This is a genomic window from Runella zeae DSM 19591 (assembly GCF_000423565.1).
GTDB lineage: Bacteria > Bacteroidota > Bacteroidia > Cytophagales > Spirosomataceae > Runella > Runella zeae.
In genome coordinates this window covers 118,153-216,479 of the sequence record NZ_KE384042.1, presented here as the reverse complement: position 1 = coordinate 216,479, position 98,327 = coordinate 118,153, and the positions used below count along the sequence as shown (strand labels likewise).

The window sequence follows — 98,327 nt, the reverse complement described above, 5'->3', positions numbered from 1 at the left end:
TAACCCGCACATTCCGAACTCCTGGCTCACCTGAATCCTGCTGACCATTATCATTCAAATCTTTCCATACAAAATCTCCAATGCTGCCCAATGGACTGTAAAGTGCTCCATCGATAGTAGGATTGTCTTTATTGATACCTCCCAACGTAGGATTGATAGCAATAACTTGACTCAATCCTGTAGTAGGATTAAAATCATTATCTAAACCATCATTACCACCTTGGTCAGTAAGAGTACTTAATACACAACCTACTGGCAAACTACTAGTAACGATTTGTACTTGGTATTCTCCTAATGACAATCCGTCAAATAGGTAATAGCCTGGCGCGCCTCCCACTGGATTATTAACAGTCAGAGTCGTATCAATAGGTACAAAAGTGCCTCCTTGGTTTTTTTGGTACAATATAATTTGTACATTATTAACCCCCGGCTCGTTTCCGTCTTGAATACCATCGTTATCTAAATCTTTCCATACAAAATCTCCAATACTACCAAGCGGACTAAATACAGCCGCATCAATAGTTGGGTTATCTTTCAACAAACCTCCTTGTTCAGGATCAATAGTTACGATTTGACTAAAGCCTGTGGTAGGATTAGCATCGCTATCCAAACTATCTGGTACCCCAGCTTGATTTTGTTTAGGAGAGAGAATACAGCCTATTGGTAAGTTTGTACCTACAAACTGAACTTGATATTCACCAGGATACAAACCGTCAAATTTATATGCACCTATACCTGATGTATTTGTTGAGTCAATTTTTACAAAATTTCCTAAATCGTTCTTCTGGAACAATCTCACCAAAACCCCGCTCACGCCAGGTTCGCCGCTATCTAACCGACCGTTATCATTGACATCTTTCCATACGAAATCGCCAATAGACCCAAGAGGCCCAAGAATAACCACAATATCACAACAGCCCGTAGCCGGACAAGAATTATTTACTTGTGCTGCAAACGAAAAACGCCCTGTACCTTTTATGGTAAGGGTATCGTTGGAAACAGATGCGCTATCACTTGGAATACCTGTAATAGGTACTAGTCCATTTGTCCCTAACTTAGACCAGACTACATTTGAGTAGGTAGTCCCTAATGCTGATAGTGATACTGTGTACTCATCTCCAGGATACCATAATAAAGGTACCGAAAAACAAGCCGTTGCAATATCATCCTCGCCCAAATCACCATTTCCTGGATTTGAGTCAGAGTCTTCACTGCTCGAACCCAGAGCTACTAATTCGGCTATATTAAAATAAACGCCACGTCCTGTTACTGTTCCAGTCAATTCTAGTTTAACAGAGTCTCCAGCAGCAATGCTAGGAATTACCCACTTACCATCAACTGCTGTATAAACAGTCCCAGCAGTCGCTGTACTAGTACCGAAAGTGGCACCAGCAGTAGGGAATACATCTCTAACAATAACGGAGTCTGCACTTTGTGGTCCTTCATTTTTAGCATATATAGTAAACTTGATTTGTTGTCCGATGGTTGGTTGAGCATTATCAACCAACTTAGACAACTTAATATCTACTACTTTTTGCCCCAATGCTGAAAAGGCTGTAAACAAAGTCAGCACTAGCACCCCCGCAAATGCCTTAAACGATTGGGTTAAGTAACGGGCAGAGGAAGGTAAATCAGTACGTTGCACTGATTCATGACAATTTACCCCCACATCCGGTAAAGGAGGAGAGGTCGATACCCATCGCTTCGATTTGTCATCGAAGCGTGCCCCCAGAGCTCGCATTCGCTGCTTATCCGGAGGAGGTGAGATGGATAATTGATTCATAATCTGCGACATAATTGGTTGAAAAAAGGTATATTTTGGAGTAAAACTTTGATGGGTGAAGCTTAAGCTATCGCAGGTGGGGGGTGATGCGCCAGGCAGATTGTAATGGTAATCTTCACTCAGTACGGTTACAGAAGAAGCTCTCTGTCCTCCTTCTATGAGGTCAGCAACAAAAGATGTTCGGATGAGTACAGCCTTAAATGGTTGTTTTCGATTGAGCAGAATCCACTGTAAGCACGACGCTGAATTCCTCAAAAAATCCCAAAACGTCTTTTCTGAGGATGCTGTTAGGCTGGATCTCTGATGCCCAAAAGTCTTATTAGAAGGGGTAATAAATTGTGATTTCATCTGCCACTTTTGTTGTTTTAGATTATATTTCATTGTCAAAAAGCATACGATGGTATTGTATGCGATTTTCCATTCAGAAATCGATGCTTCTGCTTTGGCATGAAATAAGGCTTTGACCCAATCAAGAAGTATCTAAAATTATGCCAAAGTCTATCGCTAGTCCGACAGACTTTCCAACAAAAGAGTTAATACACTATAAAACAGAACGTTACACACAAACAACTAGCTCATCTTTTATAGAAGTAAATAGGGGCATTATTGGTGATTTACCTATTTTATTAGCAAAGAAAGAGTGAGGGGGAGTTAGCCAAAACCGTGCCAAGCACTCCCTTAATTTACCCTAGAAAAGAGCCTTTTGGGGTACCTAAAGCGCTTTTTGGGGACACGGTATGTCGTTTAAAACTATTTTAAGAGTAGGAATAAAGATTTATAAAAGACATAAAAAAAGCCGAGCATAAGAGCTCGGCTTTTTTAGATCAAAATTATATACTATTTAAAAATCATATCCCAAAGTTAGATACGGAATCGGCTTATTAACTTCTCCATTATCTAGTCCCCATCCATAATCAAACTTCACATAAAAACCAAACAACATAGTACGTGCACCTACCCCATAGCCTACTAAGAAGGGATTTCTAAAATTGGTCACAATCGCACTAAAGAAATCTAAGTTAATCGGTTCGGTATTCAAACTGTTTTGACGGTTGAAAGGCCATTTGCCAGTCCATGCAGTACCTACATCAGTAAAACCTACCAACTGGAAATTTCGTAAAAAATTAGAGGTAATGGGGCCTCTATAAAAATACTTCACCAATGGCATCCTTAGCTCTCCATTAAACAATAGGTGGCTTGTTCCTGATACTTTATTGAAATTAAAACCTCGAAGATTGGTTGCGAGTTCTACGAAGAAAATATCTCGATTATCAATTGGAGTAAGTGTACTTTGACTAATTCCCACACGTAGAGGATTCACTACCCTACCTTCTTGATTGTTGCCAGTCCAGTTTTCCATTCCTCCCAAAACACTCTGCTTGGGTGCTTTACCGCCCGATTGGGCAAACGAAATACGTGTTGCAAAAATCAAGTCGCGGTGTATTTTTTGATAATGTCTAAAATCAATGGCTAAACGATTAAATCCTTTTGTATTGCTAATCCCCCCAAATACATCATATCTCACCTTGAAACGAGTACCCTCCATCATATTCATCCCGTTGATGCGAGAGTTATCATATACAAATTCTGCCCGTGCGCCTAGATAAGTCGAAGCTGCATCACCTGTTGAGATATTGACATTTCCTACGTACAACAGCCTTGATTCGGCAAAGAATGGACTCAAGGAAACCCGCGCGTTGTTGTTGAACGGATAAGAGGCCGTAAAGGCTACCCTATTGTATCTATATTTTTGACTAGCAGGGGGTTGTACATACAAACTTTGGCGATCTACTCTTACCCCAAAATCAATCCTATGGGCCAAATTGTTATATTCAGCCCAAAGGTTGTTGGTACGAAAATTAAGAAGCCCTAAAAAAAAGCCAGCCTTGATGATATGGTTTTCTAGCAAATCATTCATCGTCAGAGATTGGGCAAATCCAAATCCGCGGATAGGGTCAATTCGCCAATCAGAGGTAGCATCATTGCTAATAAATAAGCTTTTATAATTAATAGGGCCTTTGATCGTAATATTGTCCCGCTTCCGATTACGAATAGGTAAGTTTGCCATACTTGGTACCGAGGTACCCCTTCTTTGACGATATTCAAAAGTTTTCAGTACATCGGGGTCAAACTCATAATTGTCGGTATCAATCTCTCCAGAATCTAGCTGCATTTTACGCGGATTTGCCATTTGAGCGATGATATTTGCATCAGCTACGGGATTGTTTCGTTGTTCGGTTTTGTATACCGACATCCCTGACATGCTCTGTACACGTGGAGTAGGAATGTGTTCGGCTGTCACTGGCGATAGTTTCCGTTGATAAGTCAACATCTCTTTGTCTTTGTACCAATTGATACTCACAAAAGCCCCCGACGACACCAAATAGTCATAGTCCAAAATACCCTGGCTCATGGCAGTCATAGGAGTAAGCTTCTTCACATCTAGCTCATATTTGTATAGATTGCTGACACCTTTATAATCTGACAGAAAATAAAAAGTGTTTTCGTCAACTGTACGTGGATTAGAAATCACTCCCAACGAATCGGCTATTCTCCTGACGGTCTGTGCTCTGGGATTACCATCATGAATAAAAAGTGTATTTTTTTCTCTGACCGTTTTATAAGAGCCTTTGTCTGCCACACTCAAAGAATCTTTGAGACGGTTGGAACAAAATAAAACCTTAGTAGAAGAATATCCCACAAAATGCGGATGACGGTCATCATATAGGTCATTGGTAAGTTGTAATAAGGAAGACCGACCTATGTTAAACAAAAACAAATCGTTTTGTCCTTTGCTATCAGCACTTAAGGCAAGCATGGAGCCATCACTCGAAATATCAAAATCGACAATTTGATTTATCCCCCTAATCTCTCTTGTTAGGCGTAATTTGTATTTTCCTTTCTCTAAAATATCAAAAATCTCCACAAAAACCCGTCCATTTTCTTCGGATATGATAGCGAGGGCGTTGTTGCGTCCCCAAGCGACTAATGGCGCACGCGTCAAGAAAGTACGTTTTTCTAAAGAAAACTTACCTTTGAGAATCGTAATCGTCGAACGTTTTTCGGTATTGATAACCTCTACATTATACCTTCCATCTTTTTTATTAGTAACCGCCACATATTGATTATCAAGGCTTATGCGAGCATTGTTGGGAAGATTTCCTAATGAGTAGTTCAACTCCTGCTGCCAATCTCCGCTAGGAGCCTTATAGTTGGCATTGGTAGTAGTAGCCATATTGGTATAAAACTCTCTCCATTCTTTTAAAAATCGAGAAAATGATATACCCAAAGTACTAGCAACGCTCGTTTGCTCAGTACGAATGATACGAGTAAGATTCAGGATATTAGAAATATTATCTTTTCCGTAGCGTTCGGCAATATAATTCCAAATAGACTGACCTATCAGCGTAGCCTCAGGGCCATTCAGGAGAGAAGGTTTTTTCATCTGACGATTCACGATGGCATCTCGCATATAATCGTCTAATTCAGGACTCCAGCCTTCGGAAATATACGCCGCAATACCTGACATAAACCAATCTGGCAACGATAAAAGTAAGGTACTCTGTAAGGCATCTTTCAGGCTCCCACCATACAGCATATCGTAGACAAACAACCGCGCAATCTCACGAATAAGCTGCTTACGAAAACTTATTTGATCTCCCGAAAACGCGATTTCGAGGCGGGATTTAGCCAAATTGAGCTCTGTTTCATTGAGGTCTGTGCTATTAGCCATTCCTACATTACTTTGTAGAAGCTCCTGCGGCGAATTGTAAAGGAATATTTTGATACGGTTGTAAGGCGTATATCCTAGTGCCTCCGTAATACGGTCAAATTCAGACTCTGCATACTGAGCTGCCAAGGTGGCTAGAGGAGTACCATTGCCGTAGTGATATATTTCAAAATTATTAGTTTTTAAAATCTTCCATTCAAAACGTTGGTATTGAACCCTGTTTTTACCAAACTGCTCTTGTGAAGGATAATTTTGCGCCCCTACCGATTGGGACAACATAACTACCACCCCCATCAACCAAAATTTGTATATAAAACACCTTTTCATATGATATATGTTAGCAGCAAAAAGCGCGAGAGTTAGGTATTAAATGTTTCTGTGTTTATTTACCGCTTTTTATTTATTCAGAACGAAAATATAACGAAAAAACTCGCTCAATATTCACCTCAGGGTCTAATTCTTCTACAGATTCTAAAAATTTTGCAAATTGCTCTGCAAAGTAAGGGGCTAGCGTGACTCCTTTAGTACCTAATCCATTAAATATCGCAAGTTGAGGATATTCTGGATGGAGGCCAACCAAAGGACGTCTATCTTTGGTAGAAGGCCTAATTCCCACTTGCTGCTCTAGAATCTGATAAGTAGGTTTCAAATATGTTTTTACCTTTTCTTCTAAAAACTCTTTTGCGTCCTGAGTTGTTTGCCAATCGATGTCATGCCACGTGTAGGTAGCTCCAATTCTGCATTTTCCTTTACCATCCAACGGTAACACAAACGTGCCCTGATTGATGATTTCAGCGATAGGATAGCCTTCTATCAACGCAATGAGATTTTGACCTTTTACAGGGTTGAACGGAAGCCACTTAAAAAAAGGATTCTGACGTGCTTCATACCCTTCACAAAATATTATTTTTTCTACCTCTACATTTTCATACTTGGCTTTTTCAGTCTCCAAATCAATGCTTTCGTAGTTGACATGTCCTTCTATATATTGTCCTTTTTCAATAAAATACTCTTTGATTTTTTCGAGTACCTTTACACAATCTACCCAGCCAGACTGAGTGATTTGGAGTCCACCGTAAGGATTTTCGATAAAATCTCGGTATTTTTCATCTTCTGCCTCTTCTCGCACATATTTAGCAAGGGAAGGAGCAGCAGTTTGGGACAAATATGCGTTTTGCTCTTCAATAGATCTGAAAGGTCGATAGATGTCACAAAAATGTAAAAGCTCTCCTCCGAGTTTTTGCTGCAAGTCTCCGTAAAATTGCCGCGCAAAAGGAAAAAGCTCATCAGCCTTCCAAGTACGATTTAGTTTTTTGCCTGTCAAAGGATTGAAAATCCCCGCCGAAGCTTTGGAGGCAGACGGCAAAGAAGAATCATTTAAAATCAATACACGATGCCCGCGCTGGTCGAGCGTCCAAGCAATTACAGAGCCTGCCAAGCCTTGTCCCACAATCAAATACTCCGCCTTCATAGTGCTGTATTGTTCTTTCTGATTGACTCACTAATCTTTTCGTCAGCCAAACGCGTCACCAAGTCTATTTGCTCATCAAGCGTCATAAAGGAGGTATCTACAAGTACGGCATTTTCGGCTTGTTTCAAGGGGCTATCTGCTCTAGTAGTATCAATTAAGTCACGTTTACGGATATTTGCCAAGATATCATCTAAGTCAAGCATTTCTCCTTTTTGTAGCAACTCAATCTGACGGCGCTGCGCTCTAATCTCCGGTTCGGCAGTCATAAAGACCTTTAGCTCCGCATCTGGGAATACGACAGTCCCGATGTCTCTTCCATCCATTACCACTCCCCTATTGCGTGCCATGCGCTGCTGTTGTGCGACCATCGCTTTACGTACCTCCGATACGGCACTCACTTCACTCACCCAATTGGCAATGTATAATTTTCGAATTTCGTCTTCTACATTCAAGCCATTGAGATAAGTCTCGTTGCGGCCTGTTTCTTGGTTTCTTTTAAAATCTATTTTTATATTTTCTAAAGCCCTACTCACTTCTTTGGGATTAGTGAGAGCCACATGATGCGTATAAAAATACAGCGTCACAGCGCGGTACATCGCACCAGTATCAATATAGGCATATCCAAGGTAAGCTGCTACGCCTTTGGCAGTAGTGCTTTTGCCACAGCTAGAATAGCCGTCTACAGCAACAATTATCTTTGGCATGTATTCATCAAAAAGTTCAAATGCAAATATAGAAAGATAATTAGGATGCCTTGCCACCCTCTTTCGAACTTGTTGTAAAGATTGAGCGATGCTAATCACGCCGAGCCCTTCATATCCCAAAAGATTAAAATTTGATAAAGATTTGTTATTTCAAGTACACATTTCTAGCTTTACCAAGTAAGCCGAACTCTGCATACCGAATAATAAATTTTAGGGTGCGAGTATCCCAATACACATATTTTTATATTTTCTTTGAAGCGTTTTACTAAAATCACAAGTTTACCATGAAAAAAATACTTCTTAGTTCGTTGCTGGCTTTGACCGCAATGGTATGTCTTCAAATTACAGCTCAAGCACAGTCTTATCAAAAAGGCGATAAACTTTTAAACCTAGGGATTGGACTTGGTACTTATGGTGCTGGTGGTATCGGTCTTGGTGGGTCATTTGAGTATGGTATCCATGACGCTATTAGTGTGGGCGTATTAGGTGGATATTCTGGAAGAAGCAACTATTTAGGTGCTGGCAGATGGTCCGTACTTACCTTCGGAGCTAGAGGCTCTTATCACTTCAATGAGCTTCTTAAACTTGATGATGATAAAATTGATGTATATGCAGGGCTAGGACTAGGTTACAGAAATATTAGTTGGAGTTATAGTGGCCTTGGAGGTTACAATGATTCTTGGGGTAGTGGTATTCTTTTCCTTGGTCATATTGGGGCTAGATATTATTTCAAACCTAATTTAGGTGTATTTGCTGAACTAGGTTCAGGCTTTGGGACTTTACAAGCAGGGGTTTCATTTAAGTTTTAAAAAAAAGCTCTTTTCGTTGGCTTCTTAATTTGTAAAGTTTATTTTTGAAGCTCATTAAAATAAATCCTTCAAGTATAATTATGAAAAAACTATTTGCTCTTGTATTTTGCTTTGCACTTTTGCTCGTAGGAAAAAGCTATGCTACTACAGCTGAGTATTTTGTTGACGAACAAGCAATCGAACAAACTCTTAACTCAGGGGATCAATTGGACATCACCAATGAGGCTCATGCAGCTACTGCCCTTGAAAGCTTAATGGGTGGCGAAGGAAAAGAAACAACTAAAATAATGGCTGACAAAAATCCAGCGGTTGCTTTCATCCTAGCTTGGGTTGTTGGATTCTTAGGAATTCACCGCGCGTATCTTGGTACTGCGGGTGGCGTTATTGTAGGTTATATTCTAACTTGCGGTGGTCTCGGAATCGTAGCCCTTATCGACTGGATTGTGCTATTGCTTGAAGTAATTGATGAAAAGAAATTTGATAGTTATGTAGACAATAAGAAGTTCTTTATGTGGACTAACTAGTTTCTACTTTTTTTAACAAAAAGCGGAAGTAGCTGAGCTACTTCCGCTTTTTGTTTTCGGTGTCTACCAATAGACTCCTCATTTTTTGATTGTGACTAGCTTTTCTCTTCCGATTTGTTTCTTCAGCCATAATACCTGCCCTTCTAGCACCTCCAAAATAAAAAGACTGAAACAAGCCCGCTCCCGTAAAAAAGCCAATAAAATAATAACGATGCCATACATGGTACACGCCAAAACTAAGAGCAAAAGCCTGTAGCCCCATCGATACAATCCCCTTGGCGGGATAGCCAGCGTATACTTGTCCAAGACCTGGAAAAATAAAAGATAACAACTGTGCTTTATCGGCACTTTTAGGCTTTTTCTTTACTTCACGGTATAAGTTGTCAATATCTAAAAATAATTGATTCTGAGCCGCGTATTTTTGAAATGCTGCCTTTGACTCGTCCCAACGCCCTAGCTCATTCAACAGCATAATCTCAATAATTTTTAATCCTTCTGTCAAAGTAGTATCCTGAACATAATAGCGCGTTTGTTGAAGCTGCCCGTACGCTTCTTCGTAGTGCCCGCTCAGATACCCGCATAGGGTAGTTTCATAACGATACTTAAACATGAGTGTATCATTAGGTTCGTTTAAATCAAATCTCTGTGCAGCTTCCCATGCCTCTTCAAATACCCGTAGGGATTTTTGGCATTGAATTTTTTTATGCAACAAATTATTTTGAAGTAGCCGATACCTTTCTACAGATACTATAGGCTGAGTACTTTGTTCAAAAAGCGCTTTTTCATAATATACCGCTGCCAAAGCATAGTTATTTTGTCTTAATAGGCTATCTGCCATCAGCAAAGATTGCCCACACAACTTACTACTGACCAAACACAACCCGCAAAGGAGTTTGCATATTAAGCAAAATTTGTCCATTCATTTTATCATTAAACTCCTGCTGACGAATATGCACACTGAGGGTACTCCCCCAAATATTTCCTACATAAAAAAAGGTAAAAAGCCCTCCATAGATTATAAATCTTGGGCTCTTCCACCCATCACGGCGATACGCTTCATATGCTTGTAGCCCCAAAGCCAAATTTTGAATAAAAGTAATTATTCCTTGTCCCGTTTTTCCAGCATATATCTTGCCACTCCCCGGGACTACGACCGACATCGCCCCCGCAAGCAAAGGAGACTTTTTTTTATGTTTCCGAATCAAAACACCAATTTCTTTCAACTTTTCTTCTTCTTGGCTAAAAGCAAAAAAGTTGCCCCTAAAGTTTTTTTGATATGATGCAAAAGCAGAGGTGTCCCTTTGAAGTAATGCCAATCCCGCTAATTCAAAATTTTTAAGTGCGCTTTGGAGGGTATCTTCTACTTTACTTTGCGTAAAAGTTTGGTAAGACATCTCGTATTTTTTAAGGAATGCTTGTCCAAACCCCACCAAAAAACGTGATTTTATAAAGGACGGATGCCCCACCGGAAGCTTGTCAAAATTGTAAATAGCTGAGTCGATTTGCTGTTGATTATAAAAAGCGAGCCCTCTATAGTAAGAAAATGCCTGCCCTTTTTGCTCCGTCCATCTAATGATATCGGCATAATACTTCTTCTCGAATAAATATTCAACAAAAAGCGAGTCTGACTGTTGTCCAAATAATGTGTTTGAACAAAAAATAAAGAAGCATAGGTAATTAAAACATACCCACTTAAAGGGAGGGATATGTATCATTTTAGGTTATGGCTATTGACACGATACATCTGAGGTGTATCTATTACGCGTCCAGTTTGAGGCGAAATTCTTATCAATTCTATACTTGTGGCCGCTACCCTATTACATCTCGAAATCCGATCAGCACTTAGCGCAATTCCCTTAAAAATGCCAAATTCTTGAATAGCAACTCTACTAAATCGAGAGCACGACAATTCATATAAGCAGTCAGCCGAAAGCTGGGGGGAAATGATTTTTTGATAACCAGTCAAAGCGCCATTGAGTAGCCAATACAAAGGATTAAATCTTATAAAAGGTTTAGACTTAGGTTTTTGAACTTGTCCAAACTTCACCACAGGAGCAGAACCTGACTCCGCTAGAAGTTCTAAATCTGAAGTTTGAGCGTAAAGATTCGACCCAAATACTAACAATAGTAGTAGCAATATTTTTTTAAAGAATACCACTCTTATGTTCATTTAATCACTTTGGCGTTGGCAGGAATATTAAAATCTAACAAATTAGATTCTACTTCGTCATTTACTTTTAGGGCTCCATAAGCCGTTTTTGTAACGATAGAATCACTCGCGGTCAGATAGTCTATTTGAGTAATGGTAGTTGGAAAATCAACTACTCCCAGCTTGGTATAGTTGTAATAGTAGACTTTTTTAATGGTCCGTTCGTTAGGGTCTACATATTTCATAAAAATTGGATTTTGACCTTTATGAACAAGTTCTACTCTTTTTATATTTTTAGCTACAGGCGCTGGTGATTTCCAAGTAGTAATCATAACGCCATTTTCAAATTTTGTTTGTCCTAAACTAAATCCCATGCTCGAAAGCCCCAAGTCTGCTTTACGATTGTGTAAAAAATAGAAAAACTGGGTAGTTTCGGTACTATTTGTAGGGTTTTGTTGTTGCAAAACCGTGTTTTTTGAAGGGTCATAAACACGCATTTCACCGTTCAAATTGTTGATTACATACAACTCGGCTGGTTTGGGAAATTTGGTTACCATTCGGCCCGAAGTAGCGTAACAAAGCTCCGCCCGGGTATTAGTTGTTTTTCCCTTGTGAGCCGTTCTCATTGTCATTGTTGCGCTTACTTTTCTTACATTTTGAGCGTAACAAAAAAAAGGAAATAACACTAATAAGACAATTTTTCGTAACATTGTATCCTCCACATCTTCATAAAAACTAGCTTCCTGACTACGCAAAATTTGAATCGCTTATAAGCCTTCTTCCGACAACTTGGCTTTTAGGATTCTATCTTTACCATGCATATCTTGTATAATTTCAACCTTTTTAAAACCTTTCTGTAAAAAAAGATTTTTGGTGGTATCACCAAACTGCTCATTGATTTCGACGTAGCAAGCCCCTGTCAGTTTGAGATGTTTGAGGCAAAAATCGGCTATGGCTCTGTAAAACAACAATGGGTCTTGATCTTCTACAAACAATGCCAAATGCGGTTCAAATCGAAGTACATTGGGCTGCATACTAGTTTGTTCAGAATAAGTAACATAAGGTGGATTGCTCACAACACAGTCAAACTGCCCTTCAAAAGTATCTTGCTGTAAAATATCGTATTTTTCAAAAATTACTTCCGACAACAAGCGATGAGCATTTTCTTGGGCTATCACAAGGGCATCATCGGATACATCCCACCCCCGTACTTTTGCAAAAGACATAAACCTATCCAATGCAATCGCAATACAACCACTTCCAGTACCAATATCAACAATTTTGACAGGGTTTTCGTCCCAAAAACAATCTTTCACGATTAAACGAACCAATTCTTCGGTTTCTGGGCGTGGAATCAAAACAGAAGGAGATACTTTAAATTCTAAACCACAGAAAAAAGCCGAACCTATGATATGCTGGATAGGCTCGCTTTGGTTGAGGCGCGCTACAATTTGCTCCCAATCGGGCTGTGATTCAGTAGAAGCAATAGGCTTATCTACCAATACATCCACGTTTCTTAGGCGTAAATAATGCTCCAACAACATAAAAGCAATAGCTTTAGTCTCTTTTGAAGAATAGGCTGTTACATTCTTAACAATATAGTCGAAAAGAGGTTTGGCAGAATTAAACATCACTCTTGCGTGCTTACACACAGTTAGTTACGGGTCGCAGCGGCGATTGTCCGTTGATTAATTAATTATAAAAAACAAGCACCTAAAGTCTTAAACGGATGTAGATCGTGATTGACTTAAAGAATGCTAAATACGCCACTAGAGGCCTTGCTTTAACGTAAAGCCTCTTTGACCCTCGCCTGAATCGCAAGTTTTTTAGCTAGTTCTTTTTTGCTACTTCTGTACCACAAAAAAGCAATTACCCCTACTGTCAAGTACGGAAATACAAAAAGATACGCAATGCCAGCGTTGATTCCGTTTCCGATCACATTACGTCCAGTACTCATATTGGTTTCTACTGCGCCTTTGCACATAGCACATTGTGCTAAGGTAGTACTTACATTTAAAACCAATAGTATGAAGGCGATAAACAAAAATTTAAGTCTTTTCATGGTAAATTATTGATAATAAGGCCTAATCATTAAATAAACAACAACACCTGTAATGCTTACATAAAGCCATATCGGGAATGCCCATTTCACTACTTTACGATGTAAATCTATTTGATTGCTCAATGCAAAATATATGGCTCTTAATACAAACCAAACAACCCCTATAGAAAGTGTAATATGAGAGATAAGCAAAAAATAGTAAATGGGTCTAATAATGCCTTCACCTCCAAAGGGAGTAGAATCGTTGGATAGGTGATACAATACATAACTTACTAAAAAAATAGCTCCTAATCCAAAAGCTATCGTCATAGCACGACGGTGCATCGCGATGTTGTTTTGTTTAATAAAATAAAACCCCGCCAGTAATGCTAAAGTAGTAAGCGAGTTGATAACTCCATTAAGATGAGGAAGCATTTGGGTCCATTCTCCCAAATCAACTTTTGGAATCCGTGGATTGAGCAATATAGCCACCACCACCGGAATCGCCACCGCAATAATATTAATGATGCGGTTGTATTTTTTATCATTAGGAAGAGAAAGTGTAGCCATTCTACGTTTTTTCCTTTTTATAAATATCCAGCAATATCTTCAACTCTGCTATTAAACGATCCACTTCAACTGGGTCGCTACCGTCATAAAAACCCCTTATATGGCCTTTTTTGTCTATTAAGACAAACTGTTGAGTATACGGAATGGTTTCTGAAGATTGATACTTTTTTAGAGGTGTGAGTTTATAGACGTTTACAAATTCATCCTCTTCGCTTCTAACTCTCTGAAATACAATCTCCTCAGAAGCCAATTTTTGGACTCTTGAAAACTGTCCTGCCAAATGACTCGCTTCTTCATCTTTCCAGAACCCCACCACGTTGATTTTGGATTGTACTACCCCTGGAACCTTATAAAAAACGGTATCTCCACCCATCATTTGAATCGCCCCTGTCGTGTCTTTGAGAGGAACTAAATAGGGCAGCTTGAAATGATTTTCGGCAAAAAGGTGTAAAAATAAAAGAACCAAAGCCGGCAATACCAACACAATGGTTAGTAAGCCGGCTTTTAAATATTTCTGCATAATACTTATCTCAAGTCAAAAATCGAACCTCCTTCACGCATTAGCGCAATAAGTAACCAAACTACAAAAATACAAGGGATTAAAAGGGACCAAATCAATGATTTGACTTCATGCTTTAAGTGCATAAACTCCCCTACTATGTAGAAAGCCTTTACAATAGTCATCCCCACAAATATCGCTGTCTTAAGTATTCCCGCTTCTAATGTAAATGCAATCAAGAACTCTAAAGCAGTAATAGCCAGAAGAATCCAGAATGTCCGCCAAATTGCTTTACGTTGCTCTGCACCAGCGTTTTCATCATGTTCGTGCTCGTGTACGTGTGCCATTTATATTAATTTTTTTAAGTTAACAACAACAGTAAAAAGGAAAAATGATGTATTGAGTGATTTGAATTATACAAGATAGAAGAATGTAAATACAAATACCCATACCAAATCTACAAAGTGCCAGTATAGTCCAATTTTTTCTACCATTTCATAGTGGCCACGTTTCTCATAAAGTCCAGTAGCAGTACGATAAAACACTAAGAAATTCAAAATTACGCCAGATAATACGTGTGTACCATGAAACCCTGTAATAAAAAAGAAGAAATCAGCGAAAGCTGGCGGGCCATATTGGTTTTGGGTTAAGTTAGCACCAAAGACCGTATGCGTAACCCAGTCTCCATCTACCAATTCTTTGACTACAGTTCCCGAATCTGTACCTACGATAAAGTGAGTCCATTCCCAAGCTTGGCAGCCCAAAAACGTGGCACCCCCTAAGATAGTCCACAACATATATTTTTCGACAGCAGCACGATCCATGCGGTGACCAGCCTCAACAGCTAAAACCATCGTAACCGAACTAAAAATCAAAATAAATGTCATAATACCTACAAAAACTAGGGGAGCATGCAACCCATGAAAAAATGGAATAGCATCAAATACCTTTTCAGGAATAGGCCAGTAAGCTGGTGAAGCGACAAAATCTGCCACTTGTCCAACATAAGCGGGAGAACTAAAACGAACTAATCCATAAGCAACTAGCAAAGCCGAGAAGGTGAAAGTGTCGGAAATCAAAAAGAACCACATCATCAACTTACCGTAGCTAGCTTTCATGGGTTCAACCCCACCCAGCCATACATTTTTTACATTTGGTTGTGCAGTAGCAGCCATCGTTATTCTATTATAAAATTCAGGTTTTAATTAAAGTTTTATCTCAACGGAAATACAAAAGAAATACAAACAAATAAATCCACAAAATATCTAGAAAATGCCAATAGGTAGCACAAATTTCAATACGTCGTAGATTTTTGGCGTGAACTTTCAATCTCATCGAGGCAGTAAAAGTCACGAACAAAACTATCAATCCAGTAATCAAGTGCAGCCCATGAAGCAATGTAAATACGTAAAAAAACGAACCCGAGGGGTTTCCTACAAAGTACACGTTTTGGGCTACTAAGTCTTTCCAGCCCTCAAATTGCATCCACAAAAAAGCAAGCCCCAACACAAATGTAATAGAAATTGCTATTTTGAGTGTACTGAAATTGTCTTTTTTTGCTGCCACATATGCCCAATGCATCGCGATACTACTTGCAAGCAATACAGCTGTACTGTACCAAAAAATGAGGGGGACCTGAAACTCAACCCAATTTCCCTCCGCTCTCCTTACTAAATAGGCACTAGTTTGAGAAGCAAACAACATGATAATCGTTACAATGAACCCCCAGAGAATAAACTTCTTAGGGTCCATTGAAAGCGTATCTGGTGCTTCCTCGATACTTAATTTTTTAACCTCTGCCATCTTCAACTTTTATTTCTTTTCTAAGGTTAAACTTTATCAATCAGGTAGGCAATCTGCACAATGGGCAAATAGGCAAAAGATCCAAACATCAACTGAAGAGCAGTCTTGTCTGTGCACTTACGCATGAGATGAAAAGTCTGTGCCAAAAACATTGCACTAAACAACATCGCTACCAATGCCGAAACCATACCTGTCATACCTAATTCATACGGCAGCCAAGCGACTGGTACCAAAAACAAGGTATAAATCATCATCTGTCGGGCGGTATTCAAGTCTTTCCCCCCTTGAGCGGGCAATAGTCTAAAGCCTGCCTTTTTATAATCATTGTCCAATACCCAAGCAATAGCCCAGAAATGGGGGAATTGCCAAAAAAATTGAATTGCAAATAATATCCCTGGTTCTAACCCAAACTGATTAGTAGCAGCTACCCAGCCTATCATAGGTGGAAAAGCACCTGGAATGGCTCCTACAAAAACGGCAATCGGACCCACTTTTTTGAGTGGTGTATATACAAATCCGTAAAGGATTGTTGAGAGTATCGCCAAAGCACAAGCTCTCAAATTAAATTCAACCAAGAAGATAAAAGTAGCAAACGAAAACAAAACAATCGCTAAAACTACTGCCTCTTGTACCCCCACTCTCTCACTTGGCAGTGGTCGATTCTGTGTGCGATTCATCAATTTATCCAGATCTACTTCAATGATTTGATTGATGATATTTGCCGCACCAGTAATAGCAAAAGCTGCCAATAAAAACAAAATAAGTGGATTCCATTCAACTTTGTCAACCGCAAGACTGTAGCCAAAAGCCCCCGAAAAAGCGACAAGCCAAGCCAATCTAAGCTTCATGAGCTCTAAATAAGCTTTTGCTTTTTCAATCAAAATATCAAAAGTAAATACCATTTTCAAACATTAATGGGGCTGCTTTTCACAACCGATTTTTGGGTAAATACCACCTTTGCATTTATCAACAAGCCAATCACAAATTGTAAGCCTAAAGCAAGGGTAGCCAATGTAAGGTGGATGGGCTGTATAAGTGCGGGAACGCTCAAATAAGCCAATATCACCCCTGAGACAATTTCAACCGCAACCATTATCAACAAAGCCATCGTCAGTTGGGATAAAACTCCTTTCGCTATTGTGTTCTTTTTAAGCCAGTAAACAAGCCCTATGTGAAGAATCATAATCAATATTGAAAAAGAGCGATGTACGTAAAATGAAAGCCCTAAATTTTCAATCCATTCAGCGCGTCTTTCATTACCGAGTTTGTCAATCACCACATCCATAGCCTCTCTCACTTGAGTTCCTATCAACACTTGGATAAGCGACAATCCTATGGTCATAAATAGCCACCGATTCAGCAGCGTTTTATTTTCTATTTTCTCAATTTGGATATTTCCCACATAGGTACGTGCTACCACATACAATAGAAAAAAAACAATCACAATCGCCAAAAGCATGTGCAAAGTCACCAACCAAGGTGCCAATTCGGTGGAAACGACTTTTGACCCTAGCCATCCCTGAAAACCTACCAGTAAAAAAGTAAGCAAGCTTACCGTAAATACAGGGCGGTCTTTTTTGATATATGACACCGAAGCAAGCAAAGTTGCAAAAATCATAAGACCTGTAAATGCCCCAAAAAGACGATTGAGGTATTCTGTCCAAGTCTTGAAGGCATTAAACTCAATTTCACCTTTGAGCTTAGCCCCATATATTTCCTGATAATTTGGAGGTAGCTGAGACACCTCTGTGGGGGGAACCCAGCTTCCAAAGCACTTTGGCCAATCAGGGCATCCCATTCCAGAACCAGTACTTCTAACGATACCTCCAATCAGTATCAAAAGATAGACTACAACTACCGTTAGAAGTGCCAGTCTTCGAAATAGGCGATTATTGTCGTTTGAATTAATGAGCCGCGAATTGGTCATTATAATTTTGAGCCTCAATTTCTTTCTCCTGAGCTATATACTCATTCTCATGCGGGAAGTTAGATTCGGGCGTTTGGGAATGAGGTATATTCTGAGGAATAAAGTCAACTTCAGAGCCAGGTTTGCTATAGTCATATGGCCAACGATATACTGCTGGAATCTCACCAACCCAGTTTCCATGACCTACGTTTACTGGAGTAGTCCACTCCAATGTGTTTGATTTCCATGGGTTTTGAGGAGCTACTTTACCTTTAAACATGCTGTAGAAGAAATTCCAGAGGAATATAAATTGAGCAAAGAAAGTGAAAATTGCCGCAACACTTATAAACATGTTTAAATCAGTAAACGACTTCGTAAAATCAAAACCGGTGAATTGGTAATAACGACGAGGGAAACCAGCTATACCTACATAGTGCATTGGCATAAATACTAAATATACCCCTGCAAAAGTCAACCAGAAGTGGATTTGTCCTTGAGTATTATTAAGCATTCTACCAAACATCTTAGGATACCAGTGATAAATACCTGCAAAGAAACCAAAAGCAGAAGCCGCTCCCATTACAATGTGGAAGTGAGCAACTACAAAATAAGTATCGTGCAACTGAATATCAAGAGCAGAGTTCCCTAAAATAATACCTGTCAAACCACCTGACACAAATAAAGATACCAACCCAATCGAAAATAACATTGCAGGAGTAAATACAATGTTACCTCTCCAAAGAGTAGTGATATAATTAAAGGCTTTTACGGCCGAAGGCACCGCAATGATAAGGGTCAAGAACATAAAGATTGATCCCAAGAATGGGTTCATTCCTGTCACAAACATATGGTGAGCCCATACAATAAAGGCTAAGAAAGCAATTGCCATGATAGAAGCAATCATCGCACGATAACCGAAGATTGGTTTGCGAGAATTGGTAGCAATAATCTCAGAAGTAATACCCAAGGCAGGCAAGAGTACGATATAAACTTCAGGGTGTCCTAAAAACCAGAACAAGTGTTGAAATAAGATAGGGCTACCGCCGACATTTGGCAAAGCTTCACCATCAATATAAATTTCAGAAAGATAGAAGCTAGTCCCGAAATGACGATCAAAAATCAACAAAAGAGCAGCTGACAACAACACGGGGAATGAGATTACTCCCAAAACGGCTGTAATCATAAAAGCCCAAATTGTTAAGGGTAAGCGCGTAAAGGTCATACCTCTTGTGCGAAGGTTGATGACTGTTGTAATGTAGTTTAAGCTACCAAGCAATGACGACATGATAAAAATAGCCATACTAGCCAACCAAAGCGTCATCCCCATTTCAGATCCCATGTGGGCCTTGGGTAAAGCACTTAATGGCGGATAAATTACCCATCCACCAGCAGCAGGGCCTGTTTCGATAAAAATAGAAACAAACATCAACAATCCTGAAACAAAGAAAAGCCAAAAAGATAGCATGTTCAAAAAACCAGATGCCATATCTCTCGCTCCTATTTGAAGCGGAATCAAGAAGTTACTGAATGTACCACTAAGACCAGCAGTAAGTACAAAAAATACCATGATAGTGCCGTGCATTGTTACCAAAGCAAGGTAAAAATTAGGATCTAATGCACCTGTATCAGTAATCCATTTTCCTAAAATTGGTTTTAGCCAGCTTAGGTTAGCGCCCGGAAACCCTAATTGAAGCCGGAAAATAATTGACATCGCTGCCCCAATGATTGCCCAAAATATACCAGTAATCATGTATTGTTTAGCAATCACTTTGTGATCTTCTGAGAAGATATACTTACGCCAGAAGTTTAACTCTTCATGATGTTCATGCTCATCATGAGCGTGAATATCGTGATCCAAATTGGCCTCTACTACCGACATTTTTATAAGAGTTTAAAGTGGTTGGTTAAATTAACGTAATGACGCGCTTGTGGCTGCCGCTGATCCTGATTCAGCAGTTGTACTATCAGTAGCTTCTTCCACATATGGCGCATAATCCATCGCCTTAGCACGCAATTTCTCAGGGATTTTGGAAATAAACTTGGGGTTTGATTCCAAAATCAACGAAAGTTGTGGTTTTTGTTGCTGTTTCCAAGTGTCTACCGCAGCCTTATCCTCAACTATCAAGCGAAGCTTCATTGCAAAGTGCCCACGTCCACATACTTCAGTACAAGCGATTTCATAATCAAAATTAGGATTATTCAATTCCGCTCGCATTTGTGCAGTAGATTTATCAGGAATGAACCAGAATTTGGTAGGCATTCCAGGAACTGCATCCATTTTAACTCGCATATGAGGAATATAAACACTATGTAATACATCACGAGCACGAATTTTCAACAATACTGGCTTACCCACTTCTACGTGCATCTCACTAGGATTGATAAAATCATCCATAGAGGCTTCGTCTGAATAGTCAATTCCCATTTCATTGTCTGATGAAATAAGCTTGTAGTTATAATTGCCAAGTTTGTTATCTTGCACACCTCCATAGCGTACAATCCATCCAAACTGCTTACCCATGATTTCTATTACTTGTGAGTCGGCGGGGGCATCGGCCATGATCTGAGTCCAAGTACGAAAGCCCAAGAATACCAGCACGGCCATTATCACCGCTGGTACAGCCGTCCAAATCAATTCAAGTTTGTGATTTTCAGGATAAAATGTGGCTTTATAACCTTTCTTATACTGGTATCTCCAAGAAAAGAAAAACAACAAGAAATTAACTGCAAAAAAAGCAATGGTCAATAATGACATATCAAACCAAAACTGACTATCCGTCTCACGTCCGTGCGGCGATGACGCTTCAGGTAAGAAGTAATCTTTAGCCGACCAATAAGACGCGACCACACCGATTGTTCCTAAAATCAAAAAAACAATCCAAAGCGCACCATTAACTTTGTTGTTAGGAACGGGCATATCATCCTGATTTTCAGGCTGAACACCTTTCATAACCTTTTGTAATTTTGCTGCTATTGCGATTGCTACGCCTAACAGCACTACTAACAATATTCCAACTAAATAAACCATCGTATTAGGATAAGTTGTAAACTAATTATTTTAAGCAATATCGTGATGCAAAGACTCCTCTAGCATTGGGTGGTTACGAGGGATAAGATTTGCTTTAGTAAGTTGAGTTGAAACTGACCAAATAAATCCGCAGGCAAACAACAGTACAAAACCAAACTCTACTGCTCCAAAACCACCATTAGCACCAACTGTACCAGGCATAATATTAGTATAGAAATCAAAATAGTGTCCTACAAGAATTGACCAACAGGCGACTTTCAATATTATCGAGGTACGTTTTGAATCTCTTGTCATTAAAACTAAGAATGGAAGTACAAAGTTTAAAATAATATTCACAAAAAATGGGCCTTTGTAGATTCCTCCATATCCTGAAAAACGCTCACGGAAATAAATAGTTTCTTCTGGCAAGTTGGCATAGTAAATCAATAAAAATTGAGCAAACCATACATAAGTCCAGAAGATTGAAAACGCAAAACAAAACTTACCTAAATCGTGTAAGTGGCTTGCATTCACAGCTTTCAAATATCCTTTCTCTTTCAAAGTCACAATCGTCAAAGTCATCGTCGCCAAACCAGCCACGTGCCAGCTTGCTAATGTATACCATCCAAACATAGTAGAAAACCAGTGCGTATCAATTGACATCACTAAGTCCCATGCCGAGGTAGAAGAAGTAACTGCAAAAACAACCAAAAAGGCAGTGCCAAATTTGATTGACTTATAATAGTTGCCTGTACCTCCAATCTCGTCTTCTTGAAGAGAAAGAGTACGAATTACTCTCCATAATCCATACCAAAGTCCAAAATATAAGACCAAGCGAATATAGTAGAATGGCTTATTTAAAAAGCCCTTTTTACCAGCGATGATTGCATCATAATGCTCACTAGTAGGATCCATAATTCCTTCGTGCATCCAATGGAACAGCTTGTCGCCAAACAAAACGGCTATAACAATAATAATGATAGCTGGAATTGGCAAGAAAGCAGGCATCGCTTCTGGAACACGTTTAAAAACGGCAGACCATCCTGCTTGGGCAAGATAATTGTACGAAATAAAAAACATCCCCACCACTGAAATGCCGGCAAAATATACACTATTTACCCACAAATTGGCAATGATACGTTGTGTCCAGTGATAGCCATGACCATGGTCATGAGCATGCTCGGCAGCATGACCAGCAGCTGCATGAGCAGCATCGTGAGCTTCGTGGCCATGCCCTCCGCCCTGCGACAACAAATATGCTCCCACCAAAACCAGTGCGGCACCGATACCCATGCCAATCAGCAGATTACGTTTTGATTCGGCGGTAAATTCAAATTGTTCTTCTACAGAAACAACTTCGTGATGATGTGCGCCCATTATAAATCTTTGTCGTTAATTGTTTATTGTTTTTGTTAGTTGTAAATGGATTGACTCAATATTATTAAATCTATATCCATTGACTTTTAACTTCTTACTTAGCTTTTCTGTAATTTATGAACATAATGAGCGATTTTCCAACGCTCTTCTGGAGTCACCTGTGAGCCATGTGGCCACATACGTCCTTTTCCATGCGTGATTACATGAAAAATATGTCCATCTGTCATATTCAGATAAGCATCTGCTTTATAATTTGGTACCCCTTTGTACATATCTGCTACGGGACCATCACCTGCACCACCTTCTCCGTGGCAGTGTTGACAATAGCGTGTATACAAAGCTTTCCCTTCAGCTAAGGTTTTTGCAGTGTTAGGGACAGGATTTTTGAGTACTGCCTCCGCAGTAGCCAAATCATCTTTTCCCAAATGATAAATCATCAAGTCAACACTTGCGCTATCAAATTGAGTCTTATAGTTTCGACGCGATACCGTTCCGGCTACCGGTTCTCTCATGTTTTTACCATCGGCATTAATTGGGTTTTTCTCAATTTGAGTATACGGTTCATACCCAACCGAATTGTACATGTTAGGAGCATATTCCAAGCCAGTATCATCGTGACCACGCTTACATGAAGTCATGGCAGCAATCCCAGCAAAAACGGCAATTATCAATGTATGTATTCTTTTCATCGTATTTTAATGCATTACAACTGTTTTATACTCACTTCTTCTGCCCCAGACGCTTTAACAATACTAGCGATTTCTGCTTCTGACAATTTGTTTTTGCTAAGGTCAATCGCCATTACAAATTTATTGTCGGTACAACGTGGGTCAAACAAAAGAGGCTTTACAGTAGGGCCTAATCCATTTGTGATAAAGAAGCTGATTGTCATTCCAAATGCAGTAAACAATACAGTCAACTCAAACATGACAGGTACATAGTTTGGAAGCGAAATAGGGTCTTTTCCCCCAATTACCATTGGCCAATCTATTCCCATAGTCCAAGTCGTAAGAAGCAATGCACACAAAAACCCAGTGCATCCAAAACAAAAAGCAGCAATACCTATTCTAGTACGCGGATGCCCGATAGCGGTATCCATACCGTGAATCGCAAAAGGAGAATAAACTTCATAGATTTTCACCCCTGAGTTTTTCAACTTACCAACGGCCGACAACACCACATCGTCATCATCGTAAACACCTACTAAAAACTTTTTATTAATATCCGTCATTTTTTTGTCAGTTAAATTTTAGGATTTGAGATTATGTATCTTTTCAATACTATCTCTTATTCAGCATCTTTTTTGTAGGCGGGCGAAGCCAAACGATCCGCTTTTGATACACCAGAAATTTTCTTAGGCAATTTCTCAGATGATGTTCTAATTACAGCTTTTACTTCGGCCATGTTAACCACTGGCAAGTATTTAGAAAACAAGAAGAAAAGAGTAAAGAAAAGCCCGAAAGAGAAAATATAATCTCCAATATCAAACATAGTAGGATAGAACATTGCCCAGCTTGAAGGAATGTAATCGCGGTGAAGTGAAGTTACGATAATCACAAAACGCTCAAACCACATACCGATGTTTACTACTACTGACAAAAAGAATGTCCAAGTGATACTACGACGAATCTTACGGCTCCAAAACAACTGTGGAGAAATTACGTTACAAGTCATCATCGCCCAGTATGCCCACCAGTAAGGACCAGTAGCACGGTTGATGAAAGCATAACTTTCGTATTCTACTCCAGAGTACCAAGCAATGAAGAATTCAGTAAGATAAGCTACCCCCACAATTGACCCAGTCAAAGTGATGATTGTATTCATCATTTCAATGTGCTCAAAAGTGATGTAATCTTCTAATTTGTACACTACCCGTGTCACAAGCATCAAGTTTTGTACCATGGCAAAGCCAGAGAAAATCGCACCTGCTACGAAGTAAGGAGGGAAGATAGTCGTGTGCCAGCCCGGAATAACCGAAGTTGCAAAGTCAAATGATACGATAGTGTGTACTGAAAGTACAAGGGGAGTTGACAAACCAGCCAAAATCAAACTGATGTATTCGTAACGTGCCCAAGTTTTTGAAGAACCGTTCCATCCCATAGCCAAGGTGCCATAGATATACTTAGAAACTTTGTTTTGGGCCCGATCGCGAATCGTAGCCAAGTCAGGCACTAAACCTACGTACCAAAACAAACACGAAACAGAGAAATAAGTAGAGATTGCAAATACGTCCCATACAAGAGGAGAGTTGAAGTTTACCCACAACGAACCAAATGTGTTAGGAAGAGGTAATGCCCAGTGCGCCAACCAAGGACGACCCATGTGCATTAAGATAAATGAAGCCGCACAAATAACGGCAAAAATGGTCATCGCTTCTGCAGCACGGTTGATGGATGTTCTCCATTTTTGGCGGAACAACAACAAAATAGCTGAAATCAACGTACCTGCGTGACCAATCCCAACCCACCATACGAAGTTGGTAATGTCCCATGCCCAGCCGACCGTTTTGTTTAGGCCCCAAACGCCCAATCCTTCCCACCAGGTCCAGAATAAGCAGGCTGTCCCGTAAGCTAAAACCGCTAATGAAATACCAAAAGCGACTTTCCATTCTTTGGTAGGCTTGCCTTCCACCTGCTTGCAGATATCCTCTGTCACATCGGCATATGTTTTGCCACCAGTTACGAGAGGGGTTCTTACGGGTGAAGTAACGTGCATATCTATTGAAAGTTATTTGTTAGTAGTTATCTTTTAATTTAAAACCAATTTTTGTTCACTAAGTATATTAGTGTCCTCCGTGCTCAGCATGTTCTGTGGCAGCAGCAGCTTTCGCATCAACGTCTTTGTTACGAATTTTGGTCAAATACGTAATTTGTGGTTTAACGTTGATTTCTTCCAACATCGTAAAGGCACGATTATCTTTCTCTTCTGCCAACAACTTAGAAATGCGACTTTCTGGGTCATTCATATCGCCAAAAATAATCGCATCAGTGGGGCAAGATTGCGAACATGCTACTTCGATTTCGCCATCAATAGGACGACGACGCTCCTTCTTAGCATTGAGTTTACCTTCTTGAATACGCTGTACGCACATTGAGCATTTTTCGATTACCCCACGTGAACGCACTGTTACGTCTGGGTTGATTACCATCTTACCGAGGTCGTTGTTGAAGTGATAATCGAAGTTATCGTTATCAAAATACTTAAACCAGTTGAAACGACGTACTTTATAAGGGCAGTTGTTGGCACAATAACGAGTACCTACACAACGGTTATAAGCCATTTGATTCAGACCTTCAGTACTGTGAGTCGTAGCCAATACTGGACATACCGTCTCACAAGGAGCATTACCGCAGTGCTGACACATCAAAGGTTGGAAAGTCACCTCTGGGTTTTCAGAAGCGATTTCTAAACCTTTCAAATCTTCTACCGCATCACTGCTATAATAGCGGTCGATACGAATCCAGTGCATCTCACGACGATTGATAACTTCCTGACGTCCTACTACAGATACGTTGTTTTCGGCTTGACAGCTAATAACACAAGACCCACAACCTGTACATGAATTGAGGTCAATCACTAAGCCCCATGAATGGTTTGGTTTTTCATAACCATTCCATAGGGAGATTTCGGTCGAAGATTTTACGCCTTCTGAAGTAAATACGTGAGGGAAATAACGCCCCGCTTTTGTATCTTTTTGGTATTCTGGCAAACGAGCTTCTTGCAATACCGCCTTACGAGCCATTACGGTCTCGTGAGTTTGAGTTTGTGCAATTTTATGAGTGCTTCCTGTTTTACTTACAATACCTTCACCCGCATTGAAACTGACAAATCCCGCCTTGTACTGTGCAAATGGGAATACATTCACACCGACTCCATTACCAGATTTACCAGCTTTCTCACGACCATAACCAATAGCAATTGCAACGGTTCCGTTGGCTTGACCGGGTTGTACCAACACAGGCAATTCTACTGATTTGCCTTTAACTTCTACTTTTACTACATCGTTTTGAGAAAGCCCTAGTTCTTGAGCCGTTTTCTGCGAAACACTTGCGTAATTGTCCCAACATGCCTTAGTAACAGGTTCTGGGAATTCTTGCAACCATGGGTTATTGGCAAGTGTACCTGTGCCCATTCCCACTTTTTCGTACAAAACTACTTCGATACCTGAACCTGACTTGTAAGTATTTTTTACAGCAGCGATAGCAGTATCTACTCCGGCAGGAGCACCAGCACCACTTGCCGTAGAAGCACCAGCACGCTCAAACACGCCATCATGCAATGCTTTAGTCCATGCGCTTTCAAAATCACCACCTCCAAGGATATTGGTTTTCCAGAAGTTGCGCAAGTAAGCGTAAAAATCGTCGCTTAAACCAGCCCATTTAAGAAGGCTAGACTGCGCTTGGCGTGTTTTATAAATCAAAGAAATAGTTGGCTGTTGAAGGCTGTAAGAACCAGCTTTTGGCTCAGCGTCGCCCCAAGACTCCAAATAGTGAGGAGCAGGTGTGATATATTTACACAAAGAAGCTGTTTCTTCTGGGCGATCTGCAAACGATACCGAAAGACTTAATTTTGAAATACTGTCTTTCAATTCAGCACCTCTAGGATGGTCGTATACAGGATTACATCCATAAAAAATAACTGCACTTACTGCGCCGTTTTTAACACCGTCCACCAATTCATTCATGGCAGTATCGTTTCCTTGGCGATAGTAAGTAGGCGTGCCTAAATCAATAGTAGTTCCATAAGAACCCAATGCACTATTCAGCGCATTGACTACAACTTGTACATTGGGGTCATTAGAACCGGACACTACCAATGCAGCTCCTTGAGCAGCTTTCAAATCTTTAGCAGCTTTGTCGATGAGCTTATCAACATCTGCTCCTAAAGAAACACCGGCAGCGCCAGTGATTTTATTATATAAAGCCAATGCTACCAATCCCTCTTGAGAAGGCTTAACGGCAGCACGATAATCGGCATTTGAACCTGTTAAAGAAAGAATAGTCTCAAATTGATAATGGCGCGACATATCGCGTTTTCCACCTTTGGCACTGCTCAACTTACGCCCTTTTACGTATTGACGAGAAAATTCATCACCTGAAAGCCAAGTACCTAAAAAATCACAACTAAGACCTACAATTACTTTGGCTTTACTAAAGTCGTAAGAAGGGATAACAGCCTTAGAAAAAGAAATCTCATTAGCTTTTACCAAACCAGCCAATGAGTTAGCATCGTAAGTGATGTGTTGAGTAGTAGGATATTTTTTTGTAAAATCTGAAATAACGGCTTTGGTTGAAGGGCTAAGAATAGTCGAAGATACGATACGAATCTGCCCACCTTTAGCAGCGATAGAAGCTAGCTGAGACGAGATTTCTTTATCAATAGTATCCCATGCCGCATCTGACTCTCCTTTTTTAGGTCCTTTGAGTTTTTCGACGTCATAAAGTGCCAACAAAGATGCGTGAGCACGAGCACTAACACCTCCACCCGAAACACTTGACTGGCGATTTCCCTCAATTTTGATAGGGCGGCCTTCTCTTGTTTTTACCAAAATGCTGGTATAATCTCCTCCTTCTGCATAGGTAGAAGCATACCAATCAGCAATAGAAGGAAAAGTATCAATAGGTTTATTGATATAAGGAATTGACTTTCTAACAGGAGCATCACAAGCCGCCAATGAAACGGCAGCTACCCCAAATCCCAATACTTTTAGAAAATCACGACGATCTGACCCAATGCCATCTACAATACTCTTGTTTTGGCTAGAATCTGTAGGTTCAAAACTGCCGAACTCATTATGGGCATTTTTTATAAACGTCTCGTCATTTCGAAGTTCCTCTAATCCTTTCCAATACCTCTTTGTTTGGGTTTCCATATATTTGATAGATTCTGGATTCTTGTTTTTGATTTGTGATTTGTGCCTTAGTGATTAGAATCACAAATTTTTAATAATGACACTTTGAACATTCTAAACCACCGATGTCAGCAACCTTCAATGGTTCTTTGCTTTTCGACTTGTGAAGTTCAACTAGCTTATCATAGTAAGCATTTTCTTTTGTATTAACTTCTGTCTTACGGTGACAGTCGATACACCATCCCATAGTGAGAGATGAGCGTTGCTCCACTACTTCCATGGTCTGGATTTCGCCGTGGCATTGTTGACACTGCACTCCTCCTACGTTTACGTGCTGAGCGTGATTGAAATAAGCCAAATCAGGAAGGTTGTGAACGCGTACCCATTCGATTGGCTGATCTTTTTCGATAGCAGTGTATATTTTTTGAATCTCAGGAGATTCTTTTTTAATAACTCCGTGGCAGTTCATACAAATGTTGGCCGAAGGAATAGTGGCAGATTTACCACGATTCACCCCTGTATGACAGTAGTTACAATCAATTTTGTACTGACCTGCGTGAAGTTTATGTGAGAATGCGATAGGTTGTTTAGGAGCATATCCTTGCTGAATCCCAACTCCGTACATTCCATCGATGGTAGCTTTGGTTACCATCAAAACAAAAAACCAAACTGTTGCACTTCTTACAGCAGAATTACGGCTCAAACCTACAAGACCATTACGTAGCTTATCAGAAAATGAACCTTCTTCACCGGCTGTAGCTGTACCACTTACCGCTTTTGACAAAATAGACACGATGGCCATCAATACCCCAAGTACCAGAAGCATCACTATCAGCAATGCTACTAATATATAGGTAAACAAATCTGACGGGGCAGCATCTCCACTAGCTTGCCCACCAGCAGCGGCTCCAGGAGCGGCCGCAGTAGCAACAGGAGCTGCATTTGCTTTTTCGATATAAGCTAAGATGTCTTTTACTTCTTTCTCACCGAAAGCAGGAAAAGCGGTCATCTGAGCTTTGTTAAATTTGTTGTATAACGCTACAGCGTACTCATCTCCAGATTGAATGACACCATTCGGGTTTTTTACCCATTTAACAATCCAAGCTAAATCGCGGCGTTTTTGAACGTCTTTCAATCCTGGGCCTACTGCCACTTCGTCGGAAGTTGCGTGACAAGCCTTACAGTTATTATTAAATAGCGTTTCGCCATTAGCTGCATCGCCATCTTGTGCCACCGCTTGGGTGATGCTCGTAGTAGCTATTAAAGCAACCAGAAAGAATTGGGCAATACTGCGCATTTTTTTGAAAAATAAACTACTTTTCATTCGTGTATGAATTAACAAAAACATGATACTCCTTGACCCTACAAAAGTAATGCACGATTGAATACGTGCCAAAGCATTTCTATCGTTAATTTGCAATAATTTATTATTTAGATTTCTTCTAATTAAGCCACTAATAACCTACTAAGTATATTCAAGTGCGTTATTTTGGCCAAAAATCAACCCTATTTAAAACAAAAAATACCATTTTAGCCATAGTAAGTTTTTTTGGCCAAAATGGTATTTTTTCTAGAAAATAACCTTTAGTAGTAGAGGTCCCGAGCGGATTCGAACCGCTGTACGAGCTTTTGCAGAGCTCTGCCTAGCCACTCGGCCACAGGACCTTTTTGTAAACCTTATAGGCTTTTTGAAGCCTATAAGGTTTGGGAGCGCAAATATAATAAATTATTCGGTTTCCGCTTCTTTTGTTTTCTTAGAAGGAGCAGATTTTTTTCTTTTTTCTCCTTCTTCAAGTTGCTCTTTCAAAGCAGAGAGTGCTTCCAAATCCCCTAGAGTTGCTTTTTCAGCATCTTTAGGTTTTTCTGCTTTTGCAGCGGGCTTGAGTTTCTCTTCTACTTTAGGCTCTTCTTTCTCTTGCCAAGTTTTGGTGTGAGAAAGTACGATGCGTTTTTCTTCTTTGTGGAACTCAGTCACTTTAAAATCAAGTGATTCTCCAACTTCAGCAACGCTACCGTCTTCTTTCACAATATTTTTAAGGATAGCTACTCCTTCAATACCATAAGGCAATTCGAGAGTGGCTACTTTATCGCCTTTTGCTACAATAGTACACTTGTGAACAGATCCTACAGTAAATACGCTTTCAAACGTATCCCATGGGTTTTCTTCAAGGTGCTTGTGACTTAAAGACAAGCGACGGTTTTCAGCGTCTAGTTCGAGTACCATTACATCAAGCTCATCACCTACTTTGATGAAGTCACTAGGATGTTTGATTTTTTTGGTCCAAGAAAGGTCAGATACGTGTACAAGTCCGTCGATACCTTCTTCCAATTCAAGGAAAAGACCGAAGTTTGTCAAGTTGCGTACTACACCTTTATGTACTGTACCTACAGCATACTTGTCAATGATTTCTTGACGAGTCCAAGGATCAGCAGTGAGTTGTTTTAAGCCAAGTGACATTTTACGTTCGTTACGATCAAGTGTCAATACAACGGCTTCTACTTCATCTCCAATTTTCAAGAAATCTTGTGGGTTACGCAAATGCTGCGACCAAGACATTTCAGATACGTGAATCAATCCTTCTACGCCAGGCATGATTTCGAGGAATGCACCATAATCTGCTACATTCACCACTTTACCTTTTACTTTAGAACCGATTTCGATTTCTGCCGCAAGTGCTTCCCAAGGATGAGCCTGCAATTGCTTCATACCAAGAGAAATACGCTTTTTGTCTTCGTCGAAGTCAAGCACAACCACGTTGATTTTTTGGTCGAGGTGCAACAAGTCCGAAGGATCATTGATGCGGCCCCAAGAAATATCAGTAATGTGCAACAAACCATCCACACCACCAAGATCGATAAATACCCCGAACTTAGTCATGTTTTTGATTACACCTTCAAGTACTTGGCCTCTTTCAAGGTTAGTAAGGATTTGTTGACGTTGTGCTTCAAGGTCTTTCTCAATAAGTACTTTGTGAGATACTACCACGTTGTTGTTGGCATGGTTGATCTTCACAACTTTCACTTCCATTTTCTTACCTACGAAGATATCGAAGTCGCGGATAGGCTTCACATCGATTTGTGAACCTGGCAAGAAAGCTTCGATACCATAAATATCTACAATCAGACCACCTTTGGTACGGCGTTTTACGAATCCGTCGATTACCAAATCATGATCAAATGACTTCTGGATATTGTCCCAAGCAGTGATTACACGTGCTTTTTTGCGGGATAAAATCAACTGTCCGTTGGGATCTTCTTGATTTTCGATATACACTTCAATTTCGTCGCCGATTTTCAGATCCGTCAAATCACGGAATTCTGAGCGCGGTACGATACCGTCAGATTTTGAGCCAATGTTCAAAATCACTTCGCGGTCATTCATACCGACCACGACTCCTTTTACAACTTCTTTTTCGGCGACTGGTGAGAGTGTCCCATTGATTAATTGTTCCATCTGAGCTCTCTCAGATGCAGTATAGCCGCTACCGAAGCCGCGGTTATCAGCTCTATCCCAATCGAAATCAGTTAATTGAGTTTTACTCATAAGAGATTTTAAAATTGCCTTTCTATACATCAGCCATCAGGCAAAGTGGCTGAAATTTGGTGAAAAAAATCTTAGCTTTCGCAAACGGAGTGCAAAAGTAGATACTTTCACCAAAAAAAGCAATTTTTTTAATGAACCTTTTCTCTTTTCATCAAAAAAGGCTTCCACGATTCCTCTGTCGAACCAGAAAACTCACGTAAAAACATAATGAAGGAGGGTTTAAAAGGGCGATGCTTCATCGGCATCGAAGCCTCATCGGGTGTATAGTCACCTTTACGGGTATTGCACCTTTTACAAGCTGTTACTAAATTATCCCAACTAGTGCGTCCCCCGCGTGACTTTGGCATTACATGATCTAATGTAAGATCTTCTTGCGCCCCACAATACACACACCGATGCGAATCTCTCTTGAATATATTTTGCCGAGTCATCATCACTCCTTTATAAGGTAAGTTGATATAACGATGTAACCGTATGACCGTTGGCATCGGAAACGTATCACTTACTGTACGCAAAAAATAAGAGGAAGACTCGGCTACTAACTCTGCCTTGTTGAGATAGACCAACAAAAAGGCTTTGGGAACGGAGCAAATACTCAACGCGGAGTAATCTTGATTCAATATTAAGACTTTCCTACCCATACCGATACAAGGGGTTTTTAGGTTTGTGCAAGATACAAAAGATTATTATTAAAATTTATTTCTAATCCAATTTCTTAACATAAATTTCTTAAATGGAGAAGCATAAAATCTATACAAATACCTGTTTCTCAAACAATTAAAAAGATAACATTTGTCTACATTTCGCAATGAGTAGCAATATCAGAAGAGGACATTTTTATAATTTTTGAAAAATTATTTGCTCACTAAACACTGTTCAGTATATTTGCATTGTTTATTCACATATAAATAAGATTTACTACTAAGTACGATGGGTATTGCAGAGAGAAAAGAAAGAGAGAAAGAAGATATGCGTAAGCTTATTTTGAATGCTGCTCGTAAGCTTTTTTTGGAACAAGGTTACGAAAAAACAAGCATTCGGGGCATTGCTGACGCTATTGAGTACAGCCCTGCTACTATTTATTTATACTATAAAGATAAAAACGAACTATTGTTTGCACTACATGAGGATGCCTTCCTCAAAATGATGCAAGAACTTGGCCAAGTAAGAAGTATCCATGACCCCTTTGCTAGACTACTCGAAATGGGACACCAATACATCAAATATGCCATAGAAAACCCCGAATTATACGATTTAATGTTTATCATGAAAGCTCCAATGGAGGCTTTGGCCTGCCGTGAAGAAATATGGGAGGACGGCCTTAAAGCATTCGGTTTTTTAAAAGAAGTAATTACCGAATGTGTGAATGCCGGCTACTTCAAAAATAAAAACATCGAAATATCTGCTCTTACGATATGGTCTTATATGCATGGATTGGTGAGCATATATCTCAAAAATCGTATGACCATGTTTCAGGATGGTCAGGAGCTACAAGGTATGCAGCAGTCTTTTGTTTTGTTTACGTCGATGCTAAGAGAATCATTATAATAATCTGATATACAACCTATTTTACAATGTATACCTTTTTTGCATTCGCCTTAATCTGTACCTTTCTGTCGATTGGAGTGCTGCATCTTTACTGGGCCGTAGGCGGCAAAAAATGGATAGATCTAGCAGTTCCCAAAACAGTAACGGGACAATTGCTTTTCAAGCCTGGGGCTGCTGAAACTATCATAGTGGCCTTAGGACTATTTGGGTTTGCGGGAATCATTGGCACAAAAGCCCATTTTATTTCACTTCCCCTGTGGAATGAAATCTACCTCAGTTATGCCACTGCCGTCATTGGTTTTCTTTTTTTGATAAGATCGATTGGCGAATTTCGGTATGTGGGTTTCTTCAAAAAGATAAAGCATACTGATTTTGGAAAGATGGATACTCTCTATTATTCTCCCTTATGTTTCATTATTGCAGTCATGTGTTTGATTATCTTAGTTTTATAAATAATACAGCCAACATAAATTCTCTTAAAATCAAGCGCTTATGCCGACAAACATCTTTCCATTTTCACCCTCAGCAAGAAAGCATATCTTAGGCTATGTCCCTAGTTATCCTATCTTATTCAAGCACACTTTTTTGGGAATAATCAGCAAGTAAATTTTTTTATCGTTTTTCTGAACACTGTTTATTAAATATGATATGATTAGGAGTTTTTTTTTAGTGGTATTGCTCCTACTAGGTGAGGAAGTAATCGCCCAACAATCAGCCATTTTGGAAGCATATGTACAAGAGGGCCTACAAAACAATCTCATTCTCAAACAAGAAGGGCTAGAAATAAAAAAAGCCAGCGAAACGATTCGACAAGCCAAGGCGCTGTTTTACCCCAAAGTAAGTTTTAATCCTACTTACTCATTGGCAGCGGGTGGGCGCAGGTTACAGTTTCCGGTGGGAGATTTGCTCAATCCCGTCTATAGCACTCTCAACCAACTTACCCAATCGAGCGTATTCCCACAAATCTCCAATGTAGACGAACTGCTCGCTCCCAATAATTTTCATGATACCAAGTTTGCGATTCAGTACGCTATTTTCAACCCCGAAATTCAGTACAACTATCTGATTCAAAAGACATTGCTCACCGCCCAAGAAGCACGAAAAAGAGTAGTAGAGAATGAGCTTCGCTACAATATCGAAGGGGCGTATTTTCAGGTTTTACAAGCAGAAGAGGCGCTCAAAATATATAACAACGCCGAAAAAACATTGCAAGAATTGCTGAGATTGAATCAACGCTTGGCTTCAAACAATGTTGTTACGAAAGATGCGGTGGTAGGGGCGGAATACGAAATAAGCAAGCTAAAACAACAAATAGCCAACTCCGAAAAAAATCAAAAAACGGCGAAGGCTTATTTCAATTTTTTACTCAATAAAGACCTAGCATCTTCGGTTGAAATTGATTCGGTATTTGTAAAAGCTAAATTCTCACCTGAATTATCGACGTCCGAAACGGCATCGTCCTTATCCCAACTCGCGCTTGCTAATCGACAAGAGCTCAAACAATTAGAGCAGTCAATATTGGCATCTCAAACAGCTATTACACTCAACGAAAAAGCCGCTCGAATACCGTCTTTTTTTATCGGTGCAAACACTGGTTTCCAAGGATTTGGGTATACTTTTTCCAACCAAGCCTATGTCGTTGCCCAAATCGGATTGCAATGGGATTTGTTTAAAGGATACGAACGAAAATCAAAAACCCAACAAGCCAAAATTCAAACGGAAATACTCCAGACCAAAAAACTGGAAGTCGAACGTCAAATAGAACTCCAAACGACACAAGCATTTTATGAATTGGAGGCCGCTCGCCAATCTTTTCAAACCTACGTGGACGGGGTAAACAAAGCACAGCAATACTTTAGAATTATTGACAGTCGCTATCGTAATGGCAATGTGCTTTTGATTGAGTATGTACGCGCTCAAAACGAAGTCCTAACGGCACAATTACAGCAATCGTTGGCCCAATTTGATGTTCTGAATAAGCAGGCTAACCTAAATAAAATTACCGCAATCAAATAAATCAGTAGGAATAGACTATTTTCTAATAAAACCTAAAAAGTCATGAATTACTTTCACAATAAATCACGTTTATGGCCTGTTTTTCTGGCGGTTACTACATCCCTACTGGCTGTCTTTTCGTGCAGTAACGACAAAGAAAATGCTCAAAAAGAGACTTCTACCGAAGAAGTCCTTGTTCCTATTTCCCTCTCACCCGTCCAAACAGTCAGTAGATCTGAAGGCATCACCGCCTCGGGGCTGGTTGCCTCTTCGGAAGAAGCCCGACTGTCGTTTAAGATTGGGGGGATAATCCAAAAAATCTATGTTGCAGAAGGACAAAAGGTCCGCAAAGGACAGCTACTTGCCTCTCTCAACTTGACCGAAATAGATGCCCAAGTGAATCAAGCACAATATGGGGTCGAAAAAGCAGAGCGTGATTTTAAGCGAGTCCAAAATATGTTTAAAGACACAGCGGCGACCCTCGAACAAATGCAAAATGTCACAACCGCCCTAGATGTAGCAAAGCAAAACCTTCAAATAGCACAGTTTAATCGTTCGTATGCCCAAATCACCTCTCCTATCGACGGTGCAGTGATTAAAAAAATGGCCAATGAAGGCGAACTTACTGGCCCCGGCACTCCGATTTTTTATCTTACCTCCGACCGTCAGGGAGATTGGGTGGTGAGAGTGGGCGTGTCTGACAAAGACTGGGCAAGGCTCAAAGTAGGAGACCAAGCCTCCATTGGGCTAGACGCTTATCCCAACGAAACGTTTATGGGTATCGTTAAGAAATTGGCCCCCGCTGCCGACCCCATGAACAAACTCTATGAAATTGAAATCAAAATAACCCCCAACGGCAAGAGACTAGCTGCGGGCTTGTTTGCCAAAGTACAACTCAAACCCGTCCAAAATCGCTCTTATATCAAAGTACCCATTGAGGCCATCGTAGAAGGCAATGGAAAGGATGCCTTTGTGTATGTACTTGATGATACTCGTAAAAAAGTAAAAAGGCTACCTGTACAGATAGGGTTTATAGATGGCGATAAAGTACTCATCACCAATGGATTGGAAAACATCCAAGAAGTAGTGACGGCGGGGAGCGCTTTTTTGACCGAATCGTCTTCCGTAATAGTGAAATAACAACCATGAATCCAATATCTATCCTTCGGGGATAGGTATGTCATAGAAAACATTTTTCCGATGAATCTTTCAGAATTTTCCGTCAAAAACTGGCAGTTCATGCTCGTCATGTTTGTGGGCGTTGTGGCACTGGGTCTCAATTCGCTCTTCAATATGCCTCGTTCAGAAGACCCTATTTTTGAAGCGCCTACGTTTGTGATAACGGTGATTTATCCCGGCACCGACCCCAAAGACATGGAAGAACTGGTAGTGGACCCTGTCGAAAAGCGCCTCAATGAACTCAAAGATGTCAACAATATCCGAACCACCATTGATGATGGTCTAGCGGTTTTTATGCTAGAATATGAATACGGTGTTGACAATGATGAAAAAAAGCAGGAAGTTGCCCGTGAAGTCAATAGTATGAGGGGCATTTTACCAACTGATATTTTTGACATACGGTACTTCCAATTTGACCCTGGTTTGGTAAATATTGTACAGGTCGCTTTGGTATCGGAAGTAGCTTCATACAAAGAGCTAGCCGATTATTCCGAAAAACTTCGTAAGGTTTTAGAAAAAAATAAAGATTTACGAAGTGTCAAAGATTTTGGTTTTCCCAAAGAAAACGTCCGAATTTCGCTCAACATCGAGAAAATGGCCCAAGAAGGAATCGCCATCAATCGCGTATTGGGGGCACTTCAAGCCGAAAATCTCAACATCCCGGCAGGGAGTGTACAAGAAGGTGCCCGCCGATTCAACGTCAAAACCAGTGGGGATTATGAATCACTCGACCAGATTCGGAGTACCATAGTGGCTACCAATGGCCAAAAAATCATCTATCTACGCGATGTGGCCGAGGTGGATTTCAACTATGAAGACGAAACCAACTACACTCGCCTCAATGGCCGACGAGCAGTACTTGTAGTAGCAGCTCAAAAAGCTGGAAAAAATATCACTGCAACGGGTAAAAAACTCAACGCAACACTGGCAGCCTTTGAAAAAGGAATGCCTAAGCATATCAAAATGGTAAAATACTTTGACCAATCGGTCAGTGTAGATCGTCGCTTGGATCGTTTTGCCAAAGATTTTGGTATCGCTATTCTTTTAGTAGCACTTACATTGCTTCCTTTGGGTTTTAGGGCTGCGTTGGTAGTTATGATTTCAATACCATTATCACTCTCTATTGGATTGACAGCCGTGCATTATCTAGGCTACAGTATCAACCAATTGAGCGTGGTAGGGTTGATTGTGGCGTTGGGTATTTTGGTGGATGATTCGATTGTGGTGGTCGAAAATATCGAACGATGGATGCGCGACGGCTATTCTAAACGCGATGCGGCGGTCAAAGCAACAAAGCAAATTACCTTGGCGGTAATTGGCTGTACTGTCACCCTTATCTTGGCTTTTCTGCCATTGATATTTCTACCAGAAGCCTCGGGCGACTTTATCAGAAGCCTTCCTACGGCGGTAGTGACCACCATTTTGGCATCTATGTTGGTTTCGCTCACTATCGTTCCTTTTTTGAGCAGCCGATTGTTAGAAAACAACCACAATCCCGAAGGAAATATATTTTTAAGAGCGCTGAAAAAACTCATTTCTGGGTCTTACAGCCGCCTTTTGAATTGGGCTTTACGCCATCCCCTTCCTACCCTACTGGTAGCAGGTTTGCTTTTTGGTGCATCTCTTACTATCCCCAAAATCATTGGATTTGGGTTATTTCCAAAATCAGAGAAGCCCATGTTTAGGGTCACGCTAGAGACTCCCGAAGGAAGTACGCTTGATGAAACCAACCGTGCCACTCGACTTATTGAAAATGAGCTCAAAACGGTACCCGAAGTAAAATTTTTCACGAGTAGTGCTGGAAGAGGCGTTCCTCGGATGTACTACAATGTGATTGAACGTTCAGAATCAAGCAACTATGCAGAAGTTTTTGTCCAACTTCAAGACGAAATCAATCCTCCTGAAAAAGAGAAAGTCATTGAGCGCCTCCGCCAACGCCTACGCTACATCCCTAATGCCAACGTCGAAGTGGTAGATTTTGAGCAGGGGCCTAATACAGAAGCTCCTATCGCTATTAGGGTAATGGGTGAAGACCTCGACAAACTAAGAAATGTAGCTGCCGACGTAGAAAAAATCTTGAAAGCCACTCCCGGGACTATTTATGTCAAAAATCCGCTGACTACCCGACGTACAGATTTACGGGTAAAAATCAACAAAGAAAAAGCGGGAATGCTCGGCGTATCGATAGCAGATATAAACCGAACGGTAAGACTTGCCATTGCAGGCTTGAATATTGGTACTTACAAAGACTCCAAGGGCGATGACTACAATATCAATGTGACTCTCCCCAAAGGCAAAACCACGAATTCTGACATTCTAAAAAATCTATATGTCAATACCCTGGCAGGTGCATCCATCCCGCTCCGTCAAGTAGCCGACATTGAGTTTGAAGTATCCACCAATCAAATACGCCACTATGACCGTGACAGGTTTGTGACTATTTCGGCTTTTGTAAAAAATGGCTATTTGGTTGATAATGTTTATAAAGAAGTAATCGATAAGCTCGAAAAATATCAATTTCCTCAAGATTTCACTTACAAAGCCGCTGGCGAATTAGAAGCCCGCGAGAAATCATTTGGCGGATTGGGTACAATTATTCTTATCACAGCTTTTGGGTTCATCGGCGTTCTGATTTTAGAGTTTGGGACTTTCAAAAGTTCCTTGATTGTACTATCGGTAATTCCCTTGGGTATCATTGGAGCCTTTACGATGCTTTGGATTGTGGGTTATCCTCTTTCTTTCATCGCGGTGATTGGGTTGATAGCTTTGATTGGGATTGAGGTCAAAAACTCGATTTTGTTGGTTGATTTCACAAATCAGCTTCGTGAAGAAGGTCTGCCGCTTTTAGAAGCGATTCAAGAAGCGGGCGAAATACGCTTTGTTCCTATCGTGCTTACTTCCCTTACCGCCATAGGCGGACTTATTCCACTGGCTATCGAAGCCAATCCTCTTTATTCACCTCTAGCATGGGTGCTTATAGGCGGTCTTATTAGTTCTACTTTGTTATCGAGGATTGTGACACCAGTCTTGTACCGGCTGATTCCCCCCAAAGTAGAGGTAAAAAATACTTAACTTCTCAGTAGTTTTCTAAATAGCCTTGTTCATTGAAAAATGGACGAGGCTATTTTGTTATTTTTGAAAAAATTCCACAATATGCCTATCTCTCTTCAAAATGCCGAACATTATACGTGGGGGCTTGGTTGCGACGGATGGCACTTACTCAAATCTGATAGCCTGAGTGTAATTCAAGAACGAATGCCTCCCGCTACTGCTGAGCAGCGTCATTTTCATCATCATTGTCAGCAATTGTTTTATATTTTGGCAGGAAAAGCTACTTTTATATTAGGAGATAAAACTTACACACTTCTTCCTCACGAAAGTATTCATGTGCCCAAACAAGTGGCTCACCAAATTCAAAATAATCATACGGAAGATTTGCATTTCTTGGTCATTTCAGAACCCAAATCTCACGGCGACCGCACCATACTATGATACCCTTCGAAATTACGTCTTGGCAACAATTACCTGTTACGGAACATAAAGGAGAAAGCGGTGTGGCTTATGTTCGCACCATAGAATACCCACTTTGTAAAGTCCGCTATATTCAATATTCAGTCTCCTACGAAGCCGATCATTGGTGTGCAAAAGGACATATTGCTTATTGTATTGAAGGGCGGCTCATCGTTGAGCTTTTGGATGGCTCACGTCATATTCTCCAGCAAGGAATGTCGTTTCAAGTATCGGATGGGGAGCCTTCCCACAAAGTGTATTCTGACATAGGTGCCACTCTCTTTGTGATTGATGGGGCATTTTTAAATCCCTAAAAGCGATAGCTCTTTTTCAAAGATAAAAACATTAGATTAACATATTTGTTATAACAAATATTGCCAAAGCATTTTATTTACATAACTTTGCATATATATTATTGTATCCTAATCGGAATAGATATGCCTATTTATCATAAACTCGGCAAAATACCTCCTAAAAGGCACACTCAATTTGAGAAACCCTCGGGTGGACTTTATTATGAGCAGTTGTTTGGTACGATTGGGTTTGACGGCATGTCGTCATTGATGTATCATATCCACCGCCCTACGATGGTCAAGGAGATTTTGTCAGAAACAGATGTTTCGCCCAAAATCGCGGTAGAAAAAGGAATCAAAGCGCGTTTGTTGAAAGGCTTTGAAGTACCTCCAAAAGAAGATTATCTAGAAAGTCGTACTCGATTACTCGTCAACAGCGACATTCATATTTCGCTAGCGGCACCTCAGCATTCTCTTACTTCTTATTTCTATAAAAATGCCGACGCTGACGAACTATTGTTTATTCACCGAGGAAGTGGTCAACTGCGAACGCAACTAGGCAATATCCGCTTCGAATACGGAGATTATCTCATCATTCCGAGAGGTATTATTTACCAAATCGAATTCGATAGTGAAGACAATCGTCTACTTATCGCCGAATCGTTTCATCCTATTTATACTCCCAAACGCTACCGCAATTGGTTTGGGCAGTTGCTTGAGCATTCTCCTTTTTGCGAACGCGACTACAAACTCCCCGAAGTTTTAGAAACGCACGACACAAAAGGAGATTTTGAAATCAAAATCAAAAAACAAGGAAAAATATACAGTCTGCTCTATCCAACGCACCCTTTTGATGTAGTAGGATGGGATGGATACAATTTCCCTTATGGATTTTCGATTCACAATTTTGAGCCTATCACTGGACGTATTCATCAACCTCCACCCGTACACCAAACCTTCGAAACCAGTGCTTTTGTAGTATGTTCGTTTTGTCCTAGACTGTATGATTACCATCCGCAGGCCATCCCTGCGCCCTACAATCACTCCAATATCGACTCCGACGAGATGATTTATTATGTAGACGGAGACTTTATGAGTCGCAACAATATCGAGCAAGGGCATATTACACTTCATCCTGGGGGTATTCCTCATGGCCCTGCTCCGGGAGCCTATGAGCGTAGTATCGGCAAAAAGGAAACTATCGAGCTTGCCGTCATGATTGACACTTTTAGACCTCTCATGCTTACCCAAGAAGCAATGTTGATTGACGATGGCAAATATTATCAAAGTTGGCTGGAATGAAATTTTTCATAACAGCTCTATTTTTTCTTTATATCACCAATCCTGAATTCAAATGTGGCTTTCGATAGATAAAAACACAGATTTTTCAATTCACAATTTACCTTTTGGCATCTTTTCTACCGCTAATACTCCCAAACGCGTCGGAGTAGCTCTTGGCGAATGGGTCATAGATATGTCTAAATTAGCTGAATTAGGGGCTTTTAATGCACTTGAGTTTGATAAAACTGTCTTTCAACAAGATTTTCTTAATGCTTTTATGGCTACCGGAAAAAATATCCGCGTGGCAGTAAGGCAAGTGTTGCAGCAGATTTTTGAAGACCCTTGTAGCCCTTTTAAAACACATGCGGCAGATTTTTTAGTAGCACAGCGAGAGGTGGTTATGCATCTACCGGTCAAAATAGGAGATTATACCGATTTTTATTCGAGCGAGCAGCACGCTTTCAATGTAGGGGCGATGTTTCGCGACCCGCAAAATGCCCTCCTACCCAACTGGAAGCACTTGCCCGTAGCTTATCATGGTAGAGCTTCTTCGATTTTTGTATCTGGTACAAATTTTCATCGTCCTCAAGGCCAAACACGTCCCGACGACACTCAGCCTCCTCTCTTTGGCCCTACCAAACGCCTCGATTTTGAGCTTGAAATGGCTACTATTATAGCCAACGGCAATGAGATTGGTACCAATATTTCGGTAGATAACGCCGAAAATCACGTGTTTGGATTTGTGTTGTTTAATGACTGGTCGGCCCGTGATATTCAGAAATGGGAGTATGTTCCTTTAGGTCCTTTTTTGTCTAAAAACTTTTTTTCGTCTCTATCTCCGTGGGTAGTCACGATAGAAGCTCTTTCTCCTTTTCGGGTACTGGCCTCTCCCCAATCTCCTGAAGTTTTGCCTTATTTAAGTGGCTATAATCTCTCAAATTTTGATATTGTACTAGAAGTTTACCTACAATCCAGTCAAAACCCACTTTCAGAAACGCTGCTATGTCGTTCCAATTTCAGAAATATGTATTGGACAGTAGCTCAGCAGATTGCCCATCATACTATCAATGGCTGCAATCTCAATACAGGCGACGTACTAGCTTCAGGAACTATCTCAGGGCCTACGCCCGACAGTTTTGGGTCGTTGTTGGAACTGACTTGGGGAGGCAAAAATCCCATTGTGTTGCCTGATGGCTCTACACGTAAGTTTGTAGAAGACTATGACACTATTATTATGCGCGGTTTTGCGCAAAAAGGAGACATCAAAGTAGGATTTGGCGAAGTAAAAACCACTATCTTGCCTCCCAAATAATCTAAGTCTTCATCAAGGAAAATCTGTCAACTCATGCTTACTATCGACCCTCAGGCGGTTTCAGTTCCTGTACTTCACCATTATCTACAGGGGGCTATTGCTCCACGACCTATCGCTTTTGCCAGTACTGTTGACAAAGAAGGCAATGTCAACCTCAGCCCCTTTAGTTTTTTCAATTTGTTTGGTACAAAACCTCCAACGCTGATTTTTTCGCCCAATCGACGAGTAAGAGATGCCACTAACAAACATACGCTTGAAAATGTACAAGAAGTAGACGAAGTGGTTATCAACATGGTGGATTATGCAATGGTAGAGCAGATGTCGCTTGCAAGTTGCGAATACTCCAAGGGCACCAACGAATTTATCAAAGCAGGTTTTACGGAAGTGCCCTCCCAGAAAGTAAAACCGCCCCGCGTAGGTGAATCAAAAGCAGTGTTTGAGTGTAAAGTAAAACAAATCATTTCGTTGGGAGAAGAAGGCGGAGCTGCCAACCTCATTATATGTGAAGTCATACTGGCTCATTTTTCTGAAGATATACTTGATGAAAATGGAAAAATTGACCAACAAAAAACCGATTGGGTAGCCCGAATGGGGGGGAATTGGTATGCAAGAGCTTCGGGAGAAGCGATTTTTGAAGTACCAAAACCTAGCACCCAAAGAGGAATTGGCGTAGATATGATTCCTGATTTTATCAAATCGAATCCTTTATTTACAGGAAATGACCTAGGCCGTCTTGGAAATATCCAACAACTTCCTTTGACAAGCGAAATCCAAGAGTTTAGAAGTCTTCATCACAATAGTGATTTATTACAACTTGCTAAGCAGTTTCTCTCAGCAGGGAAAGTACATGAAGCTTGGTTGGCAATACTATCCGATATAAAATAAATCTCTTTCATTTTCTCTAAAATTTACCTCTCCTTATTTTTGAAACTTATTTTACGGTTCAAAATATGCCTCATTTTGCAGAATGGGGTATTTTTTACTTGTCAATTTTCTCAACCATTGTTATTCAAAAGATTAAATAATTAGAATATAAAATTCTATAATTCAAATTTCACAAAACAAAATTTCACCTAAAAGGGCATATACGTATACTTAAACACAAAAAAATAAACCTAAAAATATCCTAATATACAATTTTATTAACTAAAATTGCACGGTGTTTTTCCACACCTAGAAGTACTCATTACACTTTATCAAAAACTAAATTACTATGAGAAAAGCTTTACTGCTCTTTCTCCTCCTTTTGGGAGGAGTGGCTAGTACGTTTGTACATGCCCAAGACAAAACCCTTACGGGAAAAGTTACTGCAGATGATGGTGCTCCGTTGCCAGGAGTAAACATCGTCATTAAAGGCACTACGAAAGGAACTAACACAGATGCTGAGGGTAACTTTCGGATTAGCGCTCCTGCAAATTCACGCTTACTAATTAGTTATGTAGGCTTTGTGGCTCAAGAGTTTGTAGTGGGCAATCAAACTACGCTCAATGTAAGTCTAGTGCCTGATGCAGCAAATCTAGAAGAGGTAGTCATCACTACTTTTGGTACTGCCAAGAAGGCTTCGTTTACAGGTTCGGCCGCCAAAATCGACGCTAGCAGCCTTGCACCTCGCCCCGTCACCAACCTTGGACAAGCACTTGCTGGAGCTACTTCGGGGGTACAAACAACCGCCGGAAGCGGTCAGCCTGGTTCTGCCCCTGATATTCGTATTAGAGGTTTTGGATCTATTTCTTCTTCCAATTCCCCCCTATATGTAGTAGATGGTATCCCTTATAGCGCCGACATTGCCAACATCAGTACGAGCGACATTGAGACTATTACGGTACTCAAAGATGCAGCATCTACTGCTTTGTATGGAGCACGTGCGGCCAACGGTGTTGTAATGATTACGACCAAAAAAGGACAAAAAGGAGCTAATAGTATCAACATCAAATACACTAAAGGTCTTAATACGAGAGCTTTACCAGAATATGACCGTGTAGGTCCTGCCGACTACTATGTATTGATGTGGGAAGCAAACCGCAACAACTTTGCCTACCGTGCTACCAACCCTATTCCTATGGCAACAGCCAGTACCAATGCAACAAATGGATTAGGAGCGATTGTGGGATACAACATTTATAACGTTCCTTTCAATCAGCTTGTAAGCACAGATGGGGTATTCAATTCAAGTGCTAAGATGCTTTACAGCCCCGATGACCTCAATTGGGAAAAACCCATCATGCGTCAAGGTAATAGGGATGAGTTAAACCTCAACTTCTCAGGGTCAAACAACAATACTGACTACTTTGTGTCGCTATCATACTTAAACGACAGAGGCTTTCTTATCCGTTCTGATTTTGAACGCTATACCGCTCGTTTGAATGTAAATAGTCAAATGAAGCCTTGGTTTAGAACAGGAGCAAACATTACGGCTACTATTTCAAATTCAAACCAATCTGATGCTCCAGCTACTGGAGGTACATCATTCGTTAACCCATTTTTCTTTTCGAGAGGAATTGCCCCTATTTATCCCATTTACGCTTATGACCCTGCCAATCCAGGCTCTTTCTTAATGCTCGAAAACGGAAATAGACGCTGGGACTATGGTAACTTAAGCGCTTTAGGATTGCCAAACAGGCCTCAATATGGCGGTCGCCACATTATTTCAGAAACACTTCTTAACCAAAACTACTTCCGCCGCAATGTATTTGGAGGGCGTGGTTTTGCTGAGATTAGTTTCTTGAAAAACTTTAAGTTCACGGCCAATGTAGGTGCGGATATCACCAACCGCAACAACGTCACTTTCGGAAACCCCGAAATCGGAGACGGTGCCCCTGCTGGTAGGTCAACCCACGAATTTGAATACCTAGCTAGCTACAACATTTCTCAACTCCTGAATTACACCAAAACATTTGGTAGCCACGGAATAGAAGCCCTCGTAGGACACGAAAGCTACAACCAAATGAGCAACAACCTTGAAGGCTCTCGTTCTCAGCAGATTTTGGATGGCAACTATGAGCTTGTAAACTTTACAACGACCACCAACCTTACCTCACAACTCAACCGTCGGAGAGTAGAGGGATATTTCTCAAGAATTAACTACGATTACGATCAAAAATACTTCTTGTCGCTTTCGGCACGCCGCGATGGTTCTAGTAAGTTTTATAAAGATGTACGTTGGGGGACCTTCTATTCTATCAGTGGAGCTTGGAGAATAGATCAAGAAAGTTTCTTAAAATCAGTTCCCCAAATCAGTGCCTTAAAACTCAGAGGCTCTTATGGACAAACCGGAAACGACGGCGATATCAGCAATTATGCTTGGCAACCTCTCTATGCTCTAGGATGGAACAATGCTACCGAAGCGGGTATTTTGCAATCTAGTTTAGGAAATACTGCTCTTGAGTGGGAATCAAGCAATGCTTTTGATGTAGCTCTTGAATTTGGTCTCTTCAAAAACCGTGTTACGGGAACTATTGAGTACTTCGACCGTCAATCTTCTAATTTGATTTTTGATGTTCCTTTGCCTTTGTCAACGGGTATCACTACCGTAACTCGCAACATCGGTACGATGTACAACAAAGGCATCGAAATAGAGTTGGGTTTTGAACCTGTTAAGACCAAAGACTTCTCATGGCGCTTAGATCTCAATGCAACTTCTTACAAAAACAAAATCACCAAAATGCCTGATGAGAATAAAGAACTCATTGACGGAACTAAAAAACTCAAAGAAGGTAGCTCCATTTACGATTATTGGTTGAGAGAATTTATGGGTGTTAGTCCTACTACGGGAGAAGCACTCTACAGAGCAGCTAGCTATGTACCTGCCAACTCCACTATCACCGAAAAAGGTGACACTGTCACAACCAATATCAACAATGCTCGCTTCCATTATAATGGGTCAGCTATTCCTAAACTAACAGGAGGTTTTACGAACTCATTTAGCTACAAAGGCATCACTTTGTCGGCTTTGGTAGTGTACCAAATTGGGGGTAAAATCTACGATGGAGCCTATGCTAGTTTGATGGGAGCTGGGTATCACAGCGCCAAACATGTTGATATCTTAAAAAGATGGCAAAAACCTGGTGACATCACGGATGTCCCTAGAATGGACGCTGGACGTACAACCGATTTCGATGCTGCTTCTGACCGCTGGCTCATCGACGGGAGCTATATCAACATACGCTCAGTGACTCTTTCTTATACGCTCCCTAAGCTCATTGCTCAAAAGCTATATTTAGGCAATGCCCAGGTATTTGTAAGTGGTGAAAACTTCTTCATAAAATCAAAAAGAAGTGGTATGAATGTTCAGCAAAATTTTGCAGGAACTACCGGAAACGTTTATAGTTCTGCTAAGTCGCTGGTAATGGGTATTTCACTTTCAATCTAACATTCAAGAAACTATGAAAAATAAATTCATCATCATATTACTAGCTATTATATGTACAATAGCTACGTCTTGCGAAAAGACTTTTCTTGACACTGCTCCTACGGCGAGTGTAGATGCGGCGTCTGCTTATGCCACTACCAAAAATGCCGCTGCTGCTATCAATGGCATTTATAGAGCCTTGATTGTAAGGTACTTAAGCTCTCAAGGGCATTCAGGTCATCCTGCTATGATGATTATTCTTGACCACATGGGAGAAGACGTTATTATAGGTACTACCGCTGCTAGCTGGCACGTAGGCGAAACTCGCTGGACAGCCCACCGCTCCGAAACCAATACGATGGCCCGCTTCCCTTATGAGCTTTACTATCGAGTAATTGGGAATGCCAACATCGCTATTGCCAACATTGACAATGCTGTAGGTCTTCAATCTGAACGAGACCAACTCAAAGGGGAAGCCTACGCTTTACGCGGGTGGGCTTACTTCAATCTAGTACAGCTCTATGGCAAAAGATACGACGCATCAGCCAAACCTAATAGTCAACTAGCAGTACCACTGGTACTTTCACCGACTACAGAGGGGCTTCCCAGAAATACCGTAGAAGAAGTATATACTCAAATCAATAAAGATTTACAACAAGCTGCTTCTTTACTTAAAACTGCACGTTCGTTCAAATCACATATCAACTTAGAGGTGACAAAAGGGATTTTGGCCCGAGTAGCACTTACCCAACAAAACTGGGCTGATGCCGCCAAATATGCCGCTGAAGCACGTACTGGATTTGCATTAATGTCTGAGACACAATACCAAGACGGTTTTGCTGATATCTCTAATCCAGAATGGATGTGGGGTTTTGACCACCTCGAAGATCAATCAGAGTTTTTTGGTGGATATCACTCCTATATCTCTTGCAACTACAACTCGACCGTAATCAGAACCTATCCTAAAGTAATCAATAGCCTACTTTATGATAAAATCCCTAGCACTGACATACGGTCTAAAATGTGGGTAAAAGCTCCCACTGCTGCCAATTCGATAGTGCCTCCTGGGGGTGTACGAGTACCTTATCTCAATCAAAAATTCCGACTTCCGGGTACGCCTTCAACAAGTGCAATGGGTGATGTACCATACATGAGAGCCGCCGAGATGTATTTGATTGAAGCGGAAGCTAAAGCTAAACTAGGTGATGATGCAGGTGCTGCCAAAGCCTTGTTTGACCTTGTTAGCAAAAGAAATGCAGCCTACAAACTCTCGACTAGTACGGGGGCTGCTTTGCTAGACGAAATCTATTTCAACCGCCGCATAGAGCTTTGGGGTGAAGGATTTAGATTCTTAGATTTAAAAAGACTCAACCAACCTCTCAATCGCAATGGAGCCAATCATATCGCCTCTATCACAGTACTTTTTGATGTGCCTCCAGGTGATGTTCAGTGGGAGTTTTTGATTCCAAGAAGAGAAATTGATGCCAACAAAGCCATAGTTCAAAATCCTCTCTAATTCTATTTTTAGAAAGTATATATTAAAAAACGGCAACTCAGGTGGAGTTGCCGTTTTTTTGTTGTATGTGTTATACTACCCTTCTACCCTCAATGGGCTCTCGTTTGTCTTTCGTGCCCGACATTCGATTAATACTAGTGTCAAAACTGACTCGAATTTTATCATCCTCAAAATAACATATCACATAATCCCGATGCGGGGACTCATAGTACCTTATCGTGATTTCAAAGGTTTGAGGATCATTCCATACCCCACTAGCGGCTATTTTGGCGATTTTTTCCCCTCTTATTTTCTGAGAGGGCACGAGGTTAGGGCGCGGAATATCTGTTTCTCCAAAAGCCCATTTTCCAAGCCCACAGATGATCTTATGAGTACCTTGCGCATCATTCATCACCCACTGATAAGTATCCCCTTCGCGATAGCTCAAGGATACACTCTCTATATTGTGGGGATTAGGTTCAATCCTAAATGACTGACCGGATACTTTAGCAGCATTGGCTCGCAATACTTTTCCCTTCGGAGCACTAAGCGCCAAAGTACTCATGTGGCGTTTTAGTAGTTTAGCCGAAGCGTTGTTGGCTGGAAGAGGCTGAGACTTCATCGCAGGTAATAAATGAGTCCACACCAAATCCAATATTCCTTGCATATTGGGGGTTTCGCTCGTAATCGCAATCACCGCATCTTGGTCAGGCATCACAATTGTATATTGCCCATACGCTCCATCGCCACGGTAAGCATTGTGACGACAACGCCAAAACTGATAGCCATATCCTTGCAGCCAATCATTATCCTCCTTGGGTCGTGTAGGTTTGGCAGGCGAAGGCTGCTGAATATGAAACGACGTAGCTTCTTCTACCCATGCTTTCGGAATGATTTGTTTGCCGTTCCATACGCCTTTCTGCAAATAAAGCTGTCCAAACTTCGCCAAATCTTCTGTGCGTACTCTCAAGCCCCAGCCACCCGTATTGATGCCTTTAAAATCTTCTTCCCAATCAGCCCCTTCTATTCCTAATGGCTCAAACAAACGAGGCTTGAGATAATCAATCAGCTTCTGGCCTGTTACTTTTTGAACAATCGCCGAGCACATATAAGTAGCCATACTATTGTACAAAAACGTACTACCGGGTTTGTGAACAATAGGCAAAGCCAAAAACATTTTCACCCAATTTTCTTCATTCCTAATCCCTTGACCCGTTGGATCCACCGCATGACCTACCGACATCGTAAGCAAATCCTTGATAGTGAGTGCGGCTAAATGATCACTTACCTGACTAGGTAACTCTTCAGGAAAAAAAGAAATCACTAAGTCCGAAGTTTTGAGCTTTCCTTCTGCTACCGCCAAACCCACCGCAGTAGAAGTGAAACTTTTGCTCATCGAATACATCGTATGCCGTAAATCTGCCCGATAGGGTGCCCACCACCCTTCAGCAACTACTTGCCCGTGCCTTACTATCATAAGACTATGGAATTCGTGTTTACTTTGGGCAATAGCTTCCAAAAAAGCAAGGATACCCGCAGAATCCATTCCTTGTAGCTCTGGCGCACTTCGAGGCAAGCTCGCCTTGACTTTAGAAAATGCATCCAAAGAAAAAGCATTAGATAGTGCGAAGGCTGCACTGGTCATTCCTAACTGCTGGATAAATTGGCGACGAGTTGTTTGCATGGTTTACTTGTATTTTTTCTTTAAGACTGGCACAAGTACTTTGGCGTATTCTCGATACCCTTGGGGATTGATATGTAAGCTATCTTTGGTATAAAGTTCGCTTTTTACCGTTCCGTTGGCATTGAAAAGCACAGGATTAATATCTACATAAGATAATCGCTTACCTGTACTCATTGATTTTACCATGGCATTTCCGGCTTTGACGGTAGGCCAATGTTGACGCCGCGAAGGAGAGAGTTTCATGGAGACAAAACAAATATGAGTCTGAGGCAAGCGCTTTTGTACCAGTGATACAAACTCTCGATAAGAATCAAACATTTGTTCGGGAGATTTATATTTTTTCCCAGTTAAGTCGTTTTCTCCACCATATACCACAATGAGCTTGGGCTCATAGGGATACACCATTCGGTCTACATAATGAATAAGCTCAGGAATAGTGGAGCCCCCAAAACCCCGATTTAAAATAGGAAGAGGTGCCAGGTCGGTCTGAATGTCTTTCCAAAGCCGCCAACTCGAACTTCCATAAAACAAAACGCCGCCTTTTTTTATGCCATTGGTGGCATCCTCTTTTTCGTACTTTTGGATTTCGGCCTCAAAGCGATTAGGTGCATAGTCAAGTACAAAAGGCTCGGCAATAGGTTGATAGGTCAATGGTGCGTTTCGGTGACAAGCCCCCAAAATGGCAAGGATTCCCATAAGCAAAGAACCCCAAAGGAATTTGTGAAGAAAAGAAACTTTCATACATCTAAAAGAAGTTTCTTTTCAAAGAAGATTTCGGATGATTTATACGCTTTCTAAATCCAATAAAAAAGACTCTTTTTCAAGAGCCTTTCTCAAATCTGATTTCAATGTCTATCCTTATAGACGGTATAGACCACTTTATTTAGCCAAGGTTAGCTTTGAATAGAATCATTTTTTGGAGGCCTCTTTTTTACCCTCAAATACACTACCGTCGTAGTCCAAAACTACTTTGACAATTTGTTTTTCTTCATTGCGCAAAAAAGAGAATTTAGCCATATTATCGGCATTTTCAAACTTATCTATCGTATCTTTAATAGGTTTTAAAGGCCCTTCTCTGTCTCCTGCTTTGACATACAGGTTTCCTTCTTTGATGCTAAATTCGATATATTCAAAAGGAAGGTCTTCAAACTTAAAATTTCCCACAAACTCCTCTAGTCGAGAGGTATCGGTCACTACTACGGATGCCGCTACCGACTGCGCTGCGGCTTCATAAATCAACCCCGTGCTTGCTAACAGAAAACTTAAAATGATTTTTTTCATTGATGTATTTTATTTTTTTATAAACATTAAGGAGGCTCAAAGTGGTTTTAATGCCTCACATTTCTTGTCAGCAAATAAACCATTTTTTTTACAAAAAAATACAACACCTAAAAACCTAAATCTTTACGACTTTGGGCGTCGTTGTTAGGGAAGGCAAGCCCCGAAGGCAGAGCTTGAGGTACATATCTTTTAAGATTAGGGTCATATAGCCCTTCTTTGATAAAAGACGTCAAGTTTTGTATTTCGTCCTGCGTTAGTTGAAGAGGCTTAAACTCCTTGGCTAATTGCGATGAAGGCACATTTTTGTTTTGAGGTACTGCCGCATTTTTATAGGCAATCACCGACTCGATGGTTGTAAACGAAGCTCCATGTCCATAAAAAGGTGAATCTTTTAAATTATAAAGCTGAGGAACTTTAAACTTGTGCATATCGGCGGCCTTGCCCGTAAAACCTCCCCTTCCTTTGTGCTCAGCTTTTTCGCTACCGGCATTTACGACTACATTTCTCCCATAGCTTCCTTCGGTAAGGTTCGACATACCAAGTGCATGAAATTCCATATTGGCGAGAGACGGGCCATTGTGGCATTGATAGCAACCCGCTTTCCCAAAAAATAAAATGGCACCTTGCTTTTGGCTCTCGCTCAAAGCACTGTATTCACCTTTCAGCCATCGCTGAAAAGCCGCCTCATTCGACAATAAGGTCCGTTCGTAAGCAGCAATCGCCAGCCCTACGTTGATGACTGATTGTACGGGGTCATTCAAAGTTTTTAGGTCAAACGACTTTGCATATAAATCTCGATATAGTGGTCGATTAAAGAAAAAATTAGGATTAAATCCCAATCGATGTACCCCTTGACCCGCAATAGCCTGCGTTTCGATGCCCTGAAACCCAAATTTATTGTTTTCTTTGGGCGTCCCTTTAGTCCACGAAGCTTGCGTATTTTCGTTGAAATGAGTAGCCCCAAACTGCCCATTCCACAACATATTGGGTTGATAAGCCGCATTCATCGCCGAAGGTGTACGAATAGGCTGTACATCTACTTCAGTAGCTTTGTAATCAGACTTAATCGTGCGAGTCTCCCCACTTACCCCAAAGCCCGTGCCTCCCTCGCCCATACCTTGCGGCACGCACGCCTGAAATCCTGCTTTTGAATGATGACAAGTAGCACATGAATAAGTTTGGTAACTTGATGCTTTTTGAGGAGTCATTCCAAGACCTGTCTCATGAAATAGAAGTTTGCCTAGCTCTACCTTATCGGCAGTAATGGGGTTTTTAGGGTCTTGAGGAATTTTATTAAAATCAATACTAGCGGGCAACATATAAAACTCTTTCCCTTTTCCTGAAGAGGCAGCTATAAGTACCTTCTCAAGCTCTTTATCGATTCCTTCTTGCACAGGCTCGTTAGCATTTGGATTACAAGCCCAAGTACTTAGTATTAATACAATCCCTATTGTTAGCTTAGTAAAATTTTGTTGAGTCATAGTAGTTAGGGTAATTATATACAATAAAAACTACTTTTTTGTAAACAAAAATCTAGCCATTTTATGTCGATTAGTGATGACTTTGGTCAGGTTTAATGATAATTTAATGTTTTTTGAGTCTTATATATACCAAAAGCTCCCTTGGCTAGGAAGCTTTTGGTATATATTGAAAAAGACCCAATTTTTATATCAAAATCTGATATTGAAGCGTCAAAGCGCCTTTTCGTCCATTGGCATTAAGCTGACCATTCGTAGCATTTTGATACACAGGGCGACTTTGATAATCAAGTGTCAGTTTAGTATTATGACCTTTAAGTAGCCAATTGATTCCTGTGCTATAAATTCCCGCCGTTTTATTTAGTCTCTGATAATCTGCCAATTGAGCCGATGCATAGGGCATAAGTGTGCCATTTTTACCTAGCAAATCCGCTGCGCACAAATAGCCTATCTGTCCATACACCACACTCCCTGTTCCAAACATCGGGAAAGCATTTCCTTGGGTACCAGATACTCCTGAAAGCGGCAATGTGGTTCCATTGGCAGGGTTCATGATACCATTGAAGCGTAAATAATTTGTCCCATAGTCAGTGTTAAAATAACCCAAATAAGCCGAAATAGCCGTCCCTTTTTGTTTGTTGAGAGGCATATCCGCATACATCGCAATCGACCATAGTTTCAAGGCATTATAGACGGTGTCACGCCCTTGGTTTTCGGTACGCCACATGGCATTTTTTTGAGTAATAAACCCGCCTTCTATGTTCAGTATTTTCTTTTTACCCAGATAAGTGCCTGTCATATAGGGCGTCTGGTGTGTTTCTTTATCAAAAAAATTATAAACTAAAAAACCTTGATATTGCTTATGATGACCTTTGACGGCAAACGAAGAGTTGGTTGAAATAGCAGGAACGGGGTTTCCACTAGTACCAATAGGAAAGGGATCGGTCAAGCCTAAACGATAATCCCACTTACCTACTTGCCCGCGTGCATACAAAGTCAGCTTTCGCGAAAACTCGTCGGTCTGATCTACGGTGGCTTGCGCAAATACTGGCACATCCATCGTCATGATGGAAGTCACGCTTGGCTGACTAAACCGCGAAAGACCATTCAAAATCGTCAGCCCCCCTCCTATTTTGAGCCAATCCTTATTGACAAAAGCCGAATATTCGACCACAGCATCATGAATAAAAAAGGCAATTTTACGATTGGCAGCTACTCCTTGGGCATTCCCCAAAGCAGGAAATCCATTCAAAAAATTGAAATTATTCATTCCCATCTGAAAATACACAAACGCCCGGTCACTAATCTGCCCAAACATCTGAATCCGTGTACGGCGCAACCCTAAATCCAAAGTCTGCGAAGCGGCTTCGCCAAGCACCGTAGTACCAGGGTTGCTTTGATTATATCTCAGCCACGTCTGATTCATAAACGTAACCTTAAAAAAATGAGAACCTGATGAATTAAGTGGATATTTTAGCTCATTTTTCTCGCTTACTTGAGGAGGAGTTTGAGCGTAGATTGAAAAAGTACAAAAAAGAAGAAACCAGAAAGAATGCTTCATGGCGTGATTATTTAGGTATATTGTTTAATTAGGACAAAGTAAGATTTAAAAAACTAATGCGAAAGTACAGTAGAGTCACTCAGCAGTTAACTGCCAATTGTGGTTTTTTTAAAAAAATTATTACCTCAAAATCAAGCACTTACACCAATACACCTACTCTAAAAAGCTGGCTGATACGCCGTACTTATACATATATATGGTCGATATAAAGAGCCCTGAATATGCAAAAAACACCTATAAGATTTTGGTAGTGGCAAACCTAAATCAATCCCGTTTGAATACTACTTATAGTAGTGCTGGGCACTTTGTGTAAGTGACAGGATTTTGAGGACATTAATGGTAAAACTTATACAAATGTTTTAAGAAGCGAGTTGTTATATTCCAAACCGATGTGGTATGACGTTTTTACTTTTCTTTATAAATACAACTTATTTGGATATAGTCCCCCCCCTATAGGCCTTTGGTTTAAAGATTAGATTTTGTCATTTTCATTTCCAAAACTAAATCTTTAAGCTATACCAAAAACAGCGACTCTTTCTTTTTAATCACATCTTAATAATTTGCGACTTCTACCTTATGCACCTTCCTTATGAAGCAATAAGTGGTTTTTTGTTATTTATCTTGTTCTAAAATTTGAGAAATTTTCCTTGAAGTACTTGAAGATAAAGGGATTTTGAAGCTCCATACAAAGCTTTACTTCAAATATCCACTCTGCCATATTCTGTTAGTAGCATAGCTGTTGTATTAATCAAATAAACAGCCCTAATCACTCAACACAGTTATGGTATTAGCCCTCGCCCCGTCGTTTTTTATATGCCTTGGCAAACGCAAACAATAGAACGCTAAAGGCCAACACACCACCGAAAGCATAGACGAAATTGAGGGTGTCGCGTAAAACGGCCAACAAAGCGATACTCACCAAAAATAAGGTAGGAAGCTCGTTGAGAAGTCGAAATTGGAAAGAATTATAGGGTTTTTCTCCTTTTTCTAGTTTCACAATCACGCCCTTACACCAAGTATGATAGCCCGAAAGCAACAACAAAATCGCAAATTTGACTTGAAACCAACCCATTTGCCAATAGCCTGGGTTTAGGTACGTCATGATAAGGCCGCACGTCCAAGTGAGCATCATAGCAGGATTACAGATGATTTTGTAAGCCCGCCATTCCATGAGGTTGAATTGATCTTTGAAGGCTTGACGCAAATGTTCGGGTTTTTGGTCAGCTTCAATGTGATACACAAACATTCTAACCAAATAAAAAAGGCCCGCAAACCATGCGACGGCCCCTACAATATGAAATGCTTTAAAATAAAAAAGTGCCATTGGAATGATGTTATCCGTTAATAATTATCGGTCATCAAAAATGGTGATACAGCCCGACAATGCCTAACGGATAACCAACAATATTAGAGATTATTATCCGACAATTAGTTTTTGCCCCTTACGAACCGTATTACCTTTTAATCTATTAATTTTTTTGAGGCGGCTTACATTGATACCATAACGCTCAGCAATAGTAGAGAGGGTATCGCCTGCTTGCACACGATGATAACGCATTTTAATCTTCGTGTTTGCTTTGGGTTTGGTATCCACTCCTGCCAAACGCTGGAGTACTGGGTTTCCGGCCGTCTCCTTATAAATTAGGAGTTTTTTTCCTCGCATCACAGTGCTGCTTCTCAAGTGATTCCACCTCTTGAGCTCATGCATTTCTACGCCATATCGGTTGGCTATTTTGCCCAAAGTTTCTCCTTTTCTGACAGTATGAAAAAGTTTCTTAGTAGTAGGTTTTAGAGTTTCTCCGTCTTCTTCTGACTGCTCTGTACTATCAGGATTTGTGAGTGAGGCCAACGCATAAGGAGCTTGGCTAAAGGGAGACTTACATGCAGAATCCCAAATCGCTATTCTATTTTCTGTAACATATTCATAGCAATAGCTAGGGACTTTGACGACATAGTCTTTAACGTAATGAGGGAGTTCTGTATTAATCAATTGTGGATTGAGCTTGTATAAGTCATCTAAATTGACATTACTTAATTTAGCAAAAGTATGAAGATTGAAATAGCCCGTGATTTGAAGCGTATCCGTCAACATCGGATATTCGGGACTTTCTGGAAATACGCCATGGTCAGCATGATAGTGCATCATGTACATAATAGCCACAAACTGCGGTACATAATGACGGGTTTGTTTTGGTAAGAAATTGTAGATTCCCCAAAACGTATTGGAACCTGAGCGCCGAATTGCCCTTTTGACATTTCCGGGACCTACGTTGTAAGCAGCCAAGGCCATTTCCCAATCCCCAAAAGCATTGTAAAGGCGTTTTAAATAACGACACGCGGCATCGGTCGACTTGACGGGGTCAAAACGCTCATCAATATAGTCGTCTTGTTTCATACCATACTCGCGGCCAGTAGCAGGCATAAATTGCCAAAGACCTCCCGCGCCAGCGTATGAAATAATGCGCGGATTTAATCCAGACTCAATGAGAGATAAAAACTTCAACTCACGAGGCATGTTATACTTTTCGAGCGTTTGCTCATACAACGGAAAATACAAATGCATATGCTCTAGCATTCTTTTGACGAAGCTAGGCTTTTTGTAGATGAAGTATTCAACAAATTGATGCGTCACTTTGTGATAACGCAACGGAATCTCATTTTGCAACTTTGCCAAGCGCTCTTTTACCAATGCTTCTGGCACCGTAGAATCGGCAAAATTTTCAATCTTTAATAATTCCTCCTCAGCCACGTTGGTGTTCGTTTCTACCACTTGGGTATGGGCATATTTGCTAGCTCCAAGCCAACATAGTCCGGCCACCATACTTACTCTCACAATTCGCTTCAAATCCATCATCGCTTACGTTTGTTTCTCGTTAGATTTTACATTTCTCTTTCTGTTTTCAATGGCTAGTATGTAGGTAAGTTTTGTACTTGCTGATTACTCCCCACCAAGCGATGGCAGAAAGCCAAAAGCTGAGCTTCACCAAAAGGTTTTCCCATGATTTGTAAACCAATGGGTAAGCCCGTTTCGTCGGTACCATTCGGAATCGAAACTGCTGGGTTTCCTACTACATTGGCTTGGACCGTAAAAATATCCGCCAAATACATCTGCAATGGGTCTTCCGTCTTGTCGCCAATCGGGAAAGCAGTAGTGGGAGTAGTTGGCATCACCAAAAAGTCATATTTCTCAAAAAGCAAGTCAGTTTGCTCTTTCATCAAACGTCTTACTTTTTGCGCTTTGGTATAATAAGCATCATAATAACTCGCACTCAATACAAACGTGCCAAGCATAATACGGCGCTTCACTTCTGCTCCAAACCCTTCACTCCTTGATTTTTTGTATAAAGAAGTTAAATCTTCAACTTTACTGCTTCTGTGACCATACCTCACCCCGTCAAACCTCGAAAGATTGGAGCTTGACTCAGCGGTAGTCAATATATAATAAGTAGGTAAAATATAAGATAGTAATTCAAAATCGACAGGTTCTACCACATATCCTTGTTCTTGAAGCCAAGTAAGTTTGGCTTGAGTAGCTTCTCTGATTTCGGGCTGGATAGCCTCACTTAAACTCTCGCGAAGATACCCTATTCTTAAAGGGTGAGAGTCCAATTTGAGTGCAGTATATTTTTCGACTTCTCTTTCAGAAACCGTACTGTCAAAATCATCTTTGCCTGCCATGATTTCGAGTAGCAATGCCACATCTTCTACGCTATTGGCAATAGGGCCAATACAATCAAAAGAAGAACCATAAGCAATCAGTCCCCAGCGCGAAATACGGCCATATGTAGGTTTGAACCCTACTAGTCCGCAGAAAGCCGCCGGCTGACGCACCGAGCCGCCCGTATCGGAGCCTAACGAGGCCAAGCACATATCAGCTTGCACTGCCACCGCCGAGCCTCCCGACGACCCACCTGGGACTCGTGAAATATCAGCAGCGTTACGAACTACCCCAAAAGCCGAGTTTTCGTTGGAAGATCCCATCGCAAACTCATCACAGTTTTGACGTCCAATAATGATAGCATCTTCGTCCAAAATCCTTTGTACTGCCGTAGCCGTAAATTGAGAAATAAACCCATCCAATATTTGGCTTCCTGCTTGTAGCCCATGCCCTTGATAACAAAGCACATCTTTGATTCCGACTACCATTCCTGCTAGGCGTCCTGCTGTGCCTGCCGCTATTTTTTTGTCAATCTCTTCTGCTTTCTGACGGGCTTCTTCGTCATAAACCGCCACAAATGCATTGAGGGTAGGATTTTTTTGTTCAATATTTTTTAGATAATACGCTACCAACTCACGGCACGATACCCGACCGGTGCTCAAATCTGCTTGTACTTGACCGAAAGATGTGTATGACTTCAAAATCTTATATAAGGTGGTTTTTGGAAAGGCATAAAATAAAAAATCGGCAGTAGTTCTGTAACTACTGCTGATTTAGTGAATCAGGCTATTAAAAAATATCCAGATTAATTATTTACTTACATCGTCGAGTCCTTTCTCGATGTTTTCTTTTACTTCTTTAGAAGCATCTTTAAACTCACGGATGCCTTTGCCAAGACCTTTCATCAATTCAGGAATCTTCTTAGCACCAAAAAGCAACAAAACGATAAGGCCAATCAAAAGGATTTCTTGTCCTCCTAAGCCTAAAAATAACAAGATTGAAAGCATATTCATTGATAATACGGTTAATGATTATTGAGTTATTCGTTATCTGAAAACAAATTGATATTCACAAATAACTTGATTGCTACACTAGTAAAACGAACTAAATGGCTAAATTTACCTTAGTCCCGCCGAATTTTAAGCGTTTTTTAAGATGACTAGCTGCAAAATTAACAACTATTCGTCAAATAAGCAGTATTAAATATCGAGTTTGTCACGCTGAGTTTATGATTTTTGGAGGCAACACCCAACCTCCTCATTCTCATATCTCTACTCACTTATCCCATTTCTCCGTCAATAGAGACCGTATTTTGCTGCGACTCCCACTGACGAAAAGACTCTAGGTCGTCTGAGATAGCATTAAACAACCACACAATCAACGCAATATCGTCAGTAAGACCCACTACAGGCAACAAATCTGGAATTAGATCTATCGGCGATAAAAAATACAACAACACCGCAATAATGCGCGTCAATGTTTTCCAAGGAATAGTGCGGTAATTACCTGACACGTAAGCCTTAAGCAATCTTGTAAGTAGCACTATTTTCTCGCGTAGAGCATCATATCCTGCACCTTTTAGGCTATTACTCTTTGCTAGTGTATCTTTTAAGAGTTGCAATAAGCTGCTTGTATTCCGTGCATAGCGTCCTGCTTTACTAGTGGCATTTTTAAAAAAAATGGATTTTAGTATACGTACAACAATGTTGTCAGAAGTGGATGCAGATGGCATTTTAAAAATAAATTAATTGTTTTCGTGATCTGTTTTTATGACTACACCTCAATAAACGCAAAATCACATTAAAAAATTTATTGGAGTCCAAAAATCTCTTTTTTGCTTTTTATTTCCAACCTTCTCGTAAACACAGCCGATTGATATGCTCATAGTGATGCTCACTGTGCCAAGCATACATCGCTATCACTTCTCTCAATGCAAACACTCGCTTGGATTCGGGATGAAAGTAAGTTCGTGCCAAATCAGCATCAGTAAGAGAATTGAGCAATACTCCCCATCGCAAATGTACATACTTGAGTAACTGCAATGACCAATCGACCGGCGCACCTTTACCATCAGCTAGTTCGGCCCAGAGCGCTTCTTCGTACGGCTTGATAGAAGGGTTTTCTTCAGTCAATGCTAATTTAAAACGAATATAAGCATTCATGTGGCTATCGGCTACGTGGTGCACTGTTTGCAACACTGTCCACCCTCCCGGACGATAAGGCGTGTCGAGTTGAGCTTCTGTGAGGGGATTTACGGCATTAAACAACTTCGACGGCAATGCACTGATGGTTTGAATCTGAGATTTTGTCTCAGCCGGTGTGTATATTTTTCCGTACTCAAATTGACCAATCGGATAACGAAGTGATTCTTCCATGTTGAAATTTTAGATGAATGCTCTTTAATCCTATTCTAAATTACCGTCCAAAATCATCCTGAACGCGTACAATATCGTCTTCATCGGAGGGGTGAGAAGCGTCGGTATGCTGCCAAATTTCGGCTAACACTCCCCACTCGGCTAAACCTACCAACCGGTGCCGCTCTCCTTGACGTAGTGTGATGAGCTCACCAGGTTCGTAAGATTTTACTTCTGTTTCTTGGTCAGTATCACTTTTTACTACTCCTACAATGCCACTCACTACACGCCAAATTTCGGCTCTCCTATGATGGTATTGCCATGACAATCTTTTTTCGGGAGCTACTACCAAAATTTTAGGACTAAGTTTTTGCGTAATTTGTATCGTCGACAACTCTACGCTTGGAAAATACTTTGCGGCAAAGGCCGGGGTTTGGGCTTCGTCCAACACAAAAAAACCTCCCCAAGGACGAGTTTGGTCTTGTTTTACGACGTTGAAACCTTGTTGAGCCAAGTCCGCAGCAATCTTTTCAAATACTTCTGCTTTTGTGGGCATGATAAATTCTATTTAATATTGATACAGGTGAAGCGTAAAGTTAAAAAATCTTATAAAGTAATCTCCGTATTTTTGCCTGAATTCTAAAATATAAAACATGTCTTTTCAGCAGTTAGAAGTACAGCTTCTTTCAGGAAAAAAAATTTTCTTTGCATCCGATTTTCATTTAGGGGCACCTACTCACGCCAAAAGCCTTGAAAGAGAGCGGCAAGTAGTCAAATGGTTAGAAAGCATTCGTCACGAAGCTCAAGTGATTTGTCTGGTTGGTGATTTGTTTGATTTTTGGTACGAGCATCGTCGGGTAGTACCGAAGGGATTTGTGCGTTTTTTGGGAAAACTGGGCGAACTTACAGATGCGGGTATTGAAATCATCGTCTTTCCAGGCAATCATGATATGTGGATGACCGACTATCTTGTCAAAGAGCTTAACGTAAAGATGTACCGACGCCCTTTAGAAATGGTCATTCAATCCCCTACCTCTACCACTCGATTTTTAGTAACTCATGGAGATGGTCTAGGGCCGGGGGATTATTCTTATAAAGTATTACAAAAAGTCTTTGAAAGCAAAATTTCGCGTTGGGCTTTTGGTAATCTCATGCACCCTGATTGGGCACTTTGGCTAGGGCAATCGTGGGCAGAACACAGTTGGAAAAAACATGCAAAAGCAGACTTACCCCAATTTTTGGGAGAAAAAAACGAATGGCTTATTCAGTACGCCATTGAGCAAGAAAACAAAAAGCACCACGATTTTTATGTTTTTGGCCACCGCCACATAGAAGTTTACCATGCCATTGGAGAAGGGCAAAGTCACGTGGTGATTTTAGGAGATTGGATTGTATATCAAAGCTATGCTACCTTCGACGGTCAGCATATGAGCATGCAAAACTTCGGTACCCCTAGTGGGTCACGCTAGGCTAATCTTTCTTTAAAATATCTTGACGTGTAAGATTCTCGCGGGGTGCCTGATTCAGAATTTCGCGATATTCTTTCTTTTTCAAGTCGCCGTTTTTAACTGACTTCAGGAAATTGGCCCAAGCAAATGGATTAAGGAAAGGAAATGCCGTTGTAAAACTTCGATTGGCAGCATTTTCTCGGCCAAATATCTGTTGATCCATAAAAGACCTATAATTACTTGCTGCACTCATAGGAGTAGCGGCGGCCATTTGCATTAGCAATTCTTGCCGGGTATTTTTTTCGAGGTTTTCACGTTCAAACTCATCAGGTAGCTTCATAGCAATGATGGCTTTTTTAAACTCCTCCTCAGTGGCATAGGGATAGACTTTTACTTCAGCTAAGGTCTTAATATCTTCTTTCATCAAGATAATAGCAGAGTAAGACTCTTCCATATGTCGACGAGGAATGACATGGTACTGCTTCTGATAACCTAGATAACTAAACACCACACTATCTCCAGGAAATACCGGCAAAGCAAAATACCCGCCTTCGTCGGCAAGCGTTCCTCTTCCTGCTCGCGGGATAAATATATAAGCTTTGGATAAAGTCTGAGTGCCTTTTACACCTACTACCCGTCCCGTAAACATAATACTTTTGACTTGCCCTTGGGCTTGGGTCTCATTTGAAGATACACCTACCAATCCCACGCACAAGAGTAACAAGAAGAAGAAGCTATATATATTTTTTTGTTGCATGATATTCAATTTAAGTTCAGGAACGACAAAGCTACTACTATTTTAACGTCTTAGTTCAGGAAAAAATTTTAACAAAGGTCACAATAAAAGGAGTCGAAAGAAGGAGCCCATCAAAACGGTCCAAAAAACCGCCATGCCCGGGTATTGTACTTCCCGAATCTTTGATAGCAATACTTCTTTTGAAGAGTGATTCTACCAAGTCTCCTAGGGTACCTCCGACCACAATCAACGCTGCAATACAATACCACTCCCACGGCTCGTGGCTTTTGAAATAAACCCCTAATACAAAAGCTACTAAGCCTGCAAAAGCAGCTCCTCCAGCAGCTCCTTCCCAAGATTTTTTGGGAGAAACTCTTTCAAAAAGCTTACGCTTTCCTAAGTAAGTACCAGCAAAATAAGCACCGATATCTGTCGCCCAGAGCAATAGCAAACATCCTAATACAATTTCAAAATTATAGGTTCCGCCTCTCATCGCCAATACACTCAAAAGTGAAAAAGGAATCGCCACGTAAATAATACCCAAAAAAGTAAAAGCAATATTTTGAAAAGGTTTCAAATCTCTCTTTTTATAAAGCTTAATGAAAAATATCATCGTCACTAGAGGACTAATGAGAAAATAATTTTGAAAACCTATAATTTCTTTTTCTATCAAATAGGTAAGCACATTGATAAAAACGCCACACATGGTTCCATAGTAGGTCAAGGGCTGATTGCCGTCAAGGCCCAAGAGCTTATAAAACTCCAATTGGGTAAAGGTACTGATAGCGCAAAAAAGCAATAAAAAAGTCCAATCTGCGTATAAAATAGCCCATAAAATAATGGCAACTCCTACAATAGCGGCTATGATGCGTTGTTGAAGGTTTGATAATTTATCCAAACGAGATTTCATTCACTACAATTGTTTTAGCGATGATTGAATCCTTCAGAGGAACATACACCTCGCACTTTCCAAAATGATAACTACTATCCTGCTTATTGATGATTACCGCCGAAATGCCTTGTTGCTCTAGGTATTCTTTTACAATCTCGGCTCGGTGTTGAAAACTTGTTTCAAAAATCTTTTCCCAGTTATTGAGTACCATTCGTTGAGGCAGAACTTCGGTTTACAATCATTTTTAAGTTAAAAAGCAAGCCAGTAGTTAGTGCTAAAGACACCAAGGCTCCAATCCAAGGTACAGAAGATTCGGTATTTTCTACATCAAAATTGATTGCTTTTCGATGTGCTAAAAAGACGATGATAACGGTCGTAGCATTATGGACAAAATGAGCAAAGATAGGTGCCCACAAATTACGCGTCCAAACATACATATACCCAAACATCCCCCCTAGTAAAAGCCTTGGGATAAACCCAAAAAATTGTAGATGTATGGCACTAAAAAGCATCGCCGTAATCCAAATTGAAAGATGTACATCCCCAATTTTATGGAAAATTTTACGCTGTATAATACCTCTAAACAATACCTCTTCTCCTATCGCTGGAATCACAGCCATAACTATCACAGCTACAACTAACTCTAATACAGAATCAAAACTTGTTAGGAATTGAGTCATTCGGGCTAGTTCTTGCTCTTTACCCGACATCCACTCCTCTACTCTTTGCAATCCTTGCGGCAAGTGTAGATGGCTATTCCATTCAATCACCCAACTGTTGAAAGGCATAAAAACGATAACTGTCAACAACACAATCGCCAACACCAAGTAGGAAGGAAGAGGACGACGCACAAACTCTTCAATACGGTGTTGCTCAGACCATTTCCAGTAAATTATGCTGGGTAGAAAAAAAGAAAAAAAGTGAGAAACTCCATGCAACAACATTAAGTACCACCAAGCATACGGAAACTGCTCAGGGGCTTGGAGCATTTGAGTAATTTGTTCTAGACTGAGCTTTCCGTGCATAAAACTCAACAACACGATAGCCCCCATAGCCAACATATTACCTATCGACATACCAAGTAATATAAGCCCTATCAACAGCATCATGTTGCGCCAAGGAGGCCGTTGAGGTACGCTATGAGCTATTTCAGAAGGAATATTTTTCACAGGCTAGGATTTGTTAATTACGGTGCAGCGCTACTTAACTACTTAAAATAAACACAAATATAATATTATAACCCAACAAACGGGTGTTGATAGAGAGTTTATCATAGACAAGGCCACGGTACCACTCAAGTGTATGATGGGTATGGTCTTTTTAATCTCAATAAAACTGTCTATAGTTACAACAAAACAAACAGGCTTCTGGAAGTTCCAAAAGCCTGTTAGAAAAATTATTGAGGTAAATCCATTAACTGCAAAGCTTTTATTCGAGCCTGTTTTATGAGCTTACCCGTTGACTTAGAGTGTTCTTTTTACTTCTTTCATTTCAAAGCTTTCGATGACATCTCCGATTTGAATATCGTTGAGACCTTTGATACTCAATCCGAATTCAAATCCTGATTTTACTTCATTGACATCATCTTTGAAACGTTTAAGCTGCGATATTTCGCCTTCATGTACCACGATAAAGTCTCTAATAACACGCACTTTGTTATTACGTTTGATGAGACCATCTGTAACATAAGAACCCGCCACTGTACCAACTTTACTGATTTTAAATACCTCACGTACTTCGGCATTACCAACGATTACTTCCTCCATGGTAGGTTCTAGTAAGCCTAGCATAGCATCTTTCACCTCGTTGATAGCATCATAAATAACGGAGTACAGGCGAATTTCGATTTGTTCTTGTTCGGCCAGTTTTTTGGCATTGTTGGAAGGTCTTACTTGGAAACCAACAATAATGGCGTCAGAAGCAATTGCAAGGTTAACATCCGATTCGGCAATTTGCCCCACCGCTTTGTTAATGATATTTACCTGAACTTCTTCGGTCGAGAGTTTTAGCAATGAATCTGAAAGTGCTTCTACCGACCCGTCCACGTCACCTTTAACAATGATATTGAGTTCTTTGAAGGTTCCGATGGCTTTACGGCGTCCAATTTCCTCAAGAGTAATATGCTTACGAGTACGAATCGTCTGCTCGCGCATGATTTGCTCACGTTTGTTGGCAATTTCGCGCGCTTCACGCTCATTTTCCATTACGTTGAACTTATCTCCCGCTTGTGGGGCTCCGTTTAAGCCCAACAATTGAACTGGCGTAGAAGGGCCTGCTTCTTTGAGGCGAGTTCCGGTAGCATCAAACATCGCTCTTACACGACCAAAGTGCGCACCTGCCAAAATCACATCCCCCACACGCAATGTACCTGTTTGCACCAAAATAGTAGCAACATACCCACGACCTTTGTCGAGAGAGGCTTCAATCACCGTACCAGAAGCGCGGCGATCAGGATTTGCCTTGAGTTCGAGCAAATCTGCCTCCAGAAGCACCTTCTCCAACAAATCTGGAATCCCCAAACCTGATTTTGAAGAAATTTCTTGGGTTTGATATTTACCACCCCACTCTTCGACTAAGATATTCATATTGGCCAATGCCTCCCGTATTTTTTCAGGGTTGGCACCCGGCTTGTCAATTTTACTAAATGCAAACACAATCGGCACCCCCGCGTTTTGGGCGTGGTTGATGGCTTCGCGTGTTTGAGGCATTACTGAATCGTCAGCCGCAATGACGATAATAACTACGTCAGTTACTTTAGCTCCACGTGCACGCATCGCCGTAAAAGCTTCGTGACCTGGTGTATCGAGGAAGGCGATTCGACGACCACCGTCTGTCTTAACGCTGTATGCTCCAATGTGCTGCGTAATTCCCCCAGCTTCGCCGGCTGCTACGCGAGTGCGTCGAATATAGTCAAGTAGAGATGTTTTACCGTGGTCAACGTGACCCATAATAGTTACAATTGGTGCTCGTTCTTGCAACGATTCCTCATCATCTTCTTCTACTTCTACATCACCTTGGATTTCTTCTTCGGCCGAAATAAATTCTACTTCATAGTCAAATTCATCTGCTATCAGGGTGATACTTTCGGCATCTAAGCGTTGGTTTATGGACACAAACATTCCCATACTCAAACATACCGAAATTACTTCTTGTACTGATACACCCATAAGAGACGCAAGCTCATTGGCCGAAATAAATTCAGTTACTTTAAGTACTCTTGCATCTTCCTGCTCTTGCATCAAGCGTTCTTCTTCTGCTTCTGCCCTTACCCTTCTACGCTCGCGGCGTTTGTCGGCCCCAAAGTTTTTACCCCGTGTACCTCCACTCAATCTAGCATTGGTAGCCTTGATTGACTCAGATACTTCTTTGTCGGTGATTTCGTCTTTGCGTTCACGCCGATTATTACCTTTTTTGTTGTTACCACTACCACCGCTGTTAGGTGTTCCTGTTGTATTGCCTTTTTTGGCATTGTTATTAGGAGTGTTTGCAGCTGGCGTACTTGGGGTATTAGCTCCCTTGTTGGCGTTGTTAGTGTTGGGATTATTGGCGTTGTTAGTGTTCGGATGTCCACCTTTTTCGCCCTTCCCTTTATTGTTATTGTTGTTATTGTTACTATTGTTGTTGTTACTATTGTTATTAGTATTTTGTGCTTGGGGGGCATTTTCGGTTACTTTTTCCCCTTTGCGCAAACGCTTACGTTTACGTTTTTTGTCGCGGTCTTTGTCCTTATTATGACCGCCACTCTCTCCGCCACTACGGCGCTCGGTAGGTAGCTCAATTTTGCCTAAAATCGTCAATCCTTTGAGTTGATCGGCTTTGGCTTCTATAAGCTCAGGTTCAATTTCTGGCTCTGTCGGTAACACTTCTTTGGGTGCAGCTGGTTTATTTTTAGGATGGACAAATGGAGCCTGCTGCTTTTCCACTTTAGCAACAGGTGGTACTGGTTTTGGTTGTTCTTTGGGAGCAATTTTAGGCTCTACCACTGGCGCTTTAGGCGGTTCTACTATTGGCTCATTTTTTACTACATCCTCTTTCACCACTGGCTCTACTACTGGTGCTTTAGGAGGTTCAGGTTTTTCGACAGGTGGAGGAGTCACTTCTGGTGCTGAAACTACCTCCTGTTTTACCTCCACAGTAGGTTCTTCCACCACTGGTACTGAAATCACCTCAGGCTTAGCTTCTTCCACAGGTGCAGGAGCTACGACTTTAGGCTCTTCAGTCACCTTAGGTTCTTCTACTACCGGTTTCTCGGCTACTATTTCAGGAACCACCACTTCTACTGCTGGTTCTACTTTTTTCTCTTCTACGGGTGCTTCCACTGGCTTAGGTTCTTCGACCACCTTAGGAGGGACCACATTTTTTGTACTTCTAGGGGCATCCAAATCTATCTTGCCCACTACTTTGAGTCCAATCGACGAGGTTTCTGCGCGCTCAGGCTCAGGGCTTTTTTCTATCTTCTCAGATTGAGCCTCTGGGTTGACAGGTTTAGGAGCAATTCCTGACTGAGAATTACGGAAATACAACACAGGGCTATCTTCTGAAGGAGCTACGGGGATATTTACCTCTTCTTTTTTGGGCGTACTTCCCCCTAGCAGACCTTCAGCTTTGAATTCTTTTGCCAAAAATTCTAACTGCTCTGCGTTTAGTTTGGTGTTAGGATTGTTGTCAACCTTAAAACCTTTTGCGCCCAAAATACTCGCAACCGCCGCGTGGCTTCGGTTGAGAATTCGGGCCGCTTGGCTAAGGCGCATACTTTTTTCTTCCGACATACTGGAAATATTCGTACTTGAGTACGGGTTATTGTTTATTCGTTATTAGGAAAACCCTGAAAATTAACCCAAAGATAAAGATTTATTTATCAAGTATGGTTATCCATATGGTGTACGTTGAGGGTAGTCGGCAATTATTCTGGTTTTTAATTCTCATAAAAGGTGAAAATCAATCCCAAAATCTGTTTTCTACTCAAACTCACGACGCAAAATTTCCAAGATTTCTTCCACTGTTTCTTCTTCAAGGTCGGTACGGCGCACAAGTTCTTCTCTACTAATATTGATCACTTGCTTAGCAGTGTCCAAACCTATCTTGCGGAATTCTTCAATCATCCACTCGTCAATCTCATCTGTAAATTCGCTCAAGTCAACGTCCTCTTCGTCTTCTTGGCCTTCTACATCTCTAAACACATCTATCTCCATACCTACAAGTCGCCCTGCAAGCTTGATATTTTGACCTCCCTTTCCAATTGCCAACGACACTTGGTCGGGTTTGAGATATACTGCCACTCGCTTACCTTCTTTGTCGATTGACATAGAAGTAATCTTAGCAGGGCTCAAAGCACGTTGAATGAGAAGTTCTAGATTTTCGGTGTAATTGATCACGTCAATATTCTCATTGTTCAATTCACGAACAATCGTGTGAATCCGAGAGCCTTTCATACCTACGCAAGCCCCTACGGGGTCGATGCGGTCGTCATAAGATTCTACGGCTACTTTAGCACGCTCACCTGGCTCCCGTACAATCTTACGGATATTGATTAATCCGTCATAAATTTCGGGAATTTCGGTTTCAAACAATCTCTCCAAAAATACTGGTGAAGTCCGTGAAAGTGTGATACGGGGTGTACCGTTGTTGAGTTCTACCTTATGAATCACTACTTTTACAGGCTCTCCTTTGCGATATTTATCCTTAAAGATTTGTTCTTGTTTCGGCAAAACGAGTTCGTTACTTTCTGAATCCAAGCAAATGATTTCGTTTTTAAGAATCTGATATACTTCTACTGTGATAAGGTCGCCGACCATATCTTTGTATTTATAATATAGGAGTTCTTTTTCTAAATCTTTTACTTTTTGAATCAACGTCTGGCGTGCTGTTTGTACCAATCGACGTCCAAAATCCTCTAATTTTACCTCTTCAGCCACTTCTTCGCCTACCTCAAAGTCGTCCTGAATTTTACGGGCTTCTGCTAGCGGAATTTTATCTGGTTCCCAAATATCTTCCGAATTATCATCCACGATTTCGCGGGTACGCCACATTTCTAAATCTCCAGTATCAGGGTTGATAATGACATCAAAATTGGTATCAGTACCGTATTTTTTACGAATCATTGTGCGAAACACTTCCTCCAACACCTTTATAATGGTAGGGCGATCTATATTTTTGGAGCGAGCAAACTCGGCAAAAGATTCTATCAATACTACGCTATCCATTTTCTTACGAAAGAGTTTATCGTTATTTGTTAATGGTTTTTGTTCTCTTTAAAATTTAATCTGTACTTCTACTCTTACGATATCAGCGTAAGCAAAAGACAGCTCGTTGGGCACTTGGTCTTTTTTCTTCTTTTTTAATTCTTCCAATAGCACAAATCCCTCTTCAGAAGCTGACAACAATTGACCTTTTTTCTCGATACCTTCTGGCAGTATCACCTTCAAAGTACGACCAAGGTTTTTACGAAATTGCCGAGGCATCGCTAATGGATAATCTACCCCTGGTGACGAAACTTCTAAGGTATAGGCGTTGGGTAAAATACCCTGCTCCTCAATCAAATCTCCTAATTTACGGCTGATTTCGGCACATTCATCTATGCTAATTCCTTCGTCACTATCTATCAATACGGTTACTTTTTGTCTTATTTTGGAAGGCGAAACCTGAATTTCTACGATAAAATACTTGTCATCTTCCAGAAGCGGCGCGAGTAATCCGATGATTTGTTCTTTTAGATTCATTTTATTCCAACAAAAAAGGGGAATTCGACTCCCCTCAAAATCATCAATAGTAAATTGCGGTGCAAAGGTAATTGATTTTTACTAATTTAGCAATATCTAACCGCAACAATTCATGCCCCTATCCCGCTTTGTCGTATATGAGTATGACACTATCCGCAAAATATCGACGCAGGCGATTTCTCTTTCTATCTCTACGTCTTCGGAGGTGTTTGTTCCAGATACGACTTTTGAGCTTCTCAAAAAATTAGTTTTTAACCAAAACGCCGACGCTATTTTGAGTTTTTCGATTTACAAAGGTATAGAAATCATCAAACTCAAAAATTTCGTGGGACTGCTCCAAACGGCTGATGGTAGCCAATTTGAAATTTTGCCCAAGTTATCTCGCCAAAGTCACCCTACCCAAGCTCGCCAAGGACTTCTCAAAATGCTTCGCTATGGTCACCTATTACCGTTTAGAAGCATATCATCGGCCCATTTGAATCAAGCGAATTTGCCACTTTTGGAGATTTTCATCACGGTTTTTATCCAAGAGACCGAACAAATCATGCGGCAAGGGTTACAAAAAACCTATCAAACTATCGAAAACGAACACAATTTTCTTAGAGGCAAATGGCTTCCTTCACGCCAAAAACCTCATCGTTTAGAAACTTTTTTTACGGCTAGTGATGAATTCAAATCCGATATTATTCCCAATCGACTCCTCAAAAGTTGTGTATTGTTTTTAATCCATAAAAGCCAACATTTGCCCAATCAAGTAAGACTAAGACAACTACGCTTTGTTTTCGAAGAAGTCTCTACATCTTCGGACATAAAACTTGATTTTGAGAAAATTTCGCAATTAGATCGTCGTTTTGACCGATACCAAAAAGCCCTGCAATGGGCTAAGGTTTTATTGAGGCAGCAGTCTTGGGCTACACAAGGTCGCCACTTTACAGATTCTTTGTTGTTTCCGGCAGAGCGACTTTTTGAGCAATATGTAGCCCAAGGATTTAAAAAATACTTGAGTGATTTTGAGGTTTTTTATCAAGAAGACTCTCTTTTTCTGGTCAATGACCACGCGGGCAAGCGCCGCTTCGGGCTTCGTCCTGATTTAGTAGTCAGAAAAGCCAATCTTACTATCGTACTAGATATTAAATGGAAGTGGATTGAACCCCAAAGTTCAAGCTATGGCATTGAGCAGTCAGACCTCTATCAACTCTATGCCTATGGACACAAATACGCCGCCGCGTCTCTTTATCTTTTATATCCCGCTCATGAGGGTTTTCAGGTGCCTTTACCTCCTTTCTATTTTGAAGAAAATCTTTCATTGATTGTTTTTCCGTTTAATATCTCGGCACCTCTCTCCGATGAAATCGAAAAAATAAAAACGCATTTCCAACAAAAAAACCGATAACGTCTACTAAACGCTATCGGTTGGGAGTATTTTTTACAGACTTTACTAGGCGTTCAGGGCGCGGTTGGCAGTAGCGGCCAAACAAGCTTCTTTAAATGCCTCTGTATAAGTAGGGTGCGCATGCGACATTCGGCTTACATCTTCGGCCGAAGCGCGATACTCCATCGCTACCACTGCCTCTGCTATCATATCCGCAGCGCGTGGTCCAATGATGTGTGCCCCCAAAATTTCGTCGGTTTCTTTATCAGCCAATACTTTTACTACGCCATCGATATCCATACTTGCTCTGGCGCGGCCTAGGGCCTTGAAAGGAAAAGAGCCTGTTTTGTAAGCTGTTCCCTTTGCCTTAAGCTCTTCTTCAGTGTATCCTACGCCTGCTACTTCTGGCCACGTATATACTACATTCGGAATCAGAAGATAATTGATATGAGGTTTTTGGCCTACGATGGTCTCTGCCACAAACACTCCTTCTTCTTCGGCCTTATGCGCTAGCATTGCTCCCCGAATCACATCACCAATGGCATAAATATTAGGCACTTTGGTTTGCAAGGTATGCTCATCTACTTCAATCTTTCCTCTCTTATCAGCTTCTAGTCCTGCATTTTCAAGAGCAAGTCCGTCGGTATAAGGACGACGCCCTACGCTCATCAAGCAGTAGTCTCCCGTAAATGTAACGATTTCTCCTTTGGGGTTTTCAGCAGTTACTACTACCTCATCGCCGGTATTTTCTACCGTTTTTACTTTATGGCTAAAGTAAAAATCAGCCCCGAGTTTTTTTACAGTTTTCAGAAGTTCTTTGCTCATGGTACCATCCATGGTGGGAATCATGGCAGGGGCATATTCTACAAAACTAACTTTTGCCCCAATACGCGCATATACTGAGCCTAGTTCTGCGCCAATCACCCCCGCTCCAATCACAATAAGATGCTTAGGGATTTCTTTAAGCGTAAGAGCTTCGGTAGAAGTGATGATACGTTTTTTATCGATCGTAACGCCCGGCAGTGAAGAAGGCTTCGAACCTGTAGCGATTACCACATTTTTGGAAGTAATCATTTCTATCTCGCCGTTTTCTTTGGTCACTTTTACGGTATTCTTATCTACAAATGACCCTAAACCTTGATAGACGTCAATTTTATTTTTTTTCATCAAAAACTCAACTCCTTTGCACACTTGGTTTACCACCTCGTTTTTGCGGGCAATCATCTGTGCTAAATCTACCTGAAGATTTTCGAGTTTGATACCATGCTCTGCAAAGCTATGCGAAGCATTGTAGAAATGCTCCGAAGAATCGAGCAAGGCTTTGGAAGGAATACACCCCACATTGAGGCAAGTTCCTCCTAATGTTTTATACTTTTCAATGATGGCAGTTTTTAAGCCTAATTGTGCACAACGAATTGCGCATATATAGCCACCTGGCCCTGAGCCGATTACGATAACGTCGTATTGCATTTTTATTTCTATTAAAATCTATAAAAAAATAGGTAGGTCTTTATAAAAACAAAGACGCAGAGTTTGGCTGCGTCTTTGTTTTATGAAATCTTAAACCTCCAACAACAATCTGGTGGGGTCTTCTAAGAGTTGTTTTACTCGAACCAAGAAACTTACCGAGTCACGCCCGTCAATGATGCGGTGGTCGTAGCTAAGGGCTACATACATGATAGGCCGAATTACAATTTCGCCGTTTACCACTACAGGACGCTCTACTATGTTGTGCATTCCCAAAATCGCCGATTGAGGTGCGTTGATGATAGGTGTAGAAAGCATCGAGCCAAAGATACCACCATTGGTAATGGTAAAGGTACCACCTTGCATTTGCTCAATGGTAAGTTTGTTGTCTCTAGCCAAGCCTGCCAAGCGGATGATTTCTTTTTCTATTTCCGAAAAATTCATCTGTTCTGCATTCCGAATTACCGGCACAACCAACCCACGGTCGGTCGATACAGCGATAGATATATCTGAAAAATCATTGTTGACGACTTCATCACCGTCAATGTATGAATTTACAATGGGGAACTCTTGCAATGCTACCGCGCAAGCTTTGGTAAAGAAAGACATAAAGCCTAGTCCTACGCCATGTTTTTCTTTAAACTTATCTTTATACTTAGCTCTAATATCCATGATAGGCTTCATATCGACTTCATTGAATGTAGTCAACATGGCTGTTTCATTTTTGACTGCCACCAAGCGGCGTGCAATGGTTTTACGGAGCGAAGTCATTTTAACGCGACGTTGTCCACGTCCTCCAGCCTCTGATTTGGGAGCTGCTTGTGCTTGCGGAGCAGCAGGTGTACTGGGCTTAGCCACTGGAGCAGGAGCTGGTGCCTGTGCATTTTGAGCATCTTCTTTGGTGATTCGACCTCCTACTCCCGAAGCCGAGACATCTTTAGGATCAATACCTTTCTCAGCCAAGATTTTGGCGGCCGCTGGTGAAGGATGTCCAGCAGCATAAGTAGTAGAGTCAGCATTTGCTGATACGGCTTTGGCCTCGGCCGGTGCAGGTTGGCCATTGGTAGCAGCTGACTGGGCAGTAGCTCCCACTTCAATCCGGCAAATTACGGCTCCAATTGCCAAAGTTGAACCTGCTTCTGCTACAATACGAAGCACTCCCGCCGCCTCAGCAGGAAGTTCGAAAGTAGCTTTATCAGACTCTAACTCACAAAGTACTTCATCCAACTGTACGGCTTCTCCGTCTTTTTTATTCCAGTTGGCGATAGTCACTTCAGTCACAGATTCTCCCACGGTAGGTACTTTCATTTCTACTACTTTTGATGCTGCCGCAGGAGCACTAGGTGCAGGCGCAGCTGGGGCTGGGGCAGCAGCAACAGGAGTTGGCGCGGGGGCTGGGGCAGCAGCACTAGTTTCGATTACACAAATCAATCCTCCGATTGGCAACACGTCGCCTTCTTGTGCTTTGATACGCAATACACCATCGGCTTCGGCTACCACTTCAAAAGAAGCTTTGTCTGAATCCAGGCTACAAATGACTTCATCTCTTTTGACAGTCTCGCCCTCTTTTTTTACCCAAGAACCAATCGTTACCTCTGTGATAGATTCTCCTACGGTAGGCACTTTTATTTCAATCTGTGACATTGTTCCTATTATCCGTTATATCCTAGTTGTTCAATGAATCTTAATGTTGGTTATTCAATCAAAATGTAGGTTAGCCTACATTAAAAGCTTGCTCGATAAGCTCTGCTTGCTCTTTAGCGTGGATTTTCATGTAACCAGTAGCAGGAGAGGCACTAGGCTTGCGAGCCAATACCTTCCCTAAGCCAATTTGAGGAAATGCCCGCAAAACGAACGTCCAATAACCCATGTTTTCTGGTTCTTCCTGTACCCAAATTACTTCCGCTTTTTTGTATTGTGCAAGATGCGCTTCTACTTGTTTTTCGGGGAAAGGATGTAACTGCTCTATACGAATGATTGCCACATCTTTTCGGTTGTCTTTTTGTTGTTTTTCGTACAATTCCCAATACAACTTCCCGGTACAAAGTAACACTCTTTTTACCTTTTTAGGTTCAACAAAAGTATCACCAATGGTTTCTTGAAAACGAGTCCCTTCTTCAAAATCACTCATAGGCGAAACCGCATAAGGACTACGAAGCATAGACTTAGGCGACATCAAAATACAAGGCTTACGGAAGGGTAATGCCAACTGACGACGAATCATATGGAAGAAGTTAGCCGGCGTAGTAACATTACATACATACATATTGTACTCAGCCGACAAAATCAAGAAACGTTCGGGACGAGCGCTTGAGTGCTCAGGGCCCTGTCCTTCATATCCATGAGGTAAGAGCATCACCAGACCGTTCATGGCATTCCATTTCGACTCAGTAGCCGAAATAAACTGATCGACCATGATTTGGGCACCGTTGGCAAAATCACCAAACTGCGCTTCCCATATTACAAGTGCGTGAGGGTTGGCCATGGCATACCCATATTCAAAGCCCATTACGCCATACTCTGACAATAGAGAATTGTATATTTCAAATATACCTTGCCCCTCACCAATGTGCGCAAGGCTATTATAATTTTCATTGGAATCTATCTCATGAAGCACTGCATGGCGATGAGAGAACGTACCTCGCTGTACATCTTGACCCGTCATACGTACAGTACGACCTTCGGCCAAGATAGAGCCATAAGCTAATAGTTCGCCTGCCGACCAGTTAAATGGTTTTTCGCCGCTAAAAATTTGTTTACGTTCTTCTATGACTTTCTCAATTTGCTTCAACACTTTGAAGCCTTCTGGCAACGTAGTAAGCGCATTTCTTACTTTTTCAATTATATCATTTGATATACCAGTAGCAGGGGATTCTTCAAAGTCTTCGGGAATCGAACGACGAAGCTCAGCCCAATCACGTTCTAACTTAGGACGCTGATAAGGTAGTTGCTTTTGTTTTACTTTTTGTAATAATTCTTGTAGCTCACCTTCCAATTCTACTTTCATTTGGTCGGCGATTTGCGCATCAAGTTCACCCCGCTCGGTGAGCATCTTCATATACAAATCACGACCATTGAGCTGTTGAGAGATTTTGGTATACATTGTAGGCTGCGTAAAACGAGGCTCATCCGCTTCGTTGTGGCCATATTTACGATAACATACCATATCTACAAATACATCCCGATTAAACTCCTGACGGAATTCGACCGCTATTTTCATCACAAATGCTACCGCCTCTGGGTCGTTACCATTAACGTGGAAGATAGGAGCATCCACAATCCGCGCAATATCAGAACAATAAATAGACGAACGATTGTCTTCGTGGTCAGTAGTAAACCCTACTTGGTTGTTGATCACAAAGTGTAGCGTACCTCCCGTATAATAAGCTGGCAAATTAGACATTTGGGTCACTTCATACACAATCCCTTGACCCGCCACTGCGGCATCGCCATGAATCAAGATCGGCAGCACAGGGTCATATTTATCTTGCCCTGAAATATGATTATAGTGTTCGTCGGCGCGTGCGCGTGCGTATCCTACTACTACGGGATTGACGGCTTCGAGGTGCGAAGGGTTGGGCATAAGTTTGAGACTTACTCGCTTACCCGACGTGGTCTCCACTTGACTCTCATATCCCATGTGGTATTTTACATCACCATCACTAAACTCATCAAGTACCACATTTTCTTCAAACTCATTGAAAATCTGGTCATAGGATTTTTGCATGATATTGGTGAGCACATTGAGACGCCCACGGTGCGCCATCCCGATTACTACTTCTTCTACTCCTAGCTCTGCACCTCTATTTAGTACCACATCAAGCGCTGGAATGGTAGCTTCTCCCCCTTCGAGCGAAAATCTTTTTTTACCAAGAAACTTCGTATGTAAGAAGTTTTCGAACGTGACAGCCTCGTTGAGTTTTTCCAAGATTCTCTTTTTCTGCTCAATAGTAGGCTTGAAGTTAAGATATTCGTCTTCAATTTTTTTACGCAACCAGCTTTTGGCACGTCGATCGCGGATATACTGATACTCAAATCCTATTTTTTGAGTATATACTTTTTGAAGAGCTTCTACAATTTCACGCAGCTTGGCTGGTCGGCCAAATACCTCAATACCAGCTTCAAAAACGGTATCCAAATCGCCTTCCGAAAGATTAAAATCTTGCAATTCTAATTGTGCCTGACGGTCTTTCCGAGGCCCTAGGGGATTGGTTTGAGACTTAAGGTGCCCTCTTTGGCGATACCCTCTGATGAGGTGAACTACCTCCATTTCTTTACGAGTATGGCTTGCCGAGACTGGTTTTTCGGCGGTGGGAGCGGCGGCTCCATTTCCGTTTACATGAGGTTTGTTTTCTCCATATTTAATTGAAAATTCAAAACCTTCAAAAAATCGTTGCCAGCTCAAATCAACCGAGTCAGGTTGTTGCTGGTACTTCTGGTACAACTCTTCAATGTACGCTGCTTCCGAATTAGCTATATATGAGTATTTTTCCATTTGAAAACCACTTAGATTCAGTGGGGCAAAGTTAGCTTATGTATTTGTAAAAAATTGCAAAAATCGTATAGTTTTAGCAAAAAACTAATCTACACGTGGATTGGGTTGAAGTGTAAAAACAATTTCATGAATTCCTTTTCCTGCTCCAGGAATATTATTTGAAGTACCGTTAAAATCTTCTACGCGGCGAGAATTATAGGTATAACCCACCCGAATGTTCTTCGAAACGTCAAACCCTAGTAGGCCTTGTATATAAGTAGTAGTACCTATACGAACCGAAAGCCCTGCTAAAATTCGGCTTTTATAATGTGCTAAAGCATTCAAATCAGTACGTATTTTACCATTTTCAGGTTTTGTCAAAACGATAGAAGGTCTAAAGTCTAGTTCTTCTATCAAGTCAGCCTTCATCCCTACCTGTACAAACAAAGGGCGTTGATAGTTGAGCAATCCACTTGTGTTATTGTAGCCGTATTGTTGTTTAAGGATTTCGGGCATAGAGACTCCTCCAAAAAACACTTCATCTTCATAATAAATTCCGACACCCGCACTGGCTAGTGCTTTATTGAGGCTACCCCCTGTGTTGATGGCATTGCGCGTAGGCAATACATTGATACCTCCTAATCCTCCAATCGAAATTTTTTGTTCTTCTGATATTTTAAAGATGTAAGAAATACTCCCAAACACCGCCGTATTGACTGCGACGCGGTCGTTTAGGCCCTGTAGTCCTAAACCAACTTTACCATTGGCAATACTTCCATCCATCGCAAAAGATTGAGTTACAGGAAGCCCTTGGACCCCCGCTATAAACTGACGCCGCAAAACAGCATTGAAGTAAAAATTTTCGCGAACACCCGTGGCCGCAGGATTGATGGCAAGTGGATTGACGAGGTATTGGGCATACTGCACTTCTCGTTGGGCATAGCTTCTATATCCGTTCAATAAAACTACAAGAAGCAAAAAGAGACGTATAAGAGAAACAGGTGAATACATTTTTTTCATAATATAATGTTTGGCTCGTTTAACAACGCAAAAGACAACATGAATCTTGCCAAACCCAACAAAAAAGCAGAAGATGCGGCATCTTCTGCTTTTTTGGGAGGATACTAATCATCTGCCAAAGAGAACCAAGGTGGTTTACTGCTACCACGCTGCTGTAAGTATTCCTATCTCATTTGCCTCTGTTTATAAAGTTGTGGCCCAACAAGTCTTCATCATGACCAATCGCAATTGTAAATCACAACTCCATTTATAGTTAACCAACCGTTTTTATAAATGCTACAGGCGCAACTATTTAAAATAAAAAGACTCAAAGCTTTACACGATAACCCCGCATCCAATACTATCAGCTACTTCTAAATCTCGAATCATATACCATTTTTGTAAATATATACCTATTTTTACAAAAAAGTATATGATATTTTTTTACACACAAAAAACACTTTTGGTATATTAAAAACAAAAATTATAATCCTTCTATTATTACAACGAAATTATTATTTTACATGAAATATTTTTTACCAATAGACACAAATTGAGTACACTAGTAAATTTAATCATCCAACATTTTTGATACCTCTAGAGATTAGCAAGTGTTTGACTCTGCGACTCATTGGCAAAACCGTACCTCCTTCTATCTCTACCATGCTGCGTTCAACATCTATTCTTTTGATATATTTTTTATTCACCAAAAAACTACGATGAATTTGAAAAAACTCTCCCTCAGGTATTTGCTTCTTTAAGAGAGTCAATGATTTTTTGAAGACATATCGGCGATTTTCGGTCTGAATAAAGGAATAAGTCCGTTCTACCTCAATATATAAAATATTTTTTAAAGCAATAATTTCACTTCTTATACCTCCTCGTATGAACTCAGTCTTTATTTCCATTTTACGCTTCAAAAGACTTATAACACTATCAAGGGTATTTACATGAAAAGGCTTCACGAGGTAAAAAACATTATCTAATTTTTTTACTTTATCATATAGTTCTTGGATGTCGTAGGTAGGTGTTAAAATAATAGGAATACGAAAAGGCGACAGTAAGTCTATTTTTTCCAGAGTCGTTTTGTCTTCTATCGAACCTATATCTAACAAGATTAAGTCAATACTTGTAAGATTTATTAAGTCTACAGCTTCTTCATAACTTTTGGCAACACCCATCATGTTGTAATCCAATTTTGCCAGTATTGACTTAATCTGTAGAGTTTGCGAAGGGTCGTTTTCAATCAATAAGATGTTCATAAACACGGGTAAATTATTAAAGTTATTTTCATCTGAAGTATGTTCACATAACTTTCTCTGAAGAATAGCCTCTATCTCTACGCCCTTGTCAGCGGTCTAGACCTTGGTATCCGACAGCAACACACAAACACAAATCCTAACTTCAGTGAATAAGAGCCTAAAATTATTATGCCTCATTTTTTTAAGATAACCAGCAGTTATTTCTGTCTTGATGTTTTTCTATTTTAAATTTTCTGCAAAATAATTTCTAAATCAATGCATTATTTTTACAATTTTCAATTCAATTTACTTGCGCATTATTTTTTATAGTTAAAAAAGAAAAATCCCATACTATACTAACACACAGGCCACAGAGTTATCTTGTATTTTTAAGCGCCTTTTTTATATCCCAATCCCTAGGATTTTGGGATATAAAAAATATACCAAAAAATCATTTTAATCTATTTTATCAAAATAAATAGCAATATCGGTCGGTATATTATCATATTTATACATTCTTAATCAGAAATTCAATTGACATATAAACATCTACTATAAAAGATAAAATTTAGGCATATTATTCCTTCAAATATAATCACTAAGTTACACATTCACTTTATTACTACAATTTATTTTTAAAATTATCAGAAACTATTTATAAATATATGAAGTAAGCAAAAAACTAGATTCAGCGTATCTTATACATTAATCGGACTAAATATGTAACCTACAAACTTGGCTCTTGAAGGCTCAGTTGCATTTCTATTTGCATGAGACGGATACGGATAAAATTGATTTTCTGATTTAAGACACTAGCCAAAGGGTGAGACTCATTTACTTGTTGTTGTTTACTGTCCCAAGCTTCTACAGGAATCATAACGTCAACCGAAAAGTCGGAACATTTGACTTTGTTGACAATTACATAGCAGTTTAGCGGGGCTTGGCCTGCTTCATTGATGGAATCAATACGAGTCCAAAAACGGATTCTCATTTTGTTTAAAGTGAAGAATTGCATAAAAACGACATTTTAGTTTGCCGTTTTGCTGCAACAACCATGAAAAAAATAGGTGAGAGAAAAATTACTCGCACTGCCAAAGTACTGCGAGTAAAATCACTGCGAGTAAAAAAAGATATACTAGAAAGAAATTTTGGACGAAATGAGTATAAAAAAAAGCCCGAAACTTAACCGTTTCGGGCTTTTGACCTAATTAATCAGTACATAATGAAACCTTTATAGGTCTGAGAGTACCCAGGGCCGGAGTCGAACCGGCACGGGTGTGACCCCATTGGTGTTTGAGACCAACGCGTCTACCGATTCCGCCACCTGGGCATCTGATTGGAAACGGGACTGCAAAAGTAGCAGTTCATTTTTTATTTGCAAACTTTTCTACAAAAAAAATATTCAAATTCTATTCTATTCGTAACGTAATGCTTCTATAGGGTCTAAACGTGAGGCTTTTATGGCTGGATAAATCCCCGAAATTATTCCTACAATTACACACACAAAAATTCCAATCAACATCCAAAACCACGGAACAATAAAACTGGCATTTTCACTAATAAGTCCCGCAATAAGGTTGCCAATCGCAATCCCTAGTATCAATCCTCCTATTCCTCCCAAAATACACACTACAATTGCCTCTATCAAAAATTGTAATCTTATCAATCTTGGAGTAGCGCCTAAAGACTTACGAATGCCTATTTCGCGGGTTCGTTCGGTGACTGATACAAGCATGATATTCATAAGGGCAATCGCTGCACCCAATAGTGTAATGATTCCGATTCCAAACCCACCCATGCGCAAATAACCTGATACTTCTTCAAAATCTTTGGCAATCGCATCCGCACTTTCTATCTCAAATGAATCCTTAGCCCCAATACGGTCGTTGCGTACACGTCTCATGATACCTCGCGCCTCTTCCATGATCAACTCCCGGTTTTCAGTAGTATTAATAGAAGTGGTGATGTTGAAAGTGAGTTGTCGATTGGCAGCCAAAGCTCTCCCATTTTCAAGCGGTACTAGTAAAACCCTGTCATCGCCACTACCCGTTAGTGATCCCTTTTTATCCAAAACTCCTACTACCTTATAGGGTTTCCCCAACATCACAATTTGCTGATTAAGTGGATTAAGTTTTCCTTCAAATAGTTTTTGTGCAATCTCCGAACCAATAATCACAACGTTGAGGCCATTGTCTAAATCGGTAGGTGAGAGGTTGCGCCCTGATATGAGTTTATAACCTTTAATCGCCAAATAATTATCATCTACTCCCACAATAAGCGAGTTGGGATTGGTTTGTTTAGACTTAAATTTAATTTGCGCTGCTCCTCTCACATTCGCCGAAATCGCCACACTTGCATTATACCTCTCTTTGATTTCGGTCTTATATTTTTGGGCCTGTCTGTAAGAGATAGGGGGATAATCTTTGTCGCGTACGCCTCCACTTCTTCTTCTGAAAGGCTGAGGTCCTGTAATATCAAATGTATTTGCACCCAAATCAGCAAAGCTATTATTGACGGAGCTTTGCATACCATCAATCGCCGTCAAAATCCCAACGAGCGATGTGATACCGATAGCAATAATGAGGGCAGTCAAAACTGTACGCAGCATATTGGATTGAATCGACCGAAGCCCTTCTCGAACATTTTCTAAAAGATTCATAAGTTTTTGGGAGGATGTGCCGTGGAACTTTATCTATTTCGAGAGAAATATTTGTTTATATAATCCCGATTTCTTACTTCATCCACTTTTTCTGCACGTTTTTTGTACTATATTCGTTTATACAAAAGTCATCATCAAAAAGTAATTCCACAAACCGATGAAACGGTACATCCTACCACTTATCATTTTTTTTGGCTTGGTGCAGGGAGCGTGGGCTTCTAAAGTCCTGATTCCGATGGACGAAGCACAAAAAAATCACCTCAAAGCTTATGGGCTTACATACTGGGTGCTACGCAACTATGACACCGAAATAGATTGGCTCCTGAATTATCGTGGCGGGAGTTTTATGTTTGATTGGAGCCAACGGGTCGTCAATGAGCTTGTCATCAGAGGGGTAAGTTATGAAGTCATTTCGGATGCCCAAAGTGCAAACATCATCGCTGAAGTAGCTCAACCCGATGCTAACATGGACAATGTAAAACTCCATAAAGCGCCTAAAGTGGCCGTATATTCACCTAAAACAAAACAACCATGGGATGATGCTGTGACGTTGGTCATGACTTATGCCGAAATCCCCTACGATATCGTATATGATGATGATGTAATGCAGGGCAAACTCGCCGAATATGATTGGTTGCACCTACATCACGAGGACTTTACAGGACAGTATGGCAAGTTTTTCCATTTTCGTGATTTTCCCTGGTATCGTGCCCAAAAACGCGAAGCTGAAGAAATTGCCGCCAAGTGGGGATTTAACAAAGTCTCAAAACTCAAATTGGCAGTAGCAAAAAAAATACAACAATACGTAGCAGGAGGAGGATATATGTTTGCCATGTGCAATGCCACCGACACGTATGACGTGGCTTTGGCAGCTCAAAACACCGATATTGCCGATGTGATTTATGACGGTGACGGTACCGACCCTGGGGCACAAAAAAAACTTGACTTCAGTCAAACATTTGCTTTCCAAAACTTCATGGTAGTTACTAATCCTTACGAAATTGAATTTTCGTCGGTAGATAGCCAACCCAACGAACGAGGCCTAAACGAGGCGAACGATTATTTTACTCTTTTTCAGTTTTCGGCCAAATGGGACCCCGTCCCGACCATGTTGACCCAAAACCACCAGCAAATTATCAAAGGCTTTATGGGGCAAACTACCGCCTTTAAAAAACAATACATTAAACCTGAAGTGATTATTCTAGCAGAGAATCGATCAGCAGGCGAAGCTCGCTATATCCATAGTACTTATGCCAAAGGCTTCTTCACTTTTTACGGCGGTCACGACCCGGAGGATTATCGCCACGAAATCAACGAAGAACCAACCGACTTGAACCTGCATCCCAATTCGGCGGGCTATCGTTTGATCTTAAATAATATTCTTTTTCCAGCAGCTAAAAAGAAGAAATTGAAGACTTAGCAATGCTACACACAAAAAAGCGGGGCATCGATTATCGGTGCCCCGCTTTTTTGTGTAACACTGCTCTTCTTATTTTCGGCCAAAAGCCATTCGCATCTTAATTTCGGTGAGCTTACGCTTGGTATCGAGCGGAAAGTCGCCTTTCATCATCCAATCATAATAGCTAGGTTCTTGCGCCAGCACATCTACTACACGCTTACCGTTGTGTTTCCCAAAATTAATGATTTCTTCCCCTTTTGAATTGTAGGCCATTCGATTGGCGAAGTCCACTATCTTGGAAGCCGTAAGATTGTGAAGCGCCTCTATGTCATTTTGGACGGGTTCATACAGTTCTCCTTTGTCATTTTTGATTTTGACACCCGCGTATTTCTCTACTTGAGCACACAACACCTCAAAAGTCGCTACTGTATCAGCATGAGCACTATGCGCATTTTCGAGATCTTTGCCACAATAAAACCTATAGGCTGCCGACAAATTGCGAGGTTCCATCAAATGAAAAATCCTTTGGGCATCTACTAATTTTCGATTCTTGATGTCAAATTCTACATCAGCCCTCAAAAACTCTTCGACCAACATCGGCACATCAAAACGATTGGAATTGAAACCTGCCAAGTCGCATCCTTGAAGAAATTGAGCCAAAGTTTTAGCAAAATTCTTGAAAGTAGGACAATCTTTGACATCCTCATCATAAATCCCGTGAATAAGGCTCGACTCTAAAGGTATCGGAATACCAGGATTGACCCGAAAAGTTTTAGACTCAATCTGCCCATTCATCAACGCTTTGACAACGCTAATCTCTACAATACGATCCTTCTGGATGTTGATGCCGGTTGTCTCTAAATCAAAAAACGCAAGCGGTTTCTTAAGTTTAAGGTTATGTGTCATTTGGAATGGTAATGATTGAGCCCACAAAATTAGCATTTATTCCACAGCAATACCTTTCTTTTTGTCGCTAATAGCAAAACTAGAGCCGTTTTTATCATAATTTATTATTTTAGAAACTGTCTTTTTTGAGCAATTTCGTCGTAACTTTGATCAAGGCAACTTCTTCTATGCGGCCTTTTTCAGCCATGACTCGCAAAATCATTCACATTGATATGGATGCTTTTTTTGCATCTGTCGAACAGCGCGATACCCCTTCTCTACGCGGCAAGCCCGTAGCAGTAGGCGGTAGCAGCGAGCGAGGAGTGGTGGCGGCGGCTAGTTATGAAGCTCGGCGTTTTGGTGTGCGGTCGGCTATGTCGTCACGGGTCGCTTTGCGCAAATGTCCTCAGCTCATTTTCGTAAAACCGCGATTTGAAGTGTATCGATTTGTATCTCAGCAAATTCGGGAGATTTTTGCAGATTACACTCCACTTGTCGAGCCCTTATCATTGGATGAAGCCTATCTGGATGTGACCGAAAACCGCCAAGGTGTCAAATCAGCTACTTACATTGCGAAAGAAATCAAAGCTCGTATTCTTGAAAAAACCCAACTAAGGGCATCGGCTGGGGTATCTTACAATAAGTTTTTGGCCAAGCTTGCTTCCGATTATCGCAAACCTGACGGACTTTTTGTGATAACTCCTAGCGAAGGAGCGGCATTTACGGAAACTCTTTCTATCGACAAATTTCACGGAATTGGGAAAGTAACCGCCGAAAAGATGCACCGTTTAGGTATCAAAACAGGTCTTGAACTTAAAGAAAAGAGTGAGACATTCTTAAGAACTCATTTTGGAAAAATGGGGAGTTATTATTTTCAAATCGCGAGAGGAATCGACGACCGCCCTGTTGAACCTGACCGTATCCGTAAATCGGTAGGCTCCGAAAATACTTTTGAATATGATTTAGAAACATGGACAGAGCTACAAGAAGCCCTAAAACCATTGATTGAAGAGGTGTGGAAGTGGTGCGAACGCACCCAAATTTATGGACGTACCGTAACAGTAAAAATCAAATTCAATGATTTTCAGACCATAACTAGAAGTATTTCTAGTAGCTTATTGATTCGAGAAAAAGCAACTTTAGAAAAATTGGCAATCGACCGTTTGAGCGAACCTTTATCTAAACCTGTGCGACTATTGGGTGTTTCTATTCATAACCTTGAAGACACCCGCCCCCACGAAGGTCAGCAACTCACTTTGTTTTATTAAGTACATTATTCTCCTAGCCATTCTTTAAAGTCTTTTACTTTTTCTCTTCCTACGATCACCTCATCATCAAACATGGGAGATAATTGCAACTTCAATTTACTGTTGAAATACATCTGCACTTTGTCGATAGCGCGTATAGATGCGATGATTTGGCGATTTAGTCGGTAATATTGGCGCGAATCAATCGCGTGTAAAATCTCATCAAGGGTATAGTCTATCAGGTAGTCTTTTTGGTCGTATGTTTTGGCAAAAGTAAGTTTATTGCGCGTATAAAAATAAGCTATTTGACTGATTTCTACCGAAAACATCTTTTGTCCTTGCCTGATTAAAAAGCGCTCGCGATAGGTAGGTTCGGCAGGAGGAGCTAAGTGTGAAAGCAAATTTTTGATAGAATCCTGTATATCAATCGACGATTTGCCAAATATTTCTCTCAATTGCGACAGCTTCGCAAATGCTACTCTTAACTCTTCAGCTTTGATAGGTTTGAGTAAATAATCTATGCTATTAAGTTTGAAAGCTTTGATAGCAAATTCGTCATAGGCAGTCGTAAAAATAACGGGGCTTGTGATAGAGACTTGGTTAAAAATCTCAAAACTTTGACCGTCGGCAAGTTCAATATCTAGTAAGATTAAATCGGGCGAGGGATTTTGTCGAAGCCATCGCACCGAGTCTTCGATGGTAGCCGTAAACCCTACCACTACTGCGGTAGGCTGAACTTCTTGTACTAGTCGCTGTAGCTTACGCGCCGTCAATTCTTCGTCTTCTACAATTAAAATATTCATATCAAAAATCTGAGTGATTGACCGATAAATATTGGGGTGAAATAAGCGGCACCATTACCTGAAAAATAGCCTCCGTTTGTCGAATTACGACATGAGACTGCCCCAGCAAACGGTATTTATTAGAGATATTGGTAAGTCCGGTTTTATTAGAGATGACACTCTTTTGTTTTTTCTGTAAATTATTGATTACAAACAAGTTATTGGCTTTGTCAGTATAGATTTTAATCATCAATGGCTGATGACTCAAGACAATATTGTGCTTCATGGCATTTTCGACCAACAACTGCAAAGTAAGCGGTGGCAGCAAATAATTTAGATGCTGATGCTGAATGTTTTTTTCCAATACAACACCGCTACCAAAACGAGTTTGTAGCAAATGAAAATACGCATCAATAAACTCAAGTTCATTTTGGAGGGAAGTCAAAGGTTGTTCATTGTTTTGCAACAAATACCGATACACCGACGATAATTCTTCGATGAAGCGTTCGGCTTTTTTGGGGTCCTCTGCCACCAAGGAAGATAAAGTACTGAGACTATTAAATAAAAAATGTGGCTGAATCTGAGATTTCAAAGAATCAAGCTGCGTCTGAAGGTTTTCTTTTTTGAGGCGCTCAGCCTCAAAATACGTCCTTTTCCATTGTTGATACAGATAAATCCCTTCATATAAAGCCAAAATAGGTAGCAAAATCAACAAGCCAAATATGATGTTGAAAATATACCGCTCAACAGGAAACACATAGCCCCAAAACATATTGAGGCTGTAAAAAAGTGAGAATAGAAATCGGATTAAGATTGTGATAGAAAAAGTCCAAGCCAACAAAAAAACCAAACGCTGCCGGGTAAGTTTGATACCGGGATATTTTTCTCGTGATTTGATGATAACGAGCCGATTGAGTTCCCATAAAATCACTACCGCCACTACCGTATGAAACACTTCTTTGGCATGTCCAAAATATTGGACCGCTTTTCCTTCGTGATATACGACCAAAGCAACAAGCGTAATCACAGGAATGCCAATTATCCTGAGCCATTTGTCGTTTAGTTTTGTCATACACAAAGAAGTACTTAAAGTGGATAGTTTTCAACTTTTTTGAGGATTTAAACAAAGCTCTTGATTTTTTGTGATTCCCCAAAAATTGCCCTTGCTGAGGCGTCAGTTTTGGACGTCGAAGTGTCGAAAAAAGAGGTTACTAAAAAAGAAAAAGTCGGCAGAATTTCTACCGACTTCGTTTTATATTTATCAATAATGATTCTATGAAGATTAAGCCACCACTATTTCGCGAGCAAGCTCTACCAAATCTTTGTCATTTACTTCCTTCTTGACATCAGCTACATCCAAAAATTGCTTATAAATAATATCCAAAGTAGGCTTGTCAAAAGTATAACCCAATAGCTCCAAACGATGCTTGAGGGCGTGACGTCCGCTACGCGCGGTCAACACAATCATCGACTTATCTACTCCTACATCACTTGGGTTCATGATTTCGTAATTGAAGGCGTGCTTCAAAAATCCATCTTGGTGAATTCCAGAAGAGTGCGCAAAGGCATTACGCCCTACAATCGCCTTGTTGGCCTGTACAGGCATCCGCATCATTTTGGATACCAACTGACTTGTAGGATAGAGCAATTGGGTATTGATACCTGTTTCATAACCCATTTCTTTGCGTACCTTAAGGGCCATCACTACTTCTTCGAGAGAAGTATTACCGGCTCTTTCACCGATACCATTCATGGTAACTTCTACTTGCCGCGCGCCACTCATTACACCTGCGATGGTATTGGCAGTAGCCAAGCCGAGGTCATTGTGGCAATGAATAGAAATCGTGGCTTGGTGGGCGTTAGAAGTATTTTCGAAGATATACTTGATTTTGTCACCGTATTCGTGAGGTAAACAGTAACCAGTGGTATCAGGGATATTGACGACTGTAGCACCTGCTTTGATGACCGACTCTACGAGATGAGCCAAAAAAGCTAAGTCTGCTCGTCCAGCGTCTTCGCAATAAAACTCCACGTCTTCTACATAAGTTTTGGCGTGTTTGACCGCCCCAATAGCCTGCTCCACAATTTTCTCGCGGGTGGTATTGAACTTGTGCTGAATGTGGATATCCGAAGACCCTAATCCTGTGTGAATTCGGCCACGTTTGGCATATTGTAGTGCTTCCCCAGCGGCGTCAATATCACCTTTGATGGCACGAGAAAGTGCACAAATCACAGGCTCACGTACTGCTTTTGAAATTTCAACTACTGAACGAAAATCGCCCGGGCTCGAAATCGGAAACCCTGCTTCGAGGACGTCAACACCCAGCTTTTCGAGTTCTTTGGCGACAACAATCTTCTCATCGGTAGTTAACTGGCACCCCGGCACTTGCTCGCCGTCGCGCAATGTAGTGTCGAAAATTTGAACTCTCTGGCTCATTGTTTGTAAAGAGGGATGGATTATTAAGTTTTATTTTGGGTTAAACTTCTTCAAAGTTAGTAAAATTCAAAAAAAAACCTTTCTCGGGGTGAGAAAGGGCTTTTCCTTTTCGCAAAAACACCCCTTCTCACTTATGACCAAGTGAGGCGAAGGAGATTTCTTTGAATCATATTTTTGTTGCTCATTGTTGCTTGCGAATTTTCGCTATACGCGTATTTCTTCTACAAAAGTAGCGGAATAATTTTTGCTTCCAAAAGTTTTTCAAAAAATTATATACCCTTTTATAAAGGATATTTATTGAGCTAATTCTCATACTTTTCGATAGATTTATGAGAAATAACTAGCTTTGCAAAGAGTACGACCATCACAAGTAGCATGAGATTCTATCTTTCTTCATTGCTTTTTTTAACGATATCTATGCAAAACTCTTACGTCCAACCTGCTTCCTTCAACTGGCAAGGCCATCGTGGTTGTCGTGGGTTGATGCCCGAAAACACCATTCCTGCCTTCTTAAAAGCACTTGAAATAGGAGTCAATACGCTTGAATTAGACGTAGTTATCTCTAAAGATTTGCAAGTAGTGGTCTCTCACGACCCTTATTTTCATCCTGATTTTTCACTCGCCCCTGACGGCAATGCCATCCCTAAAAACCAAAAAATTATTTTATATCAACTCCCTTACGACGAAATCAAACGCTATGATGTAGGAAGTAAGGGAAACGGAAATTTTCCCCAACAACAAAAACTAAAAGCCTATAAACCCCTTCTGCAGGAGGTAATTGAGGCTGCTGAAGCTTTTCGGATTCAACAGCAGATTCCTTTATTTTTGTACAACATTGAAATCAAAAGCAATGAAAGCGAATACGATAAAACCCAGCCACCTGTAGCCTTATTCTCAGACTTGGTATATAAAGAAATCATTAATCTGCTTCCTGCCAATCGCATCGTAATTCAGAGTTTTGATTTCAATATCCTCAGATATTGGAAAGAACAAATCCAGCGAGGTATTTATCAAAAAGTACCCTTAGCGGCTCTTGTAAGCAATCTTAGAGGCATCCACAACAACTTAGAAGCTCTGGGCTTTGTGCCTGACATATATAGTCCTTATTATCAGTTGTTAAATTCCGAAAAAGTACGGCTATTACATTTTCAAGGAATAAAAGTTATCCCTTGGACTGTAAACACAACCGCCGAAATGCAGAAACTAAAAGCCATGGGAGTGGATGGAATCATTACCGATTACCCTAATCGCATCCCGAAAGATTGAGAGAATTAGTACATTTTTTTATTCTTTCAATCATTTTATTTATGTTTATTGAACTAAAAACAAATTATACGTGCCGCTGCTGAACGACATACTCATCTTCTTTATGAAACGCCGAGCCGAACGCATCGAGCATTTCAAGAAACATCCTGTGGAGGTTCAGCATCAGACATTCCATGAACTGATTGAGGCTGCTCGCTATACCGACTGGGGGATTAAATATCGCTATGGAACGATTCAGACTATCAAACAATACCAAGAACGGGTTCCTATTTCTACTTATGAAGACTTGTTTCCGTATATAGAACGTGTATTGTTAGGAGAACAAAACGTGCTTTGGCCGTCTGACGTAGAATGGTTTTCAAAATCGTCGGGTACGACCAATGCCCGTAGCAAATACCTACCGATTACTCCCGAGTCACTGGAAGATTGTCACTATAGAGGGGGGAAGGATGTCATGACGCTCTATGCCCAAAATCGCCCTAATTCCCTTGTGTTTGAAGGCAAAGGTCTTTCTATTGGAGGCAGTCTCCACGACAATCCTTTCCACCAAGAAGGAGGAATGGTAGGAGATGTATCGGCGGTGATTATGCGAAACCTGCCCACTTGGGCGGAGTTTCTTCGCACCCCGCCTATCGATGTGGCCCTGATGGACAAATGGGAAGATAAACTCGCTCGAATGGCCGATATATGTGGCAAAGAAAATGTGACGAGTATCTTAGGGGTTCCTACTTGGACGATTGTGCTTTTAGACCGCATCATGGAAGAACACGGAGCCAAAAACATGCTCGATGTTTGGCCCAATTTTGAGGTTTTCATTCACGGGGCAGTAGCCTTTCAGCCCTATCGTGAGCTTTTCATGAAAAAATACTTCCCGAGTGATAAGGTCACTTACATGGAAACTTACAATGCATCAGAAGGCTTTTTTGCCCTTCAAGATGATTTGGCACTGCCCGGCGAAATGCTCTTAATGCTTGACTACGGTATTTTTTATGAGTTTATTCCCGCAGAAGAATGGGACAAGACTCATCCCAAAGCCCTCACTATCGATGAAGTAGAACTTGACAAAAACTATGCGCTTGTCATCTCTACCAATAGTGGCTTGTGGCGCTATCAAATCGGTGATACCATTAAGTTTACTTCTAAATACCCATTTCGTATCAAAATCAGCGGACGTACCAAGCACTTTATCAATGCTTTTGGCGAAGAGGTGATTATCGAAAACGCCGACGCCGCTATTACTTATGCTTGCGAGCATACGGGGGCCATTATCAATGATTATACGGCTGGCCCCGTATATATGGACGACGGTAGCAAAGGTCGCCACGAATGGATTATTGAATTTAGTAGAGCCCCCCACAACTTAGAAGAGTTTTGTAATCTGTTGGACCAAAAATTAAGAGAGGTCAACTCTGACTATGATGCCAAGAGATACATGGAGCTAGCTTTGCTCCAACCCCTACTTCATGCCGTACCATTGGGTACATTTTATGATTGGATGGGGCGAAGAGGTAAGCTAGGCGGCCAAAATAAAGTGCCTCGTTTGAGCAATTCCCGCGAGTATTTAGAAGGCATCTTGGAGATGATTTATCAAGACAAATAAACAAATAGTTTTTATGGTATATAAAAAAATATAGCATATCTCTCTTTGTGACCGTTTGTGTAATTATTTAGTCAAAAGCATTAGATTTAAACAAATTTGCATCTGTTAAACTAAAATCTAACATTACCATGTCAAAAACCACCATCATCGTTGTCGTTGTTCTTCTGCTAGTTGGTATGTACGGATGTAGCACCTACAACGGCCTCGTAGGAAAAGACGAGACTGTCAACGGGGCTTGGGCAAAAGTACAAACTCAGTATCAACGACGGGCTGATTTGATTCCCAACTTAGTAAATACTGTAAAAGGAGCCGCCGATTTTGAGAAAAATACCCTTTCGGCTGTGATGGAAGCGCGCTCAAAAGCTACCTCTATCAATCTATCAGCTGAGCAGCTTACCCCCGAAAACATCCAGAAGTTCCAAGCAGCTCAAGACCAACTTAGTGGTACGCTGTCGCGGTTGTTGGCTGTAGCCGAAAATTACCCCAACTTAAAAGCAAATCAAAACTTTTTGGATTTGCAAGCCCAATTAGAAGGTACCGAAAACCGCATCAGTGTAGCTCGCAACGACTTCAATGATGTCGTAAAAGATTACAATCAGTCGGTTCGTACTTTTCCAGCGGCCTTGTTTGCAGGAATGTTTGGCTTCCAAGCCAAAGGATACTTTGAAGCTTCCCAAGCCGCTCAAACCGCTCCTAGCGTCAAATTCTAAGTAGTCTTATTATCTTATCATTTGCGGATTGAAGCAGGGTCTGCTCAATCCGCAATCTCATTTTTTCAGTATGGAACATTTCTTTTTATCAGCCTCCGAACAAGAGCAAATCTTAGAGGCTATCCGCCAAGCAGAATTAGCTACCTCTGGCGAAATAAGAGTGCATATTGAAGGAAAGTCCTTGGAGCCAGATGTGATAGAACGCGCCAAAGAAGTATTTGCCGAGTTGGGTATGAATCGTACTGAACTCAAAAACGGTGTGTTGTTTTATTTAGCCTATGAAGATCGCAAATTTGCAGTAATAGGCGACAAAGGCATCAATGAGTGCGTTCCTGCCGATTTTTGGAACAGTACCCGTGATTTGATGCGAAGTCACTTTGCGAAACAGGAGTTTGCCCTTGGACTGAGTAAAGGCATCGAAAAAGCAGGCCAACAGCTCAAAACGTACTTCCCTCGTCAAGATGACGATGTCAATGAGCTTTCTGATGATATTTCTTTTGGTTAACTTCACATTTATCACTTGGCTCGTTTCATAGAGAGAGTGATGTCAAGCCCTATGCGTTATCTACTTTTTATCTTTCTTTTTGGTTGTTCCAACTTGCTCTTAAGAGCACAGAATATTCCCGACCCTATGTCGCCGAAGCGTTTGGTCAATGACTATGTGGGAATGCTCAACCGAACTGAATTAGAAACTCTTGAACAGAAACTTCGTGCTTACAACGACTCCACTTCTACCCAAATCACGGTGGTAGTCGTCAAAACTACGCAGCCCTATCCCGCAGGTGATTATGCTTTTGAGCTTGGTCGCCGCTGGGGCGTAGGTCAAAAAGATAAAGACAATGGTCTGGTATTACTCTGGGCTACCGACGACCGCAAGATTTTCATCGCTACAGGTCGAGGTTTAGAAGGGGCGATTCCTGACGTGATTGCAAAGCGAATCATAAGGGATGTCATTTCGCCTGATTTCAAAAACCAAATGTACTATCGTGGTCTCGACCAAGGCACTAGCGAAATCATCAAATACGCCACTGGCGAATACAAAGCAGACGGCAGCGAAAATGGTGATGGCGAAATTTCTGGAGCGCTGATTGTGTTTTTGATTATTTTCTTTATTATATTAATCATCATTATTTCACGCTCCAACAAAGGCGGTGGAGGCATGCGCAACCGAGGCGGAGGCTGGTATCCTTATACCACTTTTTCGGGCTGGGGAAGTTCTTCAGGCAACTGGGGAAGCAGCGGCGGAGGAGGTAGCAGCTTTGGCGGATTTGGCGGTGGCGACTTTGGCGGTGGCGGCGCCGGTGGTGATTATTAATATAGAAGTATAATTTATGAAAGTAAGACCTTCAGCATTAATTATCGAAAACAATCATGTGCTCTTGCTACGCTACAACTACAGTGGCAATGATGTATTTGCTTTGCCCGGTGGCAACCCCGACCCCGGCGAAACCCTGGTTCAAGCCGTAGAACGTGAACTCAACGAAGAATTGGGCATAGATACCGAAATCGGTGAAATGCTCATGGCTGGAGAAGTATTGCTATCGCCCACCAAAGAAGATGTGCTGCATTGTGTATTTCAGGCGCAGATTATCGGGGGCATCCCCCTACTCAACCCTTCTCATACTTCGGCACTAGAGGTAGCTTGGAAACCTATTTCTAGTCTTAGTACGCTCAACTTGTACCCCAATCTTGGTCGTTGCATTGCCTCAATGACCGGTGGCTATGTAGGACGTATCAATCAAGCTTTTTTTGAATAAAAAGCACTCATTATTATAGTATTAAGGGCTAGTACACAACTCCTTCTTGACCAGCCCTTAAGGCTATTTTACTAAAAATATTTGACAATTAAGTCCACTAAACGTTTTACCTTTCCATGATAAGGAGGATATAAAAACTTCATCGCTCCAAACTGCCGTTTAGATACACCTCTTAGGTTGCTCATTTCTTTGAATCCAAAAAAACCATTTGCTTTGCCTATACCACTATTGTTGACACCTCCAAAAGGCAATTCTGGATGGCTAAATTGCAGCATCAAATCGTTGATTACCGAATCGCCCGCCCGAGTATTATTCAAGAAATAATCAATATTTTGGGAATTTTTGCTCTGAATATAAAGTGCTAATGGCTTTTCTTTACCGTTGATATAGGCTACAACTTCTTCTTTGTGCTCATATGTAATAATGGGCAACACAGGGCCAAAAATCTCTTCTTGCATGATTTGCATGTCGTCGTGCACTCCAGTCAAAACGGTAGGCTCAATAAAATTCTCCGCTTCAATCATTTTTCCGCCTAATTCGATTTCTGCCCCTTTTTCGAGAGCATCATCAATATAGCTTTTTATGCGTCTAAAATGCCGTCTATTCACAATACGAGCATAGCTTTCTGATTGCTCTATGCCTTTACTTTCAGGATTTAGCATTTGTTGGATTGCATCTCGATAGGCACTTACAAAAACCTCTTTTTGAGAACTATGAATCATGACATAATCCACCGCAATACAGGTCTGTCCGTTATTAAAGCATTTACTCCAAGCAGTAGCGTAGGCTGCTTTTTTAACATCAGCAGTTTCATCAATGATATTAGGAGATTTCCCTCCCAGCTCTAGCGTAACCGACGCCAAATGCTCTGCGGCTGCTCGCATCACTACTTTCCCGACGGTGGGCATACCCGTAAAAAAGATATGATTGAAGGGCAATTTCAAGAGTTCGGTAGCTACTTCGACCTCTCCTTCAAATACTGCTACTTCATTTTGGGGGAAGAGCTCTTCAATCATGTTTTTTATAAAACCCGAAGTATGCGGTGTAAGCTCGGAAGGCTTCAACATTACCACATTTCCAGCAGCCAGCGCCGCCACCAAAGGCTTGATTGCCAAGGAAAAAGGATAATTCCAGGGAGAAATGATAAGCACATTACCTTTGGGCTCGTGCTTGATATAATTATACGTCCCAATGAGCCCTATAGGAGTAGGTACTCTTTGAGGTTTCATCCAGCGTTTTAAATTGTTACAGGCAAATTTAATCTCAGAAGTCACACTATACACTTCGGCCACTTGTACCTCAACGGGGGGCTTCCGAAAGTCTTTGTACATGACTTTTTCTATTTCTCCCAAATGCGACATGATATAAGCCTGCATTCGTTTTAGTTTTTCGATGCGTTCTTTGGCATCTGTCAAAGCGATTTTGTGACTATTTTTTCGTTGTTCATCAAAAACACGTTTAAAGTCAGCCACGGATACGAGCGATGTGTTGTCTACAACCATAACTATCTGATTTTCAAATTGAAATATATTATTTTTAAATTTTGTGATGAACTTAATATTTACTAAGACCACTCTTTCGCCAAAAAGACAATTCCATAAATGCCTCAAGTACCCACAGATTCATTGTTGGGGTATTTATATGACGTTGAAATCTACCAAAAGTACCATTTAAAATAGAATTCTTATGAGTTTTTAGTAAAACTGAAATTTCTGTACTTTTACTAAAATTTTTATCAAAGCCGTTATGAGTATTGTCAGCGACAACATGAAGTATCTGCGTAAATTGCACGGACTTACCCAAGACCAGTTTGCGCGCCGTGTAGGCATCAAACGAGCGTCGGTAGGAGCTTATGAAGAACAACGCGCCAATCCAAACATTGATGTACTCAAGGCCATGTCGAAGCTTTTTAGCGTATCAGTAGATGATTTGCTAAAAAAGGATTTGCGCAAAATCCGCGAGACTCCCAACCTAATCCCAATGGATAAACCCTCCCCGACGCCATTGGTAGCTGAACCTACTCCCACCGAACCTCAAACACTGTCGAGTATTTTTGAGCAGTATTATACGCCTAGCTCAGCGCCTCGCCCCGCCTCCACAGTAGTAGCGGCTCCTAAGCCTGTGGTACCACCTGAGCCACCCAAAATAGTGGCTACACCACCACCCGTTTTTCAGGCACCTTCTTTCAACAATGTCTATGAAAATACCAGTAGTACTCACATCAATCAAACACCTACTATCGAAACCGAAAAAAGCAATTCGCCTATTATTCAATACGTCCGACGTAGCGATTTCAAAAATTATGCAGATAAGTTCAATCAAGGAGATTATCTCAAGCGGCTTCCCACTTTTCAGTTTCCCCTTTTGGCAGAAGGTACTTATCGCGCCTTCGAAGCGGGTGACGATTTTGTGCTTCCTAAAGCCTTATTAGTAGGCCACTATGTCAACAATTGGTACGACATTGCCGACGGCAAAATCTATATCATGGTGGCCCGCAATCTAGGAGTAGTGTGTAGGAGAGTATACAATCAAGTCAAAATCAAAGGAACGCTTCTGCTAAGCTCTGACAATGCCAGTATACCTACTTTTGAAGTATCACTTAAAGATGTAATGGAAGTATGGGAAATTAAAGCATTTTTTAGCACTGTTTTGCCCGAACCCACCGTATCTTTGGACCATCTCAAACATCTGGTTAATCAGATGCAAGAGGAACTCAATCGAATCAAGAAGTAAAATGGCAAGTGACTCATCAATGATGACCTCCTTAACCATCAGCGATAAAACCCTCAAATGTCCAAAATCATTTTAATTACGGGTGCCTCGTCAGGAATTGGCCGTGTCACGGCCGAATACCTCACCCAGCAAGGCCATAAAGTATATGGCACGAGTCGTAAGGTTTTTACAGAAAGAGTGCCTTTTCAAACGCTTCTTATGGATGTAAATGACGAAGCCTCTGTCTATAAAGCTGTAAACCAACTGCTCCAACAAGAAGACAAAATCGATATTTTAATAAATAATGCTGGTCTAGGAATCATAGGGGCATTGGAAGAAGTACCCGACGAAATGATTGACCGGGTTTTTGATACTAATGTTTTAGGGGTACTACGTACTTGTAGAGCTGTATTGCCCGCAATGCGCAAACAAGGCCATGGGCTTATCATCAATGTAGGTTCGATTGCAGGACGAATGGGGCTTCCCTTTCGAGGTATCTACAGCGCAAGCAAAGCAGCCGTCGAGATTTTGACCGAAACATTGAGTATCGAACTCAAACCCTTCGGCATTCGGGCATGCAGTGTTTTACCGGGTGATGTCCGAACCAATATCAACTCCAATCGCCTCGTAGCCCGACCTTTGCCTTCGTCGCCCTATCGCCAATTGGTAGACCACATGAATACTATCGTCAATCATGAAGTAAGCACTGCCGAAGACCCTATTTATATCGCAAAAATCATCGAAAAAGCGATTAATAGCTCCACCCCACAGATTCATTAC

The 98,327-nt window shown here is 40.9% G+C and carries 85 protein-coding genes and 2 tRNA genes (1 of these 87 running past the window's edge); 27 read left to right on the top strand and 60 right to left on the bottom strand.

What is annotated here, in order from left to right; all coding sequences use genetic code 11:
- The 4 genes from G563_RS0128960 to cmk form a co-directional block, all read right to left on the bottom strand.
- Positions 1–2,131, bottom strand: a 2,131-nt coding sequence (locus G563_RS0128960; RefSeq protein WP_169579820.1) for an SdrD B-like domain-containing protein, incomplete at its 3' end; no start/stop codon positions are given.
- Positions 2,132–2,624: 493 nt separating this feature from the next.
- Entirely contained in the window at positions 2,625–5,840 is a 3,216-nt protein-coding gene (locus G563_RS0128955; protein ID WP_028668410.1) for a hypothetical protein, read from the bottom strand.
- Positions 5,841–5,913: 73 nt separating this feature from the next.
- Positions 5,914–6,984, bottom strand: a complete 1,071-nt coding sequence (locus tag G563_RS0128950; RefSeq protein ID WP_028668409.1) for an NAD(P)/FAD-dependent oxidoreductase — start codon at positions 6,982–6,984, stop codon at positions 5,914–5,916.
- Positions 6,981–7,688, bottom strand: coding sequence for a (d)CMP kinase (cmk, locus tag G563_RS0128945; protein ID WP_028668408.1), 708 nt, complete (start codon positions 7,686–7,688; stop codon positions 6,981–6,983). Before cmk ends, G563_RS0128950 begins: the two co-directional genes overlap by 4 nt.
- A 284-nt stretch (positions 7,689–7,972) precedes the next feature.
- On the opposite strand from cmk, the gene G563_RS0128940 reads away from it, so the two are divergent.
- Positions 7,973–8,497 (top strand): hypothetical protein, encoded by a 525-nt coding sequence (locus G563_RS0128940; RefSeq protein ID WP_028668407.1) that lies wholly within the window; start codon positions 7,973–7,975, stop codon positions 8,495–8,497.
- 80 nt (positions 8,498–8,577) lie between these two features.
- On the top strand, positions 8,578–9,021 hold the full coding sequence (locus tag G563_RS0128935) for a TM2 domain-containing protein (protein ID WP_028668406.1): 444 nt from the start codon (positions 8,578–8,580) through the stop codon (positions 9,019–9,021).
- A 37-nt stretch (positions 9,022–9,058) separates the two neighbouring features.
- Here G563_RS0128935 and G563_RS0128930 read toward each other — a convergent pair whose 3' ends face one another.
- From G563_RS0128930 to G563_RS0128815, 24 genes are all read right to left on the bottom strand, one after another.
- Positions 9,059–9,859 (bottom strand): hypothetical protein, encoded by an 801-nt coding sequence (locus tag G563_RS0128930; protein WP_028668405.1) that lies wholly within the window; start codon positions 9,857–9,859, stop codon positions 9,059–9,061.
- A gap of 25 nt (positions 9,860–9,884) precedes the next feature.
- Positions 9,885–10,736: a hypothetical protein gene (locus G563_RS37340; RefSeq protein WP_051211269.1), complete on the bottom strand. Its 852-nt coding sequence runs from the start codon at positions 10,734–10,736 to the stop codon at positions 9,885–9,887.
- Entirely contained in the window at positions 10,733–11,191 is a 459-nt protein-coding gene (gene yidD, locus G563_RS37335) for a membrane protein insertion efficiency factor YidD (RefSeq protein WP_051211268.1), read from the bottom strand. Before yidD ends, G563_RS37340 begins: the two co-directional genes overlap by 4 nt.
- Positions 11,188–11,802 carry a hypothetical protein gene (locus G563_RS0128915; RefSeq protein WP_211235322.1) on the bottom strand — a complete coding sequence of 205 codons (615 nt, stop codon included), beginning with the start codon at positions 11,800–11,802 and terminating at the stop codon, positions 11,188–11,190. Before G563_RS0128915 ends, yidD begins: the two co-directional genes overlap by 4 nt.
- A gap of 135 nt (positions 11,803–11,937) precedes the next feature.
- A complete protein-coding gene (prmC, locus tag G563_RS0128910; protein ID WP_028668403.1) occupies positions 11,938–12,801 on the bottom strand; it encodes a peptide chain release factor N(5)-glutamine methyltransferase in 864 nt (287 codons plus the stop codon).
- Positions 12,802–12,953: 152 nt separating this feature from the next.
- The gene (locus tag G563_RS0128905) at positions 12,954–13,232 is read right to left on the bottom strand and encodes a CAMCR motif-containing small membrane protein (protein ID WP_028668402.1); all 279 of its coding nucleotides are present in this window, start codon (positions 13,230–13,232) and stop codon (positions 12,954–12,956) included.
- Positions 13,233–13,238: 6 nt separating this feature from the next.
- Positions 13,239–13,781 carry a DUF420 domain-containing protein gene (locus G563_RS0128900; protein ID WP_028668401.1) on the bottom strand — a complete coding sequence of 181 codons (543 nt, stop codon included), beginning with the start codon at positions 13,779–13,781 and terminating at the stop codon, positions 13,239–13,241.
- Position 13,782: 1 nt separating this feature from the next.
- On the bottom strand, positions 13,783–14,301 hold the full coding sequence (locus tag G563_RS0128895) for a hypothetical protein (protein WP_028668400.1): 519 nt from the start codon (positions 14,299–14,301) through the stop codon (positions 13,783–13,785).
- A 5-nt stretch (positions 14,302–14,306) separates the two neighbouring features.
- Positions 14,307–14,627, bottom strand: a complete 321-nt coding sequence (locus tag G563_RS0128890; protein WP_028668399.1) for a cytochrome C oxidase subunit IV family protein — start codon at positions 14,625–14,627, stop codon at positions 14,307–14,309.
- 66 nt (positions 14,628–14,693) lie between these two features.
- Complete coding sequence (locus G563_RS0128885; protein ID WP_028668398.1) at positions 14,694–15,455, bottom strand: cytochrome c oxidase subunit 3; 762 nt, start codon at positions 15,453–15,455, stop codon at positions 14,694–14,696.
- A gap of 43 nt (positions 15,456–15,498) precedes the next feature.
- Positions 15,499–16,083 carry a cytochrome c oxidase subunit 3 gene (locus G563_RS0128880; protein WP_028668397.1) on the bottom strand — a complete coding sequence of 195 codons (585 nt, stop codon included), beginning with the start codon at positions 16,081–16,083 and terminating at the stop codon, positions 15,499–15,501.
- Positions 16,084–16,109: 26 nt separating this feature from the next.
- A complete protein-coding gene (gene cyoE, locus G563_RS0128875; RefSeq protein WP_028668396.1) occupies positions 16,110–16,985 on the bottom strand; it encodes a heme o synthase in 876 nt (291 codons plus the stop codon).
- A 2-nt stretch (positions 16,986–16,987) separates the two neighbouring features.
- Positions 16,988–18,010: a COX15/CtaA family protein gene (locus tag G563_RS0128870; protein WP_028668395.1), complete on the bottom strand. Its 1,023-nt coding sequence runs from the start codon at positions 18,008–18,010 to the stop codon at positions 16,988–16,990.
- Positions 17,988–19,868, bottom strand: coding sequence for a cytochrome c oxidase subunit I (locus G563_RS0128865; protein WP_028668394.1), 1,881 nt, complete (start codon positions 19,866–19,868; stop codon positions 17,988–17,990). Before G563_RS0128865 ends, G563_RS0128870 begins: the two co-directional genes overlap by 23 nt.
- A 30-nt stretch (positions 19,869–19,898) precedes the next feature.
- A complete protein-coding gene (locus tag G563_RS0128860; protein WP_028668393.1) occupies positions 19,899–21,017 on the bottom strand; it encodes a cytochrome c oxidase subunit II in 1,119 nt (372 codons plus the stop codon).
- A 30-nt stretch (positions 21,018–21,047) separates the two neighbouring features.
- Positions 21,048–22,373 (bottom strand): hypothetical protein, encoded by a 1,326-nt coding sequence (locus G563_RS0128855; RefSeq protein WP_028668392.1) that lies wholly within the window; start codon positions 22,371–22,373, stop codon positions 21,048–21,050.
- 98 nt (positions 22,374–22,471) lie between these two features.
- Positions 22,472–23,062 (bottom strand): c-type cytochrome, encoded by a 591-nt coding sequence (locus G563_RS0128850; protein WP_028668391.1) that lies wholly within the window; start codon positions 23,060–23,062, stop codon positions 22,472–22,474.
- Between the two features lie 14 nt (positions 23,063–23,076).
- Entirely contained in the window at positions 23,077–23,604 is a 528-nt protein-coding gene (locus tag G563_RS0128845) for a DUF3341 domain-containing protein (RefSeq protein ID WP_028668390.1), read from the bottom strand.
- 56 nt (positions 23,605–23,660) lie between these two features.
- On the bottom strand, positions 23,661–25,088 hold the full coding sequence (gene nrfD, locus G563_RS0128840) for an NrfD/PsrC family molybdoenzyme membrane anchor subunit (protein ID WP_028668389.1): 1,428 nt from the start codon (positions 25,086–25,088) through the stop codon (positions 23,661–23,663).
- Positions 25,089–25,155: 67 nt separating this feature from the next.
- Positions 25,156–28,245: a TAT-variant-translocated molybdopterin oxidoreductase gene (locus G563_RS0128835; protein WP_028668388.1), complete on the bottom strand. Its 3,090-nt coding sequence runs from the start codon at positions 28,243–28,245 to the stop codon at positions 25,156–25,158.
- 70 nt (positions 28,246–28,315) lie between these two features.
- A complete protein-coding gene (locus tag G563_RS0128830; protein ID WP_229598582.1) occupies positions 28,316–29,521 on the bottom strand; it encodes a c-type cytochrome in 1,206 nt (401 codons plus the stop codon).
- A 297-nt stretch (positions 29,522–29,818) separates the two neighbouring features.
- A tRNA-Cys gene (locus G563_RS0128825) sits at positions 29,819–29,889 on the bottom strand.
- 61 nt (positions 29,890–29,950) lie between these two features.
- A complete protein-coding gene (gene rpsA, locus G563_RS0128820) occupies positions 29,951–31,768 on the bottom strand; it encodes a 30S ribosomal protein S1 (RefSeq protein ID WP_028668386.1) in 1,818 nt (605 codons plus the stop codon).
- A gap of 128 nt (positions 31,769–31,896) precedes the next feature.
- The gene (locus G563_RS0128815) at positions 31,897–32,409 is read right to left on the bottom strand and encodes an HNH endonuclease (protein ID WP_028668385.1); all 513 of its coding nucleotides are present in this window, start codon (positions 32,407–32,409) and stop codon (positions 31,897–31,899) included.
- Between the two features lie 289 nt (positions 32,410–32,698).
- On the opposite strand from G563_RS0128815, the gene G563_RS0128810 reads away from it, so the two are divergent.
- From G563_RS0128810 to G563_RS0128755, 12 genes are all read left to right on the top strand, one after another.
- Positions 32,699–33,316: a TetR/AcrR family transcriptional regulator gene (locus G563_RS0128810; RefSeq protein ID WP_028668384.1), complete on the top strand. Its 618-nt coding sequence runs from the start codon at positions 32,699–32,701 to the stop codon at positions 33,314–33,316.
- A gap of 26 nt (positions 33,317–33,342) precedes the next feature.
- The gene (locus G563_RS0128805; protein ID WP_051211267.1) at positions 33,343–33,768 is read left to right on the top strand and encodes a DUF3995 domain-containing protein; all 426 of its coding nucleotides are present in this window, start codon (positions 33,343–33,345) and stop codon (positions 33,766–33,768) included.
- 196 nt (positions 33,769–33,964) lie between these two features.
- Positions 33,965–35,332 (top strand): TolC family protein, encoded by a 1,368-nt coding sequence (locus G563_RS0128800; protein ID WP_028668382.1) that lies wholly within the window; start codon positions 33,965–33,967, stop codon positions 35,330–35,332.
- A gap of 42 nt (positions 35,333–35,374) precedes the next feature.
- The gene (locus G563_RS0128795) at positions 35,375–36,451 is read left to right on the top strand and encodes an efflux RND transporter periplasmic adaptor subunit (RefSeq protein ID WP_037328460.1); all 1,077 of its coding nucleotides are present in this window, start codon (positions 35,375–35,377) and stop codon (positions 36,449–36,451) included.
- A 60-nt stretch (positions 36,452–36,511) separates the two neighbouring features.
- Positions 36,512–39,562 (top strand): efflux RND transporter permease subunit, encoded by a 3,051-nt coding sequence (locus G563_RS0128790; RefSeq protein WP_028668380.1) that lies wholly within the window; start codon positions 36,512–36,514, stop codon positions 39,560–39,562.
- Positions 39,563–39,643: 81 nt separating this feature from the next.
- Positions 39,644–39,982, top strand: coding sequence for a cupin domain-containing protein (locus tag G563_RS0128785; protein WP_028668379.1), 339 nt, complete (start codon positions 39,644–39,646; stop codon positions 39,980–39,982).
- Complete coding sequence (locus G563_RS0128780; RefSeq protein ID WP_037328458.1) at positions 39,979–40,314, top strand: DHCW motif cupin fold protein; 336 nt, start codon at positions 39,979–39,981, stop codon at positions 40,312–40,314. Before G563_RS0128785 ends, G563_RS0128780 begins: the two co-directional genes overlap by 4 nt.
- Positions 40,315–40,437: 123 nt before the next feature.
- Positions 40,438–41,595, top strand: coding sequence for a homogentisate 1,2-dioxygenase (locus G563_RS0128775; RefSeq protein WP_028668377.1), 1,158 nt, complete (start codon positions 40,438–40,440; stop codon positions 41,593–41,595).
- A 52-nt stretch (positions 41,596–41,647) separates the two neighbouring features.
- The gene (fahA, locus tag G563_RS0128770; protein ID WP_028668376.1) at positions 41,648–42,886 is read left to right on the top strand and encodes a fumarylacetoacetase; all 1,239 of its coding nucleotides are present in this window, start codon (positions 41,648–41,650) and stop codon (positions 42,884–42,886) included.
- A gap of 33 nt (positions 42,887–42,919) precedes the next feature.
- Positions 42,920–43,771 carry a flavin reductase family protein gene (locus G563_RS0128765; RefSeq protein ID WP_028668375.1) on the top strand — a complete coding sequence of 284 codons (852 nt, stop codon included), beginning with the start codon at positions 42,920–42,922 and terminating at the stop codon, positions 43,769–43,771.
- Positions 43,772–44,099: 328 nt separating this feature from the next.
- Positions 44,100–47,255 (top strand): SusC/RagA family TonB-linked outer membrane protein, encoded by a 3,156-nt coding sequence (locus G563_RS0128760; protein WP_028668374.1) that lies wholly within the window; start codon positions 44,100–44,102, stop codon positions 47,253–47,255.
- 13 nt (positions 47,256–47,268) lie between these two features.
- Complete coding sequence (locus G563_RS0128755) at positions 47,269–48,750, top strand: RagB/SusD family nutrient uptake outer membrane protein (protein WP_028668373.1); 1,482 nt, start codon at positions 47,269–47,271, stop codon at positions 48,748–48,750.
- Positions 48,751–48,820: 70 nt separating this feature from the next.
- On the opposite strand, the gene G563_RS0128750 is transcribed toward G563_RS0128755, so the two are convergent.
- The 12 genes from G563_RS0128750 to G563_RS0128695 form a co-directional block, all read right to left on the bottom strand.
- Entirely contained in the window at positions 48,821–50,413 is a 1,593-nt protein-coding gene (locus G563_RS0128750; RefSeq protein ID WP_028668372.1) for a serine hydrolase domain-containing protein, read from the bottom strand.
- 3 nt (positions 50,414–50,416) lie between these two features.
- Positions 50,417–51,154: a GDSL-type esterase/lipase family protein gene (locus G563_RS0128745; protein ID WP_051211266.1), complete on the bottom strand. Its 738-nt coding sequence runs from the start codon at positions 51,152–51,154 to the stop codon at positions 50,417–50,419.
- 168 nt (positions 51,155–51,322) lie between these two features.
- Positions 51,323–51,694 (bottom strand): hypothetical protein, encoded by a 372-nt coding sequence (locus G563_RS0128740; RefSeq protein ID WP_028668370.1) that lies wholly within the window; start codon positions 51,692–51,694, stop codon positions 51,323–51,325.
- A gap of 107 nt (positions 51,695–51,801) precedes the next feature.
- Positions 51,802–53,175, bottom strand: a complete 1,374-nt coding sequence (locus G563_RS0128735; RefSeq protein ID WP_028668369.1) for a cytochrome-c peroxidase — start codon at positions 53,173–53,175, stop codon at positions 51,802–51,804.
- 184 nt (positions 53,176–53,359) lie between these two features.
- The gene (locus G563_RS0128730) at positions 53,360–54,733 is read right to left on the bottom strand and encodes a hypothetical protein (protein ID WP_028668368.1); all 1,374 of its coding nucleotides are present in this window, start codon (positions 54,731–54,733) and stop codon (positions 53,360–53,362) included.
- A gap of 787 nt (positions 54,734–55,520) precedes the next feature.
- The gene (gene hemJ, locus G563_RS0128725) at positions 55,521–56,057 is read right to left on the bottom strand and encodes a protoporphyrinogen oxidase HemJ (protein WP_028668367.1); all 537 of its coding nucleotides are present in this window, start codon (positions 56,055–56,057) and stop codon (positions 55,521–55,523) included.
- Positions 56,058–56,150: 93 nt separating this feature from the next.
- On the bottom strand, positions 56,151–57,587 hold the full coding sequence (locus G563_RS0128720; protein ID WP_028668366.1) for a lytic transglycosylase domain-containing protein: 1,437 nt from the start codon (positions 57,585–57,587) through the stop codon (positions 56,151–56,153).
- 53 nt (positions 57,588–57,640) lie between these two features.
- Complete coding sequence (gatA, locus tag G563_RS0128715) at positions 57,641–59,092, bottom strand: Asp-tRNA(Asn)/Glu-tRNA(Gln) amidotransferase subunit GatA (RefSeq protein ID WP_028668365.1); 1,452 nt, start codon at positions 59,090–59,092, stop codon at positions 57,641–57,643.
- Positions 59,093–59,200: 108 nt separating this feature from the next.
- Positions 59,201–59,404: a Sec-independent protein translocase subunit TatA/TatB gene (locus G563_RS0128710; protein ID WP_028668364.1), complete on the bottom strand. Its 204-nt coding sequence runs from the start codon at positions 59,402–59,404 to the stop codon at positions 59,201–59,203.
- Between the two features lie 266 nt (positions 59,405–59,670).
- Positions 59,671–60,123 (bottom strand): YkvA family protein, encoded by a 453-nt coding sequence (locus tag G563_RS0128705; RefSeq protein WP_028668363.1) that lies wholly within the window; start codon positions 60,121–60,123, stop codon positions 59,671–59,673.
- Positions 60,124–60,232: 109 nt separating this feature from the next.
- Positions 60,233–60,766: a YfiT family bacillithiol transferase gene (locus G563_RS0128700; protein WP_028668362.1), complete on the bottom strand. Its 534-nt coding sequence runs from the start codon at positions 60,764–60,766 to the stop codon at positions 60,233–60,235.
- A 40-nt stretch (positions 60,767–60,806) separates the two neighbouring features.
- On the bottom strand, positions 60,807–61,301 hold the full coding sequence (locus tag G563_RS0128695; protein WP_211235321.1) for a cupin domain-containing protein: 495 nt from the start codon (positions 61,299–61,301) through the stop codon (positions 60,807–60,809).
- Positions 61,302–61,398: 97 nt separating this feature from the next.
- Here G563_RS0128695 and G563_RS0128690 point away from each other — a divergent pair, with 97 nt between their 5' ends.
- On the top strand, positions 61,399–62,214 hold the full coding sequence (locus tag G563_RS0128690; RefSeq protein WP_028668360.1) for a UDP-2,3-diacylglucosamine diphosphatase: 816 nt from the start codon (positions 61,399–61,401) through the stop codon (positions 62,212–62,214).
- Position 62,215: 1 nt separating this feature from the next.
- Here the strand turns inward: G563_RS0128690 and G563_RS0128685 are convergent, their stop codons facing one another.
- The 7 genes from G563_RS0128685 to rimP all read right to left on the bottom strand — a co-directional run bounded on the left by G563_RS0128685 (position 62,216) and on the right by rimP (position 70,540).
- Complete coding sequence (locus tag G563_RS0128685) at positions 62,216–62,950, bottom strand: carboxypeptidase-like regulatory domain-containing protein (protein ID WP_028668359.1); 735 nt, start codon at positions 62,948–62,950, stop codon at positions 62,216–62,218.
- A 55-nt stretch (positions 62,951–63,005) separates the two neighbouring features.
- Positions 63,006–63,839 (bottom strand): phosphatidate cytidylyltransferase, encoded by an 834-nt coding sequence (locus G563_RS0128680; protein ID WP_028668358.1) that lies wholly within the window; start codon positions 63,837–63,839, stop codon positions 63,006–63,008.
- A complete protein-coding gene (locus tag G563_RS0128675; RefSeq protein ID WP_028668357.1) occupies positions 63,820–64,032 on the bottom strand; it encodes a putative signal transducing protein in 213 nt (70 codons plus the stop codon). The genes G563_RS0128680 and G563_RS0128675 overlap by 20 nt, the downstream gene beginning before the upstream one ends.
- Complete coding sequence (locus G563_RS36135) at positions 64,019–64,990, bottom strand: CPBP family intramembrane glutamic endopeptidase (RefSeq protein ID WP_084651000.1); 972 nt, start codon at positions 64,988–64,990, stop codon at positions 64,019–64,021. The genes G563_RS0128675 and G563_RS36135 overlap by 14 nt, the downstream gene beginning before the upstream one ends.
- Before the next feature lie 294 nt (positions 64,991–65,284).
- Positions 65,285–68,590 (bottom strand): translation initiation factor IF-2, encoded by a 3,306-nt coding sequence (gene infB, locus G563_RS0128660; RefSeq protein ID WP_028668356.1) that lies wholly within the window; start codon positions 68,588–68,590, stop codon positions 65,285–65,287.
- Positions 68,591–68,779: 189 nt separating this feature from the next.
- On the bottom strand, positions 68,780–70,024 hold the full coding sequence (nusA, locus tag G563_RS0128655) for a transcription termination factor NusA (RefSeq protein WP_028668355.1): 1,245 nt from the start codon (positions 70,022–70,024) through the stop codon (positions 68,780–68,782).
- 48 nt (positions 70,025–70,072) lie between these two features.
- Complete coding sequence (rimP, locus tag G563_RS36130; RefSeq protein ID WP_037328454.1) at positions 70,073–70,540, bottom strand: ribosome maturation factor RimP; 468 nt, start codon at positions 70,538–70,540, stop codon at positions 70,073–70,075.
- Between the two features lie 112 nt (positions 70,541–70,652).
- On the opposite strand from rimP, the gene G563_RS0128645 reads away from it, so the two are divergent.
- Positions 70,653–71,933 (top strand): McrC family protein, encoded by a 1,281-nt coding sequence (locus G563_RS0128645; protein ID WP_028668354.1) that lies wholly within the window; start codon positions 70,653–70,655, stop codon positions 71,931–71,933.
- A gap of 45 nt (positions 71,934–71,978) precedes the next feature.
- On the opposite strand, the gene lpdA is transcribed toward G563_RS0128645, so the two are convergent.
- From lpdA to G563_RS0128610, 6 genes are all read right to left on the bottom strand, one after another.
- A complete protein-coding gene (lpdA, locus tag G563_RS0128640) occupies positions 71,979–73,382 on the bottom strand; it encodes a dihydrolipoyl dehydrogenase (RefSeq protein ID WP_028668353.1) in 1,404 nt (467 codons plus the stop codon).
- Positions 73,383–73,472: 90 nt separating this feature from the next.
- Positions 73,473–75,023, bottom strand: a complete 1,551-nt coding sequence (odhB, locus tag G563_RS0128635) for a 2-oxoglutarate dehydrogenase complex dihydrolipoyllysine-residue succinyltransferase (protein WP_028668352.1) — start codon at positions 75,021–75,023, stop codon at positions 73,473–73,475.
- 70 nt (positions 75,024–75,093) lie between these two features.
- Entirely contained in the window at positions 75,094–77,874 is a 2,781-nt protein-coding gene (locus G563_RS0128630) for a 2-oxoglutarate dehydrogenase E1 component (protein WP_028668351.1), read from the bottom strand.
- Positions 77,875–77,958: 84 nt separating this feature from the next.
- The gene (locus G563_RS0128625) at positions 77,959–78,873 is read right to left on the bottom strand and encodes a PorP/SprF family type IX secretion system membrane protein (RefSeq protein ID WP_028668350.1); all 915 of its coding nucleotides are present in this window, start codon (positions 78,871–78,873) and stop codon (positions 77,959–77,961) included.
- Between the two features lie 554 nt (positions 78,874–79,427).
- Positions 79,428–80,114, bottom strand: coding sequence for a LytR/AlgR family response regulator transcription factor (locus G563_RS0128615; protein WP_028668349.1), 687 nt, complete (start codon positions 80,112–80,114; stop codon positions 79,428–79,430).
- 706 nt (positions 80,115–80,820) lie between these two features.
- On the bottom strand, positions 80,821–81,084 hold the full coding sequence (locus G563_RS0128610) for an Arm DNA-binding domain-containing protein (RefSeq protein WP_028668348.1): 264 nt from the start codon (positions 81,082–81,084) through the stop codon (positions 80,821–80,823).
- 63 nt (positions 81,085–81,147) lie between these two features.
- On the opposite strand from G563_RS0128610, the gene G563_RS39100 reads away from it, so the two are divergent.
- On the top strand, positions 81,148–81,279 hold the full coding sequence (locus G563_RS39100) for a hypothetical protein (RefSeq protein WP_262506134.1): 132 nt from the start codon (positions 81,148–81,150) through the stop codon (positions 81,277–81,279).
- A 60-nt stretch (positions 81,280–81,339) separates the two neighbouring features.
- Here G563_RS39100 and G563_RS0128600 read toward each other — a convergent pair.
- Positions 81,340–81,423: transfer RNA gene (locus tag G563_RS0128600), tRNA-Leu, on the bottom strand.
- Positions 81,424–81,507: 84 nt separating this feature from the next.
- Positions 81,508–82,752 carry an ABC transporter permease gene (locus G563_RS0128595; RefSeq protein WP_028668347.1) on the bottom strand — a complete coding sequence of 415 codons (1,245 nt, stop codon included), beginning with the start codon at positions 82,750–82,752 and terminating at the stop codon, positions 81,508–81,510.
- 157 nt (positions 82,753–82,909) lie between these two features.
- On the opposite strand from G563_RS0128595, the gene G563_RS0128590 reads away from it, so the two are divergent.
- Positions 82,910–84,172, top strand: a complete 1,263-nt coding sequence (locus G563_RS0128590) for a hypothetical protein (RefSeq protein WP_028668346.1) — start codon at positions 82,910–82,912, stop codon at positions 84,170–84,172.
- A 69-nt stretch (positions 84,173–84,241) separates the two neighbouring features.
- Here G563_RS0128590 and G563_RS0128585 read toward each other — a convergent pair whose 3' ends face one another.
- Positions 84,242–85,057: a 3'-5' exonuclease gene (locus G563_RS0128585; protein WP_028668345.1), complete on the bottom strand. Its 816-nt coding sequence runs from the start codon at positions 85,055–85,057 to the stop codon at positions 84,242–84,244.
- 185 nt (positions 85,058–85,242) lie between these two features.
- Between G563_RS0128585 and dinB the strand changes: the two genes are divergently transcribed.
- A complete protein-coding gene (gene dinB, locus G563_RS0128580; protein ID WP_028668344.1) occupies positions 85,243–86,304 on the top strand; it encodes a DNA polymerase IV in 1,062 nt (353 codons plus the stop codon).
- Between the two features lie 5 nt (positions 86,305–86,309).
- On the opposite strand, the gene G563_RS0128575 is transcribed toward dinB, so the two are convergent.
- The 3 genes from G563_RS0128575 to G563_RS36125 all read right to left on the bottom strand — a co-directional run bounded on the left by G563_RS0128575 (position 86,310) and on the right by G563_RS36125 (position 89,502).
- Positions 86,310–87,086 (bottom strand): LytR/AlgR family response regulator transcription factor, encoded by a 777-nt coding sequence (locus tag G563_RS0128575; RefSeq protein ID WP_028668343.1) that lies wholly within the window; start codon positions 87,084–87,086, stop codon positions 86,310–86,312.
- Between the two features lies 1 nt (position 87,087).
- Positions 87,088–88,137: a sensor histidine kinase gene (locus G563_RS0128570; RefSeq protein WP_028668342.1), complete on the bottom strand. Its 1,050-nt coding sequence runs from the start codon at positions 88,135–88,137 to the stop codon at positions 87,088–87,090.
- Between the two features lie 210 nt (positions 88,138–88,347).
- Positions 88,348–89,502 carry a 2-isopropylmalate synthase gene (locus G563_RS36125; RefSeq protein ID WP_084650999.1) on the bottom strand — a complete coding sequence of 385 codons (1,155 nt, stop codon included), beginning with the start codon at positions 89,500–89,502 and terminating at the stop codon, positions 88,348–88,350.
- Between the two features lie 417 nt (positions 89,503–89,919).
- Here G563_RS36125 and G563_RS0128560 point away from each other — a divergent pair, with 417 nt between their 5' ends.
- From G563_RS0128560 to G563_RS0128535, 6 genes are all read left to right on the top strand, one after another.
- Positions 89,920–90,768, top strand: coding sequence for a glycerophosphodiester phosphodiesterase family protein (locus G563_RS0128560; RefSeq protein ID WP_037328451.1), 849 nt, complete (start codon positions 89,920–89,922; stop codon positions 90,766–90,768).
- Positions 90,769–90,838: 70 nt separating this feature from the next.
- Positions 90,839–92,368 carry a GH3 auxin-responsive promoter family protein gene (locus G563_RS0128555; RefSeq protein WP_037328449.1) on the top strand — a complete coding sequence of 510 codons (1,530 nt, stop codon included), beginning with the start codon at positions 90,839–90,841 and terminating at the stop codon, positions 92,366–92,368.
- Positions 92,369–92,496: 128 nt separating this feature from the next.
- The gene (locus tag G563_RS0128550; RefSeq protein ID WP_028668339.1) at positions 92,497–93,078 is read left to right on the top strand and encodes a LemA family protein; all 582 of its coding nucleotides are present in this window, start codon (positions 92,497–92,499) and stop codon (positions 93,076–93,078) included.
- A gap of 70 nt (positions 93,079–93,148) precedes the next feature.
- Positions 93,149–93,583, top strand: a complete 435-nt coding sequence (locus tag G563_RS0128545) for a TPM domain-containing protein (protein WP_028668338.1) — start codon at positions 93,149–93,151, stop codon at positions 93,581–93,583.
- A 51-nt stretch (positions 93,584–93,634) separates the two neighbouring features.
- Positions 93,635–94,393 carry a TPM domain-containing protein gene (locus tag G563_RS0128540; protein WP_028668337.1) on the top strand — a complete coding sequence of 253 codons (759 nt, stop codon included), beginning with the start codon at positions 93,635–93,637 and terminating at the stop codon, positions 94,391–94,393.
- A gap of 16 nt (positions 94,394–94,409) precedes the next feature.
- Complete coding sequence (locus G563_RS0128535; RefSeq protein ID WP_028668336.1) at positions 94,410–94,835, top strand: NUDIX hydrolase; 426 nt, start codon at positions 94,410–94,412, stop codon at positions 94,833–94,835.
- 71 nt (positions 94,836–94,906) lie between these two features.
- Here G563_RS0128535 and G563_RS0128530 read toward each other — a convergent pair whose 3' ends face one another.
- Positions 94,907–96,337: an aldehyde dehydrogenase family protein gene (locus G563_RS0128530; RefSeq protein ID WP_037328447.1), complete on the bottom strand. Its 1,431-nt coding sequence runs from the start codon at positions 96,335–96,337 to the stop codon at positions 94,907–94,909.
- Between the two features lie 244 nt (positions 96,338–96,581).
- Between G563_RS0128530 and G563_RS0128525 the strand changes: the two genes are divergently transcribed.
- Both G563_RS0128525 and G563_RS0128520 read left to right on the top strand, forming a co-directional pair.
- On the top strand, positions 96,582–97,568 hold the full coding sequence (locus tag G563_RS0128525) for a helix-turn-helix domain-containing protein (protein ID WP_028668334.1): 987 nt from the start codon (positions 96,582–96,584) through the stop codon (positions 97,566–97,568).
- 57 nt (positions 97,569–97,625) lie between these two features.
- A protein-coding gene (locus tag G563_RS0128520; RefSeq protein WP_028668333.1) for an SDR family oxidoreductase crosses the window boundary here: on the top strand, positions 97,626–98,327 show its 5' portion. The gene runs 102 nt beyond the window's last position; the window shows 702 of its 804 coding nt (coding positions 1–702); its start codon is at positions 97,626–97,628; its stop codon lies beyond the right edge, outside the window.

What these genes read in the sequence shown, in the direction of transcription:
- G563_RS0128955 (WP_028668410.1), bottom strand. Translation starts at nt 5,840, where the DNA reads ATGAAAAGGTGTTTTATATACAAATTTTGGTTGATGGGGGTGGTAGTT.
- G563_RS0128950 (WP_028668409.1), bottom strand. Translation starts at nt 6,984, where the DNA reads ATGAAGGCGGAGTATTTGATTGTGGGACAAGGCTTGGCAGGCTCTGTA.
- cmk (WP_028668408.1), bottom strand. Translation starts at nt 7,688, where the DNA reads ATGCCAAAGATAATTGTTGCTGTAGACGGCTATTCTAGCTGTGGCAAA.
- G563_RS0128940 (WP_028668407.1), top strand. Translation starts at nt 7,973, where the DNA reads ATGAAAAAAATACTTCTTAGTTCGTTGCTGGCTTTGACCGCAATGGTA.
- G563_RS0128935 (WP_028668406.1), top strand. Translation starts at nt 8,578, where the DNA reads ATGAAAAAACTATTTGCTCTTGTATTTTGCTTTGCACTTTTGCTCGTA.
- G563_RS0128930 (WP_028668405.1), bottom strand. Translation starts at nt 9,859, where the DNA reads ATGGCAGATAGCCTATTAAGACAAAATAACTATGCTTTGGCAGCGGTA.
- G563_RS37340 (WP_051211269.1), bottom strand. Translation starts at nt 10,736, where the DNA reads ATGATACATATCCCTCCCTTTAAGTGGGTATGTTTTAATTACCTATGC.
- yidD (WP_051211268.1), bottom strand. Translation starts at nt 11,191, where the DNA reads ATGAACATAAGAGTGGTATTCTTTAAAAAAATATTGCTACTACTATTG.
- G563_RS0128915 (WP_211235322.1), bottom strand. Translation starts at nt 11,802, where the DNA reads ATGACAATGAGAACGGCTCACAAGGGAAAAACAACTAATACCCGGGCG.
- prmC (WP_028668403.1), bottom strand. Translation starts at nt 12,801, where the DNA reads ATGTTTAATTCTGCCAAACCTCTTTTCGACTATATTGTTAAGAATGTA.
- G563_RS0128905 (WP_028668402.1), bottom strand. Translation starts at nt 13,232, where the DNA reads ATGAAAAGACTTAAATTTTTGTTTATCGCCTTCATACTATTGGTTTTA.
- G563_RS0128900 (WP_028668401.1), bottom strand. Translation starts at nt 13,781, where the DNA reads ATGGCTACACTTTCTCTTCCTAATGATAAAAAATACAACCGCATCATT.
- G563_RS0128895 (WP_028668400.1), bottom strand. Translation starts at nt 14,301, where the DNA reads ATGCAGAAATATTTAAAAGCCGGCTTACTAACCATTGTGTTGGTATTG.
- G563_RS0128890 (WP_028668399.1), bottom strand. Translation starts at nt 14,627, where the DNA reads ATGGCACACGTACACGAGCACGAACATGATGAAAACGCTGGTGCAGAG.
- G563_RS0128885 (WP_028668398.1), bottom strand. Translation starts at nt 15,455, where the DNA reads ATGGCTGCTACTGCACAACCAAATGTAAAAAATGTATGGCTGGGTGGG.
- G563_RS0128880 (WP_028668397.1), bottom strand. Translation starts at nt 16,083, where the DNA reads ATGGCAGAGGTTAAAAAATTAAGTATCGAGGAAGCACCAGATACGCTT.
- cyoE (WP_028668396.1), bottom strand. Translation starts at nt 16,985, where the DNA reads ATGGTATTTACTTTTGATATTTTGATTGAAAAAGCAAAAGCTTATTTA.
- G563_RS0128870 (WP_028668395.1), bottom strand. Translation starts at nt 18,010, where the DNA reads ATGACCAATTCGCGGCTCATTAATTCAAACGACAATAATCGCCTATTT.
- G563_RS0128865 (WP_028668394.1), bottom strand. Translation starts at nt 19,868, where the DNA reads ATGTCGGTAGTAGAGGCCAATTTGGATCACGATATTCACGCTCATGAT.
- G563_RS0128860 (WP_028668393.1), bottom strand. Translation starts at nt 21,017, where the DNA reads ATGGTTTATTTAGTTGGAATATTGTTAGTAGTGCTGTTAGGCGTAGCA.
- G563_RS0128855 (WP_028668392.1), bottom strand. Translation starts at nt 22,373, where the DNA reads ATGGGCGCACATCATCACGAAGTTGTTTCTGTAGAAGAACAATTTGAA.
- G563_RS0128850 (WP_028668391.1), bottom strand. Translation starts at nt 23,062, where the DNA reads ATGAAAAGAATACATACATTGATAATTGCCGTTTTTGCTGGGATTGCT.
- G563_RS0128845 (WP_028668390.1), bottom strand. Translation starts at nt 23,604, where the DNA reads ATGACGGATATTAATAAAAAGTTTTTAGTAGGTGTTTACGATGATGAC.
- nrfD (WP_028668389.1), bottom strand. Translation starts at nt 25,088, where the DNA reads ATGCACGTTACTTCACCCGTAAGAACCCCTCTCGTAACTGGTGGCAAA.
- G563_RS0128835 (WP_028668388.1), bottom strand. Translation starts at nt 28,245, where the DNA reads ATGGAAACCCAAACAAAGAGGTATTGGAAAGGATTAGAGGAACTTCGA.
- G563_RS0128830 (WP_229598582.1), bottom strand. Translation starts at nt 29,521, where the DNA reads ATGCGCAGTATTGCCCAATTCTTTCTGGTTGCTTTAATAGCTACTACG.
- rpsA (WP_028668386.1), bottom strand. Translation starts at nt 31,768, where the DNA reads ATGAGTAAAACTCAATTAACTGATTTCGATTGGGATAGAGCTGATAAC.
- G563_RS0128815 (WP_028668385.1), bottom strand. Translation starts at nt 32,409, where the DNA reads ATGGGTAGGAAAGTCTTAATATTGAATCAAGATTACTCCGCGTTGAGT.
- G563_RS0128810 (WP_028668384.1), top strand. Translation starts at nt 32,699, where the DNA reads ATGGGTATTGCAGAGAGAAAAGAAAGAGAGAAAGAAGATATGCGTAAG.
- G563_RS0128805 (WP_051211267.1), top strand. Translation starts at nt 33,343, where the DNA reads ATGTATACCTTTTTTGCATTCGCCTTAATCTGTACCTTTCTGTCGATT.
- G563_RS0128800 (WP_028668382.1), top strand. Translation starts at nt 33,965, where the DNA reads ATGATTAGGAGTTTTTTTTTAGTGGTATTGCTCCTACTAGGTGAGGAA.
- G563_RS0128795 (WP_037328460.1), top strand. Translation starts at nt 35,375, where the DNA reads ATGAATTACTTTCACAATAAATCACGTTTATGGCCTGTTTTTCTGGCG.
- G563_RS0128790 (WP_028668380.1), top strand. Translation starts at nt 36,512, where the DNA reads ATGAATCTTTCAGAATTTTCCGTCAAAAACTGGCAGTTCATGCTCGTC.
- G563_RS0128785 (WP_028668379.1), top strand. Translation starts at nt 39,644, where the DNA reads ATGCCTATCTCTCTTCAAAATGCCGAACATTATACGTGGGGGCTTGGT.
- G563_RS0128780 (WP_037328458.1), top strand. Translation starts at nt 39,979, where the DNA reads ATGATACCCTTCGAAATTACGTCTTGGCAACAATTACCTGTTACGGAA.
- G563_RS0128775 (WP_028668377.1), top strand. Translation starts at nt 40,438, where the DNA reads ATGCCTATTTATCATAAACTCGGCAAAATACCTCCTAAAAGGCACACT.
- fahA (WP_028668376.1), top strand. Translation starts at nt 41,648, where the DNA reads ATGTGGCTTTCGATAGATAAAAACACAGATTTTTCAATTCACAATTTA.
- G563_RS0128765 (WP_028668375.1), top strand. Translation starts at nt 42,920, where the DNA reads ATGCTTACTATCGACCCTCAGGCGGTTTCAGTTCCTGTACTTCACCAT.
- G563_RS0128760 (WP_028668374.1), top strand. Translation starts at nt 44,100, where the DNA reads ATGAGAAAAGCTTTACTGCTCTTTCTCCTCCTTTTGGGAGGAGTGGCT.
- G563_RS0128755 (WP_028668373.1), top strand. Translation starts at nt 47,269, where the DNA reads ATGAAAAATAAATTCATCATCATATTACTAGCTATTATATGTACAATA.
- G563_RS0128750 (WP_028668372.1), bottom strand. Translation starts at nt 50,413, where the DNA reads ATGCAAACAACTCGTCGCCAATTTATCCAGCAGTTAGGAATGACCAGT.
- G563_RS0128745 (WP_051211266.1), bottom strand. Translation starts at nt 51,154, where the DNA reads ATGAAAGTTTCTTTTCTTCACAAATTCCTTTGGGGTTCTTTGCTTATG.
- G563_RS0128740 (WP_028668370.1), bottom strand. Translation starts at nt 51,694, where the DNA reads ATGAAAAAAATCATTTTAAGTTTTCTGTTAGCAAGCACGGGGTTGATT.
- G563_RS0128735 (WP_028668369.1), bottom strand. Translation starts at nt 53,175, where the DNA reads ATGACTCAACAAAATTTTACTAAGCTAACAATAGGGATTGTATTAATA.
- G563_RS0128730 (WP_028668368.1), bottom strand. Translation starts at nt 54,733, where the DNA reads ATGAAGCATTCTTTCTGGTTTCTTCTTTTTTGTACTTTTTCAATCTAC.
- hemJ (WP_028668367.1), bottom strand. Translation starts at nt 56,057, where the DNA reads ATGGCACTTTTTTATTTTAAAGCATTTCATATTGTAGGGGCCGTCGCA.
- G563_RS0128720 (WP_028668366.1), bottom strand. Translation starts at nt 57,587, where the DNA reads ATGATGGATTTGAAGCGAATTGTGAGAGTAAGTATGGTGGCCGGACTA.
- G563_RS0128710 (WP_028668364.1), bottom strand. Translation starts at nt 59,404, where the DNA reads ATGAATATGCTTTCAATCTTGTTATTTTTAGGCTTAGGAGGACAAGAA.
- G563_RS0128705 (WP_028668363.1), bottom strand. Translation starts at nt 60,123, where the DNA reads ATGCCATCTGCATCCACTTCTGACAACATTGTTGTACGTATACTAAAA.
- G563_RS0128700 (WP_028668362.1), bottom strand. Translation starts at nt 60,766, where the DNA reads ATGGAAGAATCACTTCGTTATCCGATTGGTCAATTTGAGTACGGAAAA.
- G563_RS0128695 (WP_211235321.1), bottom strand. Translation starts at nt 61,301, where the DNA reads ATGCCCACAAAAGCAGAAGTATTTGAAAAGATTGCTGCGGACTTGGCT.
- G563_RS0128690 (WP_028668360.1), top strand. Translation starts at nt 61,399, where the DNA reads ATGTCTTTTCAGCAGTTAGAAGTACAGCTTCTTTCAGGAAAAAAAATT.
- G563_RS0128685 (WP_028668359.1), bottom strand. Translation starts at nt 62,950, where the DNA reads ATGCAACAAAAAAATATATATAGCTTCTTCTTCTTGTTACTCTTGTGC.
- G563_RS0128680 (WP_028668358.1), bottom strand. Translation starts at nt 63,839, where the DNA reads ATGAAATCTCGTTTGGATAAATTATCAAACCTTCAACAACGCATCATA.
- G563_RS0128675 (WP_028668357.1), bottom strand. Translation starts at nt 64,032, where the DNA reads ATGGTACTCAATAACTGGGAAAAGATTTTTGAAACAAGTTTTCAACAC.
- infB (WP_028668356.1), bottom strand. Translation starts at nt 68,590, where the DNA reads ATGTCGGAAGAAAAAAGTATGCGCCTTAGCCAAGCGGCCCGAATTCTC.
- nusA (WP_028668355.1), bottom strand. Translation starts at nt 70,024, where the DNA reads ATGGATAGCGTAGTATTGATAGAATCTTTTGCCGAGTTTGCTCGCTCC.
- rimP (WP_037328454.1), bottom strand. Translation starts at nt 70,540, where the DNA reads ATGAATCTAAAAGAACAAATCATCGGATTACTCGCGCCGCTTCTGGAA.
- G563_RS0128645 (WP_028668354.1), top strand. Translation starts at nt 70,653, where the DNA reads ATGCCCCTATCCCGCTTTGTCGTATATGAGTATGACACTATCCGCAAA.
- lpdA (WP_028668353.1), bottom strand. Translation starts at nt 73,382, where the DNA reads ATGCAATACGACGTTATCGTAATCGGCTCAGGGCCAGGTGGCTATATA.
- odhB (WP_028668352.1), bottom strand. Translation starts at nt 75,023, where the DNA reads ATGTCACAGATTGAAATAAAAGTGCCTACCGTAGGAGAATCTATCACA.
- G563_RS0128630 (WP_028668351.1), bottom strand. Translation starts at nt 77,874, where the DNA reads ATGGAAAAATACTCATATATAGCTAATTCGGAAGCAGCGTACATTGAA.
- G563_RS0128625 (WP_028668350.1), bottom strand. Translation starts at nt 78,873, where the DNA reads ATGAAAAAAATGTATTCACCTGTTTCTCTTATACGTCTCTTTTTGCTT.
- G563_RS0128615 (WP_028668349.1), bottom strand. Translation starts at nt 80,114, where the DNA reads ATGAACATCTTATTGATTGAAAACGACCCTTCGCAAACTCTACAGATT.
- G563_RS0128610 (WP_028668348.1), bottom strand. Translation starts at nt 81,084, where the DNA reads ATGAGAATCCGTTTTTGGACTCGTATTGATTCCATCAATGAAGCAGGC.
- G563_RS39100 (WP_262506134.1), top strand. Translation starts at nt 81,148, where the DNA reads ATGAAAAAAATAGGTGAGAGAAAAATTACTCGCACTGCCAAAGTACTG.
- G563_RS0128595 (WP_028668347.1), bottom strand. Translation starts at nt 82,752, where the DNA reads ATGAATCTTTTAGAAAATGTTCGAGAAGGGCTTCGGTCGATTCAATCC.
- G563_RS0128590 (WP_028668346.1), top strand. Translation starts at nt 82,910, where the DNA reads ATGAAACGGTACATCCTACCACTTATCATTTTTTTTGGCTTGGTGCAG.
- G563_RS0128585 (WP_028668345.1), bottom strand. Translation starts at nt 85,057, where the DNA reads ATGACACATAACCTTAAACTTAAGAAACCGCTTGCGTTTTTTGATTTA.
- dinB (WP_028668344.1), top strand. Translation starts at nt 85,243, where the DNA reads ATGACTCGCAAAATCATTCACATTGATATGGATGCTTTTTTTGCATCT.
- G563_RS0128575 (WP_028668343.1), bottom strand. Translation starts at nt 87,086, where the DNA reads ATGAATATTTTAATTGTAGAAGACGAAGAATTGACGGCGCGTAAGCTA.
- G563_RS0128570 (WP_028668342.1), bottom strand. Translation starts at nt 88,137, where the DNA reads ATGACAAAACTAAACGACAAATGGCTCAGGATAATTGGCATTCCTGTG.
- G563_RS36125 (WP_084650999.1), bottom strand. Translation starts at nt 89,502, where the DNA reads ATGAGCCAGAGAGTTCAAATTTTCGACACTACATTGCGCGACGGCGAG.
- G563_RS0128560 (WP_037328451.1), top strand. Translation starts at nt 89,920, where the DNA reads ATGCAAAACTCTTACGTCCAACCTGCTTCCTTCAACTGGCAAGGCCAT.
- G563_RS0128550 (WP_028668339.1), top strand. Translation starts at nt 92,497, where the DNA reads ATGTCAAAAACCACCATCATCGTTGTCGTTGTTCTTCTGCTAGTTGGT.
- G563_RS0128545 (WP_028668338.1), top strand. Translation starts at nt 93,149, where the DNA reads ATGGAACATTTCTTTTTATCAGCCTCCGAACAAGAGCAAATCTTAGAG.
- G563_RS0128540 (WP_028668337.1), top strand. Translation starts at nt 93,635, where the DNA reads ATGCGTTATCTACTTTTTATCTTTCTTTTTGGTTGTTCCAACTTGCTC.
- G563_RS0128535 (WP_028668336.1), top strand. Translation starts at nt 94,410, where the DNA reads ATGAAAGTAAGACCTTCAGCATTAATTATCGAAAACAATCATGTGCTC.
- G563_RS0128530 (WP_037328447.1), bottom strand. Translation starts at nt 96,337, where the DNA reads ATGGTTGTAGACAACACATCGCTCGTATCCGTGGCTGACTTTAAACGT.
- G563_RS0128525 (WP_028668334.1), top strand. Translation starts at nt 96,582, where the DNA reads ATGAGTATTGTCAGCGACAACATGAAGTATCTGCGTAAATTGCACGGA.